Source organism: Mycobacterium sp. SMC-2 (assembly GCF_025263485.1).
Lineage (GTDB): Bacteria > Actinomycetota > Actinomycetes > Mycobacteriales > Mycobacteriaceae > Mycobacterium.
Genome location: NZ_CP079863.1, coordinates 1,889,684 through 2,003,671, shown reverse-complemented (window position 1 = coordinate 2,003,671; position 113,988 = coordinate 1,889,684). Strand labels below are relative to the sequence as shown.

General features: G+C 69.3%; 110 protein-coding genes and 2 pseudogenes (2 of these 112 only partly in view). 47 read left to right on the top strand and 65 right to left on the bottom strand.

The genetic code is table 11. The features are described 5' to 3' along the window. Together KXD96_RS09500 and KXD96_RS09495 are read right to left on the bottom strand one after the other, a co-directional pair. Positions 1-1,706: the 5' portion of an ATP-dependent DNA helicase gene (locus tag KXD96_RS09500; protein ID WP_260744336.1), read on the bottom strand. 1,591 nt of this gene lie to the left of the window's left edge; the window shows 1,706 of its 3,297 coding nt (coding positions 1-1,706); the start codon lies at positions 1,704-1,706; its stop codon lies beyond the left edge, outside the window. After that, the gene (locus KXD96_RS09495; RefSeq protein ID WP_260744335.1) at positions 1,673-4,816 is read right to left on the bottom strand and encodes an ATP-dependent DNA helicase; all 3,144 of its coding nucleotides are present in this window, start codon (positions 4,814-4,816) and stop codon (positions 1,673-1,675) included. The genes KXD96_RS09500 and KXD96_RS09495 overlap by 34 nt, the downstream gene beginning before the upstream one ends. 109 nt (positions 4,817-4,925) lie before the next feature. Between KXD96_RS09495 and KXD96_RS09490 the strand changes: the two genes are divergently transcribed. From KXD96_RS09490 to KXD96_RS09480, 3 genes are read left to right on the top strand one after another with little or no spacing between them, the layout of a single operon-like run. Beyond that, a complete protein-coding gene (locus KXD96_RS09490) occupies positions 4,926-5,117 on the top strand; it encodes a hypothetical protein (protein ID WP_260744334.1) in 192 nt (63 codons plus the stop codon). A gap of 47 nt (positions 5,118-5,164) precedes the next feature. Further along, a complete protein-coding gene (locus KXD96_RS09485) occupies positions 5,165-5,950 on the top strand; it encodes an alpha/beta fold hydrolase (RefSeq protein WP_260744333.1) in 786 nt (261 codons plus the stop codon). Positions 5,951-5,952: 2 nt separating this feature from the next. Beyond that, positions 5,953-6,255 carry an MGMT family protein gene (locus KXD96_RS09480; RefSeq protein WP_260744332.1) on the top strand — a complete coding sequence of 101 codons (303 nt, stop codon included), beginning with the start codon at positions 5,953-5,955 and terminating at the stop codon, positions 6,253-6,255. On the opposite strand, the gene KXD96_RS09475 is transcribed toward KXD96_RS09480, so the two are convergent. The 3 genes from KXD96_RS09475 to KXD96_RS09465 all read right to left on the bottom strand — a co-directional run bounded on the left by KXD96_RS09475 (position 6,252) and on the right by KXD96_RS09465 (position 9,440). Next, entirely contained in the window at positions 6,252-7,106 is an 855-nt protein-coding gene (locus KXD96_RS09475) for a TIGR02569 family protein (protein ID WP_260744331.1), read from the bottom strand. The genes KXD96_RS09480 and KXD96_RS09475 overlap by 4 nt on opposite strands. 36 nt (positions 7,107-7,142) lie before the next feature. Further along, positions 7,143-8,312 carry an adenylyltransferase/sulfurtransferase MoeZ gene (gene moeZ, locus KXD96_RS09470; protein ID WP_260744330.1) on the bottom strand — a complete coding sequence of 390 codons (1,170 nt, stop codon included), beginning with the start codon at positions 8,310-8,312 and terminating at the stop codon, positions 7,143-7,145. Between the two features lie 96 nt (positions 8,313-8,408). Then, on the bottom strand, positions 8,409-9,440 hold the full coding sequence (locus tag KXD96_RS09465) for a DUF3152 domain-containing protein (RefSeq protein ID WP_260744329.1): 1,032 nt from the start codon (positions 9,438-9,440) through the stop codon (positions 8,409-8,411). A 201-nt stretch (positions 9,441-9,641) separates the two neighbouring features. Here KXD96_RS09465 and KXD96_RS09460 point away from each other — a divergent pair, with 201 nt between their 5' ends. Then, a complete protein-coding gene (locus KXD96_RS09460; RefSeq protein WP_260744328.1) occupies positions 9,642-10,328 on the top strand; it encodes a TetR/AcrR family transcriptional regulator in 687 nt (228 codons plus the stop codon). Here KXD96_RS09460 and KXD96_RS09455 read toward each other — a convergent pair. Beyond that, positions 10,315-10,584 carry a DUF3107 domain-containing protein gene (locus tag KXD96_RS09455; protein WP_260744327.1) on the bottom strand — a complete coding sequence of 90 codons (270 nt, stop codon included), beginning with the start codon at positions 10,582-10,584 and terminating at the stop codon, positions 10,315-10,317. The two genes, KXD96_RS09460 and KXD96_RS09455, sit on opposite strands and share 14 nt — an antisense overlap. A 206-nt stretch (positions 10,585-10,790) precedes the next feature. Here KXD96_RS09455 and KXD96_RS09450 point away from each other — a divergent pair, with 206 nt between their 5' ends. Next, positions 10,791-11,510 carry an MmpS family transport accessory protein gene (locus tag KXD96_RS09450; protein WP_260744326.1) on the top strand — a complete coding sequence of 240 codons (720 nt, stop codon included), beginning with the start codon at positions 10,791-10,793 and terminating at the stop codon, positions 11,508-11,510. Positions 11,511-11,513: 3 nt separating this feature from the next. On the opposite strand, the gene KXD96_RS09445 is transcribed toward KXD96_RS09450, so the two are convergent. Next, entirely contained in the window at positions 11,514-12,209 is a 696-nt protein-coding gene (locus KXD96_RS09445; protein WP_260744325.1) for a ferritin-like domain-containing protein, read from the bottom strand. A gap of 252 nt (positions 12,210-12,461) precedes the next feature. Here KXD96_RS09445 and KXD96_RS09440 point away from each other — a divergent pair, with 252 nt between their 5' ends. Continuing rightward, on the top strand, positions 12,462-13,958 hold the full coding sequence (locus KXD96_RS09440) for a DEAD/DEAH box helicase (RefSeq protein ID WP_260744324.1): 1,497 nt from the start codon (positions 12,462-12,464) through the stop codon (positions 13,956-13,958). Between the two features lie 15 nt (positions 13,959-13,973). After that, the gene (locus KXD96_RS09435) at positions 13,974-15,188 is read left to right on the top strand and encodes a hypothetical protein (protein ID WP_260744323.1); all 1,215 of its coding nucleotides are present in this window, start codon (positions 13,974-13,976) and stop codon (positions 15,186-15,188) included. 167 nt (positions 15,189-15,355) lie between these two features. Here the strand turns inward: KXD96_RS09435 and KXD96_RS09430 are convergent, their stop codons facing one another. Continuing rightward, a complete protein-coding gene (locus KXD96_RS09430) occupies positions 15,356-16,156 on the bottom strand; it encodes a ParA family protein (RefSeq protein ID WP_260744322.1) in 801 nt (266 codons plus the stop codon). Positions 16,157-16,285: 129 nt separating this feature from the next. Between KXD96_RS09430 and KXD96_RS09425 the strand changes: the two genes are divergently transcribed. Genes KXD96_RS09425 through KXD96_RS09415 form a run of 3 tightly spaced genes read left to right on the top strand, consistent with a single transcriptional unit; the run spans position 16,286 to position 18,464 of the window. Then, positions 16,286-16,897 carry an acid phosphatase gene (locus KXD96_RS09425; protein WP_260744321.1) on the top strand — a complete coding sequence of 204 codons (612 nt, stop codon included), beginning with the start codon at positions 16,286-16,288 and terminating at the stop codon, positions 16,895-16,897. Next, positions 16,894-17,991: an isochorismate synthase MenF gene (locus KXD96_RS09420; protein ID WP_260744320.1), complete on the top strand. Its 1,098-nt coding sequence runs from the start codon at positions 16,894-16,896 to the stop codon at positions 17,989-17,991. The genes KXD96_RS09425 and KXD96_RS09420 overlap by 4 nt, the downstream gene beginning before the upstream one ends. Next, positions 17,988-18,464, top strand: coding sequence for a GNAT family N-acetyltransferase (locus KXD96_RS09415; RefSeq protein ID WP_260744319.1), 477 nt, complete (start codon positions 17,988-17,990; stop codon positions 18,462-18,464). The genes KXD96_RS09420 and KXD96_RS09415 overlap by 4 nt, the downstream gene beginning before the upstream one ends. On the opposite strand, the gene KXD96_RS09410 is transcribed toward KXD96_RS09415, so the two are convergent. Continuing rightward, positions 18,416-18,865 carry a hypothetical protein gene (locus KXD96_RS09410; protein ID WP_260744318.1) on the bottom strand — a complete coding sequence of 150 codons (450 nt, stop codon included), beginning with the start codon at positions 18,863-18,865 and terminating at the stop codon, positions 18,416-18,418. The genes KXD96_RS09415 and KXD96_RS09410 overlap by 49 nt on opposite strands. An 81-nt stretch (positions 18,866-18,946) precedes the next feature. Here KXD96_RS09410 and KXD96_RS09405 point away from each other — a divergent pair, with 81 nt between their 5' ends. Both KXD96_RS09405 and whiB1 read left to right on the top strand, forming a co-directional pair. Next, on the top strand, positions 18,947-19,912 hold the full coding sequence (locus tag KXD96_RS09405) for a diacylglycerol kinase family protein (protein ID WP_260744317.1): 966 nt from the start codon (positions 18,947-18,949) through the stop codon (positions 19,910-19,912). A gap of 278 nt (positions 19,913-20,190) precedes the next feature. Next, positions 20,191-20,445, top strand: a complete 255-nt coding sequence (whiB1, locus tag KXD96_RS09400; RefSeq protein ID WP_260744316.1) for a transcriptional regulator WhiB1 — start codon at positions 20,191-20,193, stop codon at positions 20,443-20,445. Positions 20,446-20,511: 66 nt separating this feature from the next. On the opposite strand, the gene KXD96_RS09395 is transcribed toward whiB1, so the two are convergent. After that, positions 20,512-22,032 carry a sensor histidine kinase gene (locus KXD96_RS09395; protein WP_260744315.1) on the bottom strand — a complete coding sequence of 507 codons (1,521 nt, stop codon included), beginning with the start codon at positions 22,030-22,032 and terminating at the stop codon, positions 20,512-20,514. 50 nt (positions 22,033-22,082) lie between these two features. Next, entirely contained in the window at positions 22,083-22,298 is a 216-nt protein-coding gene (locus KXD96_RS09390) for a biotin/lipoyl-binding carrier protein (RefSeq protein WP_260745293.1), read from the bottom strand. Positions 22,299-22,503: 205 nt separating this feature from the next. Between KXD96_RS09390 and KXD96_RS28755 the strand changes: the two genes are divergently transcribed. Next, on the top strand, positions 22,504-22,578 hold the full coding sequence (locus KXD96_RS28755) for a 50S ribosomal protein bL37 (protein WP_011728008.1): 75 nt from the start codon (positions 22,504-22,506) through the stop codon (positions 22,576-22,578). Positions 22,579-22,584: 6 nt separating this feature from the next. Here the strand turns inward: KXD96_RS28755 and rsrA are convergent, their stop codons facing one another. Next, positions 22,585-22,887, bottom strand: coding sequence for a mycothiol system anti-sigma-R factor (gene rsrA, locus KXD96_RS09385; RefSeq protein ID WP_260744314.1), 303 nt, complete (start codon positions 22,885-22,887; stop codon positions 22,585-22,587). Next, on the bottom strand, positions 22,884-23,531 hold the full coding sequence (locus KXD96_RS09380) for a sigma-70 family RNA polymerase sigma factor (RefSeq protein ID WP_260744313.1): 648 nt from the start codon (positions 23,529-23,531) through the stop codon (positions 22,884-22,886). Before KXD96_RS09380 ends, rsrA begins: the two co-directional genes overlap by 4 nt. A gap of 294 nt (positions 23,532-23,825) precedes the next feature. Here KXD96_RS09380 and KXD96_RS09375 point away from each other — a divergent pair, with 294 nt between their 5' ends. Then, positions 23,826-24,674 carry an NAD(P)-dependent oxidoreductase gene (locus KXD96_RS09375; RefSeq protein ID WP_260744312.1) on the top strand — a complete coding sequence of 283 codons (849 nt, stop codon included), beginning with the start codon at positions 23,826-23,828 and terminating at the stop codon, positions 24,672-24,674. 78 nt (positions 24,675-24,752) lie between these two features. Continuing rightward, complete coding sequence (locus tag KXD96_RS09370) at positions 24,753-25,004, top strand: hypothetical protein (RefSeq protein ID WP_260744311.1); 252 nt, start codon at positions 24,753-24,755, stop codon at positions 25,002-25,004. Positions 25,005-25,007: 3 nt separating this feature from the next. Here the strand turns inward: KXD96_RS09370 and KXD96_RS09365 are convergent, their stop codons facing one another. Next, positions 25,008-25,772 carry an SOS response-associated peptidase gene (locus KXD96_RS09365; protein WP_260744310.1) on the bottom strand — a complete coding sequence of 255 codons (765 nt, stop codon included), beginning with the start codon at positions 25,770-25,772 and terminating at the stop codon, positions 25,008-25,010. Between the two features lie 94 nt (positions 25,773-25,866). Here KXD96_RS09365 and aroA point away from each other — a divergent pair, with 94 nt between their 5' ends. Both aroA and rsgA read left to right on the top strand, forming a co-directional pair. Next, a complete protein-coding gene (gene aroA, locus KXD96_RS09360; protein WP_260744309.1) occupies positions 25,867-27,210 on the top strand; it encodes a 3-phosphoshikimate 1-carboxyvinyltransferase in 1,344 nt (447 codons plus the stop codon). Continuing rightward, the gene (rsgA, locus tag KXD96_RS09355; RefSeq protein WP_260744308.1) at positions 27,207-28,187 is read left to right on the top strand and encodes a ribosome small subunit-dependent GTPase A; all 981 of its coding nucleotides are present in this window, start codon (positions 27,207-27,209) and stop codon (positions 28,185-28,187) included. The genes aroA and rsgA overlap by 4 nt, the downstream gene beginning before the upstream one ends. A gap of 82 nt (positions 28,188-28,269) precedes the next feature. On the opposite strand, the gene KXD96_RS09350 is transcribed toward rsgA, so the two are convergent. Then, positions 28,270-28,743, bottom strand: a complete 474-nt coding sequence (locus KXD96_RS09350) for a helix-turn-helix domain-containing protein (protein WP_260744307.1) — start codon at positions 28,741-28,743, stop codon at positions 28,270-28,272. Between the two features lie 88 nt (positions 28,744-28,831). Here KXD96_RS09350 and KXD96_RS09345 point away from each other — a divergent pair, with 88 nt between their 5' ends. The 3 genes from KXD96_RS09345 to KXD96_RS09335 are packed head-to-tail and all read left to right on the top strand — an operon-like array spanning position 28,832 to position 31,286. Further along, the gene (locus tag KXD96_RS09345; protein ID WP_260744306.1) at positions 28,832-30,007 is read left to right on the top strand and encodes an acetyl-CoA C-acyltransferase; all 1,176 of its coding nucleotides are present in this window, start codon (positions 28,832-28,834) and stop codon (positions 30,005-30,007) included. Positions 30,008-30,026: 19 nt separating this feature from the next. Further along, positions 30,027-31,115 (top strand): NmrA family NAD(P)-binding protein, encoded by a 1,089-nt coding sequence (locus KXD96_RS09340; RefSeq protein WP_260744305.1) that lies wholly within the window; start codon positions 30,027-30,029, stop codon positions 31,113-31,115. A gap of 36 nt (positions 31,116-31,151) precedes the next feature. Continuing rightward, on the top strand, positions 31,152-31,286 hold the full coding sequence (locus KXD96_RS09335) for a hypothetical protein (RefSeq protein WP_260745599.1): 135 nt from the start codon (positions 31,152-31,154) through the stop codon (positions 31,284-31,286). Here the strand turns inward: KXD96_RS09335 and KXD96_RS09330 are convergent. The 8 genes from KXD96_RS09330 to KXD96_RS09295 form a co-directional block, all read right to left on the bottom strand. Then, on the bottom strand, positions 31,283-31,819 hold the full coding sequence (locus tag KXD96_RS09330) for a hypothetical protein (RefSeq protein WP_260744304.1): 537 nt from the start codon (positions 31,817-31,819) through the stop codon (positions 31,283-31,285). The two genes, KXD96_RS09335 and KXD96_RS09330, sit on opposite strands and share 4 nt — an antisense overlap. Positions 31,820-31,851: 32 nt before the next feature. After that, entirely contained in the window at positions 31,852-33,342 is a 1,491-nt protein-coding gene (locus KXD96_RS09325) for an NAD(P)/FAD-dependent oxidoreductase (RefSeq protein ID WP_260744303.1), read from the bottom strand. A gap of 76 nt (positions 33,343-33,418) precedes the next feature. Continuing rightward, entirely contained in the window at positions 33,419-34,477 is a 1,059-nt protein-coding gene (locus KXD96_RS09320; protein ID WP_260744302.1) for an AraC family transcriptional regulator, read from the bottom strand. Between the two features lie 121 nt (positions 34,478-34,598). Further along, entirely contained in the window at positions 34,599-35,894 is a 1,296-nt protein-coding gene (locus KXD96_RS09315) for a fatty acid desaturase (RefSeq protein ID WP_260744301.1), read from the bottom strand. Positions 35,895-35,990: 96 nt separating this feature from the next. Continuing rightward, positions 35,991-37,142, bottom strand: a complete 1,152-nt coding sequence (locus KXD96_RS09310) for a ferredoxin reductase (RefSeq protein WP_260744300.1) — start codon at positions 37,140-37,142, stop codon at positions 35,991-35,993. Positions 37,143-37,238: 96 nt separating this feature from the next. Next, positions 37,239-37,757 (bottom strand): DUF6912 family protein, encoded by a 519-nt coding sequence (locus tag KXD96_RS09305; protein WP_260744299.1) that lies wholly within the window; start codon positions 37,755-37,757, stop codon positions 37,239-37,241. Further along, a complete protein-coding gene (gene ppk2, locus KXD96_RS09300; protein ID WP_260744298.1) occupies positions 37,754-38,614 on the bottom strand; it encodes a polyphosphate kinase 2 in 861 nt (286 codons plus the stop codon). Before ppk2 ends, KXD96_RS09305 begins: the two co-directional genes overlap by 4 nt. Positions 38,615-38,658: 44 nt before the next feature. Further along, the gene (locus KXD96_RS09295; protein ID WP_260744297.1) at positions 38,659-40,077 is read right to left on the bottom strand and encodes a wax ester/triacylglycerol synthase family O-acyltransferase; all 1,419 of its coding nucleotides are present in this window, start codon (positions 40,075-40,077) and stop codon (positions 38,659-38,661) included. Positions 40,078-40,250: 173 nt separating this feature from the next. On the opposite strand from KXD96_RS09295, the gene KXD96_RS09290 reads away from it, so the two are divergent. Beyond that, positions 40,251-40,766, top strand: a complete 516-nt coding sequence (locus tag KXD96_RS09290; protein WP_260744296.1) for an Rv3235 family protein — start codon at positions 40,251-40,253, stop codon at positions 40,764-40,766. An 8-nt stretch (positions 40,767-40,774) separates the two neighbouring features. Here KXD96_RS09290 and KXD96_RS09285 read toward each other — a convergent pair. The 3 genes and pseudogenes from KXD96_RS09285 to mddA form a co-directional block, all read right to left on the bottom strand. After that, a pseudogene (locus KXD96_RS09285) lies at positions 40,775-41,931 on the bottom strand (cation:proton antiporter). A gap of 4 nt (positions 41,932-41,935) precedes the next feature. Beyond that, positions 41,936-42,418, bottom strand: coding sequence for a cation:proton antiporter regulatory subunit (locus KXD96_RS09280; protein WP_260744295.1), 483 nt, complete (start codon positions 42,416-42,418; stop codon positions 41,936-41,938). 62 nt (positions 42,419-42,480) lie between these two features. Continuing rightward, on the bottom strand, positions 42,481-43,236 hold the full coding sequence (gene mddA, locus KXD96_RS09275) for a methanethiol S-methyltransferase (RefSeq protein WP_260744294.1): 756 nt from the start codon (positions 43,234-43,236) through the stop codon (positions 42,481-42,483). Positions 43,237-43,452: 216 nt separating this feature from the next. On the opposite strand from mddA, the gene KXD96_RS09270 reads away from it, so the two are divergent. Further along, positions 43,453-45,153 carry an ATP-binding cassette domain-containing protein gene (locus tag KXD96_RS09270; RefSeq protein WP_260744293.1) on the top strand — a complete coding sequence of 567 codons (1,701 nt, stop codon included), beginning with the start codon at positions 43,453-43,455 and terminating at the stop codon, positions 45,151-45,153. Between the two features lie 91 nt (positions 45,154-45,244). Here the strand turns inward: KXD96_RS09270 and KXD96_RS09265 are convergent, their stop codons facing one another. From KXD96_RS09265 to KXD96_RS09195, 15 genes are all read right to left on the bottom strand, one after another. After that, positions 45,245-46,051 (bottom strand): adenylate/guanylate cyclase domain-containing protein, encoded by an 807-nt coding sequence (locus KXD96_RS09265; protein WP_260744292.1) that lies wholly within the window; start codon positions 46,049-46,051, stop codon positions 45,245-45,247. 52 nt (positions 46,052-46,103) lie between these two features. Further along, positions 46,104-47,654 (bottom strand): HD domain-containing phosphohydrolase, encoded by a 1,551-nt coding sequence (locus tag KXD96_RS09260; RefSeq protein ID WP_260744291.1) that lies wholly within the window; start codon positions 47,652-47,654, stop codon positions 46,104-46,106. A gap of 113 nt (positions 47,655-47,767) precedes the next feature. After that, positions 47,768-50,593: a preprotein translocase subunit SecA gene (secA, locus tag KXD96_RS09255; RefSeq protein ID WP_260744290.1), complete on the bottom strand. Its 2,826-nt coding sequence runs from the start codon at positions 50,591-50,593 to the stop codon at positions 47,768-47,770. Positions 50,594-50,674: 81 nt separating this feature from the next. Next, a complete protein-coding gene (gene hpf, locus KXD96_RS09250) occupies positions 50,675-51,340 on the bottom strand; it encodes a ribosome hibernation-promoting factor, HPF/YfiA family (protein ID WP_396878748.1) in 666 nt (221 codons plus the stop codon). A 321-nt stretch (positions 51,341-51,661) separates the two neighbouring features. Continuing rightward, on the bottom strand, positions 51,662-52,294 hold the full coding sequence (locus KXD96_RS09245) for a ComF family protein (RefSeq protein ID WP_260744288.1): 633 nt from the start codon (positions 52,292-52,294) through the stop codon (positions 51,662-51,664). 43 nt (positions 52,295-52,337) lie between these two features. Beyond that, on the bottom strand, positions 52,338-54,092 hold the full coding sequence (lpqB, locus tag KXD96_RS09240) for an MtrAB system accessory lipoprotein LpqB (protein WP_260744287.1): 1,755 nt from the start codon (positions 54,090-54,092) through the stop codon (positions 52,338-52,340). After that, positions 54,092-55,771 carry an MtrAB system histidine kinase MtrB gene (mtrB, locus tag KXD96_RS09235; RefSeq protein WP_260744286.1) on the bottom strand — a complete coding sequence of 560 codons (1,680 nt, stop codon included), beginning with the start codon at positions 55,769-55,771 and terminating at the stop codon, positions 54,092-54,094. The genes lpqB and mtrB overlap by 1 nt, the downstream gene beginning before the upstream one ends. Before the next feature lie 43 nt (positions 55,772-55,814). After that, positions 55,815-56,501 carry a two-component system response regulator MtrA gene (gene mtrA, locus KXD96_RS09230; protein WP_260744285.1) on the bottom strand — a complete coding sequence of 229 codons (687 nt, stop codon included), beginning with the start codon at positions 56,499-56,501 and terminating at the stop codon, positions 55,815-55,817. Positions 56,502-56,581: 80 nt separating this feature from the next. Continuing rightward, positions 56,582-57,271: a dTMP kinase gene (locus KXD96_RS09225; RefSeq protein WP_260744284.1), complete on the bottom strand. Its 690-nt coding sequence runs from the start codon at positions 57,269-57,271 to the stop codon at positions 56,582-56,584. A 90-nt stretch (positions 57,272-57,361) separates the two neighbouring features. Next, the gene (ahcY, locus tag KXD96_RS09220) at positions 57,362-58,834 is read right to left on the bottom strand and encodes an adenosylhomocysteinase (protein WP_260744283.1); all 1,473 of its coding nucleotides are present in this window, start codon (positions 58,832-58,834) and stop codon (positions 57,362-57,364) included. Between the two features lie 99 nt (positions 58,835-58,933). Continuing rightward, positions 58,934-59,530 carry a TetR family transcriptional regulator gene (locus KXD96_RS09215; RefSeq protein ID WP_396878746.1) on the bottom strand — a complete coding sequence of 199 codons (597 nt, stop codon included), beginning with the start codon at positions 59,528-59,530 and terminating at the stop codon, positions 58,934-58,936. Positions 59,531-59,565: 35 nt separating this feature from the next. Then, positions 59,566-59,748, bottom strand: a complete 183-nt coding sequence (locus KXD96_RS09210; RefSeq protein ID WP_260744282.1) for a rubredoxin — start codon at positions 59,746-59,748, stop codon at positions 59,566-59,568. Beyond that, on the bottom strand, positions 59,745-59,918 hold the full coding sequence (locus KXD96_RS09205) for a rubredoxin (RefSeq protein WP_260744281.1): 174 nt from the start codon (positions 59,916-59,918) through the stop codon (positions 59,745-59,747). The genes KXD96_RS09210 and KXD96_RS09205 overlap by 4 nt, the downstream gene beginning before the upstream one ends. Further along, a complete protein-coding gene (locus KXD96_RS09200; RefSeq protein ID WP_260744280.1) occupies positions 59,915-61,138 on the bottom strand; it encodes an alkane 1-monooxygenase in 1,224 nt (407 codons plus the stop codon). The genes KXD96_RS09205 and KXD96_RS09200 overlap by 4 nt, the downstream gene beginning before the upstream one ends. A 292-nt stretch (positions 61,139-61,430) precedes the next feature. Further along, entirely contained in the window at positions 61,431-62,945 is a 1,515-nt protein-coding gene (locus KXD96_RS09195; protein WP_260744279.1) for an APC family permease, read from the bottom strand. 99 nt (positions 62,946-63,044) lie between these two features. On the opposite strand from KXD96_RS09195, the gene KXD96_RS09190 reads away from it, so the two are divergent. Next, positions 63,045-64,502 (top strand): NAD(P)/FAD-dependent oxidoreductase, encoded by a 1,458-nt coding sequence (locus KXD96_RS09190; RefSeq protein ID WP_260745291.1) that lies wholly within the window; start codon positions 63,045-63,047, stop codon positions 64,500-64,502. A 1-nt stretch (position 64,503) separates the two neighbouring features. On the opposite strand, the gene manA is transcribed toward KXD96_RS09190, so the two are convergent. From manA to KXD96_RS09170, 4 genes are all read right to left on the bottom strand, one after another. After that, a complete protein-coding gene (manA, locus tag KXD96_RS09185; RefSeq protein ID WP_260744278.1) occupies positions 64,504-65,730 on the bottom strand; it encodes a mannose-6-phosphate isomerase, class I in 1,227 nt (408 codons plus the stop codon). Between the two features lie 8 nt (positions 65,731-65,738). After that, positions 65,739-66,836, bottom strand: coding sequence for a TobH protein (locus KXD96_RS09180; RefSeq protein ID WP_260744277.1), 1,098 nt, complete (start codon positions 66,834-66,836; stop codon positions 65,739-65,741). Beyond that, positions 66,833-68,230, bottom strand: coding sequence for a phosphomannomutase/phosphoglucomutase (locus KXD96_RS09175; protein WP_260744276.1), 1,398 nt, complete (start codon positions 68,228-68,230; stop codon positions 66,833-66,835). Before KXD96_RS09175 ends, KXD96_RS09180 begins: the two co-directional genes overlap by 4 nt. Positions 68,231-68,343: 113 nt before the next feature. Further along, on the bottom strand, positions 68,344-68,793 hold the full coding sequence (locus KXD96_RS09170; protein ID WP_260744275.1) for a DUF3499 domain-containing protein: 450 nt from the start codon (positions 68,791-68,793) through the stop codon (positions 68,344-68,346). Between the two features lie 173 nt (positions 68,794-68,966). Between KXD96_RS09170 and KXD96_RS09165 the strand changes: the two genes are divergently transcribed. Beyond that, positions 68,967-69,389 carry a metallopeptidase family protein gene (locus tag KXD96_RS09165; protein WP_260745290.1) on the top strand — a complete coding sequence of 141 codons (423 nt, stop codon included), beginning with the start codon at positions 68,967-68,969 and terminating at the stop codon, positions 69,387-69,389. Between the two features lie 24 nt (positions 69,390-69,413). Here the strand turns inward: KXD96_RS09165 and KXD96_RS09160 are convergent, their stop codons facing one another. Beyond that, entirely contained in the window at positions 69,414-69,752 is a 339-nt protein-coding gene (locus tag KXD96_RS09160; protein ID WP_313901656.1) for a WhiB family transcriptional regulator, read from the bottom strand. 352 nt (positions 69,753-70,104) lie between these two features. On the opposite strand from KXD96_RS09160, the gene cofD reads away from it, so the two are divergent. Genes cofD through KXD96_RS09140 form a run of 4 tightly spaced genes read left to right on the top strand, consistent with a single transcriptional unit; the run spans position 70,105 to position 74,564 of the window. Further along, positions 70,105-71,106 (top strand): 2-phospho-L-lactate transferase, encoded by a 1,002-nt coding sequence (gene cofD, locus KXD96_RS09155; protein ID WP_260744273.1) that lies wholly within the window; start codon positions 70,105-70,107, stop codon positions 71,104-71,106. After that, positions 71,103-72,443 carry a coenzyme F420-0:L-glutamate ligase gene (locus KXD96_RS09150; protein ID WP_260744272.1) on the top strand — a complete coding sequence of 447 codons (1,341 nt, stop codon included), beginning with the start codon at positions 71,103-71,105 and terminating at the stop codon, positions 72,441-72,443. Before cofD ends, KXD96_RS09150 begins: the two co-directional genes overlap by 4 nt. A 10-nt stretch (positions 72,444-72,453) precedes the next feature. Beyond that, the gene (locus KXD96_RS09145; RefSeq protein WP_260744271.1) at positions 72,454-74,028 is read left to right on the top strand and encodes a class I SAM-dependent methyltransferase; all 1,575 of its coding nucleotides are present in this window, start codon (positions 72,454-72,456) and stop codon (positions 74,026-74,028) included. Beyond that, positions 74,025-74,564, top strand: a complete 540-nt coding sequence (locus KXD96_RS09140; RefSeq protein ID WP_260744270.1) for an NUDIX hydrolase — start codon at positions 74,025-74,027, stop codon at positions 74,562-74,564. The genes KXD96_RS09145 and KXD96_RS09140 overlap by 4 nt, the downstream gene beginning before the upstream one ends. Before the next feature lie 62 nt (positions 74,565-74,626). Here KXD96_RS09140 and KXD96_RS09135 read toward each other — a convergent pair whose 3' ends face one another. From KXD96_RS09135 to rfbD, 3 genes are read right to left on the bottom strand one after another with little or no spacing between them, the layout of a single operon-like run. Further along, on the bottom strand, positions 74,627-75,706 hold the full coding sequence (locus KXD96_RS09135; protein WP_260744269.1) for an NDP-sugar synthase: 1,080 nt from the start codon (positions 75,704-75,706) through the stop codon (positions 74,627-74,629). Further along, on the bottom strand, positions 75,699-76,592 hold the full coding sequence (locus KXD96_RS09130; protein WP_260744268.1) for a glycosyltransferase family 2 protein: 894 nt from the start codon (positions 76,590-76,592) through the stop codon (positions 75,699-75,701). The genes KXD96_RS09135 and KXD96_RS09130 overlap by 8 nt, the downstream gene beginning before the upstream one ends. Next, on the bottom strand, positions 76,585-77,478 hold the full coding sequence (gene rfbD, locus KXD96_RS09125) for a dTDP-4-dehydrorhamnose reductase (protein ID WP_260744267.1): 894 nt from the start codon (positions 77,476-77,478) through the stop codon (positions 76,585-76,587). The genes KXD96_RS09130 and rfbD overlap by 8 nt, the downstream gene beginning before the upstream one ends. Positions 77,479-77,576: 98 nt before the next feature. Between rfbD and KXD96_RS09120 the strand changes: the two genes are divergently transcribed. Further along, positions 77,577-79,049 carry an LCP family protein gene (locus KXD96_RS09120; RefSeq protein WP_260744266.1) on the top strand — a complete coding sequence of 491 codons (1,473 nt, stop codon included), beginning with the start codon at positions 77,577-77,579 and terminating at the stop codon, positions 79,047-79,049. Then, the gene (locus KXD96_RS09115) at positions 79,037-79,762 is read left to right on the top strand and encodes a TIGR03089 family protein (protein ID WP_260744265.1); all 726 of its coding nucleotides are present in this window, start codon (positions 79,037-79,039) and stop codon (positions 79,760-79,762) included. The genes KXD96_RS09120 and KXD96_RS09115 overlap by 13 nt, the downstream gene beginning before the upstream one ends. A 72-nt stretch (positions 79,763-79,834) precedes the next feature. On the opposite strand, the gene KXD96_RS09110 is transcribed toward KXD96_RS09115, so the two are convergent. Then, positions 79,835-81,340: an HNH endonuclease signature motif containing protein gene (locus KXD96_RS09110; RefSeq protein WP_260744264.1), complete on the bottom strand. Its 1,506-nt coding sequence runs from the start codon at positions 81,338-81,340 to the stop codon at positions 79,835-79,837. 284 nt (positions 81,341-81,624) lie between these two features. Here KXD96_RS09110 and KXD96_RS09105 point away from each other — a divergent pair, with 284 nt between their 5' ends. The 7 genes from KXD96_RS09105 to KXD96_RS09075 all read left to right on the top strand — a co-directional run bounded on the left by KXD96_RS09105 (position 81,625) and on the right by KXD96_RS09075 (position 90,403). Next, a complete protein-coding gene (locus KXD96_RS09105) occupies positions 81,625-82,137 on the top strand; it encodes a transposase (protein WP_260744263.1) in 513 nt (170 codons plus the stop codon). After that, positions 82,074-82,823: a transposase gene (locus tag KXD96_RS09100; RefSeq protein ID WP_260744262.1), complete on the top strand. Its 750-nt coding sequence runs from the start codon at positions 82,074-82,076 to the stop codon at positions 82,821-82,823. The genes KXD96_RS09105 and KXD96_RS09100 overlap by 64 nt, the downstream gene beginning before the upstream one ends. 128 nt (positions 82,824-82,951) lie before the next feature. Then, on the top strand, positions 82,952-83,233 hold the full coding sequence (locus KXD96_RS09095) for a DUF1490 family protein (protein WP_260744261.1): 282 nt from the start codon (positions 82,952-82,954) through the stop codon (positions 83,231-83,233). Between the two features lie 11 nt (positions 83,234-83,244). Continuing rightward, positions 83,245-85,419, top strand: coding sequence for a manganese-exporting P-type ATPase CtpC (gene ctpC / locus KXD96_RS09090; protein WP_260744260.1), 2,175 nt, complete (start codon positions 83,245-83,247; stop codon positions 85,417-85,419). A 134-nt stretch (positions 85,420-85,553) separates the two neighbouring features. After that, positions 85,554-86,468: a class I SAM-dependent methyltransferase gene (locus KXD96_RS09085; protein ID WP_260744259.1), complete on the top strand. Its 915-nt coding sequence runs from the start codon at positions 85,554-85,556 to the stop codon at positions 86,466-86,468. A 3-nt stretch (positions 86,469-86,471) separates the two neighbouring features. After that, positions 86,472-87,665 carry a CoA transferase gene (locus KXD96_RS09080; protein ID WP_260744258.1) on the top strand — a complete coding sequence of 398 codons (1,194 nt, stop codon included), beginning with the start codon at positions 86,472-86,474 and terminating at the stop codon, positions 87,663-87,665. A gap of 473 nt (positions 87,666-88,138) precedes the next feature. Further along, positions 88,139-90,403, top strand: coding sequence for a SulP family inorganic anion transporter (locus KXD96_RS09075; protein ID WP_260744257.1), 2,265 nt, complete (start codon positions 88,139-88,141; stop codon positions 90,401-90,403). 17 nt (positions 90,404-90,420) lie between these two features. Here KXD96_RS09075 and KXD96_RS09070 read toward each other — a convergent pair whose 3' ends face one another. The 6 genes from KXD96_RS09070 to KXD96_RS09045 all read right to left on the bottom strand — a co-directional run bounded on the left by KXD96_RS09070 (position 90,421) and on the right by KXD96_RS09045 (position 96,735). Further along, on the bottom strand, positions 90,421-90,861 hold the full coding sequence (locus KXD96_RS09070) for a response regulator (protein WP_260744256.1): 441 nt from the start codon (positions 90,859-90,861) through the stop codon (positions 90,421-90,423). Continuing rightward, positions 90,858-92,390, bottom strand: a complete 1,533-nt coding sequence (locus KXD96_RS09065; RefSeq protein WP_260745289.1) for a CHASE3 domain-containing protein — start codon at positions 92,388-92,390, stop codon at positions 90,858-90,860. Before KXD96_RS09065 ends, KXD96_RS09070 begins: the two co-directional genes overlap by 4 nt. Positions 92,391-92,461: 71 nt before the next feature. Next, a complete protein-coding gene (locus KXD96_RS09060; protein ID WP_313901655.1) occupies positions 92,462-93,607 on the bottom strand; it encodes a PP2C family protein-serine/threonine phosphatase in 1,146 nt (381 codons plus the stop codon). Positions 93,608-93,761: 154 nt separating this feature from the next. Beyond that, positions 93,762-94,931, bottom strand: a complete 1,170-nt coding sequence (locus KXD96_RS09055) for an acyl-CoA dehydrogenase (protein ID WP_260744254.1) — start codon at positions 94,929-94,931, stop codon at positions 93,762-93,764. A 69-nt stretch (positions 94,932-95,000) separates the two neighbouring features. After that, positions 95,001-95,513 (bottom strand): 5-(carboxyamino)imidazole ribonucleotide mutase, encoded by a 513-nt coding sequence (gene purE / locus KXD96_RS09050; RefSeq protein WP_260744253.1) that lies wholly within the window; start codon positions 95,511-95,513, stop codon positions 95,001-95,003. After that, positions 95,506-96,735: a 5-(carboxyamino)imidazole ribonucleotide synthase gene (locus KXD96_RS09045; RefSeq protein WP_260744252.1), complete on the bottom strand. Its 1,230-nt coding sequence runs from the start codon at positions 96,733-96,735 to the stop codon at positions 95,506-95,508. The genes purE and KXD96_RS09045 overlap by 8 nt, the downstream gene beginning before the upstream one ends. A 108-nt stretch (positions 96,736-96,843) precedes the next feature. On the opposite strand from KXD96_RS09045, the gene KXD96_RS09040 reads away from it, so the two are divergent. Beyond that, on the top strand, positions 96,844-97,503 hold the full coding sequence (locus KXD96_RS09040; RefSeq protein WP_260744251.1) for a GtrA family protein: 660 nt from the start codon (positions 96,844-96,846) through the stop codon (positions 97,501-97,503). Here the strand turns inward: KXD96_RS09040 and KXD96_RS09035 are convergent. The 3 genes and pseudogenes from KXD96_RS09035 to KXD96_RS09025 form a co-directional block, all read right to left on the bottom strand. Beyond that, on the bottom strand, positions 97,458-97,976 hold the full coding sequence (locus KXD96_RS09035; RefSeq protein ID WP_260744250.1) for a PH domain-containing protein: 519 nt from the start codon (positions 97,974-97,976) through the stop codon (positions 97,458-97,460). The two genes, KXD96_RS09040 and KXD96_RS09035, sit on opposite strands and share 46 nt — an antisense overlap. A 33-nt stretch (positions 97,977-98,009) precedes the next feature. After that, positions 98,010-98,816 carry a biotin--[acetyl-CoA-carboxylase] ligase gene (locus tag KXD96_RS09030; protein ID WP_260745288.1) on the bottom strand — a complete coding sequence of 269 codons (807 nt, stop codon included), beginning with the start codon at positions 98,814-98,816 and terminating at the stop codon, positions 98,010-98,012. Between the two features lie 17 nt (positions 98,817-98,833). Then, positions 98,834-100,379 (bottom strand): annotated as a pseudogene (locus KXD96_RS09025) (FAD-binding protein). Positions 100,380-100,414: 35 nt separating this feature from the next. On the opposite strand from KXD96_RS09025, the gene KXD96_RS09015 reads away from it, so the two are divergent. From KXD96_RS09015 to KXD96_RS08985, 7 genes are all read left to right on the top strand, one after another. Continuing rightward, the gene (locus tag KXD96_RS09015) at positions 100,415-102,055 is read left to right on the top strand and encodes an acyl-CoA carboxylase subunit beta (protein WP_260744249.1); all 1,641 of its coding nucleotides are present in this window, start codon (positions 100,415-100,417) and stop codon (positions 102,053-102,055) included. A 23-nt stretch (positions 102,056-102,078) separates the two neighbouring features. Further along, positions 102,079-102,381, top strand: coding sequence for an acyl-CoA carboxylase subunit epsilon (locus KXD96_RS09010; RefSeq protein ID WP_260744248.1), 303 nt, complete (start codon positions 102,079-102,081; stop codon positions 102,379-102,381). Beyond that, a complete protein-coding gene (locus tag KXD96_RS09005; RefSeq protein WP_260744247.1) occupies positions 102,378-103,007 on the top strand; it encodes a nucleoside triphosphate pyrophosphatase in 630 nt (209 codons plus the stop codon). The genes KXD96_RS09010 and KXD96_RS09005 overlap by 4 nt, the downstream gene beginning before the upstream one ends. 97 nt (positions 103,008-103,104) lie before the next feature. Beyond that, positions 103,105-103,998, top strand: coding sequence for a sulfurtransferase (locus tag KXD96_RS09000; protein ID WP_260744246.1), 894 nt, complete (start codon positions 103,105-103,107; stop codon positions 103,996-103,998). Further along, complete coding sequence (locus KXD96_RS08995; RefSeq protein WP_260744245.1) at positions 103,995-104,441, top strand: SufE family protein; 447 nt, start codon at positions 103,995-103,997, stop codon at positions 104,439-104,441. The genes KXD96_RS09000 and KXD96_RS08995 overlap by 4 nt, the downstream gene beginning before the upstream one ends. A 99-nt stretch (positions 104,442-104,540) precedes the next feature. Next, positions 104,541-106,337 (top strand): acetyl/propionyl/methylcrotonyl-CoA carboxylase subunit alpha, encoded by a 1,797-nt coding sequence (locus tag KXD96_RS08990; RefSeq protein WP_260744244.1) that lies wholly within the window; start codon positions 104,541-104,543, stop codon positions 106,335-106,337. A gap of 176 nt (positions 106,338-106,513) precedes the next feature. Next, positions 106,514-106,939, top strand: coding sequence for an STAS domain-containing protein (locus tag KXD96_RS08985; protein WP_260744243.1), 426 nt, complete (start codon positions 106,514-106,516; stop codon positions 106,937-106,939). On the opposite strand, the gene KXD96_RS08980 is transcribed toward KXD96_RS08985, so the two are convergent. The 6 genes from KXD96_RS08980 to istA all read right to left on the bottom strand — a co-directional run bounded on the left by KXD96_RS08980 (position 106,910) and on the right by istA (position 112,150). Next, entirely contained in the window at positions 106,910-107,692 is a 783-nt protein-coding gene (locus tag KXD96_RS08980) for an RNA polymerase sigma factor SigF (RefSeq protein WP_260744242.1), read from the bottom strand. The two genes, KXD96_RS08985 and KXD96_RS08980, sit on opposite strands and share 30 nt — an antisense overlap. Next, entirely contained in the window at positions 107,689-108,126 is a 438-nt protein-coding gene (locus KXD96_RS08975; protein WP_260744241.1) for an ATP-binding protein, read from the bottom strand. Before KXD96_RS08975 ends, KXD96_RS08980 begins: the two co-directional genes overlap by 4 nt. 384 nt (positions 108,127-108,510) lie before the next feature. Then, a complete protein-coding gene (gene usfY / locus KXD96_RS08970; protein WP_260744240.1) occupies positions 108,511-108,822 on the bottom strand; it encodes a protein UsfY in 312 nt (103 codons plus the stop codon). A gap of 95 nt (positions 108,823-108,917) precedes the next feature. After that, positions 108,918-109,301, bottom strand: a complete 384-nt coding sequence (locus KXD96_RS08965; RefSeq protein WP_260744239.1) for a hypothetical protein — start codon at positions 109,299-109,301, stop codon at positions 108,918-108,920. A 486-nt stretch (positions 109,302-109,787) separates the two neighbouring features. Then, a complete protein-coding gene (istB, locus tag KXD96_RS08960; RefSeq protein WP_260737101.1) occupies positions 109,788-110,603 on the bottom strand; it encodes an IS21-like element helper ATPase IstB in 816 nt (271 codons plus the stop codon). Beyond that, positions 110,600-112,150: an IS21 family transposase gene (gene istA / locus KXD96_RS08955; protein WP_260737107.1), complete on the bottom strand. Its 1,551-nt coding sequence runs from the start codon at positions 112,148-112,150 to the stop codon at positions 110,600-110,602. Before istA ends, istB begins: the two co-directional genes overlap by 4 nt. Positions 112,151-112,269: 119 nt before the next feature. Here istA and KXD96_RS08950 point away from each other — a divergent pair, with 119 nt between their 5' ends. After that, positions 112,270-112,980: a TetR/AcrR family transcriptional regulator gene (locus tag KXD96_RS08950; protein ID WP_260745287.1), complete on the top strand. Its 711-nt coding sequence runs from the start codon at positions 112,270-112,272 to the stop codon at positions 112,978-112,980. Positions 112,981-113,018: 38 nt separating this feature from the next. Next, positions 113,019-113,988, top strand: partial view of an ATP-dependent helicase gene (locus tag KXD96_RS08945; protein ID WP_260744238.1) — the beginning only. 3,575 nt of this gene lie beyond the right edge of the window; the window shows 970 of its 4,545 coding nt (coding positions 1-970); its start codon is at positions 113,019-113,021; its stop codon lies off the right edge, out of view.

Below are 113,988 nucleotides of genomic sequence, written 5' to 3'. Positions count from 1 at the left end.
TCGGCGGCGAGCGCACCGATGCGCTGATATCCCGCGGCCGAATACGCGTCGGCCGGGCCGGGGTCCGCGATCGCGTCGGCCAGGCACGCGGTGTCGGCGTCCGGGCCGGCGGCGATCGCGATCGATTCCGCCGCGGACGTCCCGCCCGCGCCCGGGCCTTCGCCGAGTTTCCGGGCGCGCCGCCATAACGCGGCGATGTCCCGACCGCCGAGGCGCCAGCGCGGACCCGTGAGCACCCGCATCGCCGCCGCGCCCGCCGTCGGGTCGGCCACAAGCCGCAGCATGGCCACGACGTCGGCGACCTCGGGGACGGACAGCAGCCCGGCCAATCCGACGACCTCGACCGGGATGCCGCGGGCGCGCAGGGCATCGGCGATCGGGGCGGCGTCGGCGTTGCGGCGCACCAGAACCGCGGCGGTCGGCGGGGTGACGCCGTCAGCCCGCCGGTATCGCGCGGCGAGCTCGTCGGCGATCCACCGCCGTTCGGCCTGCACATCGGGAAGCAATGCGCAGCGGACGGTCCCGGGCGGGGCGTCCGGGCGCGCCCGCAGCGCGCGCACCGCCACGGACCTGCGACGCGCCTCCGCCGATATCGCGTTGGCCAGCCGCAAGGCCCGCGGCGGGTTGCGCCAGCTGGTCCGCAGCTCGAGGACCGGCGCGGGTGTGCCGTCGGACAGCGGGAAGTCGGTGGTGAAGCGCGGCAGGTTGGTCGCCGAGGCGCCGCGCCAGCCGTAGATCGACTGAATCGGGTCGCCGACGGCGGTCAGCGCCAGCCCGTCGTCGACACCGCCGCCGAACAACGCCGACAGGGCCACCCGCTGGGCATGCCCGGTGTCTTGGTACTCGTCGAGCAGCACCACCCGGTAGCGGCCGCGCAGATCCTCACCGACCTGCGGAAAGTTCGCGGCCAGCCGTGCCGCGCACGCCATCTGCACGCCGAAGTCCATCGTCTTTTCGGCCCGCATGCGCTCGTTCAGCGCGTCGAGCAGCGGTACCAGCTCGGCGCGCTGGGTCTGGGTGGCCAGCAGCCGCAGCAACCACTGGCTGGGGCCGCGGTCGCGCTGATAGGGGCCCGCCGGCAGCGCGTGGATCAGCCGCTCCAGCTCCACGTGGGTATCGCCGAGCTGGCGGGTGTCCACCAGGTGTTCGGCCAGCTGACCCCACAACCGCAGCACCATCGACGTGACCGCGGCGGGGGTCTTGTCGGTGCGCAGCTCCCCCCGATACCCGCTCACCACGTCGAACGCCAGCTGCCACAGCTCGGTCTCGCCGAGCAGCCGGGTGTCGGGCTCGATGGGCAACAACAGCCCGTGCTCGCGGATCACCGAACCGGCGAAGGCGTGGTACGTGCTGACCGTAGGGGCTTCGGTGGGCGCCGCGCCGTCGGGACTCCAGCCGACGCCGGCCAGCCGGGCCAGCCGGGACCGGACCCGGCGCAGCAGCTGGCCGGCGGCCTTGCGGGTGAACGTCAAGCCCAGCACCTGGCCGGGTTCGGCGTAGCCGTTGGCGACGAGCCACACCACCCGCGCGGCCATGGTCTCGGTCTTGCCGGCGCCGGCGCCCGCGATGACGACCAGCGGCCCGGGCGGTGCCGCGATGACGGCGGCCTGCTCGTCGGTGGGCGGGAAAACCCCGAGCGCACAAGCTAATTCGGCCGGGCTGTAGCGCGGGTTCACTGCGCTGCCCCGTCGGCGTGCGCCGGGCATGAGGGTCGTATCGGGCAGTGCGAGCATCCGTCATTGCGCCGGGCGACGAACCGCGGCCCGGCGGTCGCCTCGGCCGCGCGCCGGACCAGCTCGCGCCATTCCTCACGGGCGGCCGGCGTCAGCGGATCCTGTTCGCGTTCCGTGGGTCCCGATGCCCCGGCCTTGCCGACGTAGACCAGCCGCGCGCCGCCGGGCTCTGAATCGTTTGGCCCGCCCGGCATCATGCCCTCGGCGACCGCCAGCTGATACATCGCCAGCTGCGCGTGTTGCTGGGCATCGTCCTTGCTGACGGGCGTTTTGCCGGTCTTGATGTCGACGATCACCAGCCGGCCGGCGGCATCGCGCTCCAACCGGTCGACCCGGCCGCGCAGCCGGACGTCCCCGCCGCCATCGCCCGACGCGGCCAGGGTTCCGTCGATCTCGACCTCGACGCCGACCTCGGTCAGCGTGTCGCGGGTCTGCGCCCGCCACTCGAGGAAGGCCTCGATCATCGCGCGGTGCCGCGCCAGCTCGTTGGCCGAATGCCACTCGGCCTCGAAGGGCAGGTGCCGCCAGGCCCGCTCCAGCTCGGCCAGCAATTCCGGTTCGCTTCGGTGCGGTTCGGCGACTAGGGCGTGCAGCACCGAACCGACGGTGGAGCGCAGGTCGCGTGGGTCGGTCCCCCCATGCCGCTCGGCCAGCCAGCGCAGCGGGCAGTCGTTGAGCGTCTGCAGGGTCGACGGGGTCAGGGTGACGACCTCGCCGTCGTCACGCAGCGGTTCGCTGGTGCTGACCGGGATCAGGCCGTGCCAGCCGGCCGGGTCGGCGCCCGGGACCCCGGCCCGGGCCAACCGCGCTAATTGCGTTGCCGCGCAGGCGCGCCCGGCATCGTCGACCGCGCCGTCGGGCGCGCACACGACACCGCGCAGCCGGCCCACCAAGGCCGCCGCGGACAATACCCGGGGCGCCGAGACCGGTTGCGCGGCAGCCGGGTCCACCTCGCCGTCGGCCCACTGCGCGAGTTCGTAACAAAACGCCGACGGCAGCGCGGCCTCTTGGTCCGCGCCGCCCGTGTCGCTGTCCACGGCGGTCACCAACAAGCGGCGCCGGGCCCGGCCCATCGCCGACACCAGCAGCCGGCGCTCCTCGGCCAGCAGCGGCGCCCGCGCCGACGCCTCCCCGGCGACACCGTCCAGCACGTCCAGCAACCGCTGGGTGCCCAGAACACCGCCGCGCGGAACCGTGTTGGGCCACAACCCCTCCTGCAGCCCAGCGATGACCACCAGGTCCCATTCGTGTCCCAGGGCGGCGTGTGCGCTGAGCACCCGCACCTGCTCCACGGTCGACACCGGCTCCTGGTTCACACTCGGCAGGTGCAGCGCGTCCACGTGGTCGACGAGCCCGCGCAGCGACGCGCCCGACGTGCGCGACACGTACTGGTCGGTGATGTCGAACAACGCGGTGACCGCCTCCAGGTCACGGGTGGCCTGGGCACCGGTCGGGCCGCCCCGATCGGCGGCCGCCAGCCAGCGCCGCTGCAGGCCGGACCGCTGCCAGGCGGCCCACAGCGTGTAGCGCGGGTCTTGCCCCGCACGATGGCAGCGCGCGGCCGCATCCAGCACCGCACGCACCCGCTGCAGCGGGCGAAATTGCGGACCTGACGGCGAGCCGTCACCGGACAGCGTCTCGGCCAACAGATCCGCAAAATCCCCCGATGCGCGATCGGGGTTGGCGCGCTGCAGCGTTCGGCGCAGCTGCCGCAGCGAAACCGGGTCGACGCGACCGATGGGACCGGTCAGCAGCGCCAGGGCCCGCGCACCGTCGAGCCCGTCGGCGGTCGCCGCCAGGACGGTCAGCAGCGCGCGGGCAGCCGGCTCGTCGGACAGCGGTCCGCTTGCCGCCGGTGCGGCCACCGGCACCCCGGCCGCGGCCAACGCGCGCGGCAACCGGGCGCCGGCCCGCGGCACCGACCGGACGATGACCGCCATCTGCGACCACGGCACGCCGTCGACCAGGTGCGCGCGTCGCAGCGCGTCGGCGATCATCGCCGCCTCCGCGTGCGCCGACGCGGCCAGGCGCACCGCGACCGATCCCTCCTCGCTCCCGGTGCCCTCGATCCGCCTGCCGCCGCTGCCGCCGGGCAGCCGGGCCGCGATGCCGCTGACGGCGCGGGCGACCGCCGGCGCGCAGCGATGCGAGACCGTCAACGTCACCGACGGCGAATCCCCCTGAAGCAGCCCGGCGGATTCACCGCCCCGAAAGCCGAACACCGCCTGGTTGGGGTCCCCGGCGATCAACGCCAGCTCGGCACCCGCCGCGAGCACCCGAACCAGGCGGGCCGCCTGCGGGTCGAGCTGCTGGGCGTCGTCGACCAGCAAGACCCGCACCCGGCCCCGCTCGGTGGCCAGCAGCTCGGGATCGATCGCGAAGGCTTCCAGGGCGGCGCCCACCAGTTCGGCGGCGCCCAGCGCGGGCGTCGTCGCCTGCGGCGCCGCGGTCCCGACGGCCGCCCGCAGCAGCATCACCTGCTCGTACTGTCGCGCGAACTGGCCGGCGGCGGTCCATTCCGGACGCCGGCACCGACGGCCCAGCCGCTCCAGCTCCTGCGGGTCCGCACCGCGCTCGGCGCAGCGCGCCAACATGTTTCGCAGTTCGGTGGCGAAGCCGGCGGTGGCCAGCGCCGGGTGCAGGTGGGCGGGCCATGCCGTCGCAGCGCGCGGTCCGTCCTCGAGGTCACCGGCCAGCAGCTCGCGGATGATGGCGTCCTGCTCGGCGCTGGTGACCAGCCGCGGGGGCGCGTCGCCGGCGCGCTCGGCGGCCCGCCGCAGCACCGCGTACGCGTAGCCGTGCACGGTACGCACCAAGGGCTCCCGGACGGCGGCCCGGCAGGGCCCGGCGGAGCGTGGCCGCAGCAACGCCGTCGTCAAGGCGCTGCGGGCCCGCATCCCCAGCCGGCCGGAACCGGTAAGCAGCAGAACCGATTCCGGGTCGAGGCCGGCGTCGATCTGGGCGACCGCAGCCTCGACCAGCAGGCTGCTCTTACCGGTGCCCGGCCCGCCCAGCACCCGGATGGGCCCGCGCACGCCGGGGACCAGCAGCGCCCGCGCCTCGGCGTCCCAGGTGTACGACATGGCTGCATGCAATCACCCGGGTCTGACAAGTCGGCCCGACCTGCGCCGCTGCCGGCCCCTACGATGGAGGCCGCGAGCAGCCCGACGAAGTTGAGGAGGGTAGGAAATCGTGACGGACTTTCCCGGCGACGAAGCGCCCGAAGGCGACGCCGCGGAACAACTGCAACCCGTCGACGTCGACGACGAGGCCGGCTTGGACACCGAGTATCTGACCGTTGCCGACCGCGAGGCGAACGAGGCCGACGTGATCGAGCAAGCCTTCGTCGTGCCCACCGACGACGAGTGGGACGAAGGACGCTGAGCCGCCCGCCCGCGGGCGGACGTGGCGGCGGCTGGCACGATCGGCGGGTGACCGCTGATCTCCATGTGCACCGCTACGGCCCACCCGGTCCGGTGCGAGTGCTGGCGCTGCACGGGCTGACCGGCCACGGGCGGCGGTGGCAGCAGCTGGCCGGGCTGCTGCCCGAAATCACTTTCGCCGCACCGGATCTGATCGGTCACGGCAGGTCGACGTGGGCAGCGCCGTGGAGCATTGACGCCAACGTCGCGGCGTTGGCCGCGCTGCTCGACGCCGAGGCCGAGGCGCCGGTGCTGGTGGTGGGGCACTCCTTCGGCGGCGGGCTCGCCATGCAGCTGGCCGCGGCGCGACCGGACCGGGTGGCGGCGCTGCTGCTGCTGGACCCGGCGGTCGGATTGGACGGCGAGTGGATGCGCGAGATCGCCGACGCGATGCTGGCCTCGCCCGACTACCGCGACGCCGAGGAGGCGCGCCTGGAGAAGGCGCACGGCTCCTGGTCCGACGTCGACCCCGCGCTGCTGGATGCCGAGATCGACGAGCACCTGATCGAGCTGCCGGGCGGCCGGTGCGGCTGGCGCGTCAGCCTGCCGGCGATGATGTCGTACTGGAGTGAGCTCGCCCGCGACATCGTGCTGCCGCCGGCCGGGACGGCCACGATCCTGGTCCGTGCCAAGCGCACCTCGCCGCCATACGTCGGCGACCACCTCATCGAAGGGCTGCAGGAGCGGTTGGGGTCCGATTTCCGGCTGCTGGATTTCGACTGCAACCACATGGTGCCCTACGCCGCGCCGGCGGAAGTCGCCGCGCTGACGCGCGAACTGCTCGAGGCCCGCTGATCGTGGCGCCGGTGACCGACGAGCAGGTCGAGCGGGTGCGGGCGCTGGTCGCGGCGATCCCGCCCGGCAGAGTCGCGACCTACGGCGACATCGCCGACGTCGCAGGCCTTTCCAGCCCGCGCATCGTCGGCTGGATCATGCGGACCGACTCCTCGGACCTGCCGTGGCATCGCGTGATCACCGCCTCGGGCCGCCCCGCGCGTCATCTGAGGGCCCGCCAACTCGAGCTGTTGCGTGCCGAAGGGGTCCTGGCCACCGACGGCAAGATCGCGCTGCGCGAAACCCGTTACGACTTCCGGCGCTAGAGCACCAACCGGACCAGCGCCGCGGTGCGGGCCAGCCCGGGAAAGGCCTCGGCGGTCGAGCGTGGGTGCAACGCGTGGACCGCCAGGCGAAACATCAAGGCGCGCAACAACATCTGCGGCCACTCCGGCAACGCGTTCCAGCGTTCGATGAGTCCGTCGTCGGCCTCGCCCCAGGACAGGGCGTCGACGACGACGACGCCGGCCGCCCACGACGCGGGCCGCCAGTAGGGGGTGATGTCGGTGATCCCCGGGGCGGCGGTGCCGACGAAAAGCACTGTCCCGTAGAGGTCTCCGTGCACCACCTGGTTCGGGCTCTTGGTCGGCCGGCGCAGGGTGGCCAGCTGGTTGATCAGCTCCACCGACCGCTCGGCGTCGGCCGTCGGCGGCGCGGTCCGGGCGCCCGGGGGCACCGACGACAGCGGCCGCTCCTCCCACGCGGCACGGTCGGCGGCGATGAAGATGTCCACGTCGCCCCACGGCGCGGTGGGGCCCTGGGTCAGAAATCGGGGACGTTCCAGTTTGCCGGTCGCCTCGTGCAGGCGCACCGCCGCCGAGACCACCTCGTCGTGCCGAGGTTCGGGCGTGCCGGCGACGAAGGTATCGGCCCGCCAGCCCGAAACCACGTACCGCCCGTCCGTCGAGCGGACCGGGCGGGCCAGCCGAACACCGTCGACGAACAACGTCTCCCGCACCCGGGCCGACCAAGCCGCCCGGGCGTGGTCGGCCACCAGTGACAGCACGACCTCGCCGCAGCGCCAGCCGCCCTCCCAGCTAGCCCCCAGATAGACGGGGTTCACACCGGTCAAACCAAACGCCGCCAGCACATGCTCCGGCGGTGGCTCGACATTCACACGGGTAGCCTAGACGAGGCCACCTGGCGTGTCGGGTCAGTACATCACCATGTCGGGTTGCATCTGTTGCGCCCACGCCACGATGCCGCCCTGCAGGTGCACGGCATCGGAGAATCCGGCCCTCTTCACCGCCGCCAGCACCTCGGCCGAGCGCACCCCCGTCTTGCAGTACAGCACCGGCATCCGGTCCGTCGGCAGCTTTGCCAGCCCCTCACCGGAGTCGATCGAGGACTGCGGGACGAGCTGGGCCCCGTCGATGTGGTTGATCTCCCACTCGACGGGCTCGCGGACGTCGATCAGGGCCAGCTTCTTGCCGGAGTCCAGCAGCGCGCGCAATTCCTGTGGGGTGATCGTCGAATGGTCGGCGAGGTCGCCGGGCGCCGCACCGCAGTACTGCTCGTAGTCGATCAGCTCGGTGATCGCGGGCGCGGATGGGTCCTTGCGGATGTTGATGGTGCGGTAGGACATTTCGAGCGCGTCATAGATCATCAACCGCCCCAGCAGCGATTCGCCGATCCCGGTGATGAGTTTGATCGCCTCGGTGCCCATCACCGACGCGACGGAGGCGCAGACGATGCCCAGCACGCCGCCTTCGGCGCACGACGGCACCGTGCCGGGCGGTGGCGGGTCGGGGTAGAGGTCGCGGTAGTTGAGGCCCCGCCCGCCCGGCGCGTCCTCCCAGAACACCGACACCTGGCCCTCGAATCGGTAGATCGACCCCCACACGTACGGCTTGCCGGCCAGCGCGGCGGCGTCGTTGACCAGGTATCGGGTGGCGAAGTTGTCGGTGCCGTCCACGATCAGGTCGTACTGCGTGAACAGGTCTACAGCGTTGCTCGAGTCCAGCCGGAACTCATGCAGGCGCACCCGGACCAACGGGTTGATCGCCGCTATCGACTCGCGCGCCGAGTGGGCCTTGGGGCGCCCGATGTCGGCCACGCCGTGGATGATCTGACGCTGCAGGTTGGACTCGTCGACAACGTCGAACTCGACGATGCCGATGGTTCCCACGCCGGCCGCGGCCAGGTACAGCAGCGTCGGCGCGCCGAGCCCGCCAGCGCCGATCACCAGCACCTTCGCGTTCTTGAGCCGCTTCTGCCCGTCGACGCCCAGGCCGGGGATGATCAGGTGGCGGCTGTAGCGGGCCACCTCATCGCGGGTGAGCCCGCCTGCCGGCTCCACCAGGGGCGGCAACGATGTCGACACGCCACGTCTCCTCGGTCTCGCATTGCGGTTCGTCGTTCCCTTCCATCACAGCAGCCGCCGTGCTGGACGGCAATGAATTCAACGTGCGCCGGCGGGCTAGGCGATCGGGAACGGCCAGGGGTTGAACCGGCAGGTCTTCCCGTCGGCCTTGACGAAATCCGGGTCGAACTTCGCGGCATCGTCGTTCGACGTGGAGAACGTCTGCTGCATCATCACCGGCGCCAGAGCGCCCTGCTGCTCGCACGGCTCGTGGCGCAGGTACCCGATGGCGTGGCCGACCTCGTGGTTGATCACGTATTGGCGATAGGAGCCGATGTCCCCCTCGAACGGGACGGCTCCGCGCACCCAGCGCGCCTCGTTGATGAAGACCCGCGCCTGCCGGTCTTTGCCGAAGGACGGGTTGTAGCAGGAGGTCTCCAGCCGGAATTCGTAGCCGCAGCCCTCGCGGACCGTCACCGGGGACACCAGTGAGATGCGGAAGTCGGGCTTGCCCCCACTAGGTGCGTCGATCCGGACGAACGCGAATTGCGGATTGTGGGTCCAGCCCTTGGGATTGGCCAACGTCTGGTCGACCATCTCGGCAAAAGCGTTGTCGCCGCCGAACATCGTGGGGTCGATGCCGTCCTCCACCTCGACGGTGTACCGGAACACCTTGACGGTGCCCTGGCCGGTCTGCGGCGTCGCGCCGGGCACGACGCGCCACGTCTTGTCGCCCGCCTCGGTGAAGGGGCCGCCGTCGGGCAGCGTCCCGGCCGGCAGGTTGGCGTCGAACGCGGCGAGCCCGCGAGGTGGCGCGTCGATGATCGAGGTGCCCACCGCGCCGATCGCCTGCGGACTCTGGATGGGCTGATTCGCCGTCGGCTTCATCGCGCTGGTGCCGGTCACCGCCTGGTGGACGACCACCACGGTGAGCGCCGACAAAACGGGCAGCGCGTAAGCGCGCCAGCCGTAGGTGGATACGAACCGTCCCAGCCATGTCTGTTTGCGCCACTGGCGCGGGCGCTCCCGGTCGGCCCGGGTCCGTCCGCCGTCGCGGGCGATCGGGTCACGCAGGGCCCGAAGCGGTTCCCGCCACTCGTCCCGCAGCACCGGGACGCGACCGGTGCCGGGCGAGGGCCGCTGGGACATCACTGACCAAGGATTACACAGTCGGCAGCGACGTCGTCCTTGGCGCGCCCGAATGCACCGCCCGACACCAGTTTCTGCAGCGACGACGGCGGCGACGACGATCACCGCAGCGACGCGGGTAGTAAGGTCTCTCGCAACGAGCCGCGCGCGGCTGGCCCAGTGTGCCGGCGGCCGGTTGCCAACGCATCAGATGAGGACTCGATGAGCGAACTCGCCAAACCCGCGGCGCGGCGTGCCGTCAAATCGGGCGACCGCAGTCGGTCCGGGGACGGCATTGCGGCTTCGAACCGGCGCGGCAACCGGTTGCCGCGAGATGAGCGTCGCGGTCAGCTGCTCATCGTCGCCAGCGACGTCTTCGTCGACCGCGGCTACCACGCCGCCGGCATGGACGAGATCGCCGAGCGGGCCGGAGTCAGCAAACCGGTTCTGTATCAACACTTTTCGAGTAAACTCGAGCTCTACCTGGCCGTGCTCGCCCGGCACGTCGAGAACCTCGTCTCGGGGGTGCAGCAGGCGTTGAACACCACCACCGACAACCGCAGGCGGCTGCACGCGGCGGTCCAGGCGTTCTTCGACTTCATCGAGCACGACAGCCAGGGTTACCGGCTGATTTTCGAGAACGACTACGTCACCGAGCCTGAGGTGGCCGCGCAGGTGCGGGTCGCCACCGAATCGTGCATCGACGCGGTGTTCGCCTTGATCAGCGCGGATTCGGGGCTCGACCCGCACCGCGCCAGGATGATCGCGGTGGGACTGGTCGGCATCAGCGTGGACTGCGCTCGGTACTGGCTCGACTCCGACCGCCCGATTTCCAAGGCCGACGCCGTCGAGGGCACCGTCGCATTCGCCTGGGGCGGGCTGTCACACGTGCCGCTTACTCGCCTTTAGCGCCCTTGCCCGTGAGTTTGGTGACTTCGGCGCCGATGCCGAAGCCGACTCGGCGCGCGTCGGCGGGACCGATCTCGACGTAGGCGATCTTGCTGGTGTGAACGAGGAAGCGACGCCCCCGCTCGTCGGTCAGCCTCAGCAGGCCCGGTCCCTCGCTCAGCGCGGTGCTGACGAGCTCTTCGACTTCGGCCGGCGTCTGCGCGCTGGAGAGAACCAGCTCGCGCGGACTGTCCGTAATACCGATCTTGACCTCCACGGTCACCCCTTCCGTTGGTATTGAAGCCGACAGACCTGTCAGCTGCAGGCTAGTGGACGCCGCGCACCCGCATCCCCGACAGCCCCCACCGCGCGGTTCGCGCTGAGCGAAAAGTCGGTCGCGAGCGGGTAACGATTAGCTTGCAGCTGGTCTCACTCGCGGGTTCGAAGCCCGATCCGTGCTTTCCCATCGCTAACTTCGGCACCATGGGCACCACACTGGCCGATCTCGACAAGGTGCGGGACTACCCCGACGACGAGACCGACGAGCTCTACCGAGCCGACTCCTACCCCGAGGGCGACTACACCTGGACCGGCTGGCCGGCCGAGCTCCGCTGGCGCCCCGCCACGGCGATCCTTGGCGCGGTGGTTGCCGTCGGCGCGATCGCGACCGCCGTCATCATCAACAGCGGCGACAGCGCCTCGACCAAGGCCACCGTGGCGCCGGCCCAGCAACCGGTGACGTCCGCGCCGGCCACCACGAAGAGCTCCGTGCCGCCCAGCGCGCAGCCCAGCCCCTCGCGCGCGCCGCAGCTGCCGCCGGAAACGTTCACCACCGTGACCGCCCCGAGCGCCTCACCGACCCTGGCGCCGACGGGGACGCCCACCGCCGCTCCGCCCCTGACGCTGACGCCCCCGCCGTCGGCCGCGCTGAACCCGCGCACCGTCGTCTACAGCGTGACCGGCTCCAAGCAGCTGCTGGACCTGGTGAACATCGTCTACACCGATGGGAGCGGTTACTCCCAGACCGAGTTCAACGTGTCGCTGCCGTGGACCAAGGCGGTGATCCTCAACCCCGGCGTCCAGACCCCATCGGTCGTCGCCACCAGCTTCTACGGCCGGCTCAACTGCTCGATCGTCAACGCCGCCGGTCAACTGGTGGCCGCGTCGACCACCAACTCGAACATGGCGACCTGCACGCGCTGAGCGTCAGCCCAGACCCAGTTCGCGCATCCGCCGGTCGTGCGTCCGCTGCAGCCGGTCGAAGAAGGCGGTGAGCTGGCCCAGGCCCCCGGGGCCGGACACCACCAGGTCGACCAGCTCGTCGTGCTCGGCCAGCACGTACTGCGCCTGGGTGATCGCCTCGCCCAACAGGCGGCGGGACCACAGCGCCAGCCGGCTGCGCTGCTTGCCGCTGGCGGTCACCGCGGCCCGCACCTCGGCGACCACGAACTGCGAGTGCCCGGTCTCCGACAGCGCCGCGCGCACGACGTCGGCAACCTCGTCGGGCAGCCCGTCGGCGATCTCGAGGTAGAGGTCGGCGGCCAGTGCGTCACCCACGTAGGTCTTCACCAACGCTTCCAGCCATGTGCTCGGCATCGTCAGCCGGTGGTAGTTCTCCAGCGCCGAGACGTACTTCGACATCGCCGACACCACGTCGACGCCCCGGCGTTCCAGCGCGTCGCGCAGCAGCTCATAGTGCTGCATCTCGGCGGCGGCCATGCTCGCCATTGAAATCCGTCCGCGCAGGTCGGGGGCCATCCGCGCCTCGTCGGTGAGCCGATAGAACGCGGCGATCTCGCCGTATGCCAGGACCGCGAACAACTCGTTGACGCCCGGGTGGTCGGCCGACAGGCGAGAGGCGGGCGAATCGTCAACCGGGTCGGCGGAGGAGGGCCGGGTCATGGCAACACTGTAGTCGGCGGACCTGGCGCAAAACGGGTGCCAGTTGGCGACCGGCTATCATGTACGTAGATAACGGCTGTATTTCTTCCAAAGCCGCTATCGGCGAAATGTGCGTGCACAGCTGGCCCGCCCAAATTGAGCAGGGGCCCGCGACTCGGCGACGTATTCGGAGTCGGCACTCGTGCGCGCGTGACCGCGACAGAGAAACACCGACACATACCGATATGTCACCGAAAGGCTTACCACCCACGCATGAGCACACTCACCAGCACAACTGAATTGACTTTTGCCGGCCTCGGCGTCCGCGACGAAATCGTGCGCGCCCTCGCGGAAAAGGGCATTGAGCGCCCCTTCGCGATCCAGGAACTCACCCTGCCGCTGGCGCTCGCCGGCGACGATCTGATCGGCCAGGCCCGCACCGGCATGGGCAAGACCTTCGCTTTCGGCGTGCCGCTGCTGCAGCGCATCACGGCCGGCAGCGACGCTCGCCCGCTCAACGGCACACCACGGGCCCTGATCGTGGTGCCGACCCGCGAGCTGTGCCTGCAGGTCCACGGTGACCTCTCCACCGCGGCCCAGTACCTCAAGGCCGAGGGCGATCGTCCGCTGAGCGTCGTCTCCATCTATGGCGGCCGTCCCTACGAGCCGCAGATCGAGGCGCTGCGCGCCGGCGCCGACGTCGTGGTGGGCACCCCCGGCCGGCTGCTCGATTTGAGCCAGCAGGGCCACCTGCAGCTCGGCGGGCTGTCGGTCCTGGTGCTCGACGAGGCCGACGAGATGCTCGACCTGGGCTTTTTGCCCGACATCGAGCGCATCCTGCGCCAAATCCCCGTCGACCGGCAGTCGATGCTGTTCTCGGCCACCATGCCGGACCCGATCATCACGCTGGCCCGCACCTTCATGAACCAGCCCACCCACATTCGCGCGGAGGCGCCGCACTCGGCGGCGACGCACGACACCACCGAGCAATTCGTCTACCGCGCGCACGCCCTGGACAAGGTGGAGCTGGTGAGCCGGGTGCTGCAGGCCGAGGGCCGCGGCGCGACGATGATCTTCACCCGCACCAAGCGCACCGCGCAGAAAGTCGCCGACGAGCTCGCCGAGCGGGGCTTCAAGGTCGGGGCCGTGCACGGGGACCTCGGGCAGATCGCGCGTGAGAAGGCCCTCAAGGCCTTCCGGTCCGGGGACATCGACGTGCTGGTGGCCACCGACGTCGCCGCGCGCGGCATCGACATCGACGACGTCACCCACGTCATCAACTACCAGATCCCCGAGGACGAACAGGCCTACGTGCACCGCATCGGCCGCACCGGCCGCGCCGGCAAGACCGGTGTCGCGGTCACCCTGGTGGACTGGGACGAGCTGCCCCGCTGGTCGATGATCGACAAGGCGCTGGGCCTGAACTGCCCCGAGCCCGCCGAGACCTACTCGAACTCGCCGCACCTCTACGAAGAGCTGGGCATCCCCGCCGGGGCGGGCGGCGGCGTCGGCACGCCGAAGAAGTCGCAGGGCCAACGCCGCACCGGCGAACGTGAGGGCCAGAAGGCGGAACGGTCCGCGCGTAGCCGCTCCGGCGCGCCGCGGCGGCGCACCCGCGGCGGCCAGCCCGTCACCGGACACCCCGGCGGGAACGGCGCGGCCGGCACCGCCAACGGCGAAGCCGCCGCGGAGGCACCGGGCAAATCCGGGACACCCCGGCGCCGCCGCCGACGCCGCAAGCCCGCCGAAGCCGGCGCGCAGGCCAACTGAGCCGCGCGCCGACGGATGGTCAGACCCGAACGCCGGACCAAGGGCGACGTCCTGGCCGCCGTGGCGATCGCTGTCGTCGTCGCCGTCGTCGCGTCGCTGGTCTGGTGGACCAGCGACGCGAGGGCCACCATCAGCCGGCCGGCCGCCGTCGCGGCAACTAACCCGAACCCGGCCCGACAGGTGCCCGCCACGCTCAAAGAGCTCTGGACCGCGGCCAGTCCCGCCACCACCGCACCCGTGGCGGTCGGCGGGACCGTCGTCACCGGCGACGGCCGACGCGTCGACGGGCGCGACCCGGACTCGGGCCAGTCCCGCTGGAGCTACCAGCGCGGCAGCGACCTGTGTGGGGTCTCCTGGATCTACCACTTCGCCGTCGCCGTGTTTTCCGACGACCGCGGGTGCGGGCAGGTGAGCACGCTCGACGGGTCCACGGGTCGCCGCGGGCCGGCCCGCAGCGGCTACGCCGACCCGCACATCCAGCTGTCCTCCGACGGCACGACCGTGTTGTCGGCCGGCGACACCCGGCTGGAACTCTGGCGCTCGGACATGGTCCGGATGGTGGCCTACGGCGAGACCGACGCCCGGGTGAAGCCCTCGGCGCGCGGGCTGAATTCCGGCTGCAAGCTGGTCTCGGCGGCGGCCAGCTCGTCGGCGGTTTCGGCGCTGGAGAGCTGCGTGAACCAGGCCGACCTGCGGCTGGTGCTGCTGCGGCCGGGCAAGGACGACGACGAACCCCAGCAACGCATCGTGGCCGAACCCGGGGTCACGGCGGACTCGGGCGCCCGGGTGCTCACCGTGTGGGAGACCAACACGGCGGTGTACCTGCCCTCGCCGCAGCCCCGGGTGGACGTGATCGACGAGACCGGCACCACCGTGTCGAGCATCCTGCTGCCCAAACGGCCGTCGGGCCCGGGGGCGGTCTCGCACGCGGGCAGCGTGATCACTTGGTGGACAGGCGATTCCGTCATGGCTTTCCAGACGCCCAACCTGGCGCTGCGCTACACCATCGCCGCCGGCGACAGGACCGCGCCGCTGGGGCCGGGCGCGATGATGGCCGGCCGCCTGCTGGTGCCGGTGACCGGCGCGATCGGGGTCTACGACCCGGTCAGCGGCGCCAACGAGCGCTACATCCCGGTGAACCGGGCGCCGAGCGACCGCGCGGTCGTCTTGGCCGTCGCGGGTTCGCGGGTGTTCGAGCAGCGGGGCGACAGCGTGGTGGCCCTGGGCTGACGTCGCGTGTGCGCTCAGGGCATCGCGTGTGCGCTCAGGGCGGTGACACGCCGATGCGCCGCGCCGTAGGCGCACGCTCAAAGCCGTAGGCGCACGCTCAAAGCCGTAGGCGCACGCTCAAAGCCGTTAGGCGCACGCTCGAAGCCGCACGCGCACGCTCGAACGGGCTAGACCTCGACGGCGAACGTCGGCAGCGGCTTGCCGGTCTTCCAGTGCTTGAGCAGCGCCTTCGCCAGGTCGGCGTAGGCCGACGCGCCCTTGTTCTTGCGCCCGGCCATCACCGACGAGCCCGAGGCGCTGGCCTCGGCGAAACGCACGGTGCGCGGAATCGGCGGAGCCAGCACCGGCATGTTGTAGCGGTCGGCGACGTCCAGCAACACGTCGCGGGTGTGGGTGGTCCGCGAGTCGTACAGCGTCGGCAACGCGCCCAGCAGCCGCAGCTCCGGGTTGGTGATCTGCTGGACGTCGGCGACGGTGCGCAGGAACTGGCCGACACCGCGGTGCGCGAGCGTCTCGCATTGCAGGGGCACGATCACCTCGTCGGCGGCGGTCAGCCCGTTGAGGGTGAGCACGCCCAGCGACGGCGGACAGTCGATGATGACCACGTCGAAGTCGTCGGAGAGCTTGGCCAGCGCGCGTTTGAGCGCATATTCGCGGCCGGCGCGCATCAGCAGCATCGCCTCGGCTCCCGCCAGGTCGATGTTGGCGGGCAGCAGGGTCATCCCCTCCATCGTGGTGACCAGCGCGGCGTTGGGCTCGACGTCACCGAGCAGCACCTCGTGCACCGACACCGGGAGTTTGTCGGGATCGTGGCCGAGCGAGAAGGTCAAACAGCCCTGCGGATCCAGGTCGACCAGCAGCACCCGTTGGCCCTCGTCCACCATCGCCGCGCCCAGGGAGGCGACCGTCGTCGTCTTGGCGACGCCGCCCTTCTGGTTGGCCACCGCCAATACCCGGGCCTTAGCCATAGGCGCGGCTCTCCCCTCTGCATGGTCGCCATGGGTCAACAGTGCCCATCCTGGCACGTTCGCTCGCCGCGCGCTGCGGGCAGTGACTCGAGCGGGGCCCCGGCATGTCGTCCGGCAGAATCGGTCGATATGGGCTTGCACAACCACCGCTTGGTCCTGCTCCGCCACGGCGAGACGGAGTGGTCGAAATCCGGCCGGCACACGGGTCGCACCGACCTCGAGCTCACCGACACCGGCCGCGTCCAGGCCGAGCTCGCCGGCCGTGTCCTGCGCGAGCTGAACCTGGCGGACCCGTTGGTGGTCAGCAGCCCGCGCATACGCGCCCTAACCACAGCCAAGCTGGCCGGGCTCGCCGTCGACGAGGTCTCTGCACTGCTGGCCGAGTGGGATTACGGTTCCTACGAGGGATTGACCACCCCGCAGATCCACGAATCGGTTCCCGATTGGCTGGTCTGGACGAACGGCTGCCCCGGCGGCGAGAGCGTGGCGCAGGTGAGCGACCGGGCCGACCGCGCCGTGGCGTTCGCGCTGGAGCACATGAGCTCGCGAGACGTGGTGTTCGTGGGCCACAGCCACTTCTCCCGCTCGGTCATCACCCGCTGGGTGGAGCTGCCGCTCGTCGAGGGCAGCCGGTTCTGGATGCTGGCCGGCTCCATCGCCGTATGCGGCTTCGAGCATGGCGTGCGACAGCTCGCCGCGCTCGGATTGACCAGCCAGCCACAGGCGATCAAGCCCGGGTGAGCGCCCAGCCGCCGTTCGCGCTGTGCGGACCTAAGCAAACCCTGGTCGCCGAGGGGGTGCGGGCGCGCTACCGCGAAGTGGCAGCGGCGCAAGACGCCCTGCGGTCGGCGTCGTCGCCAATAGTGTTGGGCGCGTTACCTTTTGACGTCAATCGGCCCGCGGCGCTGCTGACACCGGGCGCCGTGCGCCGCAGCGACGCGCCGCCGGACTGGCCGACTGGCCCGCTGCCCCGGGTGCGGGTCGCCGCCGCCGACCCTGCACCGTCCGACTACCGGTGCCGCGTCAGCCGGGCACGCGATCGGCTGAGGGCGCCGGACAGCCCGCTGCGCAAGGTGGTGTTGTCCCGCGCGCTAAGGCTGGTCGCCGACGCTCCCCTGGACGCCCGCGTCATCCTGCGCCGGCTCATCGCCGCGGACCCGGCCGCATACGGCTACCTGGTCGACCTGACCGCCGCCGGCGATGACTACGCGGGCGTGGCGCTGGTGGGCGCCAGCCCGGAGCTGCTGGTGGCGCGCTCCGGGGACCGTGTCACGTGCCGGCCGTTCGCCGGTTCGGCACCCCGCGCGGCCGACCCGGATGTCGACGCCGCCAACGGCGCCGCGCTGGCCGGTTCCGCCAAGGACCGGCACGAGCATCAGCTGGTGATCGAGACCATCCGGACCGCCCTGGAGCCGCTGTGCGACGAGTTGACGATCGCGGCCGAACCCGAGTTGAGCCGCACCGCGGCGGTGTGGCACCTATGCACCCCCATCGACGGCCGGCTCCGCGGCACCTCAACCACCGCAATCGATCTGGCCCTGGCGCTGCATCCCACCCCGGCGGTGGGCGGGGTGCCGACCAAGGCCGCGCTCGAGCTCATCGCCGAGATGGACGGCGACCGCGGCTTCTACGCGGGGACGGTGGGCTGGTGCGACGCGCGGGGCGACGGATGCTGGGTGGTGTCCATCCGGTGTGCGCAGCTGTCGGCGGACCGCCGCACCGCGCTCGCCCGCTCCGGTGGCGGTATTGTCGCCGAATCCGACCCCGATGAGGAAGTCGCGGAAACGACGACGAAATTCGCCACCATCCTCACCGCATTGGACGTCGAGCAATGACCATTCGCCGCGCCACGCCACAAGACGCCGCCGCGATTACCGCAATGATTCGCGCACTGGCCGAATTCGAAAACGCCGCGGACCAATGCACGGTCACCGAAAAACAAATTACCGCAGCGCTTTTCGGTGCGACCCCGACGGTGTACGGGCACATAGCGGACGTCGGCGGCGAGGTCGCCGGGATGGCGCTGTGGTTTCTCAACTTCTCCACGTGGGACGGCGTGGCAGGCGTCTACGTAGAAGACCTGTTCGTACGGCCGGAGTTCCGCCGTCGCGGCCTGGCCCGCGCGCTGCTGGCGACGCTGGCGGCCGAATGCCTCGACAGCGGCTACACCCGGTTGTCGTGGGCGGTGCTGAACTGGAACGCCGACGCCATCGCGCTGTACGACGGCGTCGGCGGCCAACCGCAGCCCGAGTGGACCACCTATCGGCTGTCCGGGCCCCGGTTGGCCGAGTTGGCGGAGTCGCGCTGATCGCCACCGGCGGCCCAGCGCACGCCCGCGGGGCTGAACAGCAGGCCCAGCGCGGTCAGCGCTACGACGCCGGCCGGAATCCCGAAGGCCGGCTGATGCGAGCTCACCGCGAGGTACCAAGCCACCGGCAGTAACAGCAGCTGGGTGATGACGGCCAGCCCGCGCCCCCAGCGCCTGCCGAGGACGAGTGCGCGTCCGGCGGCCAGCACCGCCGCCCCGGCCAGGGCGAAGAAGACGGCCGTGCCCAAACCGTTGACCACGCGCTGGTCGGTCCCGGCAATGCCGCGCACGGCCAGCACCGCCGCCATGACCAGCGCGGCCACCCCCTGCGCCACCACGAGGAGCCCGGCGCCGCGCACGGCGGCCGGCGCGCTGCCCGGGTTGTGGCGGAAGACTGTCACCCGCGTCAGCGTAGTCACCCGCCGGCCGGCCGGGAGTTCCCCACAGCGCGGCCTTAACCGGCGCGCATAAGCTCGTGCCTCATGCGCGCCGTGCTGATCGTCAACCCCACAGCCACCTCCACCACCCCGGCCGGTCGCGACCTGCTGGCGCACGCGCTCAAGAGCCGCCTGCAACTCACCGTGGAACACACCAACCACCGCGGCCACGGCACCGAACTCGCGGAGAAGGCGGTCGCGGACGGCGTCGACCTGGTTGTGGTGCACGGCGGCGACGGCACGGTCAGCGGAGTGGTCAACGGCCTGCTCGGCCGCCCCGGATCGGTACCGACGGGTCCCGTGCCGGCGCTCGCGGTGGTTCCCGGGGGTTCGGCGAATGTGCTGGCGCGGTCGCTGGGTATCTCCCCCGACCCGGTGGCCGCCACCAACCAGCTCATCCAGCTGCTCGACGACTACCGCCACCACCAGACCTGGCGCCGCATCGGGCTGATCGACTGCGGGGAGCGGTGGGCCGTGTTCAACACGGGGATGGGGGTCGACGCCGAGGTGGTCGCCGCGGTCGAGGCCGAACGCGACAAGGGCGGCAAGGTCACCGCGTGGCGCTACATCCGCGCGGCCGTGCCCGCAGTGTGGGGCTACACGCGCCGCGAACCGATGCTGCAGCTCGAACTGCCCGGCCGCGAACCGATCCCGGGGGTGAGCTTCGTGTTCGTCTCCAACTCCAGCCCATGGACGTTCGCCAACAACCGGCCGGTATGGACCAATCCCGGCTGCACGTTCGAGACGGGGCTGGGCGTGTTCGCGCCCACCAGCATGAAAACAATCCCCACCCTGCGCATCGTGCGGCAGATGTTCGCCAAACGGCCCAAGTTCGCGTTCGACCACCTCATCACCGAAGACGACGTGCCCTGCTTGCGGGTCACCTCGACCGGGGGCCCGGTTGCCTGCCAGTTCGATGGCGACTACCTCGGCGTGCGCGAAAGCATGACTTTCCGGGCGGTCCCGGATGCGCTGGCCGTGGTCGCGCCTCCCCGAAAAAATCCCCTCTGAGCTGCGATAACGAAGAGCGTCCGGGCCAGGCGGCGAAAACTCTCCCGGGGTCGGGACGCGAGTGTAGTACAACGGTGTAATGGCCCGGCTACGGGACGATCAAAGTGAGATTGCCCACGAGCGAACTCACGCTATTGACTTCTGTTGGGCCTGTGAAACGATCAAAAGGTTGCATGCAGAAATTTGATAGGGGTACGGACCCTTTTCTTGTGCACGCGTTAACAGCCGAAGAAATTGGCCGTGCGCCTTGCTGCGCACTCAGTGAGGAGTAACAACTTATGGATTGGCGCCACAAGGCGGTCTGTCGGGACGAGGACCCGGAGCTGTTCTTCCCGGTAGGGAACAGCGGCCCGGCGCTCACGCAGATCGCTGACGCGAAACTGGTCTGCAATCGGTGCCCGGTGACCACGGACTGCCTCTCTTGGGCCCTGAATACCGGCCAGGACTCGGGCGTCTGGGGCGGCATGAGTGAAGACGAGCGGCGCGCACTCAAGCGTCGCAACGCCCGGACGAAGGCCCGTAGCGGAGTCTGACTCGGTTAGACCACACAGTGCGGCCCCGACGAAAGTCGGGGCCGCACTGTTGTGTTCGCTGTCCACCTACAACACCAGCCGGGTCCGCCGGCCGATCGGCACCCGCAGCACCACGTCGGTGCCGCGGGCCGGGGCTTGCCGCATGGCCAGCGTGCCGTCGAGTTCGGCCGACACCAACGTCCGCACGATCTGCAGACCGAGGCTGTCGGACGTCTCCAGGCTGAAGCCTTGCGGCAGCCCGCGGCCGTCGTCGTGGACCACGACGTCGAGCCAGCGCGCCGAACGCTCGGCGCGAATGGTCACCGAGCCGCCCCCGCGAGCGGGGGGACCCCCACCTCCGGCCGGGTCGAATGCGTGCTCGATCGCGTTTTGAACCAGTTCGGTGATCACCATGATCAGGGCCGTCGCCCGGTCGGAGTCCAGCACGCCCAGGTCCCCGACCCGGTTGATCCGGATCGGCCGGTCCACCGACGCCACGTCGTTCATGATCGGCAGGATCCGGTCGATGACCTCGTCGAGGTTGACCTGCTCGTCGACCGACATCGACAGGGCGTCGTGCACCAACGCGATGGACGAGACCCGGCGCACCGACTCGATCAGGGCTTCGCGCCCCTCGGCGTTGGCCGTTCGGCGGGCCTGCAGGCGCAACAGCGCCGCCACCGTTTGCAGGTTGTTCTTCACCCGATGGTGGATCTCGCGGATGGTGGCGTCCTTGGAGATCAGGGCCCGGTCGCGGCGCTTCACCTCGGTGACGTCGCGGATCAGCACCGCGGCACCGGCGCTGGCGCCGTCGACCACCAGCGGCAGCGTCCGCAGCAGCACTGTCGCGCCGCCGGCGTCGATCTCCATCCGCATGCTCCGCCCACCGGCCAGCAGGTCGAGCACGTGTTCGGCCAGTTCCTGCGCCTCGAATGGGTCGGAGACCAGCGGCCGCGTCACCTTGACCAGGTTGCGGCCCTCCAGCTCGGTGGTCAGGCCCATCCGGTGGTAGGCCGACACCGCGTTGGGGCTGGCGTAGGTGACGACGCCGTTGACGTCCAACCGGATGAAGCCGTCGCCCGCCCGCGGGGTGGACCGCGACATGACCACGTCGCCCACGTCGGGGAAGGTGCCCTCGGCGAGCATGTGCACGAGATCGGTGGCGCAGTCCCGGTAGGCCGTCTCCAGCTGCCCGGACGCGCGGTCGGCCGCGACGGCGGTTTGATGCCGGGTCAGCACGGCTACCACCCGGCTGCCGTAGCGCACCGGGTACGCCTCGACGTGCGGGCCTGGCAGCCACGAATCCCCTTGTCTCGCAAGGCCGTCCCGCTGGGCGGTGCCGGACTCGAAGGTCTCCGCGACGAGCGGCAGCCGGTCGGCGGGCACGACGCTGCCCACCGAGTCGGTGAGCAGCACCGTGGGCGCGGTGTTCGGCCGGCACTGCGCCACACACACGAACGTGCCGTCGTCGCGGCGAACCCACATCAGGTAGTCGGCGAACGACAGGTCCGCCAGCAGCTGCCACTCCCCCACCACGGCGTGCAGGTGGTCCACCGCGTTGCCCGGCAGCACGGTGTGTTCGGCAAGCAGATCACCGAGAGTCGACATCACTCACTCCCCGGGCCATTCCCCGGCAGCAGACAGGACGGATCCAACGGCTAGCTGATCACAGCAATCAGGTCGCCGGCCTGGATGACATCGCCCACCGAGACGCTCACCTTGCTGATGGTGCCGTCCACCTCGGCCAGGACGGGAATCTCCATCTTCATCGACTCCAGCAGCACCACGACGTCGCCCTTGCCGATCTGGTCACCCTCGGTCACCACGACTTCGAGCACGCTGGCGACGATCTCGGCGCGAACATCCTCGGCCATCTTCACCCCACTCATTCGGCCATTGCGCAGGCTGGCTGCTGGTCCATCAAGCTTCTCGTCGAGCTCAGGTATATCGAACCACAGGACGGCTTCCTACCGCGGCGCACGGGCCGTTGTCGCCGCGCCCGACTTCCGTGAGAGACTGTGCGGCAGGCTCACGGGCGCCGGGCGCCCGGATCGCAGACCAATCACTGGAGGTTCGACCATGGCCAAACGGGGCCGTAAGAAGCGCGACCGCAAGCACAGCAAAGCCAACCACGGCAAGCGGCCCAACGCCTGAGGACCGCTACTGCGTACCCCGGATGATGGTGGTCCGGCGGATCTCCAGCCGTAGCCGCTCGCGCAGGCCCTCGGGGGCCTTCTCGCCTCGGCACTTGTTGGCGATCAACGCCTTGATCCGCTCCTCGAGGCCGTAATGCTTGAAGCAACCGGGACACGCCTCAAGGTGGCGGCGCAGCTGGTCCCGCGACTCCGGCGTGCATTCACCGTCGAGCAGCAGCCAGACCTGGCGGATCACCTCGGCACAGCCGACGGCGCCGTGGTCGTCGTCGTTGGGGCACGTGTCGCCGGGGCCGGAAATCTCGCTCATGACGACACCTCCTCGTGCGCTTGGTGGCCGCGGTTGAAGCCCCGCTCTTTGGCCACGTCAGCCAACAGCCCACGCAGTTGACGTCTGCCGCGGTGCAGCCGTGACATTACCGTCCCGATGGGCGTATCCATGATCTCGGCGATTTCCTTGTATGGGAATCCCTCGACATCGGCGTAGTAGACGGCCATCCGGAATTCTTCCGGCAACTCCTGCAGCGCTTCCTTGATCTCGTCGTCGGGCAGCGCCTCGAGCGCCTCGACCTCGGCCGAGCGCAGACCGGTGGACGAGTGCTCGGCGTTGGACGCCAGCTGCCAGTCGGTGATCTCCTCGGTGGGGTACTCGGCCGGCTGGCGTTGCCTCTTGCGGTAGCTGTTGATGTAGGTGTTGGTCAGAATCCGGTACAGCCACGCCTTGAGGTTGGTGCCCGCCCGGAAGGACCGGAACCCCGCGTAGGCCTTCACCATGGTCTCCTGCAGCAGGTCCTCCGCGTCGGCGGGATTGCGCGTCATGCGCAGCGCACCGCCATAGAGCTGGTCCAGCAGCGGAATCGCGTCGCGCTCGAAGCGCGCCATCAGCTCCGCATCGGTCTCCTGCGGGCCGGGGTCGGCAATCTCCTGTGCTGTCGCGCCGTCGGTGTCGGCCATGTCGATTTCCCCGGTCCCTTCTGCTGCGGTGTCACCGGACAGCACTGAAAGCGCCACCGGGCTTGCCAGCAAACAAGCCAACTGCTCGGCACCCATTGGACGGTCCAACAGGCTCGTCGCCGCTGACACTAAACCGCTCCTCCCAATCTAGAGGCTGCCACCGACACTGTCTGCCCGGGTGCGCCCAGTTAACTCCTGCAGAACGATTGCTTTAACAGCGTGGGCCGACGTGCTATTTCCGGCGGAATCCGTGGCCCGATCCGGGCGAGCGCGGCAGGACGTTAATGTGGCGCCATGTCCCTGAATGGCAAGACCATGTTCATCTCCGGAGCCAGCCGCGGCATCGGCCTGGCGATCGCCAAGCGCGCGGCCCAAGACGGCGCCAACATCGCCCTGATCGCCAAGACCGCCGAGCCCCACCCGAAGCTGCCGGGCACGGTGTACACCGCGGCGAAGGAGCTCGAGGAAGCCGGCGGGCAGGCCCTGCCGATCGTCGGGGACGTCCGCGACCCGGAGTCCGTCGAGTCCGCGGTGGCCAAGACCGTCGAGCAGTTCGGCGGCATCGACATCTGCGTCAACAACGCGTCGGCGATCAACCTCGGGTCCATCACCGAGGTGCCGATGAAGCGGTTCGACCTGATGAACGGCATCCAGGTGCGCGGCACGTACGCGGTGTCGCAGGCCTGCATCCCGCACCTGCAGGCCGCGAAGAACCCGCACATCCTGACGCTGTCGCCGCCCGTGCTGCTCGGCAAGGAGTGGCTGAAGCCGACCGCGTACATGATGGCCAAGTTCGGCATGACGCTGTGTGCGCTGGGCATCGCCGAGGAGATGCGCGAGGCGGGCATCGCGTCGAACACCCTGTGGCCGCGCACTCTGGTGGCCACCGCCGCGGTGCAGAACCTGCTCGGCGGGGACGAGGCGATGGCCCGTGCCCGCAAGCCGGAGGTGTACTCCGACGCGGCCTACGTCATCCTCAACAAGCCCGCCCGCGAATACACCGGCAACACCCTGCTGTGCGAGGACGTGCTGCTGGAGTCCGGCGTCACCGACCTGTCGGTCTACAACTGCGTGCCGGGCGGGCAGCTCGGCGTCGACTTCTGGGTGGACGGCGTCAACCCACCGGGGTACACGGGTCCGTAAAAGCGGGGCTTAGCCGCGCGAATGTGGCGCCGTCGCGAAAACCGGGCCGATTCTTCGCCCTGGCGTTACGCTCGCGCCATGACGACGAAGCGATCCCGCGCCGCGACGATTGTCGCCGCCGGTGTGCTGGCTTTCTCCGGACTGATGACGGCCGGCGTGGGCGTCGGCCACGCCGACACGATCCAGACCGAGGGCAACTACCCGACCCGCGCGGCCTGCCAGGACGCCGGCCCGGGCGTGAAGGCCTCGACCCCGGGAAACTGGAACAACTTCTGGTGCGTCCCGGACCGCAACGTCAACGGCAACTGGAAGCTGGTTTTGAGCAACTGAGCCTCAGAGCAGCTTGGCCTGCTCGGGCTCCGGTTCGGCCGGCTCGATCAACTGCGGCCCGTTGTTGCGGACGTTGTTGACCAGCGTCGAGACCTCGCGCATGCGAATGCCGCGCACGTCGGGCGGGGCGGTGAGGAGCTTTTCGTCGGCCGGGGCGTCCGGGTCCAGCCAGCGGTCCCACTCCCGCTCGGGCACGACCAGCGGCATGCGGTCATGGATCTCGGCCAGCTCGCCGGGTGCGTCGGTGGTGATGATCGTGCAACTCAGCAGCGGCGGACCGTCTTTGGCCGGTTTCCAAACCGACCACAGCCCCGCCATGAACAGCGGCTCGCCGTCCTCGCGGTACATGAAGAACGGTGTCTTGCGGGACTTCTTGCCGACCGCCGCGTCGGGGTTGACGCGCCATTCGTAGTAGCCGTCCATCGGGATCAGGCACCGCTTCGACTTGGCGCTCGACCGGAACGCGGGCGAGGTGGTGACCTTGTCCGCGCGGGCGTTGATCAGTATCGGGCCCTTCGTCTCGGGCGCCCCGTCGGACCCGGCCTTGGCCCACGGGGGCACCAGGCCCCAGCGCATGAGCCGCACCCGACGGGTGGGCTCGTCGTCCGGGTCGGTGTGCCGGCTCACGACGGTCGCGATGGTCGAGGTGGGCGCCACGTTGTAGTTGGGCGCCCCGGCGCTCTCCGAGGCGCCCGTGGCCTCGTCGATGGCCTTGATCTTCTGGGCCAGCAGCGCCGGATCCGTGGTGACCGCGAACCGTCCACACATACCTTCCATGGTGGCAGAGCCACGCACTCCCATTGGTGGCAGAGCCACGCACTCCCATTGGTGGCAGAACGCGGCGACACGCAATGATGGACCGGTGAGCATGTGGACGGCCCCCAGCGCGCCGAAACCGGTGCGCGCGACGGTGACCGTTCCGGGCTCGAAGTCGCAGACCAACCGCGCGCTGGTGCTGGCCGCCCTGGCCGCCGCGCAGGGCCACGGCACGCCGACCATCAGCGGGGCGCTGCGCAGCCGGGACACCAACCTGATGATCGGCGCGCTGCGCACCCTGGGCCTGCGCGTCGACGGCGCCGGGTCCGAGCTGACGGTCGGCGGCCGGATCGCCCCCGCCCCCGGGGCGCGCGTGGATTGCGGCCTGGCCGGCACGGTGCTGCGCTTCGTCCCGCCGCTGGCGGCGCTGGCCGAAACGGTGGTCGAGTTCGACGGGGACGAGCAGGCCCGCGCGCGGCCCATCGCACCGCTGCTGGATGCCCTGCGCGGCCTGGGCGTGCCGATCGAGGGTGACGGCCTGCCCTTCCGGGTGCACGGCAGCGGGTCGGTCACCGGCGGCACCGTGGACATCGACGCCTCCGCGTCGTCGCAATTCGTGTCCGGGCTGCTGCTGTGCGCAGCATCGTTCACGGAGGGACTGACCGTGCGGCACACCGGTGCGACGCTGCCGTCGGCGCCGCACATCGCCATGACGGTGGTGATGCTGCGCGAGGCCGGGATCGACGTCGACGACTCGGTTCGCAACGTTTGGCGGGTGCGCCCCGGCCCGGTCGCGGCCCGGCACTGGGAGGTCGAACCGGATCTGACCAACGCCGTTCCCTTCCTGGCGGCGGCCGTGGTCAGCGGCGGAACGGTGCGCATCACCGGCTGGCCGGCGGTCAGCGTGCAACCGGCCGAGAACATCTTGGCCGTACTTGCCAAGCTGAATACCGTTGTCACCCGAGGTGATTCGTACCTCGAGGTGCAGGGGTCCGCGGAATACGACGGTTTCGATGTCGACCTGCGCGCCGTCGGCGAGCTGACCCCGTCGGTGGCGGCGCTGGCCGCGCTCGCGACGCCGGGGTCGGTGTCGCGCCTGTCCGGCATCGGCCACCTGCGCGGCCACGAGACCGACCGGCTCGCCGCGCTGCGCACCGAGATCAACAACCTCGGCGGCGACTGCACCGAGACGCCCGACGGCCTGGTGATCACCGCGACACCGCTGCGGCCCGGCGTCTGGCGGGCCTATGCCGACCACCGGATGGCGATGGCCGGCGCGATCGTTGGGCTGCGGGTGGCCGGGGTCGTCGTGGACGACATCGGCTCCACCTCCAAGACGCTGCCGGAGTTTCCGCAGCTGTGGGCGCAGATGCTGGAGTCCGATGACGATGCGGGCCGCGCGAGCGGCCCGAGGAGGAGTCGGACAATCAAGCCGGAGTCCGATATTTGAGGCCCGGCGATTACGACGAGTCCGACGTCAAGGTCCGCTCCGGCAGGGGCTCGCGACCGCGCACCAAGACTCGCCCCGAGCACGCCGACGCCGAGGCGGCGATGGTGGTCAGCGTCGACCGGGGCCGCTGGGGATGCGTGCTGGGCGGCGACCCCGGACGCCGGGTCACCGCCATGCGGGCGCGCGAACTGGGCCGCACCCCGATCGTGGTCGGCGACGAGGTCGACGTGGTCGGCGACCTGTCCGGGCGGCCGGACACCCTGGCCCGCATCGTCCGGCGCGCGGAGCGCCGAACGGTGTTGCGGCGCACTGCCGATGACACCGACCCGACCGAACGGGTGGTGGTCGCCAACGCCGATCAGCTGCTGATCGTGGTGGCGCTGGCCGACCCGCCACCGCGCACCGGCCTGGTCGACCGGGCGCTGATCGCCGCGTATGCCGGCGGACTGACCCCGATCCTGTGCCTGACCAAGACCGACCTCGCCCCGCCGGAACCGTTCGCCGAGCACTTCGTGGACCTAGACCTGACGGTGGTCGCCGCCGGCGTCGACGATCCCCTGCTGGCCGTGGCCGACCTGTTGGCCGGCAAGATCACCGTGCTGCTCGGGCATTCCGGCGTCGGCAAATCAACACTGGTGAATCGCCTTGTGCCCGAGGCGGATCGGGCCGTCGGCGAGGTGACGGAGATCGGCAGGGGGCGGCACACCTCGACCCAATCGGTGGCGCTCCCATTGGAAGGATCCGGCTGGGTGATCGACACCCCGGGAATCCGCTCGTTCGGATTGGCGCACATCGAGCCCGATGACGTGCTGATGGCCTTCTCGGACCTGGCCGAGGCGATCGAGGACTGCCCGCGCGGCTGCGGGCACATGGGCCCACCGGCCGACCCCGAATGCGCGCTGGACACGTTGTCCGGCCCCGCCGTCCGCCGCGTGGCCGCGGCCCGCCGGCTGCTGGCCGCGCTCAACCAGGCTTAACTTCCCCGCCGAGCGTCCGTGTCTGTACAGCAACACGCCGTGCCAGGCGTACACTTGCGGTCGCTCGGGGCGAGCCGGGCGCTCAACCAGGCTTAGCCAGCCGCATGCCGAGCTCGGCGGGCGGTACCTTATGCCCTCGCGTGCAACGTATTTGGACCTCGGCGTCGGCGCCGCACCCGAGATGGGTCAGGCGGAGGCGGTGACGGCCGGGCAGGTGGCGCCGGCCCCACTCGAACATCGCCCACACCACCGGCATGAAGTCGAGGCCGGCCTCGGTGAGCACGTATTCCTCACGGCGGCGCTGCCCCGGCTCGTGGTACGGCTGCCGCTTCAGCAGCCCCAGCTCGACGAGCTCGGACAGCCGGGCCGAGGTGGCGGCCTTGGTGATACCCACCCGGCGGGCGAAGTCATCGAAGCGCGTGGTGCCGTAGTACGCCTCGCGCATGATCAGCATCGCGGATTTGGTGCCCACCAGCGCCATCGTTTTCTCGATCGCGCACTCGCCCACGGCCGACCACGCGTCGCGGTCGGCGAGCGGTCCCTGCAGCAGTGTCACGCACATCACCTCCCCATCTGGGTTGCATTAAGCATACCTAGGTGTTTAGCTGGGTATAGAGATATGTACTCAGAGGCGAGGAGAAGCCATGAACCGCGATGCCGTCATCGTCGGAGCCGTCCGCACCCCCATCGGCAAGGGCAAGCCCAGCGGCGCTCTGCACGGCGTGCTGCCCGCCGACCTGCTGGCGCACAGCCTGCGTGAACTGGTGGCGCGCACCGGCGTCGACCCGGCGCACATCGACGACGTCATCGCCGGCGCCGTCGCCCAGGTCGGCGACCAGGCGGTCAACATCGCCCGCAACGCGCTGCTGGGCGCCGGATTCCCCGAGTCGGTTCCCGGCGTCACGATCGACCGGCAGTGCGGCAGCAGCCAGCAGGCCATCAGCTTCGCCGCCCAGGGGGTGCTCGCCGGCGCCTACGACCTCGTCATCGCCGCCGGTGTGGAATCGATGGGCCGTGTCCCGATGGGAACCTCGGTGCTGCCGGGCAGTAACCCCTTCGGCCAGGACATGACGCGGCGCTATCCCGAAGGCCTGGTGCCGCAAGGCATCAGCGCCGAACTCATCGCCGCGAAGTGGGGCCTCTCGCGCACCCAGCTCGACGAGTTCTCGGCCGGCAGCCACGACAAGGCCGCCCGCGCCACCAAGGACGGGCTGTTCGACAACGAGCTGATCCCGATCGCCGGGCTGGCCACCGACGAGTTCATCCGGCCCGGCACCACGGTCGAGACGCTGGCCGGGCTGCAGCCCGCGTTCTACAGCGAAGCGATGAAAGCCCGTTTCCCGCAGATCAATTGGTCGATCACCGCGGGCAACTCCTCACCGCTCTCCGACGGCAGCGCCGCCGTGTTGATCACCACCAGCGAGACCGCCAAGAACCTCGGCCTGCGCCCGCTGGCCCGCATCCACACCACGACCGCGGTGGGTTCGGACCCGCTCTACATGCTGACCGGGGTCATCCCGGCCACCGAAAAGGTGCTGCGGCGCGCCGGGCTGACGCTGGCCGACATCGACCTGTTCGAGGTCAACGAGGCGTTCGCGCCCGTCGTCCTGGCGTGGGCCAAGGACACCGGAGCCGATCTGGCCAAGACCAACGTCAACGGCGGCGCCATTGCGATCGGTCACCCGTTGGGCGCCAGCGGCGCCCGCATCATGGCCACGCTGGTCAACGCGCTCGAGCAGCGTGGCGGGCGGTACGGGCTGCAGACGATGTGCGAGGGCGGCGGCATGGCCAACGCGACCATCATCGAGCGGTTGGGCTAGCGAGCAGGAGGCATAGACAATGTCGTCTCACACGATCTCGAAAATATTCGTCATCGGTGGCACCGGAGCCCAAGGCATTCCCGTCATCCGTGCCCTTGTCGCCGACAAGAAGTATTCCGTTCGATTCCTCAGCCGCGATTCCGCCTCCCGACGAGCCAAGGACCTCCTCGCCCTCGAGAATGTCTCCGTGCTGGAAGGCTCGTTCGCCGACGAAGCGACCCTGCGGGAAGGATTCCGCGGTTGTGACGCGGCATTCGTCAATATTGACGGGTTCAACAGCGGTGAGAAATCCGAGATGTATTGGGCCATCCGCAGTTACGAGATAGCCATCGAAGAAGGAATCAAATTCTTCGTCTATGGAAACCTCGACTACGGGCTCAAAAAGTCAGGATATGACTCTCGATTCCGCACCGGCCATTATGACGGCAAGGGCCGGGTGGGTGAGTGGATCCTGTTCCAGAATCAAGCCAATGGTGATCGGATGGGAGCCGCGGTCTTCACGTCGGGCCCCTACATCGAGATGGTGATCTCACCCGGGACACCCATGTCGCCTACCGTCGAAGACGGCGTCTTGACGTGGCGGGTCCCGCTCGGTGCGGGAGCTGTGCCCCATGTGGCTCTTGATGATTGCGGATATTATGTCCGTTGGCTTTTCGACCATCCCGAGCGCGCGAACGGCATCAATCTCGAAGTCGCTATCGACCATATCGCCTATGCGGATCTTGCCGCGGCGTTTGAGAAGGTCACCGGACATCCGGCACGCTACATCGACACCGATCTGGACATCTACTGGCGCGACGGTCCCCTCAGTCGAATCGCGGACATGCCGGCCGGGTACAACGCGGACCCAAACGACAAGAGCACCATGAACGTCCGCGACAACTTCACGGGATTCTGGAATCTGTGGAAGTACGGGGTCGTCAAACGCGATTACGAGCTGCTCGATGAGATTCACCCGAATCGGATCAGGACTGCGCAGGAGTGGTTCCGGAGGGAGGACCGGTTAGGGAAAGCGCTGGGGAAGGGCGGCCTTTGGGAGAGGGTTCAACCGGGCAACGCGACGCCGATCCTGAAGATTGGCGAAGATATGAGGACAGGGGCGTTGTAGGCCGCGCGCTATCGGTCCTGAAAAGTACGAGAAGACATGGACTTTCGTATTCGAGCGATCGGGCTGGTGCGCTACGACAGCGCCAAGAGCTACGACGAGCTGCTCGCCGCATTGCTCGCCGACATCGGCGAGCGGCCCGTCCCGATCGACGAGATCGCGGTGACTGGCTAGAGCCAGCCGGTGCGGGCGGCCGCCACCGGCTCGGCGGACGCCGGGGCCAATTCCCCGTCGCGCACGCCGTCGAGCATCCGTTTCACCGTGGCGACGATCTCCGGCGCGGCCGCGGCCAGGCCGGCCTTATCGGCTTCGGGAACCTCGTCGGGGTCGACGCCCGCCCGCGCCAGCACGGTGGCCGGGTCGGCCAGCTGATCGGCCAGCCAGGCGACCGGATCGGCGGACAGCTCGGGCACGAAGTTCCGGCGTCCCGGTTCCCAGCCGTCGAAACGCGGGTGGTGATGGGCCCGGTCCAGCGTGCCCGGCGGGCTCTCGGTGGAGCCGAAGAGATCCACCCGCCACACCGGGCGGTTGAAGGCGATCGGGACGCCGGCGTAGATCGACCCCTGCGGCTCGCCCCGGTCGACGAGGCGCAATTCCAGCCTGACTCCCCGTTCCGGGGTTTCCTGACCTTCGAGCGGGCGCGGGTCGACGAAGAACATGTCCCCAACGACCACCCCCATGGTTTCGAATCCAAACGCTGCGAGCATGTTTTTGAGCGTAGTCCCCGCCGCCGAACCGGTCAGGCGCCGACCTTCTTCGCCGCGCGCTCGGGCAGGACTTGCTCGTAGTCGGCGAGCGCCACTGTCCTTGTGCGGTGCTGGTATTCGTGCACCAGGCCCGGCCAGTTGGTGGTGACCCGGCCCGAGGCGGTGCGATACCAGGAGTCGCAGGCGGTCCACACCCCGGCGTCCAACCGGGACTGCACCTCCGAGTCGTAGGCCTGCTCCACGGCGCGCCGGACCTCGAACGCGCGGGCCACGCCCCCGCGCGCGAGCTCCTCGGTGATCTGGCGGATGTAGCGCGCCTGCTGCTCCATCATCAGGATGATCGAGCTGCTGCCGAGATTGGTGTTCGGGCCGTAGATCAGGAACATGTTCGGGAAACCGGGCACGGCCATGCCGAGATGGGCGTGGGCCCCGCCGGCCCACTCGGCGCGCAGGTCCTGTCCGTGGCGGCCGGTGATCGTCATCGGGGCAAGAAATTCGGTGGCCTTGAACCCGGTGCCGTAGATGATGACGTCCACCTCATGCAGCCGGCCGTCGGCGGTGCGCACGCCGGTCGTCGTCACCTCGGTGATCGCCTCGGTCTCGACGTCGACGTTGTCGCTGGCCAGCGCCGGATACCAGTCGTTGCTGAACAGCACGCGCTTGCAGCCGATCGGGTAATCGGGAGTCAGCTTCGCCCGCAGCACCGGATCTTTGATGTGCCACTTGAGGTTTGCCGACGCCAGCACGCCCAGCAGCCGGGCGAGCGGGGCGAACTTGGTCAGCGCGAGCCCGAAAAACTCCGAGATCCCCCAGATCACCCCTCGCATGGCGGCGGCGAACCCGGGCACCTTGCCGAACGCGGCGTGATGCGCGTCGGTGTAGGCGCGGTCCGGCTTCGGGATCACGTACGGCGCGGAGCGCTGAAACACGGTGACATGCCCAGCGATTCGGCGAATGCGCGGGACGAACTGGATCGCCGACGCGCCGGTGCCGAGGACCGCGACGCGCTTGCCGGCCAGGTCGACGTCGTGGCGCCACTGCGCCGAATGAAACGAGGGGCCCGCGAACCTCTCGAGTCCGGGGATGTTCGGGAGCGCCGGCCGCGACAGCTGGCCCACTGCGGGCACCAGGACGTCGGCCTCGAAGGTTTCGCCGCGGGCGGTCTGTACCCGCCAGGTCGCGGTGCCGTCGTCGTAGCAGGCCGAGGTGACCTCCACCCCGGTGCGCACCAGCTGCCGCAGGCCGAACCGGTCGGCGGTGTCGTGGATATAGCCGAGGATGTCGGACTGCTCGGCGTAGCGGCGCCCCCAGTCGGTCTTGCGGGCGTAGGAGTAGGAGTACAGGTTCGACGGGACGTCGCAGGCGGCGCCGGGGTAGGTGTTCTCCCGCCAGACGCCGCCGATGTCCTCGGCCTTCTCCAGCACCGTCACGTCGGCGAGACCGTCCCGGAAGAGTTCGTACGCGGCGGCGAGGCCACCGAAGCCGGCGCCGATCACCAACACGCGGGGACGAGTCGAAGTCATGATTCACACGGTAGGAGCGCAGGGCACGTCAGCGGCAGCCGATTGCGGTCGGCAAATCCATGATTCCGGCCACGCCTCAGACGGCCCTCCGGGCGCGGGGCGCGACCGAACGCTGATAGCGCGCCGGAGTCGTGCCCGTCCACCGCTTGAACGCGGCGATGAAGCTCGTCGCCTCGGCGTAGCCCAGCCGCAGCGCGACGTCCTCCACCGACAGGGCGCCCGTTGCCAACAACTCCTCGGCGAGCACCCGGTGCACCTCGTCGACCAGGTCGCGAAAGGTCGTGCCCTCCTCGGCCAGCCGCCGCCGCAGCGTCCGCTCGCTCATCGCCAAGTGCCGGGCGACCGCCGCGATCGTGTGCGGCTCGCCGTCGATCGACGCCAGTCGCTCACGGACTCGCCGGGCGACACCGGTCCGCTGCCGGCGGCGTTCCAACAGGGCGCGGCACTGTTGCTCGCACATGGCCACGCTGATCTCGCTGGAATGGGGAAGCGGGTCGTCGAGCAGGGCGGCCGGCCAGCGCGCCACGTTGGCCGGCGCGTCGTAGCGAGGAGTCACGCCGAATGCCTTGCATGCCAAGGCGTCCGACGACGGCGCCGGGCCCGTGAACTCGATCGAGGTGAACGGCACGGGACGGCCCAGCAGCTCGGCCATGACCCGGGCGATGGCCGCCAGGTCGCGTCGCACCAGAAACTCCGCCACCGGACCGGTCAGGTCGGGCAGGTCGAGCCGCATCGCCGCCTCCGGCCCCTCCACCGTGACGCTCGGCAGGCAGAACCCGTAGCTCAGCTCGTAGAACCGGGCCGCGAACCGGACCGCATCGCCCAGCGTCGAACTGGTCAGGCAGGCGAAACCGAAGATGCCCAGCGACCCGACGTGATAGCTGCCGCCCACCCGCACCCCGAGGTCGGCGGGGTCGCCCAGCAGGTTGACCAGGTTCGTCACGACCGCCAGCTCCTGGCGCCCGACGATCATCCGGTTGGGATCGCGCAGGTCGGCCTCCGACAGGCCGGTCCCCGCGAGCACGTCCGCCACGGCAAGCCCGTTCTCGCAACCGAACTCGGCCATCAACGCGACGCTGGCCATGCTGCGCGGGAAGTCCCAGTGCGACACGTGCGATCCGGCGAACACCTGCACGCATCCCAGTATGGCGAACGACGGTGCGCCGGTCGGCTAGACCATCCGCCGCGCCGAACGTGCAGTCACGGCGAGAAATAGCCCGAGATTTCGCGCTGGGTACACGTTCGGCGCGGAACGGCTAGGCCGCCAGGTCGTCCGCGCCGCCGATCGCCCGCCGCGCATCCCGCTGCGCGCGCTTGGCGCGCCGCCAGCCGCGCACGGTCTCGATGGCGGTCTTCAGCCCGCGCCGCCGGCCGGTCGCCGGATCGGCGCCCGCGAAACCGGGCTCGAGTCCGGCGAACATGCGCTCGCTACGGGTCTCCGGCGCGTTGTCGGCGTCGTCGCGCAGGTATTTGTCGGGCAGCGACAGCTTGGCGAGCGTGCGCCAGGTTTTGGCGTACTGCACCAGGAACGAGCCGGTGGTGTACGGCAGGTCGTACTTGTCGCAGACCTCGCGCACCCGCACCGAAATCTCGTGCAGCCGGTTGCTCGGCAGGTCGGGGTACAGGTGGTGCTCGATCTGGTGGCACAGGTTGCCGCTCATGAAACGCAGCGCGGGCCCCGCCTCGAAGTTGGCGCTGCCCAGCATCTGGCGCAGGTACCACTGCCCCTTGGTCTCGCCGACCATGTCGGTCTTCGTGAATTTCTCTGCGCCATCGGGGAAATGGCCGCAGAAGATGACGGCGTTGGCCCACACGTTGCGGATCATGTTGGCAACCGCGTTGGCCTTCAACGTGGATCGGTACGTCGCGCCGGGCGACAGCGCGGTCAGCGCCGGGAACGCGACGTAGTCCTTGACCACCTGCCGGCCGGCCTTGGCCAGGAACTCGTCCACCCGCTGCCGGGCTTCCTCGTTGTCCATCCGGCGCTTGACGATCTTGCCGATCTCCACGTGCTGCAGGCCGACGCCCCACTCGAAGAGGAGCGCGAGCATGGTGTTGTACACCAGGTTGAAGATGTTGAAGCGCTTCCAGGGCTGGTCACGGGTGACGCGCAGCAGGCCGTAGCCGACGTCGTCGTCCATCCCGAGGATGTTCGTGTACTTGTGGTGCACGAAGTTGTGGGTGTAGCGCCAGTGCTTGGACGACCCGCTCATGTCCCACTCCCACGTCGAGGAGTGGATCTCCGGGTCGTTCATCCAGTCCCACTGGCCGTGCATGACGTTGTGGCCGATCTCCATGTTCTCGACGATCTTGGCCACGCCCAGGGTGAGGGTCCCCGCCCACCAAGCCGAACGGCGCGAACCGGCGGCCAGCATCAGCCGGCCGGCCACCTCCAGCGCGCGCTGCGCCGCGATGGTGCGGCGGATGTAGCGGGCGTCTTTCGCCCCGCGTGAGTCCTCGATGTCCTGGCGGATGGCGTCCAGCTCAACGGCCAGGCTTTCGATGTCGGCGTCCGTCAGATGGGCGAATACGTCGACGTCGGTGATCGCCATCGTCTTCCTCCCTTACGGTCGATTGTCCGTTTCCCAACCAGGTGCAGACCTACGCTATCGTAACCTACGAATCCGTAGGTTACCTGTGAGTAGCATTCAGATGTCGAGCACACAATCGCCCGAGGCGGCCGACACGCAGGTCTGAATCCGGGTACCCGGATCGTGTTCCGCGCCCGTGCGCAGGTCGCGGACGTGGCCGTCCACGAGGCTAACCACACACGACTGGCAGATACCCATTCGACAGCCGAACGGCATCTGCACGCCGGCGCCCTCGCCCGCGTCCATCAACGACGTCGCGGCGTCGGCGGTGACGGAACGCCCGCTGCGGGCGAAGGTGACCGTTCCGCCGGCACCGGCCGGCGCGGCCTTGGACACCGCGAACCGCTCCAGGTGCAACCGGTCCGGAATGCCCGCCGCCGACCAGATCTTCTCGGCCTGGCTCAGCATGCCCTCCGGCCCACAGGCCCAGGTGTGGCGCTCGCGCCAGTCTGGCACCTCCTGGTCGAGCCGGGCGAGGTCGAGCCGACCCCGGGCGCGGGTTTCGCGCAGCAGTAGGCGATAGCCCGGATGGTCGGTGGCCAGCGCGGCCAACTCGGTGCGAAACATCACGTCGGATTCGGTGGGGGCTGAATGTACGTGCACGATGTCGCCGATCTGGTTGCGGCGCACCAGTGTTCGCAGCATGGACATCACCGGCGTGATCCCGGATCCGGCGGTGAGGAACAGGATCGACGGCGGCGCCGGGTCGGGCAGGACGAAGTTGCCCTGCGGCGCGGCCAGCCGCACGATGGTCCCGGGCTCGACCCCCGCCACCAGGTGGGTCGAGAGGAACCCTTCGGGCATCGCCTTCACGGCGATGGCCACCGTGCGCGCCGAGCCGGATCCGGACGTTTCGGCCGGGCTGGACGTGAGCGAATACGAGCGCCAGCGCCAGCGTCCGTCGACCAGCAGGCCGATCCCGATGTACTGGCCGGGCTGGTAGTCGAAGTTGAAGCCCCAACCCGGCTTGATCACCAGGGTCGCGGAATCCTCCGTCTCGCGGCGCACCTCGAGGACGCGGCCGCGCAGTTCGCGCGCGGACCACAGCGGATTGGCCAGATGCAGGTAGTCGTCGGGCAGCAGCGGGGTGGTGATGCGGGCGGCTAATTTGCGCAGCGCGTGCCAGCCGGGATGCCGGTCGGCACCCGCGACGACGGGGCGTTTGGTGTCCACGACCTGCGCGGAGAGGGATGCCGATTTCTTGGCCATAGAAACCCTACGGTACCGTAAGTTACGGCACCGTATCCAGGCTCGACGGCTTGGGTTGCATCACATCCGGGCCTCCGGCCGATCCCCCGCCGGGCCTTACAGGAGCTCCAGCAGAAACGGCAGTTCCTGGTTGGCGTACCAGGCCAAATCGTGGTCCTGAGCGTCGCCGACGATCAGCTCGGCATCCTCGTCGCCCAGGTCGGCCTCGTCGATGACCTCGATCGCCTTCGTCACGGCCGGTTCGGCCGCGGCGTTGTCGACGTAGGCGGCGATCACGTCCTCGAGCGCCACGGGCGCGCCGAGCCGCACCACGGCGTCGTCGAGGTCCGGGCGGTAGGTGACGTCGCTGACCTCGGCGGCCAGCACCGCGCGCCGCAGCGGCAGGGACTTGCCGGGGTCGGCCGCCTCGGCTTCCGAGCCGGCCAGCAGGCGCAGCGACGCCAGCGCGGCCTCGCGCAGGGCGACCTCGGCGAGTTCGTCGTCGTCGCCCTCGGCGTAGGACTCGCGCAACGCCGGCGTCAGGGCGAACGCGGTGCCGTTGACGGGCATCAACGAGCCGTCGGCGACGAGCCGCTGCAACATGGCCAGGGTGGCCGGAATGTAGACGAGCGTCATCGGTCCCCGATCAGCGTGGCCGCATAGTCGTCGACGTAGCGGGACAGCTCACGCGGCGGGCGCTGGTAGTTCCCGCTCACCACCGGGGATTTGGGCAGTCTGACGTGGGGCCGTTCGACGTCGTGGTATTCGATGGTCGACAGCAGGTGCGCCATCATGTTCAGCCGTGCGTGCTTCTTGATGTCCGATTCCACGATGTACCAAGGGCTGACCGGGGTGTCGGTGTGCACCATCATCTCGTCCTTGGCACGCGAATAATCCTCCCACCGATACAACGATTCCATGTCCATCGGGCTCAGTTTCCATTGCCGCACAGGGTCATTGCGCCGCGACTTGAACCGGCGCAACTGCTCGGCCTCCGAGACGGAAAACCAATACTTGCGCAACAGGATCCCGTCGTCGATCAGCATCTGCTCGAAGATGGGCGTCTGCCGCAAGAACAGCACATACTCTTGCGGCGTACAGAACCCCATGACCTTTTCCACGCCGGCGCGGTTGTACCACGACCGGTCGAAGAGCACGATTTCGCCTTTGGCGGGAAGGTGCGCGATGTAGCGCTGGTAATACCACTGGCCGCGCTCGCGATCGGTCGGCGCGGGCAACGCGGCGATGCGGGCGACGCGCGGGTTGAGGTATTCGGTGATCCGCTTGATGGTTCCGCCCTTACCGGCGCCGTCGCGGCCCTCGAAGATGACCACGAGGCGTTCCCCGGTGTGCCGCACCCACTCTTGCAGCCGCACCAATTCCGTTTGCAGCCGGAACAATTCGGCCCGGTATACGTCGTCGGAGATCTTGGGCGCGTTCGGCGCCGTCGATTTCGCCGTTTTCGCCCTCGGGCGTTTTGTCTCGGTGCTCACAGCAACGAATGATAGAACCGGCCACCGCTTTTCACCGCGACTAACTACCGGGAAGGTTCCAGCAATTCCTCGAGCGATTGGCTCAACAGTCCGGGCAGCAGCTCGACGTCGCTCATCGCTTCGCGGTCGGCGTTGATGCCGAAATACAGCATGCCGTTGTAGGACGTCACGCTGATGGCCAGCGCCTGGTTGTGCAGGAGCGGCGGCACGGCGTAGGTCTGAAGCAACTTGGTGCCGGCGATGTACATCTGCGACTGAGCCCCGGGCGCGTTGGTGATCAGCAGGTTGAACGTCCGCCGGGAGAAGCTGGGGAAACTGGTGGCGACGCGGATACCCATGGCGTGCAGCGTGGGTGGCGCAAATCCCGACAGGGTGACGATGGTCCTGGCGTCCACCAGGCGCGCTCCCGTCGGGTTGGTCTCGGTGGCGTGCGCGATCTGCGACAGCCGCACCACCGCGTTCGGCTCCCCCACCGGCAGGTCGACCAGGAACGGCATCACCTGGCTGATGGCCTGGCCGGGCCCGGGCGCGTCGAGCTGGCCGTCGGCGTAGATGGGCAGCGGCGCCATGGCCCGCACCGTCGCGGTTGGTGACACCGCCACTCCGCGCGACATCAGCCAGTTTCCCAGGGCGCCGGCGATCACCGCGAGCACCACATCGTTGACGTCGCAGTCATACCGAACGCGCACCGTGCGGTAGTCGTCGAGGTTGCCGCACGCGACCGTGAACCGCCGATGGCGAGAAACGGTGGCGTTGAGCGGGCTGCTGGGGGCGGTGCCGCGCGCCACGTTGCGCGCGAAATCGAGGGCCCGCCGGCCGGTGGCGAGGAGTTCGCCGTGGTTGGTCACCAAGCCGCCGATGGTCGACCCGACGGCCTGCAGCTGGGTGCCCGGCCCCACCAGCCAGTCGCCGATGGCCCCGAAGATCAGCCGCGCGTTACCCGGGTCGCGTTCCGGTACCCAGATGTCTTCGGGTTGCGCCGGCGGGCGTTTGGTGCGATCGGCGATGACGTGGTTGATCTCCAGCGCCGTCATGCCGTTGATCAGAGCTTGATGCGACTTGGTGTAGAGGGCGAGCCGGTTCTTGGCCAGGCCCTCGACCAGATACATCTCCCACAGCGGCCGCGACTTGTCCAGCGGCCGGGCGGCCAGCCGGGCGATGAGCTCGTGCAGCTGTTCGTCGCTGCCCGGTGAGGGCAGCGCGGAGCGCCGCACGTGGTAGGTGATGTCGAAGTCGGCGTCGTCGATCCAGACGGGCCGGGCCGAGCCGACCCGCACCTCCCGGACCTTCTGCCGGTAACGCGGGACTTGGGGCAGGCGCCGCTCGACGGCGGCCAGCAGCGTCTCGTAGCTCAACCCCGCGCGGGGTCGGCGCAGTATCGACAGCGAGCCGACGTACATCGGGGTGGCCGTGTTTTCCAGCCGAAAAAACGACGCGTCCGATGGGGACAACCGGGTCACCATAGGGCGCAGTCCTCCTCATCGAATCATCGCCTGCTGCTTAAGGAAATGCCCCGCCCACGGTAATCGTCTCGCCGGGCGCGGGTACGCGCGAGCCCGACTTGTGCCATGATGACCACTGCCTGCCACTCTCCAGCGGGCTCGAGGAGTTCGACCGAAGAGTTGGAGAGTGCGCGTTGACCACCAGTCCTGTCGTGGGTCCGTCCGACGCCTTCGCCGTCCTGCCCGTCATCGACTACGAGCCCCCGACACGAGACATTGCGCGCAGCGTCCCCGCGTGCCGGCAAGCGTCACGCGCGCCGCTGCGCCGGCGCAGCCCGCACCGGCCCCACCCGCAGCCGCGCGCCGCGATGTCGGCACAGATGCACCAGGCGGCGATCTTCGCCGACGCGGCCCTGCGCCGGGTGCTGGAAGTCATCGACCGCCGGCGCCCGGCCGCGCAGCTGCGCCCGATGTTGACGCCCGGCCTGGTGGATTCCGTCGTCGCGGTGGGCCAGTCGGCCGCCGGACACGCGGGCGCCGCGGTGTTGCGCCGGCTGCGGCTGCAACCGGCCGGTCACCGGGATCCGGACGCCGCGGCCGAGGTTTGCGGCTCGTACAGCCGCGGGAACCGGATCCACGCCATCGCCTGCCGCGTCGAGCGGGTGCCCGCCGGCGCCGGGTGGCTGGTGGTGGCCCTGCACATCGGTTGACCGCCCGGTCAGTGTGCAGGCCCGGCGCTGGGAGCCAGCGGGCCGCCGGTGTAGCGGGTCAGCACCGGCCCCACGATCGCCATGATGAAGACGTACGACGTCGCCAGCGCGGCGATCGTGTGCATGGACGTGCCCGCCAGCCCGATGATGATCAGCGAGAACTCGCCCCTGGCAATGAGTGCGGTGCCCGCGCGGAGTTGCCCGCGGCGCGCCACGCCGTCGCGCCGGGCGGCGAAGACGCCGGTGGCCACCTTGGTCGCCGCGGTCACCGCGGCCAGTATCAGCGCCGCCGGAAGCATCGGAATCAGCTCTTGCGGGTCGACCGCCCAGCCGATCGCCAAGAAGAAGATGGCCGCGAACAAATCGCGCAACGGCCCGAGCACCTTGCGTGCCCGGCCCGCGGTTTCCCCGGTGAGCGTGAGGCCCACCAGAAACGCACCCACGGCCGCCGACGCGTGCAGGGATTCGGCGACCGCGGCGACGATCAGCGTGATGCCCAGGACCCTGAGCAACAGTTGCTCGGAGTCGGGATGTTCCACCAGCCGGCCGACGTGGTGACCCCACCGGTACGAGGCGGCGAAGGCTGCCGCCAGAGCGCCGATCGCCACCGCCATGCCGACGACCGCGCGCAGCCACCCACCACCGGCCGCCAGGACGGCGAACGGCGGCAGGTAGGCCGCCATCGCGAAGTCCTCGAGAACCAGCACCGACAGCACCGAGGCGGTTTCGCGGTTACCGATCCGGCGCAAGTCCTCCAGCAGGCGCGCCACCACCCCCGACGAGGAGATGTAGGTGACGCCGGCCAGGCACAGTATCGCGACAGCGTCCAGTCCCAATAGCCAGCCGGCGACCGCGCCGGGGGTGGCGTTGAGGATGACGTCCACGCCCGCGGACGGCAGGTGGTGGCGCATGCTGGTGGCGAATTCGGTCACGGAGAACTCCAGGCCCGCGTCAGCAGCAGCAACACGACACCGAGGGGCGCGCTGGTGGTGACGAAGTCGCCGGCGGCCCCGGCCTGCAGGATCCCGCCCTTGCCCAGCGCCAGACCCGCCAGCAGGTACACGGGTATGGGAGACAAGGCGAACCGGCGGGCCGCGCCTCCCACGATGGCCAGCGTGGCCAGGAGGGCGCCGAGCTCTAATAGCAGCGTCCCCGAAACCTGCACCGGCTCAGCCCTTGTCGATAATTTGCTCGACGCCGGCGATGCCGTCATGTGTGCCGATCACGATCAGAACGTCTTCGGCATGCAGCATTTCCGCCGGACCGGGCGAGGCGAGCACTTCGTCGTTGCGCACGATGGCGACGATGGAAGCCCCGGTACGCGTGCGGGCGTGGGTGTCCCCTAGCGGATGCTCCACGAACGGGCTCGAAGCCAGGATGTGGACCTGTCCGGTTTCCAGGCCGGGGATTTCGCGGGCCAGCTCGGTGAACCGCTCGGCGATCCGCGGTGCGCCGAGGATCTGGGCCACGGCCTCGGCCTCTTCGTCGCTGAGGTGCAGGATCGTCCGGGCCTCGTCGGGGTCTTCGCGGGCATACATGACGACGTCGAATTCGCCGCTTCGCCGCGCGATGATCCCGATGCGGTCACCCTTGTGATCGGTGAACTCGTAACGAAGGCCGACGCCCGGCAGCAGCACCTCCTTGACATCCATACCGTCAATCCTGACAGGTCGGACGGCGGTGCTGGCACCGGATCGCCGGGTTGGTCGAAGATTCAGCCCTGCCGGGCCACTCCCGTGGTCTGGCGACGCGGAATCGGTAGCAGCATCGACACCTCGCGGCGGTAGTCGCGGTATTGGTGGCCCAGCGACGCGACCAGGTCGCGCTCCTCCAGCTGCGTGGCGATCAGGATGTAGATCGTCATGCCGATCGAGAACAGCAGGTGTCCCGCCGTCATGGTCGGCGCCGCCCAGAACGCGATGAGGAACCCGAGCATGAGGGGGTGGCGCACCAGGCGGTAAAGCAGCCGGACGCGAAATTCGAGGCTGGTGTAGGGCTGCTGGCGCGACGCCAGATACACCTGCCGGAGCCCGAACAGGTCGAAGTGGTTGATCAGGAAGGTCGCCAGCAGCGCTATCGCCCAGCCGAGCCAGAACAGCACCCACAGCATCGCGCGGGCCGCCGGCGCGCGCACATCCCAGATGACCGTCGGCATCGTCCGCCATTGCCAATACATCACCGCCAGCACCACGCTCGACACCACGACGTACGTGCTGCGCTCGATCGACGACGGCACGACACGCACCCACCACCGCTTGAACGCCGGCCGGGCCATCACGCTGTGCTGGACACCGAACAGGACGAGCAAAGCCGCGTTGATCAGCACCGCCTCGGCGATGCGTCCGGCGAGCCCACGATCGACGCTTCGCGGCAACGCGAAGTTGCCAACGAAACCAACGAGATACAAGAAGGCCGCGAGAAAGAGCAGGTACGCCGCGGCGCCGTAACCAAGCGTCAGGTATCGCTTCATGAGCTCAGTGTCCGCCGCGCCTGCGCGTTCGCCTATAGGTCGTTTGCCTCATTTTTTCGTTGCCGGGCCCTAGGCAATTTTGACTAGGGCATTTCGCGGGGAGTGCCCGCCGGCGAACTTTGCCATTTGGGGCAAAAGGCCTCATGCGGCGGCGGAAGCGGGAGACCGATGATCGCTTGCGACGAAGCTACCTCAACACGGGACGGAGATCAGGTCATGACCGAATTGGCATGCACCGCAACGACGGTCGATGCGCCGGGCGGCGCTCGGGTCGAGGCAATCGACATCAGCCGGCGCGCGGGTGGCCGGCAAACCCTCCAGCGAATGTCGCTGGCAGTGGAACCAGGCGAATTGGTCGCCATCGCCGGCGGCAGCGGAGCGGGCAAAACCACCTTGCTGGAGGTCCTCGCGGGACTGCAGCCGCCGTCGGCCGGGGAGTTGCGGCACGACGGTGTCGCGCGCCGTCCACGCATCACCACCGACTCCCGGGTCGGCTACGTGCCCCAGGACGACATCATCCACCTCGAGATGCCCTTGCGCCGCACGCTGCGCTACGCGGCGCAGCTACGGCTGCCCGCCGGCACATCGGCGGCGGAGACGGAACGGATCGTGGAGGAGACGCTGAAGGACCTGGACCTGGCCGACCGGGCGGACGTGCCCGTGCGCGCGTTGTCCGGCGGGCAGCGCAAACGGGCCAGCATCGCGGTGGAGTTACTCACCCGGCCGCGGCTGTTCTTTCTCGACGAGCCCACCTCCGGCCTCGATCCCTCCACCGCGGCCGAGGTCATGCGCCTACTGCGCCGGCTCAGCCAACGCGGGGTCACCGTCGTTCTCACCACGCATGAGCCGGCCGGCATCGATCGGTGTGACCGGGTGGTCTTCCTGGCCCGCGACGGCCACTTGGCCTTCAGCGGCAGCCCGGCCGCCGCGCGGCACTACTTCGGCGTGGCGGACCTCGCCGAGGTGTACGAGCGCCTGGCCGGCGAGCACACTCCGCAAATCTGGGCGGAGCGATTCGCGGGAAGCCGCCTCAATGCACCAGCCAGCCACGGCCCAACCCAACGGCGCGTGCCCACCCCGTCCGGCGTCAAACACACCGGCAGGCTTCGACAATGGTGGCTCCTGACACGGCGCAACGTCGACGTCCTTTCCCGCAACCGGCTGACCCTGGCGATCCTGCTCGGCTCACCGGTGCTGGTGACGGCGATGATGGCGACGTTGTTCAAGCGCGGCGAGTTCGAGCCGCGTACCGCGGCCGGGGTGGGCCCGGCCCAGATCGTGTTCTGGATCGCCTTCGACGGTTTCTTCTTCGGCCTGACGTACGGCCTGCTCCAGATCGTCGGCGAGATGGCGGTTTTCCGGCGCGAACGCCTGGCCGGGCTCAGCGTGGGCGCCTACGTCGCGTCGAAGATAACGGCGCTGCTTCCGGTCCTGGCGGGAGTGAGCGCGGTGTTGCTGGTCGTGCTGCGGGCGCTCGGGCGGCTGCCGGCGGTCGGCTGGGACGTCTACGCCTTCCTGTTCGCGACGATTCTGATCGAAGCGACTTCGGCATTGGCGCTGGGCCTGTTCGCCTCGGCCGCCGTCTCCAACGCCGCGCAAGCGGCTCTCGCCCTGCCGATGCTGTGCTTCCCCCAGGTTCTGTTCGGTGGCGCCATCGTCCCCGTCGACCAGATGGCCACCCCCGGCCGCCTGATGAGCCTGGCCCTGTCGAACCGCCACGCCTTCGATGCACTGGGGCGCGGCCTGTCGCTCGACCGCTACACCGTCACGCTGCCGGCCATGGCCGCCTACCGTGACACCTTCCAGGGCGGCACGGCCGTCAGCCTGATCGCGCTCGCCTCGTTCGCCGTTGCCCTCACGCTGGCCACGGCATGGGTGCTGGACCGGCGCTCCAGGCCCGGCGCTTCCGTGCGATAACCCCCGCAGCCCGGCCCGCGATCCTCACACAGGGTCGCGGGCCGGGTCTTCAACGCTCACTCTTCAACGCTCACAACGTGTTTCGGGGTGCTCACACTGTGCGGACGAAGGCGTTCATCGGCTCTTGCTGTCCCCGCAGGATCAGCGTGCGCCGCGGCAGGTCGTCCAACAGCCCGTCGGCGACTCCGCCGGCGACCAACAACTCGCCTCCGGCGGCGTGTTGTTGCATCCGGGCGGCGGCGTTGACCGGACTGCCGAGGGCGGTGAAGTCGACCACCGCCCCGCCGACGTTGCCAACGTAAGCGACGCCCGCGTTCACCGCGATTCCCACGTCCAGCCAGGGCCCGTCGGGGCTGCCGTACCCGACCGCTTCGAGCAGCTCGATTCCCGCCTCAACCGCTCGTTGCCGATACCGGGGACCGCTGATGCCCTGCACGAAGAACGCCATCACCTCGTCACCGATCAGCTTGTCGATCACCGCGTCATGGCGCAGCAGCGTCTGCGTCGCGGCACGATAGAACCGGTTGAGCAACGCGGCGAAGTCCGCGGCGCCCCGCCGGTCGCCGAGCGCCGTGGAGCCACGAACGTCGGCGAAGAGCACGGCGACGTCGACCTCGGCCCCGCCTCGCGGCAATGCGTCACAGCATCGCGCGCAGAGGTTGGGGTTCTTGCGCGATCGGCGGAATCCGGCAGCGGCGAACACCCGGCCGACCGGGCCGCCGAACGGGTTGTTGCACAGCTTGCATCGCGGGGCCGACGGCAGATAGCGAAACGCGCGCCTCGCCCTGACCAACGACGCGTGGCCGTCGGTGAGTACCTTGTCCCACAGCGCTGCCGAAGCCGCGGTGCGCCTATCGAGTGCGACGGCCGCGGCGTCGGGGTGGGCGGCGGTAGTCATGCCGAAATGGTCTCGTCGATTCGCCGCCAACGCATGAGGCATCCGCCCCAAATCAGTCGAGCGCGCCGGCGGTCAGGCCGTGCCGAGTGGCGTACAAGCTGGCCCCGATCCGGTTCGAGACCCCGATCTTGGCATAGATGTGCTCGACGTGGTTGCGCACCGTCTTCTCGGAGATCCAAAGGGCCGAGGCGATTTCCCGATTGGAAAGCCCCTGTGCGACGTGGACCAAGACCTCGGCCTCGCGCCGGGTCAGGCCGGACGGCCTGGCCGGCCGACGAGATGGCCGGTGGCCCGCCGCCTCCAGCACGGCTTCGACGGCGTCGCCGTCCAGGCGGCCGCGGCCGGCCTCGCTCCGTAGGCGCCCGGCCGCGGCCGCCTCGTCCAGGGCATCGCGATACGGTCGCGGTTCCATTGCCGAGCAATAGGTTTCGGCCGCGGCAAGGATCCGGTCGCGAACGGAGAGTTCTTCGCCCCGGAGCCCGTTCGGATATCCCGTCCCGTCGAGTCGCTCGTGATGGTTCACCGCGACCTCCCGGACCGCCTTCAGCCCACCGACGCGGGCCAGAATTCTGCCGGTCAGATACGGATGCATCTGCACCCGTTCGCGTTCGGCGCCGGTCAACTCGCCGGGCTTCTCCCACACCCGGTTTGACACACCGATCCGGCCAAGGTCGTGAACGTAGCCTGCGCGGCGCAGAATGTCGATCTCGTCCTGCGGCAGGCGAGCACACTTCCCGGCGTTCTCCGCCAGCTCGGCCACGGCGCGAGAATGGCCAAGAGTGAACGGGCACTTCAGGTCCACGAAGTCGCCCATTGCGCGCAGGAGCCCGTCCAGTGCTTGACCACTCAGCGTCTCCCCCGGGTCCGGGGCCAGGCCGGCCGCGGTCGACCACGCGTCGTCGGTATCGCTCAGCAGGTCGTCGGCGGCAGCCGCGAACACCGCGACGATATCCGGGTCGAATTGCTTGCCGCTGCGCCGGCGGACCTCCGCGATCGCGGCCGCCGGGCCGTAAGCCCGATGGTGCACCTCGGCGATGTCGGCGATCTGCGCCACCCGCATCGTCACCGGTATCTGCGAGCCGGCGGCCCCACCGGGAAGACCGCTGCCGTCCCACCGTTCATACGCGTACGGCAGGGCTTCGCACACGTCCGCACCCAAGCCGATCTCCTCGGCCAGCAATGCGGCCGACAGACAGTGCGACTGCACCAACGCGCCGAGGTTGCCGCGCGCGTCCAAAAACACTTTGGCCGCCAGCTGGGCCCGTTTCGGCAACGTCGACCCGCGACCGAGATTGCCCAACAGAAATCGCCGGTACGGCGCGCCGGACCAGTCGATGAAGTGGCTGTCGTGTCGCATCGCGATGTCGTCGCCAAACCACCGCGCGTACTCGTGGGAGTCGGCATGGCACCCGATCCACATCACCAGGCCCGTGTAGAAAACGGTCCCGCGCTCACGCTCGTCGAGCCCAAGCCGCTCGGCGAGCCTGGTGCCCATGGCCGCCGACCGCAGCATGTGATCCATCGGCTGACCGAGCCCAAGGTCGACCGCCAAGGACAGCGCCGCCAGTACCTCGACCCGCGACACGGCTCCCTCGAAGGGCATGGAGGCGCCCCTTCCTGACCGAGCGCAGTCGCGAGGTCATCTGTAGCCACACAGAAGGTGATGCCTGATAACCCTATGGCATCGGCGTTGCTGTCGGGTGCGGAAACGGGGGGCTAGCGGCGCTTCACCGATTTGGGCGGCTTGGCCCCGCGGCCTTGCTGCCGCGCGGCCGCACGCCGCTCGCGGCGGCTGGCGCCCGCCGGGACGCCCGCCGGCGTCTTCTGGCCGTCGCCGCCGTTGCGCTGCACCTGCGCCGAGCCGTCCTCGGACGGGCCGGAATAGGTTAGCGCGGGAGCTGCGTCGTCAATCCCCTTGGCGCGCAACATCGCCGGGGCCTCCTCGCGCACGGCAGCCGCGGTGCCGCCCTGCTCTTCGGCGGCCCCGAGCTCGGCGAGCCCTTGTGGCGTCTCCACCGGCGCGAGCTGGGGCGGCGGCACCGCCTCGACGGTGACGTTGAACAGGAACCCGACCGACTCCTCTTTCATGCCGTCGAGCATGGCCATGAACATGTCGTAGCCCTCGCGCTGGTACTCCACCAACGGGTCGCGTTGCGCCATTGCGCGCAGCCCGATGCCCTCCTTGAGGTAGTCCATCTCGTAGAGGTGTTCGCGCCACTTGCGGTCGATGACGTTGAGCAACACGTTGCGTTCCAGCTGCCGCATCGCGCCCTCGCCCGCGATCTCTTCGAGCTCGGCTTCCCTTGCGGCATAAGCGCGTTCGGCGTCCTTGAGCAACTCGTCGAGCAGCTCCTCGCGGGTGAGGTCGTCGCGATCGGAGTCGGCGTCCATGCGCATCAGCGTCTCGTGGTCGATGCCGACCGGGTACAGCGTCTTGAGCGCAGTCCACAACGCCTCGAGGTCCCAGTCCTCGGCGTAGCCCTCGGCGGTCGCGCCGTTGACGTAGGCCGTGATGACGTCGCGGACCATGTCCAGCGCCTGCTCCTTGAGGTTTTCGCCCTCCAGGATGCGGCGGCGCTCGGCGTAGATGACCTTGCGCTGCTGGTTCATCACCTCGTCGTACTTCAGGACGTTCTTTCTGACCTCGAAGTTCTGCTGCTCCACCTGGGTCTGCGCGCTCTTGATCGCGCGGGTGACCATCTTGGCCTCGATGGGCACGTCGTCGGGCAGGTTGAGCCGGTTCAGCATCGCCTCCAGGGTGGCGCCGTTGAACCGGCGCATCAGCTCGTCGCCCAGCGACAGGTAGAAGCGGGACTCGCCCGGGTCGCCCTGCCGGCCGGACCGGCCGCGCAGCTGGTTGTCGATGCGCCGCGACTCGTGCCGTTCGGTGCCCAGCACGTACAGACCGCCGGCCTCGACCACCTCGGCGGCCTCTTTCCCGGCCTCCTCCTTGACGATGGGCAGCTCGGAGTGCCAGGCCGCCTCGTACTCTTCGGGGGTTTCCACCGGGTCCAGACCGCGTTCGCGCAGCCGCTGGTCGGTGAGGAAGTCGACGTTGCCGCCCAGCACGATGTCGGTGCCGCGGCCGGCCATGTTGGTGGCCACCGTGACGCCGCCGCGCCGGCCCGCCACGGCGACGATGCCCGCCTCCTGCTCGTGGTACTTGGCGTTGAGCACGTTGTGCGGGATGCGGCGCTTGGTGAACTGCCGCGACAGGTACTCCGAGCGCTCGACGCTGGTGGTACCGATCAGGACCGGCTGGCCCTTCTCGTAGCGCTCGGCGACGTCGTCGACCACCGCGATGTACTTGGCCTCCTCGGTCTTGTAGATGAGGTCGGAGCAGTCGGTGCGGATCATCGGCTTGTTGGTCGGGATGGAGACCACGCCGAGCTTGTAGATCTCGTGCAGCTCGGCCGCCTCGGTCTGGGCGGTACCGGTCATGCCGGCGAGCTTGTCGTAGAGCCGGAAGTAGTTCTGCAGCGTGATGGTGGCCAGCGTCTGGTTCTCGGCCTTGATCTCGACGTGCTCCTTGGCCTCGATGGCCTGGTGCATGCCCTCGTTGTAGCGGCGGCCATACAGCACGCGGCCGGTGAACTCGTCGACGATGAGGACCTCGCCGTCGCGCACGATGTAGTCCTTGTCGCGGTGGAACAGCTCCTTGGCCTTCAGCGCGTTGTTGAGGTAGCTGACCAGCGGGGAGTTGGCGGCCTCGTAGAGGTTGTCGATGCCGAGCTGGTCCTCGACGAACTCCACGCCCAACTCGTGCACGCCGACGGTGCGTTTACGCAGATCCACCTCGTAGTGGACGTCCTTTTCCATCAGCGGCGCCAGCCGGGCGAACTCCAGGTACCAGTTGGAGGCACCGTCGGCCGGTCCGGAGATGATCAGCGGGGTGCGGGCCTCGTCGATCAGGATCGAGTCGACCTCGTCGACGATGGCGAAGTTGTGCCCGCGCTGCACCAGGTCGTCGAGCGAATGCGCCATGTTGTCGCGCAGGTAGTCGAACCCGAACTCGTTGTTGGTGCCGTAGGTGATGTCGGCGTTGTAGGCCACGCGGCGCTCGTCGGGCGTCATCTGGGCGAGGATCACGCCGACGTCCAGACCGAGGAACCGGTGCACGCGGCCCATCCACTCGCTGTCACGTTTGGCCAGGTAGTCGTTGACCGTGACGACGTGTACGCCCTTGCCGCCGATGCCGTTGAGGTAGGCCGGCAGCACCGAGGTCAGGGTCTTGCCCTCACCGGTCTTCATCTCGGCGACGTTGCCGAAGTGCAGCGCCGCCGCGCCCATCACCTGCACGTCGAACGGGCGCTGGTCGAGCACCCGCCAGGCCGCCTCGCGGGCCACCGCGAACGCCTCGGGCAGCAGGTCGTCAAGGCTTTCGCCGTCCGCGTGCCGCTTCTTGAACTCGTCGGTCTTGGCCCGCAGCTCCGCGTCGGTCAGCTTTTCGACCTCGTCGGACAAGGTGTTGACGTAGTCAGCCACCCGCTTGAGACGCTTGAGCATGCGACCTTCGCCGAGGCGCAGCAACTTCGACAGCACGGTGTTGTCCCCTGTTGGTAGGAGTCTCTTCTCTTAAGCGACTCCCATGGTAGGTGACGACGCCGCGGAGACGCCCAAACCTCAGGAGAGCCTGATCAGCCCGTAGTCGTAGGCGTGCCGGCGGTAGACCACGCAGGGCCGCTCGGTCTGCTTGTCCTGGAACAGGAAGAAGTCGTGCCCCACGAGCTCCATCTCGTAGAGCGCGTCGTCGACCGACATCGGCGTGGCGGGGTGCTCCTTGGTCCGCACGATCCGGCCGGGCTCGTGGTCGGCCTCGCCGTCATGCTCGGCCGGCTGCTCCTCTAGGCTCTCCTGCCGCGCTGGCGGCACGACCGCGGTGGCGGCGGCCAGCGATACCGGGGTCTTGTCGCCATAGTGGACCTTGCGGCGGTCCTTGGCGCGGCGCAACCGGTTCTCCAGCTTGTCGACCGCGGACTCGAACGCCGCGTAGAAGCTGTCGGCGCAGGCCTCCGCCCGGCTTACCGGACCGCGGCCGCGGGCGGTGATCTCCACGCGTTGACACGATTTGCGCTGGCGCCGGTTGGGCGCGTGCTTGAGCTCGACATCGAAGAGATAGATGGAGCGATCGAACCGCTCGAGGCGGGCAAGTTTTTGGGAGACGTACACACGGTAGTGGTCCGGGATTTCTACGTTGCGGCCCTTGAAGACGACTTCGGCGTTGTTCGCCGGCTGAACTTCGCCGTCGGTTTGCGTCGGCGGTTGATCAAGAATCTGACCGGAATCCACGGATAGCCTTGACATACGTGACAACTCGTTTCTCTTTCACGTCGCACGCTTCCTGCGTGCCCGGCTTGCTGACGACGCGCCGACGAGGTGGGAGAGCGGTCTTTGGAAGGTCACCGCCCCAGGCTGCTCGCCGATGCAAGGTGTCGAATACTCACCCCCTTCCCGCGAGTGGGGTCTCTACCTGGGAATGTCGCGACCAGTGAGTCAGACCTGAGAGTTGATTAACGTTGTCCTCGACGTTAGCTCGTGTTCGCCTCGCCATGCCACTGATTTCGCTGAGCTCTTGCGAGTTCTTCACATGCGCTCAGCGACCGCACAGCCTCACGCCGCCGCGACCGTCAGCACGGCGGTCACGCGCACACCCGCCGCCCGCAGAACCCGCACCGACTCGCGGGCCGTCGCCCCCGTGGTGACGACGTCGTCGACGATCAAGACCTCGGTGCCCGGCCGCTTTCCGCGCAGCAGCACCCGGCCCGCGACGTTGCGCTCGCGGGCGGCGGTGCCCAGGCCCACCGAGTCGCGGACCAGCGCCCGCATCCGCAGCGCCGGGGCGACGGCGATGGCCGGGTGGCCGGCCACCGCGGTGCGCGCCAGCCGGGCGACCGGGTCGCCGCCGCGCCGGCGCGCCGCCGAACGACGCGTCGGCGCCGGCACGACGGTCAGCGGGGTCTCGACGATCCCCCACGAGAGCAGCCGGTGCACGCCCGTGGCCAGCGCGCCCGCCAGCGGCCCGACGAGGTCGGCGCGGCCGTGCTCCTTGAGCGCCAGGATCGCCTGCCGCCGGGCGCCGGCGTAGCGGCCGAGCGCGAACACCGGCGCCTGCGGGTCGACGCGGGGGTTCACCACATGCGGCTGGTCGGCGGCCACCGACAGCTCCGCGGCGCAGGCGTCACACCAGCGGGATGACGGCGCCCCGCAGCCGCCGCACTGCAGCGGCAGGATGAGGTCCAGCATGGGGCCAGTGTGGTTGGCGGGACCGACAACGCCGGGCCGGCGGTCAGCCCGGCAGCACCGGCGCCGCCCCGAACACCGTCAGCCCGGGCACCTCCGTCCACCCCTGCTGGCCATCGGCCGACGCCGAATACTGCAGCACCCCTTGGGGAGCCGCGACGTAGACCGTCGACGGGTTGGCCGCCACCGTCATCACCGGCATCTGCAGGCCCCGGGCCGGCGCGTCGGAGTTCACCCCGTCGAGGTTGACGTAGGACACCGGATGGCTGGCGTCGGTGCGGGTCACCACGATGTCGTCGCCGGTGCGCCAGGACAACGACACCACCGAGTTGCCCAGCCCGAAGCCGAGCCGCCGCGGGTAGGTCAGGGCGAACTGGCCGGCCTGGGTCTGCTCGACGCTGGCCAGGATCACCTGGCCGCCGATCACCATCGCGGCGCGCGTGCTGTCGCGGGACAGCTGCAGGTCGGTGATCGGCCCCGGAAACCGGCTGGCCACGGCGACGGAATCGACCGGGATGCGGGCGGGCTGCCCCGACGCCGGTTCCTGGATCGCGCGCAGCACGTTGTTGCCGTCCACCACCGTCCAGACCGCGTCGTCCAGCGACCAGCTCGGGCGCGACAGGCTGTGCCCGTCGGCGGACTGGACCGCTTCACCACCGAGGTCACCGATCCACAGCGAGGCCGCCTCGTCCGGCGCGCCGCGGTGCAGCGTCACGACCGACGCCACCTGCCGCCCGCTGCGCGACAGCGCGGCGCCGGTCTGGTCGCCCATCCGCCCGAACGCCCCGGGCACGTTGGTGAAGCGCTGACCGTCCAGCGATACCAGTGAGCCGTTCACCAGGGCGTGCAGCCCGGCGCCCGCGCCGTCGGCCACGCCCGGGTCGGTGGCGGCGACGTCGGAGGTGGTCCACCCCTCGGCGAACCTGTCGTCCAGCGGCGCGCCGTCGGCGTTGATCACGTACGGGCCGCGGATGTCGGCCCGGGCCAGCGTCCAAATGATCTGCGCGGCAAGCAAAGCCCGGCTGTGCGGATCGGTGGTGGACAGCTTCTCCAGGTCGATGCGCGCGCCGCCGTAACCGCGCCCGATCCCGTTCTTGCCGCCGTCGGCCCGGGTCACGGGCCCGCGCAGCCGCAGCGGCGGGGCGAGCAGGTTGCGCACCGTGTGCGCCATCTCGGGCCGCGGGCCGGCGATCAGCTTGGACACCAACTCCGTGGCCAACTGGTCGTGATCGGCCACCGCGACGTAGCGCGGATCGGGCACCACCGTCTTGCCGGTCGGGTCGGCGAAGTAGAGCGTGTTGCGTTTGTAGGTGGACTGGAACTGCTGCCAGTCCAGGAACACCCCGTTGGGCAGGCGGTCGATCCGCCACCCGCCCGAGGTCTTCACCAACTCGATCGGGCCGGGGTCGGGCAGCACCCCCTCGGCGGTTTCGAACACCCCCATGTCCGACAGCGACCCCAGGATGTCGGCCCGCATGTTCGCCGAAACCCGTTCGGCTGCACGGGTTTCCACGAACACCACGTGGTCGATGAGCAGCGCGCTACCGGCGTCGTCCCAGGCGTTGGATGCCGACTGGGTGAGGAACTGCCGGGCCGCCAGGTGCCGGTTCGCGGGATCGGCCGTGGCCTTGAGGAATTCGCGCAGCAGCACGTCGGGATCCATGCCCGGGGTCGGCTTGGGCAGGTTCGACGGCGCCGGCCGCTCGACGGTGCCGATGGCTTGGGGCGCCGACGAGCTGGGCACGCCCGCGCACCCGGCCAGCAGCGAGGCCGCCATCAGCAGTCCGAGCAGGCGCCGCATCACCCGCTCCGCTCGGCGTGTTCCCGTTGCCGCGCACGGTCTTTGGTGGGTTGCGGGCCGGTGCTGGCGGCGGTCGGCGGAACGGGCTTCATGGGCAGCGGGCTGGTGGTGACCTTGTGGCCGCGAACCAGCGGAAGCGTCAGCCGGAAGCACGAGCCCTGGCCGGGCTCGCCCCATGCCTCCAGCCGGCCCTGGTGCAGGCGGGCGTCCTCCACGCTGATCGCCAGGCCGAGGCCGGTGCCCCCGGACCGGCGCACCCGCGACGGGTCGGCCCGCCAGAACCGGCTGAACACCAGCTTCTCCTCGCCGGGCCGCAGCCCCACCCCGTAGTCGCGGACGGTGACCGCCACCGTGTCCTCGTCGGCGGCCATCCGGATCTGCACCGGCTTGTGTTCGGCGTGGTCGATGGCGTTGGCGATCAGGTTGCGCAGAATCCGCTCCACCCGCCGGGTGTCGACCTCGGCGATCACCTCGTTTTCCGGCAGGTCGACGAGCAGCTCGATGCCGGCGTCCTCGGCCAGGTGGCCCACGTTGCCCAGCGCGCTGCGCACGGTGGTGCGCAGATCGACCGCCTCGACGGACAACTCGGCCACACCGGCGTCGTGGCGGGAGATCTCCAGCAGGTCGTTGAGCAGCGACTCGAACCGGTCCAGCTCGTTGACCATCAGCTCGGTGGACCGCGCCAGCGTGGGGTCGAGGTCGGCGCTGTGGTCATAGATGAGGTCGGCGGCCATCCGGACGGTGGTCAGCGGGGTGCGCAGCTCGTGGCTGACGTCGGAGGTGAACCGGCGCTGCAGGTTGCCGAACTCCTCGAGCTGGGTGATCTGGCGGGACAGGCTTTCGGCCATGTCGTTGAACGACATCGCCAGCCGGGCCATGTCGTCCTCGCCGCGCACCGGCATCCGCTCGGACAGGTGCCCCTCGGCGAATCGCTCGGCGATCCGCGACGCCGACCGCACCGGCACCACCACCTGGCGGGAGACCAGCAGCGCGATCCCGGCCAGCAGCACCAGCAGCACGGCGCCGCCGGTGATCATGGTGCCGCGGACCAGCGTGATGGTGGCCTGCTCGTTCTTCAACGGGAAGATCAGGTACAGCTCCAGGTTCGCCACCTGCGCCGAGGCGGGCGTACCGATGATCAGCGCCGGTCCTGAGAAACCGTCGGTGTGCACGGTCGCGTACTGGTAGGCCGCCTGCCCGGCCTTGACGAAACCGCGCAGCGAATTGGGCACCTGGTCGACGGGCCCCGCCGTGGTCGCCGCGCGGGGCCCGTCGCCCGGCACGATCAGCACCGCGTCGAACGCGCCGGCCAGCCCCGCACCGGACGCCCCGTCGGTCTTGGACGTCAACGTGTTGCGGGCCAGCTGCAGGCTGCTGTCCAGCGAGCGCGTCTCCTCGCCGCTAACGATCCCGCCGACGGTGGTGCGCGCCCGCTCGATCTGCTCGATGCCGGCCTTGACCTTGACGTCGAGCACACGGTTGGTGACCTGAGAAGTCAGCACGAAGCCGAGCGCCAGGATCACCGCCAGGGACAGCCCGAGCGTCAGCGCGACGACACGCAGCTGCAGCGACCGGCGCCAGGCCACGGCCACGGCTCGACTCACCGCACCCATGCCGCGAGTCATGGGGCCGGAGCGCCCCCAGCGGCTCCGAGTGCGTCGCCGGGACCCCCACATCATCAATCGCGCCGTCCCCCACGACGCTCTTCGGCCAAAGCGCGGATCACGGAGGTCCGGCCTTGTAACCCACTCCTCGAACGGTCAACACCACGGTCGGGTTTTCCGGGTCTTTCTCGACCTTCGCCCGCAGACGCTGGACGTGCACGTTCACCAGGCGGGTGTCCGCCGGGTGCCGGTATCCCCACACCTGTTCGAGCAGCACATCACGAGTAAACACCTGCCGCGGTTTGCGCGCCAACGCGACCAGCAGGTCGAACTCCAGCGGCGTCAGGAAGATCTGCTCGCCGTTGCGGGTCACCTTGTGCGCCGGCACGTCGATCTCGACGTCGGCGATGGAGAGCATCTCGGCGGGCTCGTCGTCGTTGCGGCGCAGCCGCGCCCGCACCCGTGCCACCAGCTCCTTGGGCTTGAACGGCTTCATGATGTAGTCGTCGGCGCCCGACTCGAGGCCGAGGACCACGTCCACGGTGTCGGTCTTGGCCGTCAGCATCACGATCGGGACGCCCGAATCGGCGCGCAGCACGCGACAGACGTCGATGCCGTTCATGCCGGGCAGCATCAAGTCCAACAGCACCAGATCGGGGCGCAGTTCGCGCACCGCAGTCAGGGCCTGGGTACCGTCACCGATGACCGCGGTGTCGAAACCCTCCCCACGCAACACGATGGTGAGCATCTCGGCCAGCGAAGCGTCGTCATCGACGACCAAAATCCTTTGCCTCATGGAGTCCATGGTGTCACCAGATCGGGACAAAACTGGGGCGCCACACGGGCGTTTCTTGGGCCTAGCCGCAAATATGGGTCCAATTTCGGCTAAATTCCCGTGCTCGGCGCCCCGGGCGTGCCCTCCCGGAGGGTAGCGGGGACGTCGTTGGCGCCGATCAGGGTGGCGGCCAGCCGGCCCGGATCGACGTCCGCGTCGGCGACGAGCCAGGGTCCGCCCCAGCCCGAGGCGGCCAACTCGGCGTACACCGCACCGGTGCGCAGCTGTAGTTCGCTGTCGCGTTCGTAGCTGTCGCGCGCCCGTCCCGGATCGGACTGCGCCCGGCTGCGGGCACGGTGGACGGCCAGCTCCGCCGGCACCGCGAGCAACACCTGCCAGTCGGGCGCGGGCATCCGCAGCCGGCGGTACTCGAGCTCGAGCACCCACGCGGCCACCGCCCCGGCGGCGTCCTCGCGCAGGCGCGCGGCGCTGTAGGCCGCGTTGGACGCGACGTAGCGATCCAGGATCACCACGTCGTGGTCGCGGCGCAGCGCCTCGATGTCCTCCACCGCCCCCGCCCGGTCGAGCGCAAACAGCATCGCCATCGCATAGACGGACGACGCCAGGTCACCGTGCTCGCCGTGCAGGGCCTCGGCCGCGACGTCGGCGGTCACCGATTTGCCGTAGCGCGGGAAGGCCATGATCGCCACCGACTTCCCGGCCGCCTGGAAGGCCTTGCGCAGACCCTCGGACAGCGTCCGCTTGCCCGCGCCGTCAACCCCTTCGATCGCGATCAGCACGGCGCCGAGCCTAACCCCTCATCGAGCGCCCGGCTGGCCGGGCGTTGGGTGCTGAGCGCCCGGCTGGCCGGGCGTTGGGCCAAAGCGAACTCAGTAGCGGTAGTGGTCGGCCTTGTAGGGGCCGTCGACGTCGACGCCGATGTACTCCGCCTGCTCCTTGGTGAGCTTGGTCAGCTTGCCGCCGAGCGCCTCCACGTGGATGCGGGCCACCTTCTCGTCGAGGTGCTTGGGCAGCCGGTACACCTCGTTGTCGTACTCGTCGTTCTTGGTCCACAGTTCGATCTGGGCGATCACCTGGTTGGAGAAGCTGTTGCTCATGACGAACGACGGGTGGCCGGTGGCGTTGCCCAGGTTCAGCAGCCGCCCCTCGGAGAGCAGGATGATCGACTTGCCGCTGTCGGGGAACGTCCACACGTCGACCTGCGGGCGGATGTTGGTTTTCCTGGCGCCGGAGCGCTCCAGCTGGGCGACCTGGATCTCGTTGTCGAAGTGCCCGATGTTGCCCAGCACCGCGTAGTCCTTCATCGCCTTCATGTGTTCCAGCGTGATGATGTCCTTGTTACCGGTGGCGGTGATGACGATGTCCGCCTCGCCGATCGCGTCCTCGACCGTCGTGACGTCGTAGCCCTCCATCAGCGCCTGCAGCGCGTTGATCGGGTCGATCTCGGTGACGACGACGCGCGCGCCCTGGCCCTTGACCGACTCGGCGCAGCCCTTGCCCACGTCGCCGTAGCCGCAGACCAGCACCTTCTTGCCGCCGATCAGCACGTCGGTGCCGCGGTTGATGCCGTCGATCAGGGAGTGCCGGCAGCCGTACTTGTTGTCGAACTTGGACTTGGTCACCGAGTCGTTGACGTTGATCGCCGGGAAGGCCAAATCCCCGGCCGCGGCGAACTGGTAGAGCCGCAGCACGCCGGTGGTGGTCTCCTCGGTGACGCCCTTCACCGACTCGGAGATCTTGGTCCACTTGCCCTTGTCGGTCTCGAAGCGCTTCCGCAGCAACTCCAGGAAGACCTTCCATTCGGTGGGGTCGTCCTCCTCCGCCGGAGGAACCACGCCGGCCTTCTCGTACTGCGCGCCGCGCAGCACCAGCATGGTGGCGTCACCGCCGTCGTCGAGGATCATGTTGGCCGGCTCGTCGGGCCACGTCAGCATCTGCTCGGCGGCCCACCAGTACTCCTGGAGCGTCTCGCCCTTCCAGGCGAACACCGGGACGCCCTTGGGCTCCTCGGGCGTGCCGTGCGGGCCGACGACCACCGCGGCGGCGGCGTGGTCCTGGGTGGAGAAGATGTTGCACGACGCCCACCGGACTTGCGCACCCAGCGAAACCAGGGTCTCGATGAGGACCGCGGTCTGCACGGTCATGTGCAGCGAACCCGAGATCCGCGCCCCCTTGAGCGGCTGCACTTCGGCATACTCGCGGCGCAGCGACATCAGACCCGGCATCTCCTGCTCGGACAGCTCGATGTCCCGCCGACCGTAGTCCGCCAACGACAGGTCGGCGACCTTGAAATCAATGCCGTTGCGGACATCGGCGGTCAGCGAACTTTCGGTCGTCGTCATAAGATCCATTCCTTCTGCGGCTTGGGTTCCAAGAGGATTACTTAGCTTTGGTATGCGCTCTTGCGCCACTGTAGTCGGCGGCTCGCGGGCCGCCGGGCGTCAGGGGACGTTGACGACGCCGTGACGCTCCGCGAACGGCGTCATCAGCCGGGCCAGGTCCGCCGCGACATCGTGATCGGCCTCGGGCGGCATCGACACGTAACTCAACGCCAGCCGCACGATGGCCCGCGCGAGCACGCCGGCGTCCTCGTCACTGATCGCCACCCAGCTATGGGTGAAGGCCGCGCTCAACCGTTCCGACGCCCTGGTGATGATGGGCCCGCTGTCCGTGGTGATGAGCTGCAACAGGTCCGGCTTGGCGACGCCCGTCAGCAAGGAGATCACCAACGGGTCCGCCGCCGACTCCGCGAAGAAGGCCCGAAACCCTTGCAGGAACGCCTCGTACATGTTGCCGACGTTGGCGTCGATGGCGCCCTGCACGGCATCGACCAGCCGGTCGGCCAGGCGCAGGGCATACCCCTGAGCCAGGCCTTGCCGCGAGCCGAACTCGTTGTAAATGGTCTGCCGGCTGATGCCCGCGGCGCGGGCCACGTCCGACAGCGTGACGGCGGACCAGTCGCGGGTGCCCAGCAGCTCCCGCATCGCGTCCAGCACCGAGTCGCGCAGCAGGACGCGCGACGCCTCGGGGTACGGCATCCGCTTCACAGGCGCGACATTAGTTGTTGGGGCGCTCAGGATCGAGCTACCTCCACCATCTCGAAGTCGGATTTCGCCGCACCGCAGTCCGGGCAGCTCCAGTCCTCCGGGATGTCGTCCCAGCGGGTCCCGGGCGCGATGCCGTCCTCCGGCCAGCCCTTGGCCTCGTCGTATTCGAAGCCGCACTGCACGCAGACGAAAAGCTTGTAGTCGCTCATCGGTTCACTCCTATGGTTTCGAAATCGGCCTTCTCGCGGACCGCGCAATCGGGGCAGCACCAGTCGTCGGGGATGTCACTGAACGGCGTCCCCGCGGGAAACCCTTCCCGCGGAGCGCCTTTCGCCTCGTCGTAGGTGTAGTCGCAGCCCGGGCAGCGGTAGGCGCTCATGCGGCCGCCCCGTAGCGAGCCAGCACCCGCTCGCGCACCCGCGGGTGGATGTTGACCCTGGTGATGTCGCCGTCGTAGTGCTCCAGCACCCGATGGTCCATCACCCTGCGCCACAGCGGCGGGATGTAGGTCAGCGAGATCATCGACGCGTATCCGCTCGGCAGGTTGGGCGCGCCCGCCATGCTGCGCAGGGTCTGGTACCGGCGGGTCGGGTTCGCGTGGTGATCGCTGTGCCGCTGCAGGTGATACAGGAACAGGTTGGTGACAATGTGGTCGGAGTTCCAGCTGTGCACCGGCGCGCAGCGCTCGTAGCGACCGCTGGCGTTGCGCTGCCGCAGCAGCCCGTAGTGCTCGAGGTAGTTGACGGACTCGAGGAGGCTGAAGCCGAAGACAGCCTGGATGATCACGAACGGGATGAGCCCCGGGCCGAATACCCCGATCAGCACGCCCCACAACACCACCGACAGCAGCCAGGCGTTGAGCACGTCGTTGGACAGATACGTCCTGGGGTCCCAGGGGCTCTTGCCCAGCCGGCGTATGCGCTGCGCTTCCAACCGCAGTGACGAGCGCAGGCTGCCAAAGACGCTGCGCGGCAAGAACTCCCAGAAGGTCTCCCCGAAGCGGGCCGACGCCGGGTCCTCCGGGGTCGAGACGCGCACGTGGTGGCCGCGGTTGTGCTCGATGTAGAAGTGGCCGTAGCAGGTCTGCGCCAGGGTGATCTTGGACAGCCATCGTTCCAGCGAGTCCTTCTTGTGGCCCATCTCGTGCGCGGTGTTGATGCCGACGCCGCCGAGCACGCCGACCGACAGCGCCACGCCCAGCTTGCCCGCCCAGCTCAACGCGCCGTCAAAGCCGAGCCAGTGCAGGTCGGAGGCGGTGAACAGGTAGGCACCCATGACCACGCTGAGGTATTGGAACGGAACGTAGATGTAGGTGCAGTAGCGGTAGTACTTGTCGTTCTCCAGCTGCTCCATCACCTCGTCGGGCGGATTCTGTCCGTCGGGCCCGAACCGCAGGTCGAGGATGGGCAGCAGGACGTACAGCAGGATCGGCCCGATCCACAGCGGCACCTGCGCGGCGGCGTGCCAACCGAGCTGGTTGAGCCCCCAGGTGATCGGCAGCATGACGAACAGCGCCGTGGGGGCGATCAGCCCCATGAGCCAGAGCCGGCGCTTCTTGTCCCGCCAGACCGTCGGCTCCGCGGGGCTGAGTGTGGTCATCTGCCAAACCTCCTTGTGAGTCATGCCACGTTGGAGTTGGACATTACGGCCATTTGCGTCTGTTGTCTAGACATATAAGCCTGATTTGTAAAATACCTCGCGTCTAGCCGGGACCGGCGGCGGCTCCTGCGTGAATCTTGGGGCGTTGAGTGTGCGCGTACGGCGTTGGATGCGCAGTCAGGGCGCGGATCCGGCCCGTTTCCCGCCGAGGATTCACGGCGAAAGCCGCGAGCGCACACGCAAGCCCAGCGCGCACAGTCGACGCCCCCCGGACTTTTGCGAACGGGGCGGCCTATGCCGCCGCGGAAGTCGGATCGGGGTCGGGTTCTTTACCGGGATGGCCGTCCGCCTCGCGGCGGCCCTGCACGGAGTGCCGGTATCCGTAGCCGACGTAGATCGCGGTGCCCGCGGCCAGCCAGACACCGAACCGAACCCAGGTCAGCGCGGTCAGGTTGACCATCAGCCACACACACGCGCAGATCGACGCGATCGGCAGGGCCGGCACCCACGGCGCCCGGAATCCCCGCTCCAGGTCCGGCCGGGTCCTTCGCAGGACCATGACGCCGGCCGACACCAGGACGAACGCGAACAGCGTGCCGACGTTGACCATCTCCTCGAGCTTGGCGATCGGGAACACCGACGCCGTCACGGCCACCACCAGCGCGACCAGTACGGTGATCCGGACCGGGGTGCCGCGCGAGCCGGTCTTCGCCAGCTGCCGCGGCAACAGTCCGTCGCGCGCCATCGCGAACAGGACGCGGCACTGGCCGAGCATCAGCACCATCACCACGGTGGTCAATCCGGCCAGGGCCCCGATGGCGATGATCTTGCTGGCCCAGTGGATCCCGTTGGCCGTGAACGCCGTGGCCAGGTTCGCGGGCTTGTGGCCGGGGGCGGTCTTGAGCTGGGTGTAGGGCACCATCCCGGACAGCACCACCGAAACCGCCACGTAGAGCACGGTCACGATCGCCAGCGACGCCAGGATTCCCCGCGGGACGTCCCGCTGGGGCCGCTTGGTCTCCTCGGCCATGGTGGCGACGATGTCGAACCCGATGAACGCGAAGAACACGATCGATGCGCCCGCCAGCACGCCGTACCAGCCGTAGTGGCTGCTGTGCGCCCCGGTCAGCAACGACAGCACCGACTGGTTGACGCCCGACGCCTCGTGCCCGGCTTCGGGCTTGGGGATAAAGGGCGAATAGTTCGAGGCCTTGATGTAGAACGCTCCGACGACGACGACCAACAGCACCACCGACACCTTGATGCCGGTGATCACCGCGGAGAACCTCGACGACAGCTTGGTGCCCAGGGCGACCAGGGTCGCGACTCCGCCGACGATCAGCAGCGCGCCCCAGTCCAGGTTGATCGACTCGAATTGCGTTGTGCCACCGGCAAACCCGAAGACGTTGCCCAGGTAGCTCGACCAGCCTTTGGCCACCACCGCCGCGCCGATCGCCAGTTCCAGCAACAGGTTCCAGCCGATGATCCAGGCCAGGAACTCGCCGAAGGTGGCATACGAGAACGTGTAGGCGCTGCCGGCGACCGGCAGCGTCGAGGCGAACTCGGCGTAACACAGCGCCGCCAGCGCGCAGGTGACGGCCGCGATCACGAACGAGATCCAGATCGCCGGGCCGGTGATGTCACCGGCTGTCGACGCGGTGACGGTGAAGATACCGGCCCCGATCACCACCGCGACCCCGAACACGACCAGGTCCCACCAGGTCAGTTCCTTGCGTAACCGGGTGTCTGGCTCGTCGGTGTCGGCGATCGATTGTTCGACCGACTTCGTGCGCCATCGATTGGCCATCCGTCGCCCTTCCCCATCAACCGGGACCCATTGGTCCGTCACAGTAGCGGGTACTCTGCCGAGATGGCGGACAGCAAAGCAAACACCAGGGACCATGCGGTGGTCATCGGCGGCAGCATCGCCGGTTTGTGCGCCGCGCAGGTGCTCTCGGACGCCTATTCCCGGGTCACGGTCTACGAGCGCGACGAGTTGCCGAGGACACCGTCGAACCGCGCGACGGTTCCGCAGGACCGGCACCTGCACATGCTGATGGCCCGTGGCGCAATGGAGTTCGAGAGCCTGTTCCCCGGACTGCTGCAGGAGATGGTGGCCGCGGGCGTGCCCATGCTGGAGAACCGGCCCGATTGCATCCACCTCGGCGCCGCCGGCCACGTGCTCGGGACGGGGCACACCCTGCGCGACGAATTCACCGCGTACGTCCCCAGCCGCCCCCATCTGGAGTGGCAGTTGCGCAAACGGGTACGGGACACGGACAACGTCACGATGGTGCGGCGCTCCGTGGCCGAACCGCGGTTCGACCACGCGCGGCAGCGGGTCACCGGGGTGCTGCTGGATCCCGCCGACGGCGAGGAGGGGGAGCCCGAATTCGTCCGCGCGGATCTGGTCGTCGACGCGGCGGGCCGGGGCACCCGGCTGCCGGTGTGGTTGGACCAATGGGGGTTCGACCGCCCGGTCGAGGACGTCGTGGACATCGGCATCAACTACGCCACCCAGCAGTTCCGCATCCCCGAGGGCTTGATCGCGGAAAAGGTGGTAGTCGCCGGCGCCTCCCACGACAAGTCGCTCGGGCTGGGCATGCTCTGTTACGAGGACGGGAGCTGGGTCCTGACCACCTTCGGGGTGGCCAACGCCAAACCGCCGCGGACCTTCCCCGAGATGCTGGCCCTCGCCGAGGAACTGCTCCCGGCCCACATCAACACCGCCCTGGCGCAGGCCGAACCCCTGGGCGACCCGGCGTTCCACGCCTTTCCGGCCAGCCGCTGGCGCCGCTACGACAAGCTGGACCGCTTCCCGGCCGGCATCATCCCCCTCGGCGACGCCGTCGCCAGCTTCAACCCGACCTTCGGGCAGGGCATGACGATGACGTCCCTGCAGGCCGGCCACCTGCGGCGCGCGCTGGCCTCCCCCGACGACCGGCTGGCCGCCGAACTGAGCCGGGCCACCGCCAAGACCACCTACCCCGTCTGGATCATGAACGCCATCGGCGACGTCACCTTCCACCACGCCGGCACCAAGGGACCCATCCCGTGGTGGTGGCGGCCGTCCGGTGCGCTGTTCGACCAATTCCTGGGGGCCGCCGAGACGGATCCCGTTCTGGCGGAGTGGTTTTTGCGCCGGTTCTCGCTGCTCGACAGCCTCTACATGATTCCGCCGCCGCGCCTCATCGGCCGGACCATCGCGCACAACCTGCGGCTGTGGCTGGGCGAGCGCCGTCAGGCGTCCAGACAGCGGCGCGTGGCGGTCGCGAGCGCGGCAGCGCCGGGCGATGGGGGCACGCCCCCAGAGGGAGGTACCCCCACCCGCTTGCGGGGGACGGGTCGCCACCCTCAGGACTAGCTCACAGCCCTACGGTCGCCCTGAACAGCTTGGTGGGCTCGCGCGCGACCAGCCGGATCGGCGCGTCGTCGGCCGCCACCCACGCGGCCATCCCGCGGTGCAGCATCAGCGAACCCGACTTGCCGTGCACCGTCGTGCAACCCTCGGCGCACAGCAGGATCTGCGGGCCCTCGTGACTGCACGAGGCGTCGACCTCGTGGCCCAGATACTCGCCGTCGAGCTCCAGGAGCGCGACCGCGAACTCCTCGGCGGGGGTCTCATAGATCAGGCCGAAGCCCTCACGGTGGACGCGGGGCCGCACCTGCGCCTCGGTGGTCGGGGTGAAGTCGAGCACGCGCAGCAGCTCGGGGACGTCGACGTGCTTGGGGGTCAGGCCGCCGCGTAACACGTTGTCCGAGTTGGCCATCACCTCCACCGCGAAACCCCGCAGGTAGGTGTGCAGGCTGCCGGCGGACACGAAGATCCCCTCCCCCGGGGCCAGGGTGATGCGGTTCAGCAGCAGCGCCGCCAGCACCCCGGCGTCGCCGGGATAGCGTTCCCCGAGCTCCAGCACCGTCTTGACTTCGCCGGCGAATTCCGTTGCCCCCGAGCTGATGTACTGGATGGCCCCGTCCAGCACGGCGGGCACCAGCACGTCGATGTCGGGCTGCGGCGCGGTGATCCAGGTGGTGAACAGCGCCCGCAGGCCGTCGGCGTCGGACTGGTCGTTGAGCAAATCGATGTATGGGTCGAGGTCGGTGACGGCCAGGGCCCGCAGCAGCTCGACGGTGCGAGCGACGGGACGGAATCCGGCCAGCGCCTCGAACGGCTGCAGCGCCACCAGCAATTCGGGTTTGTGCGAGGTGTCGCGATAGTTGCGCACCGGGGAGTGCAGCGGAATGCCCAGCCGCTCCTCACGCAGGTACCCCTCGGCCGCCTGCACCGCGCTCGGATGCGCCTGCAGGGACAGCGGTTCGTCGGCCGCGAGGACCTTGACCAAAAACGGCACCACGTCACCGAACCGGGCGCGCACCCCGGGGCCGAGCTGGCCCTCCGGGTCGGCGACCAGCGCGTCGAGCAGCGAGATCTCGCCGGCGTCCGTTTCCAGCCAGGCCGGGTCGGCCGGATGCGCGCCGAACCAGAGCTCGGCCTCCGGATGGGCGGCCGGGACCGACCGCCCGGTGAATTCGGCTATGGCGGTGCGCGATCCCCAGGCGTAAGTCCGCAAGGCTCCGCGAAGCAGTTCCACTGTTCTATCTATCCCCGCGCCAGGCGCGCGTAAACCGCGGCCATCTCCAGTCGAACGGCCAATACTGCCAGCTGCTCCTCGGCGCTGATCGCGCCACCCAACGCCGGCGCAACCGTCGAGCCGGCCGAGCCGCCGGGTCCGTCGGGCACGTCTTCGGCGGCGAGCAGGTACACGTCGTCGAGCCCGGCGGTGCGGGCGGCCACCACCGACTGTTCGGAAGACAGGGTGAGCGCCAGCACCAACAGCCGCCGCGGCAGCGGCCCGTCGATCTGTTCGTCGTGAAAGAGCGCGTCGGCGGAGCGGAGGCCGCCGGACGCCCCGGCGCGCAGCGCGACGACCGCGTCCGACAGTCCGGTGGCGGCAACCACCTCGTGCGCGGTCCGCAGCAGTACCGAACTGCCGTGCCGGGCCAGCGCCAGCGTCGCGGCGCAGTCACCCGCCAGCGCCACCTGACGGTCGGCCATGCGCGCGGCGATCGTCTTGGCCGGGTTGGTGAACAGCTCGCGGCCCGCGCTGTTGCGCAGCGCCTCGGCGTCCAGCTGGTCGGCCAGCGCCCGCAGATCGATGCTCGCTCGCTGGTCCACCGCTTGCACGACGGCCAGGCCGGCGGCCAGGTACCGGCACAACCCGAACTCGTCGGGGATCGCAAGCCGCGGCGCCAGCACCGCCGCCCGGCCGGCCGTGGAGTCCCGCAGCGGGCCCTCGTACGGGGCGACGACGACGACCCGCGCCCCGCGCCGCACCCCGGTCGAGGCCGCCGTGACCAGCGCGGGGTCGCCGGGATCGTCACCCGCGACGACCAGCACGTCGAGCGGCCCGATCCACGGCGGAACCTCGGCGGTCAGCGCGATCGGCTCGGAAGCCGCACCGCCCACCGTGCCGGCCACCATGGCGCCCGCGGTTTCGGCGGTCCCGCGGCCCGCGACCCAGATCAGGCTGCGCGGCCGGTCCTCGGCCCGCAGCGGATCCAGTGCCCCCTCGTCGATCGCGGCGGCGACTGCGCGCACCTGCGCGCCGGCCGACGACGCCGAGCGCAACAGGCCGTCCCGGTCGGCGGCGAGCAGACCCTCGGCGTCCTCGAAATCGATCGCCCCGACGGCGCTCACGGCGCGGCCCCTGCGGGCGCGGACTGGGCGCGGATCTCCGCGCTGATCTGGGCGACCACCGCGTCGACTTCCTCGGCGCTGCGCGCCTCCACGTTGAGCCGCAGCAACGGCTCGGTGTTGGAGCTGCGCAGGTTGAACCAGCTGCCGTCGCCCAGGTCGACGGTCACCCCGTCGAGGTGGTCGATGGAGTGGATCCGGCCGCCGAAGGACTTCAGCACCGCCTCCGTGCACAGCGACGCGTCCGCCACCGTGAAGTTGATCTCGCCGGACGATTCGTAGCGCTGATAGTCGGCGGTCAACTCCGACAACGGCCGGTCCTGCTCGCCGAGGGCGGCCAGCACGTACAGCGCCGCCAGCATCCCGGAGTCCGCGCCCCAGAAGTCACGGAAGTAATAGTGCGCCGAGTGTTCGCCGCCGAAGATGGCGCCGGTTTCGGCCATCATCGCCTTGATATAGGAGTGCCCGACGCGGGAGCGCAGCGGTGTGCCGCCGCGCTCGGTGACCAGCTCGGGCACCGCCCGGGAGGTGATCACGTTGTGGATGATCGTGGCGCCGATCTCGCGGCCGAGCTCGCGCGCGGCCACCAGGCTGGTCACCGTCGAGGGCGACACCGGCCGGCCGCGCTCGTCGACGACGAAGCAGCGGTCGGCGTCCCCGTCGAAGGCCAGCCCGATGTCGGCGCCGGTGTCGCGCACGTAGGCCTGCAGGTCGGCCAGGTTGGCCGGATCCAGCGGGTTGGCCTCGTGGTTGGGGAACGAGCCGTCGAGCTCGAAGTACAACGGCAGCAACGTGATCGAGTCGATCGCGCCGAGCACCGCGGGCGCGGTCAGACCGGCCATGCCGTTGCCGGCGTCCACCGCCACCCGCAGGGGCCGCAGCCCCGAGGTGTCCACCAGCGAACGCAGGAAGGTCCCGTAGTCGTCCAGCACGTCGCGGTCGGTGACGGTTCCGGGTCGTCCGTCGTAGCGCTCGACCCCGGCGATCACCTGCTCGCCGATGGTGCGCAGGCCGCTGTCGGCGCCGACCGGCTTGGCGGCCGCCCGGCACAGCTTGATGCCGTTGTAGGCGGCCGGGTTGTGGCTCGCGGTGAACATCGCGCCGGGGCAGTCCAGCAACCCGGAGGCGAAGTAGAGCTGGTCGGTGGAGGCCAGGCCGATGCGCACGACGTCGAGGCCCTGGCCCGTCACGCCGGAGGCGAAGGCCGCGGCCAGCGTGGGCGAACTGTCGCGCATGTCGTGACCGATCACCGCCTGCCGGGCGCCCTCGCCGCGCATCAGCGTGGCGAACGCCGCCCCAAGGGCGGTGACCAGCGGCTCGTCGAGCTCTTCACCGACCAGCCCTCGCACGTCGTAAGCCTTGACGACACGGTGCACAGTCGCGGCGAGCCGAGACATGCGGGGGCCTCCTGACGCCATCGATTCCTTCGCCTCTTGGCCGTCAGCCTATCGGCCCCCGGGAAACACCGGACCGCAGACGGTGCGCGGGATTGCGCACGGCGCCGGAACGGCTAGTCACTGGGGTCGGGCAACACCCGCAGATGCCCGCGGCGCCGGCCGGAACGCTGTTCGGGCGGCGCGAGCACACTGCTGCTGGGCGCGGTGGCCCCGCCGTGATGCAGGTGCGGGTCGACGAACCCGTTGAGCGGCGCGCCGGTTGCGCCATGGGGCACGGCGCGCTCGCCGGGGCCGCCCTCGCGCACCGCGTCGGCCAGGGCGACCAGGTCGTCCTCGTCGGGATGGGTGGGCTCGAAATTCAGCGGACCGGCGTGGCGCACGAGATCCCACCCGCGGGGTGCGGTGATCCGGCCGGCGTGGCCGACGCACAGGTCCCACGAATGCGGTTCCCGCGCGGTCGCGAGTGGCCCCACCACGGCCGTCGAGTCCGAGTAGACGAACGTCAAGGTCGCCACGGCGTAATGCGGACACCCGGGCCGGCAGCAGCGACGGGGAACGTTCACGAGCGAAAGGCTATCGTGCGCAAACGCCGGTGAAGCGCCGGACACGCGCAACCGCTCGCCCCCCGATGTTCAACCGTTACCATCGGCGCGTGGGCGATTCGCGCAGCTCCCCGCGGAGGGATCGGTCCCAGGGCCGGTTCGCATCCCACCGGTCCTCCCGGCGCGGCCGCGATATGCGCGGTCCGCTGCTGCCCCCGACGGTGCCCGGGTGGCGCAGCCGGGCCGAGCGGTTCGACATGGCGGTGCTGGAGGCCTACGAACCCATCGAGCGGCAGTGGCAGGCCCGCCTCGCCGAACTCGACGTGGCGGTCGACGAGATCCCCCGTATCGCGGCCAAGGATCCCGACAGCGTGCAGTGGCCGCCCGAGGTCATCGCCGACGGGCCGATCCCGCTGGCGCGATTGATCCCGGCCGGCGTCGACGTCCGCGGAAACGCCACGCGGGCGCGAATTCTCTTGTTCCGCAAGCCGATTGAGCGACGGGCCAAGGACACCGTCGAGCTCGGTGATTTACTGCACGAAATACTGGTGGCCCAGGTGGCGATCTACCTCGATGTGGAACCGTCGGTCATCGACCCGACGATCGACGACGAATGACACCGACGCGTAGGCGCCTTCGCGTCAGATGATGCCGCGCTTGAGGCGGCGGCGCTCGCGCTCGGAGAGACCGCCCCAAATGCCGAAGCGCTCGTCGTGCTCTAAGGCGTACTCCAGGCACTCATGACGTACCTCGCACCCCAGGCAGATCTTCTTGGCCTCCCGGGTGGAGCCGCCCTTCTCCGGGAAGAACGCCTCCGGGTCGGTCTGGGCGCAGAGCGCGCGGTCCTGCCACTGGTCCGCGATGGGCAGCTGCATCGGCTCGGGCTCGAATGCGACTGGCGCATCAGGAACCACGGTCAAGTGCGGCCGGGCCGGTCGGACCGGCGCTGAGCCAATAGGGGTGTGCGGCGTGCTCGCCATGACTCCTCGAAGATGTTCGTAAGACATACGGTCGTCCGCCTCCTCAGTTTCATTGAGAGAGTGAGTGGTTCCCACTTTTCTGATGTGTACAGACAATTCGAACAAGTGAGCGAATCTCGGTCTGCGACACCGGAACCGGCCGGCCAACCGGGAAATGACACTGTTGTGATTAGACACGGGTTATTCTGCCGGGTCAAGCTTTACGGCGCATTTCCATACCATCTCGTGACCGAATTACGGCGTTTCCGTTGTTTTGTGCGTTCGGCGTGTCGGTCACACCGCCCACGACTAGGCTTAATAGCCGCGTCACGGGCCCGACACCGAACGGTTGCCGGGCAGTACTGTCGTCCACGTGAAGGTCACCGTTCTGGTGGGTGGGGTTGGCGGCGCCCGCTTCCTGCTGGGTGTTCAACAGCTGCTCGGGCTGGGTCAGTTCGAAACGCAACAGCACCCAGACGCGGGAGCCGGCAACCACGAACTTAGCGCAATCGTCAACATCGGCGACGACGCTTGGATTCACGGACTGCGGATCTGCCCGGATTTGGACACCTGCATGTACACCTTAGGTGGAGGCGTAGACCCGGAGCGCGGGTGGGGTCACCGCGACGAAACCTGGCACGCCAAAGAGGAATTGGCGCGCTACGGTGTGCAGCCGGACTGGTTCGGCCTCGGCGACCGGGACATCGCCACTCACCTGGTGCGCACCCAGATGCTGGGCGCCGGCTACCCGCTGTCGCAGATCACCACCGCGCTGTGCGACCGCTGGCAACCCGGCGCCCGATTGCTGCCGGCGAGCGACGACCGCTGCGAGACGCACGTGGTGATCACCGATCCGGAGAACGGCACCCGCCGGGCAATCCACTTCCAGGAGTGGTGGGTGCGCTACCGGGCCGGCGTGCCCACCCACAGCTTCGCCTTCGTCGGCGCCGAAAAGGCCACCGCCACAACTGAAGCTGTGGCGGCCATCGCCGACGCCGACGTCATCCTGCTGGCGCCGTCCAACCCGGTGGTGAGCGTCGGCGCCATCCTGGCCGTCCCCGGGATTCGCGCCGCGTTGCGCTCGGCGACCGCCCCGATCGTCGGCTACTCGCCGATCATCGGCGGAAAACCATTGCGCGGCATGGCCGATGCGTGCCTGAAGGTCATCGGGGTCCAATCCACCGCGGAGGCGGTCGGCCGGCACTACGGGGCGCGCCGCGGCACCGGGATACTGGATTGCTGGCTGGTGCACGAGGGCGATCACGCCGACATCGACGGCGTTGCGGTGACCGCCGTGCCGCTGTTGATGACCGACCCGAAGGCGACGGCCGAGATGGTGCGCGCCGGGCTCGACCTTGCGGGCGTCACCCCGTGACCGAACACGGCACCGGCGCGGCGATCGAGATCCTGCCCGTCGCCGGGCTTCCCGAATTCCGGCCCGGCGACGACCTCGGCGCGGCGCTGGCCGCGGCCGCACCCTGGCTGCGCGACCGCGACGTCGTGGTGGTGACCAGCAAGGTGGTGTCCAAGTGCGAGGGCCGGCTGGTGCCCGCGCCGCGCGACGCCGAGGAGCGCGACCAACTCCGGCGCAAGCTGGTCGAGGACGAGGCGGTGCGGGTGCTGGCGCGCAAGGGCCGCACGCTGATCACCGAGAACCGCATCGGCCTCATTCAGGCCGCCGCGGGCGTGGACGGATCCAACGTGGGCCCCGACGAACTGGCGCTGCTGCCCCTCGACCCGGACGGCAGCGCCGCGGCGCTGCGCGCCGGGCTGGCCGAGCGGCTCGGCGTCGACGTCGCCGTGGTCATCACCGACACGATGGGCCGCGCCTGGCGCAACGGCCAGATCGACGCGGCGGTGGGCTCGGCCGGTCTGGCTGTGCTGCACGGCTATTCGGGAACCGTCGACCGCCACGGCAACGAACTGGTGGTCACCGAGATCGCGGTCGCCGACGAGGTCGCGGCGGCGGCCGACCTGGTGAAGGGCAAGCTGACCGCCGTGCCGGTGGCAGTGGTGCGCGGCCTTGCGGTGCCCGACGACGGCTCGACGGCCCGGCAGCTGTTGCGGCCCGGCGAGGAGGACCTGTTCTGGCTCGGCACCGCCGAGGCCCTCGAGATGGGTCGCCGCCAGGCCCAGCTCTTGCGCCGATCGGTGCGCCGCTTCAGCGCCGAGCCCGTCGCGCCGGAGCTGATCGAGGCCGCCGTCGCCGAGGCCCTCACCGCGCCGGCCCCGCACCACACCCGCCCGGTCCGGTTCGTCTGGCTGCAGACACGCGACGTCCGAATGCGGTTGCTGGACCGCATGAAAGACAAGTGGCGGTCCGACCTCGCCGGCGACGGCCGTCCCGCCGACTCGGTGGAGCGGCGGGTGGCGCGCGGTCAGATCCTTTACGACGCACCCGAGGTCGTCGTCCCCATGCTGGTCCCCGACGGCGCGCACACGTATCCCGACGCCGCCCGCGCCGACGCCGAGCACACCATGTTCACCGTCGCGGTCGGGGCGGCCGTGCAGGCCCTGCTGGTCGCGCTGGCCGTGCGGGGGGTGGGCAGCTGCTGGATCGGCTCGACGATATTCGCCGCCGACCTGGTGCGCGCCGAGCTCGAATTGCCCACCGATTGGGAGCCGTTGGGCGCCATCGCGATCGGCCACCCCGAAGAACCCGCCGGCCCGCGCGGCGCGGCGGACACCGGGGATTTGTTGATCCGCAAGTGATACTGGGCCGATGAGATTCGCGGGCAAGGCGCCGGCGTCCGCCGACAAGGCTCGCGGCGGCTACTACACGCCCGCGCCCGTGGCCCGCTTCCTGGCCCGCTGGGTCCGCGAGGCCGGACCGCGCGTCCTGGAACCCTCCTGCGGTGCCGGCGCGATCCTGCGCGAGCTGGCCGCCCTCGGCGGGCGGCCCCACGGCGTCGAGCTCGTCGCCGAGGAGGCCGTCAAGGCACGGGAATTCGCGCCCGTCGACGCAGCCAACCTGTTCACCTGGCTCGCCAGCACCGAGCCCGGCGGGTGGGACGGGGTAGCCGGGAACCCGCCCTACATCCGGTTCGGCAACTGGGCGCCCGAGCAGCGCGACCCCGCGCTGGAGCTGATGAACCGCGCGGGCCTGCGGCCCAGCCGCCTGACCAACGCTTGGGTCCCCTTCGTGGTGGCGAGCTCGATCCTGGTGCGCGACGGCGGGCGGGTGGGCCTGGTGCTTCCCGCCGAGTTGCTTCAGGTCGGCTACGCCGCGCAGCTGCGCGAGTTCCTGCTGACCCGGTTCACCGACATCGTCCTGGTGACGTTCGAGCGGTTGGTGTTCGACGGCATCCTGCAGGAGGTCGTGTTGTTCTGCGGGGTCGCCGGCGCCGGGCCCGCCCGGATCCGCACGGTCCACCTCACCGACGCCGACGGGCTCGCCCACGCGGACCTGGACGTCGAAGGGGCACCCGCGCTGCTGCACGAGGACGAGAAGTGGACCAAGTACTTTCTGGACCCGGCCGCGATCCGGCAGCTGCGAACGCTCAAGGGGTCGACGGCCATGACCCGCCTCGGGTCGGTCGCCGGGGTGGACGTGGGCATCGTGACGGGCCGCAACAGCTTCTTCACGTTCACCGACGCGCAGGCCCGCGAACTCGGGCTGCTGCCCCACTGCGTCCCGCTCGTCTCGCGCGGCGCGCAGCTGTCCGGATTGGTCTACGACACCGACTGCCGGGCAACCGATGTCGCCGCCGGGCACCGCGGCTGGCTGCTCGACGCGCCGCGCGACCCCGTGGATCCCGCCCTGGCCGCACACATCCACGCCGGTGAGGCGGCCGGCGTGGACCGCGGCTACAAGTGCTCGATCCGCACGCCGTGGTGGACCACGCCGTCGCTGTGGATCCCGGACCTGTTCATGCTGCGCCAGATCCACCTGGCTCCGCGGCTGACCGTCAACGCCGCGGCCGCGACGAGCACCGACACCGTGCACCGGGTCCGGCTCGCCGCGGGTGTCGACGCGGCCGCGCTGGCCGCGGCGTTCCACAACAGCGTGACGTTCGCCTTCGCCGAGATCCTCGGGCGCAGCTACGGCGGGGGCATCTTGGAGCTCGAACCCCGCGAGGCCGAGCAGCTGCCGATTCCGCCCCCGGCGTTGGCCGGCCCCGAGCTCGCCTGTGACGTGGACCTGCTGTTGAAGGCCGACGAGATCGAGAAGGCGCTCGACCTCGTCGACCGCCATGTGCTGATCGACGGGCTGGGGCTGCAGACCGAGGTGGTGGCGCGGTGCCGCGCGGCCTGGGTCTCGCTGCGCGACCGCCGGAAGCGGCGGGGTTCGCGGTGAGCGTCCGGGAGTCGGCGATCTCACTGCTGTCCGACTGGCGGCCCCCCGACGCCGCGCAGGATTCGTTGCGGCACGCGGTCCTGGCCTTCGTGCTCGCCCGCCCGGACGCGTGCCGCCGCGCGTGCGTGCCCGGCCATGTCACCGCCTCGGCGCTGGTGCTCGACCACACCGGCGGCCAGGTGCTGTTGACTCTGCACCGCCGCCTGGGCCGCTGGGTGCAACTGGGCGGCCACTGCGACGATGACGACGACGACATCGTCGCCGCCGCGCTGCGCGAGGCCACCGAGGAGTCCGGCGTCGCCGGTTTGCGCATCGAGCCCCGGCTGGCCGCCGTGCACGTCCACCCGCTCACCTGCTCGCTGGGCATGCCCACCCGGCACCTGGATCTGCAGTTCGTGGCGCACGCGCCGGCCGGCGCGCAGATCGCGATCAGCGACGAATCGGAGGACCTGCGGTGGTGGCCCGCCGACGCGTTGCCACCCGGCACCGACCGCGCGCTGGCGTATCTGGTCTCGCGGGCCACCGGTCGAGCGTGACGGCAACGTCACGCTCGGGCTCGAGCGTGACGGTAGCGTCACGCTCGGCGCGATAGCGGGCCTCAGACGTCGGACGAGTAGCGGATCCCGCCGTCGGGAATCGAAACGCCGGGCCAGACCCGGGCGCCGCGCAGCAACTCGCAGCGCGCTCCGATGTCGGCGCCGTCGCCGATCACGCCGTCGCGGATCAGCGCCCGCGGGCCGATGCGCGCGCCGAAGCCGATGATGGAGCGCTCGATCACGCTGCCGGCCTCGACCTTGACGCCGTCGAAGATCACCGCGCCGTCCAGCCGGACGCCGGGGCCGATCTCGGCACCCCGCCCGACGACGGTGCCGCCGATCAGCACCGCGCCCGGCGACACCGCCGCGCCGTCGTGCACCAGCTGCTCGCCGCGGTGACCGCGCAGGGCCGGGGAGGGGGCGATCCCGCGCACCAGATCCGCCGAGCCCCGGACGAAGTCCTCCGGCGTGCCCATGTCGCGCCAGTAGCTGGAGTCGACGTAGCCGCAGACCCTGACGTCGGGGTCGGCGAGCAGGGCCGGGAACACCTCGCGCTCCACCGACACCTCCCGGCCGAGCGGAATCCGGTCGATGATGGCGCGTTTGAAGATGTACGTGCCCGCGTTGATCTGGTCGGTCGGCGGGTCCTGCGTCTTCTCCAAGAAGGCGGTGACCCGGCCGTCCGCGTCGGTCGTCACGCAGCCGAAGGCCCGCGGGTCGCCGACCCGCACCAGGTGCAGGGTGACGTCGGAGTGCTGCGCCCGGTGAAACTCGATCATCTGGCCGAGGTCGGAACCGGACAGCACGTCACCGTTGAACACCATCACGGTGTCGTGGCGCAGGTGCCCGGCGACGTTGGCGATGCCGCCGCCGGTTCCCAGGGGGCTGTCCTCGGTGACGTACTCGATCTGCAGGCCCAGCTTGGACCCGTCGCCGAACTCCGCCTCGAACACCGAGGCCTGATACGAGGTGCTCAGGATGACGTGCTCGATGCCCGCCTCGGCGATGCGGGACAGCAGGTGGGTCAGAAACGGCAGCCCGGCGGTCGGCAGCATCGGCTTGGGCGCCGACAGCGTGAGCGGACGCAGCCGGGTGCCTTTGCCGCCGACCAAGATCACGGCATCGACCTGCGGGTTAGCCATTTGTGCGCCGCCCTTCCGCCAGTTTCCGTCTCCGACTGCGCAGCGCGCCGCGCACCATCAGGCGGGACCGCAGCGCCAGCGAGGCCCGCAGCACCCAGCGCAGGGGCGCCCGCCACCAACCGGAGTGCCGGTCGGCCAGGAACAGGTAGGTGCTCCGGTGATGGGCCGCGAGGTGGCTCGCCGGGTCGCCCCCGGTGGAGTGGCCCTTGTGGTGCAGCACCTCGGCGGCCGGCACGTACACGCTCAGCCAGCCGGCCCGGCCGAGGCGATCCCCGAGGTCGACGTCTTCCATATACATGAAGTAGCGCTCGTCGAACCCGCCGACCTGGGCGAAGGCGGACCGGCGCACCAGCAGGCACGATCCGGACAGCCAACCCACCGGGCGTTCGGTGGGCTCGAGCCGCTCCTGGCGGTAGGCGGCCGTCCACGGGTTGCGCTTCCATAGCGGGCCCACCACCGCGTGCATGCCACCCCGGACCAGGCTGGGCAGGTGGCGCGCCGACGGGTACACCGAGCCGTCGGGGTCGCGGATGAGCGGGCCGAGGGCGCCGGCGCGCGGCCACCGGGTGGCGGCCTCCAGCAGGGCGTCGATGCTGCCCGGGCCCCACTGCACGTCCGGGTTGGCCACGATCACCCAGTCGTCCGACTCCAGCTGCGCCACCGCGCGATTGACCGCGGTGCCGTACCCGAGGTTGGCCCCCGTGTGGAACAACCGCACGTTGGGATAGCGCTCGACGGCGGCCTGCGGCGTCCCGTCGGTGGAGCCGTTGTCGGCCATCAGCACGCACACGGGCCGCTCGGTGGCCAGCGACAACGAGGCCAGGAAGCGCTCGAGGTGTGGGCCCGGTGAGTAGGTCACCGTCACGACCGGCAGAACGTCAGTCACGCGTAGAGGGTAACGGTCGGTCACTGCTCGATGCCGCCAGCGCCGCGACAAGCGCAGCGCGCCAGGGCCTTAACGGCCGCAGCCCCGCCGCGGCGGACTTCCGGCACGACAGTGCGGAGTAGGCCGGCCGCGGCGCGGGCCGCGGAAACTTGTCGGTGCCGACCGGCCGCACCCGCGCCGGGTCGGCGCCGCATTCGGAGAACACCGCGCGCGCCTGCTCGAAGCGCGACACCGCGCCCTCGTTGGCGGCGTGCAGGATCGGCCCGGGCACGCGGTCGTCGGCGACCTGCAGCAGCGCGGCCGCCAGGTCTCCCACGTAGGTCGGTGAGCCGATCTGGTCGTCGACGACGTCCACCGGACCGTCCCCGGCGGCCAGCCGGCGCATGACGGCGACGAAGTCCTTGCCGTCAGCGCCGGTGTAGACCCAGGCGGTCCGGACGATCACGGCGTCGGGCAGCGCCCCCAGCACGGCCCGCTCCCCCGCGAGCTTGCTGCGGGCGTACACGCCCTGCGGCGCGGTTTCGTCGTCGGGCTCGTAGGGCCGGGGCGCCGCGCCGTCGAAGTCGCCGTCAAAGACGTAGTCGGTGGAGACGTGGATCAGCCGGGCGCCGGCGCGCGCGCAGGCCCGGGCGATGTTCTCCGGGCCGGCGGCGTTGACGGCGTAGGCGCCGGCCTCGTCGCTCTCGGCGCCGTCGACGTCGGTGTACGCCGCGCAGTTGATCACCACGTCGCCGCGCCGGACGATCCGCTCGGCGGCGACGGGGTCGGTGATGTCCCACTCCGAGGACGTCAGCGCCAGCACGTCGCGGCCCTGGCCGGCGGCCAGGGAACGCAAACAGCTGCCCAGCTGCCCCCCGGCACCGGCGATCACGATCCTGGTCGACATGGTTTGAGTCTGGCATGCGCCGGAACGCTCGGGTGACGCCTGGGGCGCGCGGGGGTTCGCTACCCGCGAAGCGTCTGTGTCGCAAGTAACCTAGTGGGATGTCTGTGCATCGTGTGGTTCGTGTGATTGCCACTGCGCTCACGCTCGCGGTCGTCGTCGGCACCGGGATCGCGTGGAGCAACGTCCGAGCCTTCGAGGACGGCATCTTTCACATGTCCGCACCCTCGCTCGGCAAGGGCGGCGACGACGGCGCGATCGACATCCTGCTGGTCGGCATGGACAGCCGCACCGACGCCCACGGCAACCCCCTGTCCCAAGAGGAACTGGCCACCCTGCGGGCCGGCGACGAGGAAGCGACCAACACCGACACGATCATCCTGATCCGGATCCCCAACAACGGGAAGTCGGCGACCGCCATCTCGATTCCCCGCGACTCCTACGTCGCCGCGCCGGGCCTGGGTAAGACGAAGATCAACGGCGTCTACGGCCAGACCCGCGAGGCCAAGCGCACCAACCTGGTCAAGGCCGGCGATTCGGCCGAGGACGCCGCCGCCCAGGGCACCGAGGCCGGGCGCGAGGCCCTGATCAAGACCGTCGCCGACCTCACCGGCGTCACCGTGGACCACTACGCCGAGATCGGGCTGCTCGGCTTCTCGTTGATCACCGACGCCCTCGGCGGCGTGGACGTCTGCCTCAAAGAGCCGGTGTTCGAACCGCTTTCGGGTGCCGACTTCCCGGCCGGCCCGCAACGGCTCGACGGGCCCGAGGCGCTCAGCTTCGTCCGGCAGCGCCACGAATTGCCGCGCGGCGACCTGGACCGGGTGGTGCGCCAGCAGGTGGTGATGGCGTCGCTGGCCCATCGGGTCCTCTCCGGCAAGACGCTGTCCAGTCCCACCACGATGCGCCGGCTGGAGGCCGCCGTGCAGCGCTCGGTGGTGATCTCGTCGGGTTGGGACGTGATGGATTTCGTCCAGCAGATGCAGAAGCTGGCCGGCGGCAACGTCGCGTTCGCCACCATTCCGGTGCTGGACGGGGCCGGCTGGAGCGACGACGGCATGCAGAGCGTCGTGCGCGTGGATCAGCGTCAGGTCCAGGACTGGGTCAGCGGGCTGCTGCACGAGCAGGAGCAGGGCAAGACCGAGGAGATCGCCTACACCCCGGCGAAGACCACCGCCAGCGTGGTCAACGACACCGACATCAACGGGCTGGCGTCAGCGGTCTCACAGGTGTTGACCGCCAAGGGATTTGGTGCCGGCACCGTCGGCAACAACGACGGCGGCCACGTCAAGGGCAGCCAGGTGCGGGCCGCCAAGGCCGACGACCTGGGCGCCCAGGAGGTGTCCAAGGAGCTGGGCGGGTTGCCGGTGGTGGCCGATCCGTCCGTGGCGCCCGGCTCGGTCCGGGTGGTGCTGGCCAACGACTACACCGGCCCCGGCTCGGGACTGTCCGGCACCGGCACGGTAATGCCCGCCCGGGTGTCCAACGTCGGTTCGGTGGCCCCCGACCCGAACGTCCCCGCGCCCTCGCCGATCCTGACCGCCGGCTCCGACAAGCCCGAGTGCATCAACTGAGCACGCTCGCCGGCGCCATCCTCGACCCGATGCTGCGGACCGACCCGGTCGGCCCGCGCATCACCTACTACGACGACGCGACCGGGGAACGCATCGAGTTGTCCGCGGCGACGCTGGCGAACTGGGCGGCCAAGACCGGCAACCTGTTGCGCGACGAGCTGGGCGCTGGCCCGGGCAGCCGGGTCGCGATCCTGCTGCCGGCGCACTGGCAGACGGCGGTCGTGTTGTTCGGCGTGTGGTGGATCGGCGCCGAGGCGGTACTCGAGCCGGGCCCGGCGGACCTAGCGCTGTGCACCGCCGACCGGCTCGACGAGGCCGACATCGCCTTGGCGGCATCGGGGGGTGAAGTCGCGGTGCTGTCGCTGGACCCCTTCGGCCGCCCGGCCCCCGACCTGCCGATCGGCGTCACCGACTACGCCACCGCGGTGCGGGTGCACGGCGACCAGATCGTCGCCGAGCGCCATCCCGGCCCGGCGCTGGCCGGCCGATCGGTCGACGACGTCCTCGCCGATTGCCAAAGCTCGGCCGCCGCAAGGGGATTGACGGCGAAGGACCGCGTTCTTTCCAGCGCGGCGTGGTCGAATCCCGACCAACTGGTGGACGGCCTGCTGGCGATCCTGGCCGTCGGCGCGTCGCTGGTGCAGGTGGCCCATCCCGACCCGTCGGCGCTTGAACGCAGGATCGAAACGGAGAAGGTCACCCGGGTGCTCTGAACAGGGCGGCCTGACTGCGGAAATCGAGCGCGATCCTCCGCGGTCGCATCCGCCTAAACCGTCGAGCGGCCGTCAGAATGGCGGTGGATCGTCGTCGGGGTCGGGTGGCGTGGGCCCAGCCCGGGCCAGGCGCGCCTCGCGATTGGCTCGGCGTTCCGCGGCCACGCGGTGGGCGCGGTTTTGGGCGCGGGTGCGGCGTCGTTTCGGCATCATCGCGCTGCGCTGACCGCAGTAATACTGCGGCAGGTCGGCTTCCGGTGCCGGCATGCCGCCCACGGCGTAGCACAGGCTGGGGAACAGCAGCGCGCTGCCCGGGGTCGTGACGTACGTCTGTCCGGACGGCGAGGTCAGGATCAACGTGCCGTCAGCCAGCTGCTGTTCGGTCCAGCCCCAAAAAGTCTTCAGAAGATGATGGGTCGGGCAATAACACTTGATGTTGCCCGCGTGGGTGGGCCCGCCGTTGGCGTAGGGGATGGTGTGGTCGAGCTGGCAGTTGCCGGCCGGGACGTCGCACCCGGGCCACCGGCAGGTCAGGTCGCGGGCGCGTACGAAATCGGCCAGCGCCTTCGACGGGGTGTAGCCGGGCTCGGGTGGCGCGCAGCCGGGATGGACCAGCGGGACGAGTTTGGCTGACTTGGCGAGTTCGGTGATCAGTTCGGGAGTGATAAGCCCGTCGGCATTGATCTCGCAGGCCGGTGCCTGTCCGCCGTCGAGGGTGTCCTGAGAGGCGATGACGTGGATGGTCACCGGCGAGGACGCGGGCCGTCGCCCCGCGGCGCAATCAGCTCGCCCGCAGCGGCAGCCCAGCCGGTCCGCGCCGGCTGCCAGCGCCCCGAGCGCATCCGCCCGGCGCTGTTCCCCGGTGCGGGGGTCGTGCTCACACACCGTGGCCGCCAGGGCAGTCAACCGGGTGTCCAGCGCGTGGGCGTCGACGGTGAACAGGCTGCCGCCGATTTCGGAGATCCCGTCGGCGTCGACGCCGATCCAGATCTCGCGATCGAGATGGCGTTTCGTGCGACGGCGCACGGCATCGGCGTCCACGCGGGCCACGATGGCGTCGATTTTGGCCGACAGCCGGCCCCGCGTCAGCGACGGCCAGCGCGCCACATTGGCGGCTATGAGTTCATCGACGCGGTTCAACGCGTCGGAATCGACGATCAGGTCGGTCCGCGAGACGATCGTGCTGAACGCCTGAAAACCGATGCCACCGGCGAGAAACACCTCAGCGGTGTGGGGCAGTCGTTCATCCATCGCGCGGGCATAGTGCACTTTGTCGGTGGCCAGCCCTTGGCTGATCCGCAGGCGCGCGGCCACTTCCGCGGCCACCGCCGCCATCGTGTCGATGGCCCAGTCCTCGGCCTCCGGACCCTGCGCCAGCCGGTACCGGAACAACCCGCCGATCGCCGCGAACTGCGCGGCCACCGCCTGGTTCTCGATACGCACCGCCGTGCCGATCTGCTCGATCCAGTCCGCCGACTCCGCCGTCGCGGTCTTCTGCCGCGCCCGTCCCAGCATCTCCTCGGCCCACTTGTCGAGCCGCGCGACGAGCTCAGACGACGAGCGTGACTTATCGAACATGTGTTCGAGTATGCCACACCCCTACGACATTGATTCTGTTCAGGCGACCCGATTAAGGATGGTCGCGGTGGCCACTACCGGTGGTGACTCGCCGTTCTGACTGACGCCCTGTTGGGTTGTCTTGGAATTGATCTGTCCCACCGGTCAGTGGTTGCCGAAGGATGCCCCCGGCGGGGCGGACATGACTTAATCAGGAGCCTGGCAGTTCCCTCTTCAATGTCTTGTCTGCCCGCCCGGCCGGGGTGTCCGCCATTCCGCTACCCGCAGAAGGAGACACCACCATCGTGACAGCTTCACGCGTCGTCGTCATCGGCGCCGACACCCATTTGGATACCGTCCACCTAGCCGTTTTGGATACGACGGGAAAACCGTTGGCCGATACCAAGTTTCGGACGCGCCCCGTCGACTATTTCGTGGCGGTCAAATGGGCGCAAAGCTTCGGACAGGTGCAAATCGCAGGTATCGAGGGCACCAGCTCCTATGGCGCCGGGCTGACTCGGGCTTTCCAGGACGCCGGGATCGAGGTCGCCGAAGTCAACCGGCCTGACCGCGCAGCCCGTCGACGACAAGGCAAATCCGACCCATTGGATGCCTACGCTGCGGCCCGGGCCGCGCTGGCCGGTCACGGATTGGCCGTGCCCAAAGATGAACACACCCACGCATTGCGGGCCCTGCTGATCGCGCGTCGCGGGGCCGTCAAAGCGCGCACCCCGCAATCAACCAGATCAAAGCGTTGCTCGTCACCGCCCCCGCCGAGTTGCGAGAACACTACCGGCGTCACACCCCGACTCAACTGACCCGTGCGCTGGCCCGCTGCCGGCCCAGCACCCAGTCCGACCCGACCAGTGCCGCCATCCTCGCCGGGTGCAAAGCACTGGCTCAACGAACCGAGTTCCTCAAGCATCAGGAAAAAGACCTGACCACCGAACTCGACGCACTAATCACCACGATCAATCCCGGCCTGCGTGCGGCCTACGGCGTTGGGCCCGATACCGCCGCTCAGCTGATCATCACCGCCGGCACCAACCCGCACCGCCTGCGCAGCGAGGCGGCCTTCGCAATGTTATGCGGCGCAGCTCCCATCCCGGCGTCTTCAGGGAAGACGTCTCGTCATCGACTCTCCCGGGGCGGAGATCGAGCCGCCAACCAAGCGCTGCACCGCATCGCACTGGTCCGGATGTCAAACCATCCCAGCACCCGCGACTACGTCACACGCCAACTCGCCAACGGCCGTTCCAAGCGCGACATCCTGCGGCTGCTCAAACGCGCCATCGCCCGCGAAACCTTCAGGCTGCTCACCCGGCAATGCGACATCGACGACTACAGCGACCTGCGCCCAGCCCGTCAAACCAAGAACATCACGGTCACCGCCGCAGCCCAACACCTCGGTGTCTGGCCAACGGTCATCTCCCGGATAGAACGAGGACTCCAACGTGACGACACCCTCGCCGACAACTACCGCCAATGGCTAGCAGCGGCCTAAAACACCCTTGACACGAATAGGAGCATCAAGACGAGCCCGCCGGTCGCCCGCAATCCATATTGATATCGCTATATTTCGATGTTAACGTCGGGACAACGCACACACGACCAGCACGGAAGGTTGAAGCGATGCCGGGGTACGGGCTATTGGCTAAAGCTGCAGGGACGGTGGTGACGGGATTGGTCGGAGTGACCACCTATGAGCTGGCACGCAAAGCCCTGAGCAAGGCGCCGCTGCACGAGACCGCGGTGTCGGCCGCCGAGCTGGGGCTGCGCGGGACCCGCAAGGCCGAAGAGGCGGCCGAGTCGGCCCGGCTGAAGCTCGCCGACGTCATGGCCGAAGCCCGCGAGCGCATCGGCGAGGAGGCGCCCACACCCTCGATCGGCGACGCCCACCAGCACGAGCACTGATCCCCGCGCAGATGGCGCCCGCCACCGCCCTGGACCCAGTCCTCCCGGAAGACCCTGCGCTGCATATTGTTTCGGATGCGGCCGGGCGCATGCGGGTTTCCGTCGAATGGCTCCGGTGTGACTCCCGGCGCGCGGTGGCCGTCGAGGAGGCCGTCGCCAAGCAGGACGGCGTGCGGGTGGTGCACGCCTACCCGCGCACCGGCTCCGTCGTCGTCTGGTATTCGCCCCGGCGCTGCGACCGCTCCGCGGTGCTGGCGGCGATCGGCGGCGCCGTGCACGTCGCCGCCGAGCTGATCCCGGCCCGCGCGCCCCATTCGTCGGAGATCCGCAACAGCGACGTGGTGCGGATGGTCGTCGGCGGCGCGGCGCTGGCCCTGCTCGGGGTGCGCCGTTACGTGTTCGCCCGGCCGCCGCTGCTCGGCCCGAACGGCCGGATCCTGGCCACCGGGATCACCATCTTCACCGGCTACCCCTTCCTGCGGGGCGCGCTGCGCTCGTTGCGCTCGGGCCGCGCCGGCACCGACGCCCTGGTGTCGGCGGCGACGGTGGCGAGCCTGGTGCTGCGCGAGAACGTGGTCGCGCTCACGGTGCTGTGGCTGCTCAACATCGGCGAGTATTTGCAGGACCTGACCCTGCGCCGGACTCGCCGGGCCATCTCGGAGCTGTTGCGCGGGAGCCAGGACACGGCGTGGATCCGGCTGACCGACGGGGCCGAGGTCCAGGTGCCCATCGACAGCGTGCAGATCGGCGACGAGGTGATCATCCACGACCACGTCGCGGTACCGGTGGACGGCGAGGTGCTCGACGGCGAGGCGATCGTGAACCAGTCCGCGATCACCGGCGAGAACCTGCCCGTTTCCGTCATGGTCGGCGCGCACGTGCACGCCGGGTCGGTCGTGGTGCGCGGTCGCCTGGTGGTGCGCGCCGAGGCCGTCGGCAACCAGACCGCGATCGGGCGCATCATTACCCGGGTCGAGGAGGCGCAGCACGACCGGGCCCCCATCCAGACGGTCGGCGAAAACTTCTCCCGCCGTTTCGTTCCCACCTCGTTCATCGTCTCGGCCCTCACCCTGGCGGTCACCGGCGACGTGCGGCGCGCGATGACCATGCTGTTGATCGCGTGCCCCTGCGCGGTGGGCCTGTCCACCCCGACCGCGATCAGCGCGGCAATCGGCAACGGTGCCCGCCGCGGCATCCTGATCAAGGGCGGATCCCACCTCGAACAGGCCGGCCGGGTGGACGCGATCGTGTTCGACAAGACCGGGACGCTGACCGTCGGCCGCCCAGTGGTCACCAATATCATTGCCTTGCATAAGGATTGGGAGCCCGAGCAGGTGCTGGCGTATGCGGCCAGCTCGGAGATCCACTCCCGCCACCCGTTGGCCGAGGCCGTGATCCGCTCGACCGAGGAGCGCCAGATCACCATCCCGCCGCACGAGGAGTGCGAGGTTCTGGTGGGCCTGGGCATGCGCACCTGGGCCGACGGCCGCACCCTGCTGCTCGGCAGCCCCGGGCTGCTGCGCGCCGAGAAGGTGCGGGTGTCGAAGAAGGCGTCCGAGTGGGTGGACAGGCTGCGGCGCCAGGCCGAGACCCCGCTGCTGCTGGCGGTCGACGGCAAGCTGGTGGGGCTGATCAGCCTGCGCGACGAGGTGCGGCCCGAGGCGACCGAGGTGTTGAAACAGTTGCGGGACAACGGTATTCGTCGCATCGTCATGCTCACCGGCGATCACCCCGACATCGCCCGGGTGGTCGCCGAGGAACTGGGCATCGACGAGTGGCGCGCCGAGGTGATGCCGGAGGACAAGCTCGAGGTGGTGCGCGGTCTGCAGGACGACGGCTACGTGGTGGGCATGGTGGGCGACGGCATCAACGACGCCCCGGCGCTGGCCGCCGCCGACATCGGGATCGCCATGGGCCTGGCCGGAACCGACGTCGCGGTCGAGACCGCCGACGTGGCGCTGGCCAACGACGACCTGCATCGGCTGCTCGACGTGCGGGACCTGGGCGCCCGGGCCGTCGACGTCATCCGGGAGAACTACGGCATGTCGATCGCGGTCAACGCCGTGGGCCTGGTGATCGGGGCCGGCGGCGCGCTGTCGCCCGTGCTGGCCGCGATCCTGCACAACGCGTCGTCGGTCGCGGTGGTGGCCAACAGCTCCCGACTGATCCGCTACCGCCTGGGCTAGGGGCTCGCCCGCGCGGCGCCGAAATTGCCGTCAGGGCTGTCGATCCAGGCCGGGCCACAGCCATGGTGGCAATCTCGTCGTTTCGGCGCCATCGTTATTCTGGCTAACGACTAGACGGAAAAGGGGTATTGCCGATGACGCGCACCGACAACGACAGCTGGGACCTGGCCACCAGCGTGGGGGCCACCGCCACCATGGTGGCCGCCGGGCGGGCGAGGGCCACCCGCGACGCGCTGATCGACGACCGGTTCGCCGAGCCGCTGGTGCGCGCCGTCGGCGTCGACTTCTTCACCCGGTGGGCCGACGGCGAACTCGACTCCGCCGACGTCGACGAGCCCGGCGCCCCATGGGGCATGCAGCGCATGACGGACATGCTGGCAGCCCGCACGCGCTACATCGACGCGTTCTTCGCCGAGGCGGGCGCCGCCGGGATCCGCCAGGTGGTCATCCTGGCCTCCGGCCTGGACGCGCGCGCATACCGGCTGCCCTGGGCCGCGGGCACCACGGTCTTCGAGATCGACCAGCCGCAGGTGCTCGATTTCAAGGCCGTCACCATCGCCGAACTCGGCGCCACCCCGATGGCAAAGGTGCGCACCGTGCCGATCGACCTACGGCACGATTGGCCGTCGGCGCTGCGGCGGGCCGGGTTCGACACCGAGCGGCCCGCCGCCTGGGCCGCCGAGGGCCTGCTGAGCTTCCTGCCGGCAGAAGCCCAGGACCGGCTGCTGGACGACATCACGGCCCTGAGCGCCGACGGTAGCCGGCTGGTGGCCGAGGTCTTTTCGAATACCGGCGTCAGCGGGGAGGCGCTGAACGCCGCCAGCCAGAAGTGGCGGGACAACGGCCTGGAGATCGCGCTTGGCGACCTGGGCTTCCCCGGCGAGCGCAACGACGCGGCGACCTACCTCGAGCAACACGGCTGGCGGGCGGTTCGCACACCCCTGAATCGGTTGCTGGCCGACAACGGGTTACCTTTGCAGCGCACCGACCCGGGCGCGCCGTTCGCCCAGAACTATTACTGCACCGCGGTGTTGCACAAGGCAGGTTGACCCATGGCAGACAGCACGCCCGCCAAGCCCCTTGACGGTTTCCGGGTGCTCGACTTCACCCAGAACATCGCCGGGCCGCTGGCCGGGCAGGTGCTGGCCGACCTGGGCGCCGAGGTGATCAAAATCGAGGCGCCCCTCGGTGAGGCGGCCCGGCACATCACCGCGGTCCTGCCCGGACGTCCGCCCCTGCCCACGCTGTTCCTGCCCCACAACCGGGGCAAGAAGTCGGTGGCGGTGGACCTCACCGACGACGAGGCCAAGCAGCAGATCCTGCGGCTGGCCGACACCGCCGACGTCGTACTCGAGGGGTTCCGCCCCGGCGTAATGGAACGCATGGGCCTGGGCCCCGACGTCTTGCGCACCCGCAACCCGGGGCTCATCTACGCGCGGCTGTCGGCCTACGGCGGCAACGGCCCGCACGGCAGCAGGCCGGGCGTCGACCTGATGGTTGCGGCCGAGTCGGGCATGACCACCGGGATGCCGACGCCCACCGGCAAACCGCAGATCATCCCCTTCCAGCTCGTCGACGCCGCCAGCGGTCACGTGCTGGCCCAAGCGGTGCTGGCCGCGCTGCTGAACCGGGAGCGCCACGGGGTGGCCGACGTGGTGCGGGTCGCCATGTACGACGTCGCGGTCAACCTGCAGGCCAGCCAGCTCACCATCCACCTGAACAAGCCGAGCGAGGCGCCCAAGCCCGACGCCACGCCAAAAGCCAAGAAGCGCAAGGGTGTCGGCTTCGCCACCCAACCGTCGGATGCGTTCAAGGCCGCCGACGGGTACCTGGTGATCAGCGCGTATGTGCCCAAACACTGGAAGAAGCTGTGCGAGCTCATCGGCCGGCCCGACCTACAGGACGACGAGCGTTTCATCGACCAGCGTTCGCGCGCAATGAATTACCCCGAATTGACCGAGGAACTGGAATCGGCGCTGGCCGCCAAGACGGCGGCCGAATGGGTGCAGCTGCTGCAGGAGGGTGGCCTGATGGCCTGCCTGGCCTACACGTGGAAGCAGGTCGTGGAGACCCCGCTGTTCGCCGAGAACGAGCTCGGCCTGCGGGTGGGCAGCGGTGGCGACGCCGTCACGGTGGTCCGCATGCCCGCGCGCTACTCAAGCTTCGACGCGGCGGTCGCCGAACCCCCGCCCGCGCCGGGACAGCACAACGACGTGTTTCTGGGTGCGCCCGAAACCGCGTCGTGAGGTAGCCCCGGCGATAACCCACCCCGACGTTGCTGCTGAGACGAGCCTCGCGATGACGCCTGCATCCTCCGTGCCCAATGCCGGAAAGCTGACGCGCCAACGCCGAAGCGACGGTGCGATCATCGGGCATCAACGCCGGGCATATACCGACGCTCTCCCCGGGATGCCAGCGAAGAAGCCGTAATCCGCCTGTTTCTTCAGTCACTGAATTGGCCACTGCATTACTTTTCTTTGAATCGCCAATGAATCGGCGCCCGGGGTCGGCGATCAATGGGGCCATCGAGGAGAATTTCTTTACGTACGTTTTCGCGGGCGGCGTCTATCGCTGCCCGCTTATTCGACTTATCTCGCCCACGATGCCCAGTGGATACCTCATTGACACCCGAGGTATACGCCGGTCGGGAGGGTCTTCGGCTTGCGGCACCGGGCCGCCGCCGATGACCTGCCTGGCCGGTTTCAAAGGAGTGAAAATTGTGACCGCGGCTGTCAACACTTCGGTAAACGCGCCCGAGTCTGGCTCAATCGTGCGTAATCTGCGCTACGACGTCCCGGCATCGCTCGTCGTCTTCCTGGTTGCGCTTCCCCTTTCGCTGGGGATTGCCAGCGCTTCCGGGGCGCCGCTGATGGCCGGATTGATCGCCGCGGTCGTAGGCGGGATTGTCGCGGGTTCCATTGGCGGGTCGGCGCTTCAGGTCAGCGGCCCGGCCGCGGGCCTCACCGTGGTCGTCGCCGGGCTGATCGATGACCTCGGGTGGCAGATGACGTGCCTGATGACCATGGCCGCGGGCGCGCTGCAGCTCCTGTTCGGCCTGAGTCGGCTGGCTCGCGCCGCGTTGGCCATCGCGCCGGTCGTGGTGCACGCCATGCTGGCGGGCATCGGTATCACCATTGCCCTGCAGCAAGTTCATGTGCTGCTGGGCGGCGCGTCGCATAGCTCGGCCTGGCAGAACATCATCGCGTTGCCGAGCGGCATCCTCAATCACGAACTGCATGAAGTGATCGTTGGCGGGCTGGTTATCGCAATTTTGTTGCTTTGGGCAAAGCTACCCCCCAAGGCCCGTATCGTCCCCGGCCCACTCGTGGCCATCGTGATGGCGACCGTGTTCGCGATCGCTGTGGGGCTGGATGTTGAGCGAATCAGCCTGTCGGGCAACTTCTTCGAGGCCATTGGACTGCCCAGTATTCCCGAAACGGCCCCGGGAGGGCGGGCGTGGGTTCACGAGATCAGCGCCGTAGTGCTCGGTGTCCTCACGATCGCGCTGATCGCCAGTGTCGAATCGCTGCTGTCGGCGGTCGGCGTCGACAAGCTCCATCACGGCCCGCGCACGAACTTCAACCGGGAAATGATCGGACAGGGCAGCGCGAATATGGTGTCGGGATTGCTCGGCGGGCTGCCCGTCACCGGGGTCATCGTGCGCGGCTCGACCAATGTGACCGCCGGCGCCCGTACCCGGATGTCGGGGATCCTGCACGGCGTGTGGATCCTGCTGTTCGCGTCGCTGTTCACCAATCTGGTCGACCTCATTCCCAAGGCGGCGCTGGCCGGTCTGCTCATCGTGATCGGTGTCCAGCTCGTCACGCTCGCCCACATCAAAGTTGCCCGGCGCACAGGCAATTTCGCGATCTATGTCATCACCATCATGGGCGTGGTGTTCCTCAACCTGATGGAGGGCGTGGCTATTGGACTTTTCGTCGCGATCGCCATCCTGTTGATCCGGGTGATACGCGCTCCCATCGAGGCCAGGCCGTATGGGGGCGAGGAGTCGAAGCAATGGCGGGTCGATATCGACGGCACGCTGAGCTTCTTGCTCCTGCCCCGCCTGACCCATGTGCTGTCGACGCTGCCCAAGGGGTCTGAGGTGACGTTGAACCTGAACGCGGACTACATCGATCACTCCATTTCCGAGGCCATTTCTGATTGGAGACGCGCCCATGAGGCGACCGGCGGGTCGGTAGTGATCGTTGAGACTTCGCCCGCGAAACTACACCACGCGCACGCGAGTCCCCCAAAGCGTCACTTGATGCCTAGGGCGATCGGAGTGGTTCCGCGGCGATCGTTGCGCGGCGATCACCGCAGCGACGCCAACGCTTCGGTTCTCGACGGCATCGATGAGTACCACCGCAACGGTATCGCGTTGCTGCACGCGCATATTGCCGAGCTGACCGATTCGCAGACCCCGTATGCGGTATTCCTCACGTGTGCCGACGCACGGATCCTGCCCAACGTCATCACCGCCAGCGGACCTGGTGACCTCTTTACCCTCCGCAACGTCGGCAACCTGGTGCCTACCGATCCGGCCGACCGATCCGTCGACGCCGCACTCGACTTCGCGGTCAACCAACTCGGCGTTAGTTCCGTTGTCGTCTGCGGGCATTCGTCGTGTGGCGCGATGGCGGCGCTGCTGCGGGACACCGATCACGCGACGACACCGATGGGTCGCTGGCTCGAATATGCACACGACAGTCTCGTCGCGTACCGGAATCATCACCCGGGACGCCGCAGCGGCGAGTCCTGCGGCTTTAACGAAGTCGACCAGCTGGGCATCGTGAATGTAGCCGTGCAAGTGGAAAGGCTGACTCGCCACCCGATCTTGGCAGCAGCGGTGGCTTCTGCTGATTTGCAGGTTGTCGGTACGTTCTTCGACATCTCGACCGCCCGGGTGTTCGAGGTGGATCAGAACGGCATCATCTGCCCCGATGAACCAGCCAGGGCGTATAGCACCGAAACGCCAGACTGACCCGAGGTTCCCCGGATTCAGACGCTCGGGAGCCGCACCACCTGGACGAAGAACTCGTCGATCTGCCGGACCGCTTTCATGAACTGATCCAGGTCAACGGGTTTGGTCACATACGCGTTGGCGTGCAGCTTGTAGCTGCGCAGGATGTCCTCCTCGGCCGAGGAGGTGGTGAGCACGACGACCGGGATGCGGGCCAGGTCCGGGTCGGACTTGATCTTCTCCAGCAGCTGGCGGCCGTCGTATTTCGGCAGGTTCAAATCCAGCAGGATGAGGTCGGGGCGCGGCGCGTCGGCGAACTGGCCGCGCCGGTAGAGGTAGTCGAGGCCTTCCTCCCCGTCGTGCGCGACGTGCAGTCGGTTCTGTACTTTATTGTGCTCGAACGCTTCTCGCGTGATGAGCTCGTCCCCCGGGTCATCTTCGACGAGCAGGATGTCGATTGCCCTGCCTTCGGATGTCATTGATGCGCTCCTTCCAAAGCGTCTGAGTCCGCTTCGCCAACGGGCTCGGGCGCGAGCATGGGCAGGGTGAACTCGAACCGCGTCCCCTCGGTCCGGGAGGTGTCGATCCGGATGGTGCCGCCGTGGTACTCGACGATCTTCTTGACCAGCGCGAGGCCGACACCGGTTCCGGCGTACACCTCGCGGCCGTGCAGGCGCTGGAAGATGACGAAGACCTTGTCCGCGAACTCCTCCGGGATGCCGATGCCGTTGTCCGACACGGTGATCAGCCATTCGCCGTCGTGGCCGCCGGTGACCGGTTCGCATTCGATGGCGACGCGCGGCCGGCGATCCTTGTGCCGGAACTTCACCGCATTGCCGATCAGGTTCTGCCACAGCATGGTCAGCAGCATCGGATCGCCCTTGATCCGGGGCAGGGCGTCGGGGCGCACGATCTCGGCGTCCGACTCCTCGATCGCGGTGGCCAGGTTGGCCAGGCCGGAGTCGAGCGCGGTGTCGAGGTCCACGTCGGTTTCCGTGGTGCCCAGCCTGCCGACGCGCGAGAAGGTGAGCAGGTCGTTGATCAGCGCCTGCATCCGCTTGGCGCCGTCGACCGCGAAGCCGATGTATTCGATGCCGCGCTCGTCGAGTTTGTCGCCGTATCGGCGCTCCAGCAGCTGACAGAACGACGCGACCTTGCGCAGCGGCTCCTGCAGGTCGTGCGACGCGACGTAGGCGAACTGCTCGAGTTCGGTGTTGGAGCGGCGCAATTCGGCCGCCTGCTCGTCCAGTTGCGCCTGGACCACCCGCGATATCTCGAGTTCCTCTACCATCCGCTTGCGCATGTTCTCCACGTCGATCGCCATGTTGCGGACGTCTTTCGGCCGCTTTGGCGGCGCGATGCTTTCCTCGAAACTGCCCCGGGTGATCCGCCGGCACGCCGCGGCCAGCGTTGCCAGCGGACGGGCCACGGTGTCCCGGACCAGGAACCACAGCAGCCCGGCCGTGACGAAGAACAGCAACACCAACGCGCCGAGCACCCTGTCGCGCCAGGAGTCGACGCGTCTGAGTTCGTCCGCGGCGGTCTCCCGCGCCGCGGACAGGTTCGCGTTCTGCCTCTCGAAAAGTGTTCGCAAATGGTCGAATTCGGCTTTGCCGCGCTCCGCCGACGGTTTGCTCGCGACGTTCTTGCCGTTGGGCATCACCTCCGCGATGACCGGCTCGGCGTAATTCGCCCGCCACTTGGCCGCGGCGCCCTCGATTTCGTCCAAATCACCGATCAGGTCGGGGCGCGAGCCCAGCCGGCGCCGGATCTCTTGCACCGCAGCCTGTTCGGTGTGCTGCCCGTCGTAATACGGCGTCAGGAACTGCCGGTCCCCGACGATCAGGTAGCCCCGGATGCCCGTCTCCTGGTCGCGCAGCGCGGCCTGCAGCCCGAAGGCCGCCACGCGCGCCGGCTGGATGCTGTCGACGAGCTCACGGGTCATTTCGTCGGTGCGGTTCAGCAGCAGCCCGCCCACCACCGCGCCGGCGAGCACCAGCACGCCCATGCTGACCAGCACGAGGGCCTGCCAGCCGCGCACGGTGAGCTGCGACGGGCGCAGGCGGCGCCAGCTCGGGGTCACGCGGTGGTCCTTTCCACCCGCAACACGGCGATGTCGTCGGTGAGCCCGCCGTGCGCCTGGGCGAGTTGCTGGGCCCCGTCCATGAGCGCGTCGACGAACTCGGGACCGGGCCGGTTCGCGTGCGCCCGGGCCAACTCGAGCAGCCCGTGTTCGCCGAGGCGTTCGGTGCCCCGTCCCGAATATCCCTCGAACAGCCCGTCGGTCAGCAGCAGCAGGCCGTGGCCCGCGGGAAACTCCAGCTCGTGCCGCGGCCAGTCGTCGGCGCGCAGCCCCAGCGCCGGACCACCCGGCGGCTCCACCCAGTCGACGGTGCCCTCGCGCTGCACCAGCATCCCCGGATGGCCGGCGCGGATGGCGGTGATTCGCGGGCTGTCGGCCGGGATCTCGAGACCGAGCACGGTCGCGAAAACGCCGGTGTCCGTTCGTTCGGAGTGCAGCACCCGCTCCAGCTGCCGCATCAGTTCCACGCCGTGCACGCCGGCGAGGGTGAGCGCGCGGAAGGCGATCCGCAGCGCCGCGCCCAGGGCGGCCTCGTGCGGCCCGTGCCCCGCGACGTCACCGATCACGACGTGCACGACCCCGTCGGGGGTCTGGACCACGTCGTAGAAGTCCCCGCACAGCAGCGCGTCCTCGCGGCTCGGCCGGTACCGGGCCACGATGTCGACGCCCGGGTCGTCCAGCAGCAGCGGGGAGGGCAGCAGGCCGCGCTCCAGCAGCGCGTTCTCGCGGGCCCGCAGCCGGCTCGCGTGCAGGTCGGCGGCGATCAGCTCGGCGCGCTTGCGCTCGATCGCGTACAGCAGCGCGCGTCGCAGCATCTCCGGCTCGACACGACCCTTGACCAGGTAGTCCTGGGCGCCCGCCGCGACGGCGGAAGCCCCGAAGTACTCGTCGTTCAGCCCGGTCAGCACGACGATCGGCACGGTCGCGTCACGCTTGGCGATGCGGTCCAGCGCGTCGATGCCGTTGGCGTCGGGCAGGTGCAGGTCCAGCAGCACGCAGTCGGGCCGGGCGGAGGCCAGCTCCTGCTCGGCGTGGGCCATCGACTGCGCCCACACCACGCGGATGTCGGCGACCGCGTCGGCGATCAGGTCTTCCACCAGCACCGCATCGGCGCGGTCGTCCTCGACCAACAGCAACGACAACGACTGCCAATGCGCCGCCGGGGTCACTGGAGCGCGCACGGGCACCGATTCCCGGTCATCCGGGGACGCGCAGCGGAAGCCGAACTGTTCACTTCAGACCCCCCTGGCCCGGCAAGACGTATTCGTCTGAGGTTAACCCACGCGGATCTTTAGGTCAGCGCAGCAGCGCCCGCGACATGACCACGCGCTGAATCTGGTTGGTGCCCTCGTAGATCTGGGTGATCTTGGCGTCGCGCATCATTCGCTCCACCGGGAAGTCCTGCGTGTAGCCGTAGCCGCCGAAGAGCTGCACCGCGTCGGTGGTCACCTCCATCGCGACGTCGGAGGCAAAGCACTTGGATGCCGCGGAGATGAAGCCCAGGTCGGATTCGCCGCGCTCGGCGCGGGCCGCCGCGTGGTACACCATCAGCCGGGCCGCCTCCACCTTCATCGCCATGTCGGCGAGCATGAACTGCACACCCTGGTTGTCGCTGACCGGGCGGCCGAACTGCTTGCGCTCCTTGGTGTATGCGATGGCGGCGTCCAGCGCGCCCTGGGCGATGCCGACTGCCTGCGCGCCGATCGTCGGCCGGGTGTGGTCCAGCGTCGCCAGCGCGGTCTTGAAGCCGGTGCCCGGCTCGCCGATGATCCGGTCGCCGGGGATGCGGCAGTTCTCCAAGTACAGCTCGGTGGTCGGTGAGCCCTTGATGCCGAGCTTTTTCTCCTTGGGGCCGACGGTGAACCCCTCGTCGTCGGCGTGCACCATGAACGACGAGATACCGTTGGCCCCCTTGTCCGGGTCGGTGACCGCCATGACGGTGTACCAGCTCGACTTGCCGCCGTTGGTGATCCAGCATTTGGTGCCGTTGAGAATCCAGTCGTCGCCGTCGGCCTTGGCCCGGGTCCGCATCGATGCGGCGTCGCTGCCGGCTTCCCGCTCGCTCAGCGCGTAGGACGCCATCGCGGTGCCGTCGGCGATCGACGGCAACACCTGCTTCTTGAGCTCCTCGGAGCCCCGCAGGATCAGCCCCATGGTGCCCAGCTTGTTCACCGCGGGGATCAGCGACGCCGAGGCGTCGACGCGGGCGACTTCCTCGATCACGATGCACGCCGCCACGGAGTCGGCGCCCTGGCCGCCGTACTCCTCGGGCACGTGCACCGCGTTGAACCCCGACGCGTTCAGCGCTTCCAGCGCCTCTTGCGGGAACCGCGAATTCTCGTCCACGTCGGCGGCGTGCGGGGCGATCTCCTTCTCCGCCAGCGCGCGGATCGCCGCCCGCAATTCGTTGTGTTCCTCGGGCAATTGGAACAAATCAAAGGTGGGGTCTCCGGCCCATCCAGCCATCTTTCGGCCTCCCTTGCACTCTGCCGAACTGCCTGGCCCTCGGCGGGCGTGGCCCGCCTCGTCGCCAGGCTACTCGCCGGTAACTTTACCCCGACGCTGCTGCAGCGCCTCATCCTTGGCCCGCACGCTCTCGGCCAGCCGGCCTTGAAACTCGACGATCCGGGCCCGCAGCGCCGGGTCGGACGACGCGAGGATCCGCACGGCGAGCAGACCCGCGTTGCGGGCACCGCCGATCGAGACCGTGGCCACCGGGACGCCCGCCGGCATCTGCACGATCGACAGCAGCGAGTCCAGCCCGTCCAGCCGCGCCAGCGGCACCGGCACCCCGATCACCGGCAGCGGCGTCGCGGACGCGACCATCCCGGGCAGGTGGGCGGCGCCGCCGGCACCGGCGATGATCACCTCGATGCCGCGGTCGGCCGCGCCGCGCGCGTAGTCGAACATCACCTGGGGCGTGCGATGCGCCGAGACCACCCGAACCTCAGCCGGTATGTCGAACTCGGCCAGCGCGGAGGCGGCGTCGGCCATCACCGACCAGTCGCTGTCGCTGCCCATGATCACGCCGACCCGAGGTTCAGTCATGTGGATCCCATCCGTCCGTCCACTGCCCGTGTGACAACCAGTGTGCCGCCAGCTCGGCGCGCTGACGCAGCGTGGCCAGCTCCGCCATGTCGGTGCCGAGGAAATTCACGTGACCGACTTTGCGGCCTGGGCGTTCCTGTTTGCCGTAGAGGTGCACGCGGGCGTCGGGCATCCGGGCGAACAGGTGATGCAGCCGCTCGTCCACCGTCATCGCGGGCCGGGTCGCGGCGCCCAGCACGTTGGCCATCACCGTCACCGGCACGGTGGCGTCGGTGTCGCCGAGCGGATAGTCCAGCACCGCGCGCAGGTGCTGTTCGAACTGGCTGGTGCGGGCCCCGTCCATGGTCCAGTGCCCGGAGTTGTGCGGGCGCATGGCGAGCTCGTTGATGAGCAGTACCCCGTCGGTGGTCTCGAACAGCTCGACCGCCAACACCCCGACCACCCCCAGCTCGGCGGCCAGCCGCAACGCCAGCTGCTGGGCGGCGGCGGCCACCTCGTCGTTCAGGTCCGGCGCGGGCGCGATCACCTGCACGCAGATGCCGTCCCGCTGCACCGTCTCGACCACCGGCCACGCCGCCCCCTGGCCGAACGGTGAGCGCGCCACCAGCGCCGACAATTCGCGGCGCAGGTTCACCTGCTCCTCGGCCATCACCGGCACCCCATCGGCCAAAAAGCCAGCCGCGATTTCGCGGGCGTGCGAAGGGTCGCGGGCCATCCGCACCCCGCGCCCGTCGTATCCGCCGCGAACCGCTTTCACGACCACGGGAGCGGCCGTACGCCGCGCGAAGGCATCGAGTTCGGCGATGCTGCGGATCTCGGCGTAGTGGGGCACGGGGGCACCCAAGGCCTCCAGCCGCCGGCGCATGACCAGCTTGTCCTGGGCGTGCACCAGCGCCTCCGGCGGCGGCGCGACGTTGACGCCCTCGGCGACCAGCTTCTCCAGCAGCTCGGTCGGCACGTGCTCGTGGTCGAACGTCAGCACGTGCGCCCCGGCCGCGACCCGGCGCAGGTCTTCCAGGTCGGTGTGCGAACCGATCACGACGTCGGGCGTGACCTGGGCGGCCGACTCGTCGGCGGCGGTGGCCAGCACCCGCAGCGTCTGGCCCAGGGCGATCGCCGCCTGGTGGGTCATCCGGGCCAGTTGACCGCCGCCGACCATGGCGACTGAGGGCGCGGCGGTGGGTGCGGCTCCCGACGGGCGTGTACTCGGCACGGCCATCATCGTGTCACGCCGACAGTCCGGCTTTAGAGGCGTGTTGACCGGCGGTGACGCCGAATCGTTAGGTACGACTTTGCGTCTATTTTGTGTCCGTCCGTACACTGACGACTTGTGCCGTTCGCCGAAGCCGCAATCGAGCGTATGCCCGGGTTTATTCAGCCCTATTTGCTGCGCCACCACGAACTGATCAAATTCGCCATCGTCGGCGGTACCACGTTCGTGATCGACTCGGCGATTTTCTACACGCTGAAGCTGACTGTTCTGGAATCCAAGCCGGTCACCGCGAAGGTCATCGCCGGCATCGTCGCGGTCATCGCGTCCTACGTGTTGAACCGGGAATGGAGCTTCCGCGATCGCGGCGGCCGCGAACGCCACCACGAGGCGCTGCTGTTCTTCGCGTTCAGCGGCGTGGGGGTGCTCCTCTCGATGGCGCCGCTGTGGTTTTCCAGCTACGTCCTGCAGTTGCGGGTGCCGACGGTGTCGCTGACCATAGAGAACATCGCCGACTTCATCTCCGCCTACATCATCGGCAACCTGCTGCAGATGGCGTTCCGCTTCTGGGCGTTCCGACGCTGGGTGTTCCCCGACGAGTTCGCCCGCAACCCCGACAAAGCGCTGGAGTCCGTCCTCACCGCCGGCGGGATCGCCGAGATGCTGGAGGACGAGATCGAGACCGGGAACGTCACGCCGCTGCGCGGCTGGCGCAACCGCGCCAGCCGGTTGGCTCAGCTGGGCGACTCCTCGGACCCCAGGGTGTCGAAGACTTCGTGATACAGCAGCGCGTGCACCTCGCGCAGGCGCGGAATGTCGGAGAACTCCAACGGATCTTGTGACGCCGATTCGATGATCAGCGTCCCGGTGCGGAACATCCGCTCGGTGATCCGGTCGCGAAATTCCACACTGTTGATCCGGGCCAGCGGGATGTCGATTCCGGTGCGGGTCAGCACCCCGTGCCGAAACATCACCCGCCGGTTCGTCACCACGAAATGGGTCGTGAGCCAGCTCAGGAACGGCCACAGCGTCAGCCAGCCGATGATCACCAGCCAGATGCCCCAGATGACGCCGTGGATGATGTTCTTGGCCGGCTGACCCCAATGCGTCGAGTTGAGGTATCCGGACCCGAACGACGCCAGTGCGGTCGCCAGCAGCAGGGCCGCGACGGGCCAGATCAAACGCTTCCAGTGCGGGTGGCGGTGGACGATAACCTGTTCGCCGGCGGCCAGGACGTTATCCGGGTAGCTCATGCTCGCCGACATTAGCTGCGCCGGGCCGCGAAGCTAGCGCAAATGCACGACGTCGCCCGCGGAGACGACGACGGTCTGCCCCCCGCTCTCAATGCACAGCCTGCCGTGGTCGTCGATGGCGCTGGCGGTCCCGACGACTTCCTTGCCGCCGGGCAGGTCGGCCCGCACCCGGGCGCCGATGGTCAGGCTGCGCGCGCGGTAGTCGGCCGCGAGCGCCCAGTCGGCCCCGCGCGCCGCGCGCCAGGCCACGACCCGCCGTCCGAGCTCACGCAACAGCCCGCACGCGAGCCGGGTGCGGTCGGGCGCCGGCACGCCCAGATCGAGCAGCGAGGTCGCCCCCCCGATGCCGTCGGGGGGGCGAAACACGTTGAGCCCCAAGCCGATTACCACCACCGGTCGCGCCACCTCGGCCAGGATGCCCGCCAGCTTGCCCGGGGGATCACCCGCCAGCACGTCGTTGGGCCACTTGAGCCCCACCCGAACCCCCTCGAGCAGCGGGGCCACCGTGTCCACCACCGCCACCCCGGTGGCCAGCGGCAGCCAGCCCCACCCCGCGGTCGGCACGTCGACGATGCTGACGCCGACCGACATCGTGATCTGGGCCCGCGGGGCGGCCGACCAGCCGCGGCCGTGCCGCCCGCGCCCGGCGGTCTGGTGCTCGGCGATCAGCACGGCCCCGGCGACGTCGTCCCCCGACGCGGCCCGGGCCAGCAGATCGGCGTTGGTAGAACCGGTTTCGTCGACGACGTCGAGCCGGCGCCAGCCCAGCCCGGTGCCGATCAGCTCCGCGCGCAGCGCGGCCTGGTCCAGCGGTGCCCGGAGCTGCTCTCGGTCTGTCACCGCACCCAGCCTAGAACTCACCGGCGCCGGCGGCTCATGTCCAGCGCGGCCAAGTGGCTGAACAGCATGCTGGTTCCGATCGGGTTGCCGCCGCCGGGATACGCGGTGCCGCTGGGCGCGGCCATCGTGTTGCCGGCGGCGTACAAACCGGGGATGGGGTTGCCGGACGTGTCGAGCACCCGGGCGGCGGCGTCGGTGCGCAGGCCGCCCTTGGTGCCCAGATCGGAGATGCCGAACGCCGCGGCGTGATACGGCGGGCGGTCGATCGGCACCAGTGGCGATTCGCCCCCCGAGAACGCGCGGTCGAAGGCCTCGTCGCCCCTCCCGAAGTCCTCGTCGACGCCGGAAGCGGCGAAACCGTTGAACCGGGCCACCGTTGCCGCCAGCTGCCGACCCGGCACCCCGATCTTGCCGGCCAGTTCCTCGAGGGTGCCCGCCGAGTGCCACAGGCCGGCGGCGACGTACTTCTGAGTCTCGACGATGGAGACGTTGGGCGCCTTCACCGGCGGCACCTCGCCGTCGGAGTCGTCGTAGATCATCCAGTAGGGCAAGGTGATTGACCCGTCCTGCAGTTGCGCGATGATCTCGCGGCCGGCCCGGTCGTACGCCCGGGACTCGTTGACGAACCGGTTGCCGTCCTGGTTCACGAAGATGCCGCCGGTGAACCACAGCGCGAACGCGGACCGGCCGTCCGGATGGGTCATGCCCGGCGACCACCACGCCTGATCCAGCAGGTCGGTGTCGGCGCCGGCGGCGATGCCGGCCAGCAGCGCCAGACCGCGACTCCCCGGGCCACCCATGGTGTCTCGCGCCGTGCCCGGCACCCCGTACCGGCGACGCAACTCCTCGTTGTTCTCGAAGCCGCCGGCGGCCAGCAGCACCCCCAGGCGGGCGCGGATCGCGCGGCGCGCGCCGTCGCGCTCCACGATCGCTCCGGTCACCGCCCCGTCGGACACGACCAGCTCGACCAAGGCGGTGTCGCGCTGCAGCGACGCTGTCGGGTATTGCCCGATCGCCTTGAGGAACCGCACGACCCCCGAGGTAGTAGTCGGAGGGCGGTTCGGCGCCGAGCCGGTCGGTGTCGAGCGGCCCGCGGATCGCCTCGCGCAGTTCGGGGGCGGCGGCCACCTTCCAGGGCTTCGCGGCGATGTGGCGCCGACCGTCCAGCCGCGCCTTCGGTGCCTTCCCGTAGTAGTCGGGCCAGGGGAGCGGCACGAACTTCAGGAGGGGATCGGCCTGAAGGTACTCGATCAGCGGGGCGCCGCCGCGGACATAGGTTTCCTGGAGTTCGCGGGGGGTGCGGTCGCCGACCACCGAGTGGTAGTAGGTGAGCGCGTCCTCGATGGTGTCGTCGAAGGAGCCGGGCGGCCCGGCCCCGAGCAGCACCGGATTGCACGGGAACCAGACACCGCCCCCGCCCGAGTAGGCGGTGGTGCCGCCGAATTTCGACGTCGCCTCCACCAGCAGCACGTCCAGACCCTCGCGCGCCGCGGTGTAGGCACCGGTGACCCCGCCGCCGCCCGACCCCGCTACCAGCACGTCGCATTCGGCTGCCCAGTCCATCAGCGGAGACTAGCTCGCCGCTAAGCTCGGGTCCCATGACAAGCGTTACCGACCACACCGCGGAGCCGGCCGCCGAGCACACCGTCGACATCCACACCACCGCGGGCAAGCTGGCCGAGCTGCACAAGCGGCGGGAAGAGTCGCTGCACCCGGTCGGTGAAGAAGCCGTGGAGAAGGTGCACGCCAAGGGCAAGCTGACCGCCCGCGAGCGCATCCTCGCCCTGCTCGACGAGGACTCGTTCGTCGAGCTCGACGCGCTGGCGCGGCACCGCAGCAAGAACTTCGGCCTGGAGCACAACCGCCCGCTCGGTGACGGCGTGATCACCGGCTACGGCACCATCGACGGCCGCGACGTGTGCATCTTCAGCCAGGACGCCACGGTGTTCGGCGGCAGCCTCGGCGAGGTGTACGGCGAGAAGATCGTCAAGGTCCAGGAGCTGGCGATCAAGACCGGCCGGCCGCTGATCGGCATCAACGACGGCGCCGGCGCGCGCATCCAGGAGGGCGTCGTCTCGCTGGGCCTGTACAGCAAGATCTTCCGCAACAACATCCTGGCCTCCGGCGTGATCCCGCAGATCTCGCTGATCATGGGCGCCGCCGCCGGTGGGCACGTCTACTCCCCCGCGCTGACCGACTTCGTGGTGATGGTCGACCAGACCAGCCAGATGTTCATCACCGGGCCGGACGTCATCAAGACCGTCACGGGCGAGGACGTCACCATGGAGGAACTCGGCGGCGCCCACACCCACATGGCCAAGTCGGGCACCCTGCACTACGTCGCCTCGGGCGAGCAGGACGCCTTCGACTGGGTACGCGACCTGCTGAGCTACCTGCCGCCGAACAACGCCACCGACGCGCCGCGCTACGCCGAGCCCGTCCCCGAGGGCGCGATCGAGGACAACCTCACCGAGGAGGACCTCGAGCTGGACACGCTGATCCCGGACTCGGCCAACCAGCCGTACGACATGCACGAGGTGATCACCCGGATCCTCGACGACGACGAGTTCCTGGAGATCCAGAACGGCTACGCCACCAACATCGTCGTCGGATTCGGCCGCATCGAGGGCCGCCCGGTCGGGATCGTGGCCAACCAGCCCACGCAGTTCGCCGGCTGCCTGGACATCAACGCCTCGGAGAAGGCGGCGCGGTTCGTGCGGACGTGCGACTGCTTCAACATCCCGATCATCATGCTGGTGGACGTCCCGGGCTTCCTGCCGGGCACCGGCCAGGAATACAACGGCATCATCCGGCGCGGCGCCAAGCTGCTGTTCGCCTACGGCGAGGCCACCGTCCCCAAGATCACCGTGATCACCCGCAAGGCCTACGGCGGCGCGTACTGCGTCATGGGCTCCAAGGACATGGGCTGCGACGTCAACATCGCCTGGCCGACCGCGCAGATCGCGGTGATGGGCGCCTCCGGGGCCGTCGGCTTCGTCTACCGCAAGCAGCTGGCCGAAGCAGCCAAGGAGGGCAGGGACGTCGACGAGCTGCGGCTGCAGTTGCAGCAGGAGTACGAGGACACGTTGGTCAACCCGTATGTGGCCGCCGAACGGGGATACGTCGACGCGGTGATCCCGCCGTCGCACACCCGCGGCTACATCGGCACCGCGCTGCGGCTGCTGGAACGCAAGATCGCGCACCTGCCCCCCAAGAAGCACGGGAACATTCCGCTGTGAGCCGAACGAGCGGAGCGAACGCAGTGAGCGACGGGAGCAAGGCGAACAATTCGGCCGCCGTGAGTAACGAAAACGGTTCCGGGCCAACCGAAGCCGCGGCCCACCCGCACGAGCCGCACGAGCCGCACATCCATGTGCTCAAGGGTCACCCCACCGACGAGGAGCTGGCCGCGCTGGTCACCGCGCTCGGTGTCGTCGGCGGCGGCGTCCCCGAGCCCCGCGAGCCCGAGCCCACCCGCTGGGGCCTTCCGGTGGACCGGCTGCGTTTCGCGATGTCCAACTACCAGCGGCTCACCTTTCAGCAGATGACGCACATGAGGCATTGACCCGCCTGGTGCTCGGGTCGGCCTCGCCGGGCCGCCGCAACGTGCTGCGGCAGGCCGGCGTCGACCCGCTGGTCGTGGTTTCCGGCGTGGACGAAGACACCCTCGTCGCCGGGCTGGGGCCCGACGCGGCGCCGGACGAGGTGGTGTGTGCGCTGGCGACGGCCAAGGCCGAACGCGTGGCGGGCGAGCTGGACGGCGCCGTCGCCGCCGATTGCGTTGTGCTCGGCTGTGATTCGATGCTTTACCTCGACGGCGAGCTGTGCGGCAAGCCCGGCTCGCCCGACGCCGCAATCGCCCAGTGGCGCCGCCTGGGCGGCCGGTCGGGCCGGCTGCACACCGGGCACTGCCTGCTACGCCTGCAGGACGGCGTCATCGCCCATCACGAAGCAGAATCAGCTTGTACCACAGTGCGTTTCGCCGCGCCCACGGACGCGGACCTGCGGGCTTACGTCGCCAGCGGCGAGCCGCTGCACGTGGCCGGCGGGTTCACGCTCGACGGCCTGGGCGGCTGGTTCATCGACGGGATCGACGGCGACCCGTCGAACGTGATCGGCGTGAGCCTGCCGCTGCTGCGGGCCATGTTGGGGCGCGCCGGGCTGTCGGTGACCGCGCTGTGGACGGGGTGATTTGCGCCGAGCGTCGACTTGTTGGGCCAATCAAGCTGTTGTCGCAACAACAACTCGACGTTGGGCACCGGAATCGCCCAACGGTAGGCTCGGTTGCGTGGCATTACCCCCCGATCCAAGCCCGACCCTGACGGCCTACGCCCACCCCGAACGGCTGGTCACCGCCGACTGGCTGTCCGCCCACCAGGGCGCCCCCGGCCTGGTGATCGTCGAATCCGACGAGGACGTCCTGCTCTACGACGTCGGCCATATCCCCGGCGCGGTCAAGATCGACTGGCACACCGACCTCAACGACCCGACGGTCCGCGACTACATCAACGGCGAGCAGTTCGCCGAATTGATGGACCGCAAAGGCATCTCGCGCGACGACACCGTGGTGATCTACGGCGACAAGAGCAACTGGTGGGCCGCCTACGCGCTGTGGGTCTTCACGCTGTTCGGCCACCCCGACGTGCGCCTGCTCAACGGCGGGCGCGACCTGTGGCTGGCCGAGCGCCGGGAGACCACCCTGGACGTCCCGACCAAGACCTCCACCGGCTACCCCGTCGTCGACCGCAACGACGAACCCATCCGGGCCTTCAAGGAAGACGTGCTGGTCACCCTGGGCTCCGAGCCGTTGATCGACGTGCGCTCGCCGGAGGAGTACACCGGCAAGCGCACCCACATGCCCGACTACCCCGAGGAAGGCGTGCTGCGCGGCGGCCACATCCCCACCGCCCGGTCCATCCCGTGGGGCAGGGCCGTCGACGAGAGCGGGCGATTCCGCAGCCGTGAGGAGCTCGAGGCGCTCTACGGCTTCATCGAGCCCGACGACAAGACCATCGTGTACTGCCGCATCGGCGAGCGGTCCAGCCACACCTGGTTCGTGCTCACCTATCTGCTGGGCAAGCCCGGCGTGCGCAACTATGACGGCTCGTGGACGGAGTGGGGCAACACCGTGCGCACGCCGATCGTCGCCGGTGAAGAGCCGGGGGCCGTTCCGGTCCGATGACCCTGCCCGCCCCGCTGGCCGAGGTGGTGTCCGACTTCGCCGAAGTGCAGGGCCAGGACAAGCTGACGCTGCTGCTGGAATTCGCCAACGACCTGCCGGCCCTGCCTCCCGAGTTGGAGGAGCAGGCCATGGAGCCGGTGCCCGAGTGCCAGACCCCGCTGTTCCTCCACGTCGACGCCAGCGACCCGAACCGGGTGCGGCTGCACTTCAGCGCGCCCGCCGAGGCCCCGACCACCCGGGGGTTCGCGTCGATCCTGGCCGCCGGCCTCGACGGGCAGCCCGCCGCCGACATTCTTGCGGTGCCCGAGGACTTCTACACCGACCTGGGTTTGGCCGCGCTGATCAGCCCGCTGCGGTTGCGCGGCATGTCGGCGATGCTCGCCCGCATCAAGCGGCGGCTGCGTGAGTCAGGTCAAAATTCCGGCACCGCCTCAACGGCCTGACGGCGCGGCGCTTAGACTTCCTCATCAGTGTAAGAAACTCTCTTAAAGAAGCCCACGGCGGAAACACGTCCGCTTCACATATGCCAAACAGGAGGCGCAGTGGCTAATCACGCCAGCTCGAGGATCTCCAAAGTGCTCGTCGCCAACCGCGGCGAGATCGCTGTCCGGGTGATCCGCGCGGCCCGCGATGCGGGCCTGGCCAGCGTGGCCGTGTACGCCGAGCCCGACGCCGACGCGCTGCACGTGCGCCTCGCCGACGAGGCGTTCGCCCTGGGCGGCCAGACCTCCGCGGAGTCCTATCTGGACTTCGGCAAGCTCCTCGACGCGGCGGCCAAGTCGGGCGCCAACGCCATCCACCCCGGCTACGGCTTCCTCTCGGAGAACGCCGATTTCGCGCAGGCCGTCATCGACGCCGGGCTGATCTGGATCGGCCCCAGCCCGCAGTCGATCCGCGACCTCGGTGACAAGGTAACCGCCCGCCACATCGCCGCCCGCGCCCAGGCTCCGCTGGTGCCGGGCACCCCCGACCCCGTCAAGGACGCCGACGAGGTGGTCGCCTTCGCCAAGGAGTACGGCGTACCGATCGCCATCAAGGCGGCCTTCGGCGGCGGTGGCCGCGGCATGAAGGTGGCGCGCACCATCGAGGAGATCCCGCACCTGTACGAGTCGGCGGTGCGCGAAGCGGTGGCCGCCTTCGGCCGTGGCGAATGCTTCGTCGAGCGCTACCTGGACAAGCCCCGCCACGTCGAGGCGCAGGTGATCGCCGACCAGCACGGCAACGTCGTCGTGGCCGGCACCCGCGACTGCTCCCTGCAGCGCCGCTTCCAGAAGCTGGTGGAGGAGGCGCCCGCGCCGTTCCTGACCGACGCGCAGCGCAAGGAGATCCACGAGTCGGCCAAGCGCATCTGCAAGGAGGCGCACTACTACGGCGCCGGGACCGTCGAGTACCTGGTCGGCCAGGACGGCCTGATCTCGTTCCTGGAGGTCAACACGCGGCTGCAGGTGGAGCACCCGGTCACCGAGGAGACCGCGGGCATCGACCTGGTGTTGCAGCAGTTCAAGATCGCCAACGGCGAGAAGCTGGACATCACCGAGGATCCGACGCCGCGCGGGCACGCCATCGAGTTCCGGATCAACGGCGAGGACGCCGGACGCGGCTTCCTGCCGGCGCCCGGTCCGGTCACCCGGTACGACACGCCCAGCGGGCCCGGTGTCCGGCTGGATTCCGGCGTCGAGGCCGGCTCGGTGATCGGCGGCCAGTTCGACTCCATGCTGGCCAAGCTGATCGTGCACGGCGCCACCCGCGAGGAAGCGCTCGCTCGCTCCCGCCGGGCCCTGGACGAATTCCACATCGAGGGGCTGGCCACCGTCATCCCGTTCCACCGCGCCGTGGTGTCCGACCCGGCGTTCATCGGCGACGACGAGGGCTTCTCGGTGCACACCCGCTGGATCGAGACCGAGTGGAACAACACCATCGAGCCCTTCACCGGCGGCGAGCCCCTGGACGAGGAGGACGCCCGGCCCCGCCAGACGGTGGTCGTCGAGGTCGGCGGCCGCCGGCTCGAGGTGTCGCTGCCCGGCGATCTGGCACTGTCCGGCGGCGGAGAAGCCGGCGCCAGCGGCGTTATCAGAAAGAAGCCCAAGCCACGCAAGCGTGGGTCGCACGCGGGCGCCGCCGCCTCCGGTGACGCGGTGACCGCCCCGATGCAGGGCACCGTGGTCAAGGTCGCGGTCGAGGAGGGGCAGCAAGTCGCGATCGGCGAGCTGGTGGTGGTCTTGGAGGCGATGAAGATGGAGAACCCGGTCACCGCGCACAAGGACGGCGTCATCACCGGACTCGCGGTCGAGGCCGGCATCGCCATCACCCAGGGCACGGTGCTCGCCGAGATCAAATAACCCGCCCGACAATATTCTTGGCAAACTGTTGTCGACTTGGTCCGGCGCGGGTAGCGTTCGGGTCAGGTTGAGTTCACAGCCGTCCGGATCACGTCAATGGGCGCGGCGAAGGTGAACTCCCGGCGCTCAGCTTAAGTCCACCCCTGGCGTCTTCCGCAGCACATCGTGCTCTATGGATGGAGTCAGTAATGTCTGTGATCCAATCTTGGCAGCGGAGCCGCACGGCGCAGTTCACCACGCGCTGGGACCCGTCGGGGACGCTGATCACGGTGGACGGCGAGCTCGACGCCGCCAACGCCGACCAGCTCGCGGCGTACGTCCAACACGGCATCGGACGTTCGCGACGCGTGATCCTGGACCTGCGCGGCCTGAATTTTATTGGCACGGCGGGCTTTTCGGCACTGCACCGCATCAACGTCGTGTGCTCGCGCGCCCAGGCGGACTGGGCCATGGCGCCGAGCCCGGTGGTGGCGCGGCTGCTGCGCCTCTGCGATCCCGACGGCACCCTGCCGGTGACGACGCCCACGGCCGAGCCGCTCTTAGAGCCGCTGCGGGCGGACGGCGACGAGCCCCTACTGCAATTGATCGCGCAGCCGCGTTAGCGACTTCGCCAGCAGCCGCGAGACGTGCATCTGCGAGATGCCCACGCGTTCGGCGATCTGTGTCTGCGTCATCGACTCGAAGAACCGCAGTACTAACACCGTTCGCTCCCGCTCTGGCAACGCCTCGAGCAGTGGGCGCAGCGACTCCTGATCCTCGATCCGGTCCAGGCCGGTGTCCACGTCGCCCAGGGTGTCGGCGATGGCACGCGCTTCGTCCTCGTCGCTGCCGCCACCGCTGTCGATGGACAGGGTGTTGTACGAGCTGCCCGCGACCAGACCCTCGACGACCTCCCCGCGGTCCATGCCGAGCTCGGCGGCGAGTTCGGTTGCGGTGGGCGCCCGGCCCAGCCGCTGCGACAGCTCGGCGGTCGCGGTGCCGAGGCGCAGGTGCAGTTCCTTCAGCCGCCGCGGCACCTTGACCGACCAGCTGTTGTCGCGGAAGTGCCGGCGGACCTCGCCCATGATCGTGGGCACCGCGAACGAGACGAAGTCGGACCCGGCCTCCACGTCGAAACGGATCACCGCGTTGACCAGACCTACCCGCGCCACCTGGACGAGGTCGTCGCGCGGTTCGCCGCGGCCCTCGAACCGGCGGGCGATGTGGTCGGCCAGGGGCAGGCAGCGCTCGACGATCTTGTCCCGTTGGCGCTGGAATTCCATCGAGTCCGGGTCGACATCGGCCAACTCACGGAACATCTCCGGGACATCGGCGTATTCGTTTGGACGCGAACCGCCGGCAGCTGGTGGGGTCACCTGCTGGAGGCCGCCCGTCGGGCCGTCAGCGTGATACCGAAAATGCTGCCGGTTTGGTCGGGGGCGCGACCATCGTGGAAGGTCTGGACGTCGTCGGCCAAAGACGTCAGCACGTGCCAGCTGAAGCTGCCGGGCGCGACCACGTCGTGGGTGTCGCACGCGGCGGAAGCCTCCACGACCAACTGGTCGTCCTGCGGGTCGACCACCACGACCAGGGTGGCGTCCGGGGTGGCGCAGCGGATCAACCGGGTGCACACTTCGTCGACCGCGAGCCGCAGGTCCGCGACGGCGTCGAAGTCCAGGTCCTCGAAGGTGCCGATCGCCCCGACCAGCGTCCGCAGCATCGCCAGGTTTTCCAGCCGTGCCGCGACGTGCAGTTCGACGGCACGGTGGCCGCGCTGACGCTGGTTGGGGCGCAATCCCGCATCGTTCATCTGGTCTCCCGGCAATGTTTGACTGACACTACTAGCACCCCTCAGCCCGCCGTGGACCGTACGATCGAGCCGATTAGTCACGGTTGCCGCCGGCTGTCGGCCCCGCTGCGGACGGGCCGGAAACCACCCAAACGATTCGGGCACGGCGGCTCAAGCGCGTGGCGCTGATCGCCGGGTTCGCGCTGATATTTGTCGTTCTCGCTGTAGGCATATATGTCGATGTCTTCGTGATCATGTCCCCGTGACGGGGCGACCACGCTGACGTAACCCTTCCGGCACTCATCATGGTGCACAGTTGATACCCACTCGAGGAGGGCGGTAACCCCCTGTTTTTGCTTCCCAGCAAAAAGTTTCCCGGTCGGGTTGGCTGCGGTGAACGCGCTCCTAGCTAGCGGGCCGCTGCCGGTGCACCTCGGGGTGTTCGGCATACCAGCGGTCCGCGAGCCGGCGGATGCGCCAGTGTTCGAAGGCCACCCACGCCAAGCCAAGCACCGCGGCGATGATCGCCAGCACGCCCGCGGTCACGCCCTGCTGGTGGTGTCCGCTGCCGAAGGCGTCCAGGCTTGCGCACGCCCCGACCAAGCCGGCCACCACCAGCAGATATCCGGGCCAGTGCAGTACGTCGATCAACGACTCGCCGGCCAGCGGCCGCGTTGTCCTCAGATGGTCGACGGGATCATGAAAGGTGTCTCCCATGGCTGCTCCTATGGAGATCTTTTGTGCTCATGCGCAGCTCACTACGGGTTGCACATTCAACGGTAGATCGACCGGAAGGCTTTGGCGAGACCCAGTCAGAGGGGCAGCGCAGGGCCCGCGATCGGGGCCACACCCAGGGCCACCATCAGCACCATCAGCGTGAACAGGAACCAGCCGGCGCCGTGCCAGCCCCACCAGGTGCCCTCGGCCTTCCACACGCGATAGGTGCGCAGGAACGCCCACAGGCCGCCCGCCAGCAAAATGAGTGGTCCCCCGAGCGCCAGCAACGCCCGCTGCGGGGCGCCGCAGGCGACCGTGTCGACCCCGGTGCCCGGGCAGGTGCTCACCCACAGCGCGGCCATGACCATGAAGCCGAGCGCCGCCACGGCGGCCAGGACTGCAAACCGGATGGCGGCGCGCACCTCGTCGTCTTCCTGTCCCAAGCGATCACCGCCCGGTCGCTCATCCGCTTTGTGCATCCGTGCCCCTTATATTCCCCCGTGTCGCCAATGCCCTGTTTATCGTTTGCTGCGCCGCTAGGGTTACCGCGCCGGCACCGGCGGAATACGCAGGGGAATAATTACCCGTCGCCGAACCCGGTAAACCGGCTCGGCCCTGGGTCACGCGGTCAAAGCCCCGCGTATGGCGCCCACGGCCGCATCGATCTGGATCACCTCCGGGGTGCGGCGGGCGCATCATCGGGTTGGGAAGGACCCAAAGGGGTGATGGCTGCGGCGCGCGACCAACACCGTCAATTTCCCCGGCGACTTACCGCTGGCCCGGGGCGTGGAGTCCGGAAGGACGCAATGTTGTTGGTGTCTCAGGCCCGATGAGTACTATCTGACACATGCCGACAGCCCTGTCGCTTGCCAGGGTGATGGGACCACCGTTTTGCCATGAGCATGGGACCGGTTGTTTCCGGTTGCTGGCCGTGGGGTGATGGTGACTGATGACCTGGCTGCTGGTCAATTCGGCTGGTCCGAATTGACCGGCTTTCGAGGACGGGGTTTCTGGCGTTGCCGGTAGGACTCGCCCTCGACGACGAGTTCGTAGGCCGCGGATTGGAGCCGGTCCATCGCCGACTGGGCCAGGAGTGGGTCGGCCATCATGGTGAGGATCTCCGGTGGTTCGCGGTTGCTGGTGATGACCGTTGATGCGGTGCGGTGGCGTTCCACGATGAGCTCGTAGAAGTCATTGGTCTCGGTGGCCTCAAGCCGGTGCAACGCGAGGTCATCGATGATGAGCAGCTCGACGCGGTGTAGTTTGCGCATCTCGTCTTCATAGCTGCCGTCTAGCCGTGCTCCGCGGAGGCGTTTGAACAGTTTGTCGGCGCGTTCGGTATGCACGCTGTGGTGACGTCGCACGGCGATGTGGCCTAATGCGTTGGCCAGGAACGTTTTTCCGACTCCGACCGGTCCCATGATGAGCACGTTGTAGGCGTCGGCCAGAAACCGCAGCGAGGTCAACTCTGCCCATAGTTGGCGGTCGTAGCTGACCGCGGCGGTGTCATCCCAGGCCTGCAGCTGCATCTGCGGATCCAATTGTGCTGTCTTGGCGCGGCGGGCGGCGGACTCGCGGTCGCGGCGGGTGACCTCATCGGCTAGCAGCATTTCCAGGAAGTCGTGGTGTGGCAGCCGATTCGATCGTGCCAGCGCGAGCCGTTCGGGCAGGGTGTCGAGCAGGCGGCCGAGCTTGAGGCGGCGCATCAGCGCTTTGAGGTCTGCAGACACCTCGATCGGCTTGACCGCGGGGGTGGCATCGGGGCGGCGGGTTGTGCTCATGAGGGCCTGCGCACCGCGAAGTCGGTGGCCGCGCGGACGAACCGCGACGCCTGCGGCGGGTTCGGGATCAGCGGCAGCTGTGCGCCGGCACCGCGGGTAAGCATGCGCTCGATCAGCCCGACGTCGATGACCTCGGCGTCCAGCGCGCGCTGGCAGGCGTCATCGACCGCGTCGGCGCCGTGGCGGCGCACCAGTCCCAGGAGTCGGTAGACCTGGCGCATCTTGGTCCACGGCAGCGGATGCTCCAGCACCGCCGCCGCGTAGGCGCCGACATGCTGCCCGTGTGCGGATGCCTTGCGCTGCAAGGTGTTGATATCTCGCATCGCATAGACCGACACCTCGGCCGGTAGATCAGCGGGGTCGGTATGGCGGCGTCCTGGCGCCATGACCGGATGGACCTTGATCAGCTCACCGCGCCAATACAGCTTCACCGTGCGCGCATCCACCCGGGCATCCAGCCGGCGCCCAATCAGCTCACCGGGAACGCTGTAGAGCGCCTTGGCGACCTGCACGTGCCGATCGGGAGCCACCTTGGGCCGGCTCCAGGTCGGGATGTCGAACACCTCGTCGGGTGCCGGTTTGAGGTGGGGTAGCTCGTCGGTGGCGAATACCTCGGCCGGGCGCAGCCGAGTGGTGCCGTGTATCCGCATCCCCGCCACCTGCCCACACCACTGCTCGGCTCGTGCCCGGCAGTCACTCAGATTCCGAAAGTCTTCTCCAGCAAAGAAATTCGACCGAACATATTGGACACAGCGCTCAACCCTAGGCTTGTCGCGCGGGCTGCGGATGCGGGTGGGGTCCACGACGAAGCCCCGCGCCTGAGCGTATTCGCGGAAGGCGTCATTAAGTTTCGGATCGGTCGCATCAGCCTTGTCGACGATGGCCTTCATGTTGTCGGGGATCGCCACCGCGAACACCCCGCCGAAGAATGCCCACGCGGCCTCAAACCCGGCGATCACCTCGTGAAGCGTCTGCCGGTAGGTCGGCCAGACGAACATGTGCCGCGAATACACCGCAGTGAAGATCAACCCCTGCACTACCCGCCGGCGGCCATCCGCGGCATCAGTGAGCATTCCGAGCCGACCGAAATCGACCTGCAGTTCAGCACCGGGCTCGCAATCGGCCACCGGCACCGTGGCCTGCCGAATCCCGAACCCCAATTCCGTTGTGGCATAGCGATGCAACGTTCGATACGACACCACCACGCCCCGACGCCCAAGCAGCGTGTGCACCTTCGTCAGAGTCAAGTCTTGCTTCAGCCACGCCTTGATCTGCTCGTGCTGGGCGGCGATGGTCTCCCAGGCCTGGCTCTTGCCGTTGGGCCGACTCGGCCGCACGCCGGCGATCACCGCCGCCAACAGCTCGTCGGTCAACTGACACCCGTCGCCGTCACGGTCCAGCCCGCACGCGCGGGCGCGGTCCACATACCGGCGCACCGTTTTGCGGTCCGTGCCCGATAACCGGGCCACCTCGCGCAACCCATGACCCTGCAGCCACAACCGCAGCATCTCCCTGACTTCGATCACCGACACCTCCCGGTAGCTCATTCGGCCAATACAGCGGCCGAGCAACCGGAAGCCCCCAACGCCACGCCGGGGTGGTCCCATAACTGGCAAAACAGCTAGCCAGATGGTCCCATCACTGGCAATCGGGTGGTCCCATGCTCATGGCAAAACCGGCGCCGAGCTGGTCCCTTATTCCTGGCAGCCGACAAGCCCGAAGGCGCTTGTCCCCGGAGGATAGACGCGCTGAGCTGCTCGCTTTGGGGGCAGAAGTCTTCGGAAAGCGACCCTACGACGAGGTGCGCATCGACGAGATCGCCGAGCGCGCCGGCGTCTCCCGGGCGCTGATGTACCACTACTTTCCCGACAAGCGGGCCTTCTTCGCCGCGGTGGTCAAGGACGAGGCCGACCGGCTGTACGAGACCACCAACATGGACGGCGCCGCCGGCCTGACCATGTACGAAGAGGTGCGGAACGGGGTTATGGCCTACATGGCCTACCACGAGCAGAATCCCGAAGCCGCGTGGGCCGCCTACGTCGGGCTGGGCCGGTCGGACCCGGTTCTGCTGGGCGTCGACGACGAGGCCAAGAACCGCCAACTCGAACACATCATGAGCCGCATCCACGACCTGGTCGCCAACATCTCCGGGGCCAAGCTGGAGACCGAGGTGGAGCGGGACCTCCGGGTGATCTGTCACGGCTGGCTGGCATTCACCTTCGAGCTGTGCCGCCAGCGCATCATCGATCCCATGATCAAGGCCGAGCGCCTCGCCGATGCCTGCGCGCACTCGCTGTTCGACGCCATCGCCCGGGTGCCGCAGATCCCGGAGGAACTGTCCCACGCGATGGCGACGGCCCGAATCCAGCCGAGCTAGCCCACGCTCTTGTCGGTGCGGCTTGGCACCATGGTCAGGTGACCACCCGTGACCCGCTAGGCCGGTTCAGCGCGATCACGCGCGAATGGTTCGGCACGACGTTCGCCGCGCCGACGACCGCGCAGGCCGAGGCCTGGGACGCCATCGCCGACGGCGACAACACGCTGGTGATCGCGCCGACCGGATCCGGCAAGACGCTCGCGGCGTTCCTGTGGGCCATAGACAACCTCGCCGGCTCGGCCGCGCGGCCGGCCGGCACCCGCGTGCTCTACGTCTCCCCGCTCAAGGCGCTGGCCGTCGACGTCGAACGCAACCTGCGCACCCCGCTGGCGGGGCTCACCCGCATCGCCGAGCGGCACGGCCTGCCGCCGCCCGACATCAGCGTCGGCGTCCGCTCCGGCGACACCCCGCCCGCCGAACGCCGTCGGCTCATCGCGCGACCCCCCGACGTGCTGATCACCACGCCGGAGTCGTTGTTCTTGATGCTCACCTCGGCCGCGCGCGAAACCCTGGCCGGCGTGCAGACGGTGATCGTCGACGAGATCCACGCCATCGCCGCCGGCAAGCGCGGCGCGCATCTGGCGCTGTCGCTGGAGCGCCTCGACGAGCTGCGGGAGGGGCCGCCCGCGCAGCGCATCGGGTTGTCGGCGACGGTGCGCCCGCCCGAGGAGCTCGCCCGGTTCCTGTCCGGACAGCAACCCACGACCATCGTCGCTCCTCCGGCAGCCAAGACCGTCGAGCTGACGGTGCAGGTGCCGGTGCCCGACATGGCCAACCTGGCCAACACTTCCCCGCTAGCGGGAGGTACCCCCAGCATCTGGCCCGACGTCGAGGCGCGGCTGGTCGACCTGATCGAAGCGCACAAGTCGACCATCGTGTTCGCCAATTCGCGCCGGCTGGCCGAGCGGCTCACCGCGCGGCTCAACGAGATTCATGCCGAACGCTGCGGCGTGGGCCTGTCGGGCGAGAGCAACCCGAAGGTGGCGGGCGGGGCGCCCGCCCACCTCA

Coding starts and splice junctions, on each gene's coding strand:
- KXD96_RS09270 (WP_260744293.1), top strand. CDS start 43,453: ATGACCGAATTGGCATGCACCGCAACGACGGTCGATGCGCCGGGCGGC.
- KXD96_RS09435 (WP_260744323.1), top strand. CDS start 13,974: ATGGTCAGACCCGAACGCCGGACCAAGGGCGACGTCCTGGCCGCCGTG.
- istB (WP_260737101.1), bottom strand. CDS start 110,603: ATGAGCACAACCCGCCGCCCCGATGCCACCCCCGCGGTCAAGCCGATC.
- KXD96_RS09340 (WP_260744305.1), top strand. CDS start 30,027: ATGTCGTCTCACACGATCTCGAAAATATTCGTCATCGGTGGCACCGGA.
- KXD96_RS08975 (WP_260744241.1), bottom strand. CDS start 108,126: ATGAACGATGCGGGATTGCGCCCCAACCAGCGTCAGCGCGGCCACCGT.
- KXD96_RS09160 (WP_313901656.1), bottom strand. CDS start 69,752: ATGGCGAGCACGCCGCACACCCCTATTGGCTCAGCGCCGGTCCGACCG.
- usfY (WP_260744240.1), bottom strand. CDS start 108,822: ATGGGAGACACCTTTCATGATCCCGTCGACCATCTGAGGACAACGCGG.
- KXD96_RS09345 (WP_260744306.1), top strand. CDS start 28,832: ATGAACCGCGATGCCGTCATCGTCGGAGCCGTCCGCACCCCCATCGGC.
- KXD96_RS09210 (WP_260744282.1), bottom strand. CDS start 59,748: ATGAGCGACTACAAGCTTTTCGTCTGCGTGCAGTGCGGCTTCGAATAC.
- KXD96_RS09325 (WP_260744303.1), bottom strand. CDS start 33,342: ATGACTTCGACTCGTCCCCGCGTGTTGGTGATCGGCGCCGGCTTCGGT.
- KXD96_RS09305 (WP_260744299.1), bottom strand. CDS start 37,757: ATGACGCTCGTCTACATTCCGGCCACCCTGGCCATGTTGCAGCGGCTC.
- KXD96_RS09380 (WP_260744313.1), bottom strand. CDS start 23,531: ATGGCCGACACCGACGGCGCGACAGCACAGGAGATTGCCGACCCCGGC.
- KXD96_RS09335 (WP_260745599.1), top strand. CDS start 31,152: ATGGACTTTCGTATTCGAGCGATCGGGCTGGTGCGCTACGACAGCGCC.
- KXD96_RS09135 (WP_260744269.1), bottom strand. CDS start 75,706: ATGGCTAACCCGCAGGTCGATGCCGTGATCTTGGTCGGCGGCAAAGGC.
- KXD96_RS09465 (WP_260744329.1), bottom strand. CDS start 9,440: ATGTCCCAGCGGCCCTCGCCCGGCACCGGTCGCGTCCCGGTGCTGCGG.
- KXD96_RS08995 (WP_260744245.1), top strand. CDS start 103,995: ATGACCCTGCCCGCCCCGCTGGCCGAGGTGGTGTCCGACTTCGCCGAA.
- KXD96_RS08985 (WP_260744243.1), top strand. CDS start 106,514: ATGGAGTCAGTAATGTCTGTGATCCAATCTTGGCAGCGGAGCCGCACG.
- KXD96_RS09370 (WP_260744311.1), top strand. CDS start 24,753: ATGACGACGAAGCGATCCCGCGCCGCGACGATTGTCGCCGCCGGTGTG.
- KXD96_RS09015 (WP_260744249.1), top strand. CDS start 100,415: ATGACAAGCGTTACCGACCACACCGCGGAGCCGGCCGCCGAGCACACC.
- KXD96_RS09175 (WP_260744276.1), bottom strand. CDS start 68,230: ATGTCTCGGCTCGCCGCGACTGTGCACCGTGTCGTCAAGGCTTACGAC.
- KXD96_RS09085 (WP_260744259.1), top strand. CDS start 85,554: ATGACGCGCACCGACAACGACAGCTGGGACCTGGCCACCAGCGTGGGG.
- purE (WP_260744253.1), bottom strand. CDS start 95,513: ATGACTGAACCTCGGGTCGGCGTGATCATGGGCAGCGACAGCGACTGG.
- KXD96_RS09095 (WP_260744261.1), top strand. CDS start 82,952: ATGCCGGGGTACGGGCTATTGGCTAAAGCTGCAGGGACGGTGGTGACG.
- KXD96_RS09390 (WP_260745293.1), bottom strand. CDS start 22,298: ATGGCCGAGGATGTTCGCGCCGAGATCGTCGCCAGCGTGCTCGAAGTC.
- KXD96_RS09405 (WP_260744317.1), top strand. CDS start 18,947: ATGCGCGCCGTGCTGATCGTCAACCCCACAGCCACCTCCACCACCCCG.
- KXD96_RS09110 (WP_260744264.1), bottom strand. CDS start 81,340: ATGTTCGATAAGTCACGCTCGTCGTCTGAGCTCGTCGCGCGGCTCGAC.
- KXD96_RS09375 (WP_260744312.1), top strand. CDS start 23,826: ATGTCCCTGAATGGCAAGACCATGTTCATCTCCGGAGCCAGCCGCGGC.
- KXD96_RS09215 (WP_396878746.1), bottom strand. CDS start 59,530: ATGCCGTACCCCGAGGCGTCGCGCGTCCTGCTGCGCGACTCGGTGCTG.
- mtrB (WP_260744286.1), bottom strand. CDS start 55,771: ATGATGTGGGGGTCCCGGCGACGCACTCGGAGCCGCTGGGGGCGCTCC.
- KXD96_RS09310 (WP_260744300.1), bottom strand. CDS start 37,142: ATGGCCAAGAAATCGGCATCCCTCTCCGCGCAGGTCGTGGACACCAAA.
- KXD96_RS09260 (WP_260744291.1), bottom strand. CDS start 47,654: ATGCCCTTCGAGGGAGCCGTGTCGCGGGTCGAGGTACTGGCGGCGCTG.
- KXD96_RS09055 (WP_260744254.1), bottom strand. CDS start 94,931: ATGGCTGGATGGGCCGGAGACCCCACCTTTGATTTGTTCCAATTGCCC.
- KXD96_RS09450 (WP_260744326.1), top strand. CDS start 10,791: ATGGGCACCACACTGGCCGATCTCGACAAGGTGCGGGACTACCCCGAC.
- KXD96_RS09070 (WP_260744256.1), bottom strand. CDS start 90,861: ATGACATCCGAAGGCAGGGCAATCGACATCCTGCTCGTCGAAGATGAC.
- rsrA (WP_260744314.1), bottom strand. CDS start 22,887: ATGAGCGAGATTTCCGGCCCCGGCGACACGTGCCCCAACGACGACGAC.
- whiB1 (WP_260744316.1), top strand. CDS start 20,191: ATGGATTGGCGCCACAAGGCGGTCTGTCGGGACGAGGACCCGGAGCTG.
- mddA (WP_260744294.1), bottom strand. CDS start 43,236: ATGAAGCGATACCTGACGCTTGGTTACGGCGCCGCGGCGTACCTGCTC.
- rfbD (WP_260744267.1), bottom strand. CDS start 77,478: ATGTCGACCAGGATCGTGATCGCCGGTGCCGGGGGGCAGCTGGGCAGC.
- KXD96_RS09065 (WP_260745289.1), bottom strand. CDS start 92,390: ATGGGCGTGCTGGTGCTCGCCGGCGCGGTGGTGGGCGGGCTGCTGCTG.
- KXD96_RS09445 (WP_260744325.1), bottom strand. CDS start 12,209: ATGACCCGGCCCTCCTCCGCCGACCCGGTTGACGATTCGCCCGCCTCT.
- KXD96_RS09315 (WP_260744301.1), bottom strand. CDS start 35,894: ATGGCGATCACCGACGTCGACGTATTCGCCCATCTGACGGACGCCGAC.
- KXD96_RS09265 (WP_260744292.1), bottom strand. CDS start 46,051: ATGACTACCGCCGCCCACCCCGACGCCGCGGCCGTCGCACTCGATAGG.
- ctpC (WP_260744260.1), top strand. CDS start 83,245: ATGGCGCCCGCCACCGCCCTGGACCCAGTCCTCCCGGAAGACCCTGCG.
- KXD96_RS09245 (WP_260744288.1), bottom strand. CDS start 52,294: ATGCTGGACCTCATCCTGCCGCTGCAGTGCGGCGGCTGCGGGGCGCCG.
- KXD96_RS09330 (WP_260744304.1), bottom strand. CDS start 31,819: ATGCTCGCAGCGTTTGGATTCGAAACCATGGGGGTGGTCGTTGGGGAC.
- KXD96_RS09395 (WP_260744315.1), bottom strand. CDS start 22,032: ATGTCGACTCTCGGTGATCTGCTTGCCGAACACACCGTGCTGCCGGGC.
- KXD96_RS08950 (WP_260745287.1), top strand. CDS start 112,270: ATGGCAAAACCGGCGCCGAGCTGGTCCCTTATTCCTGGCAGCCGACAA.
- KXD96_RS09035 (WP_260744250.1), bottom strand. CDS start 97,976: ATGAGCTACCCGGATAACGTCCTGGCCGCCGGCGAACAGGTTATCGTC.
- KXD96_RS09195 (WP_260744279.1), bottom strand. CDS start 62,945: ATGGCCAATCGATGGCGCACGAAGTCGGTCGAACAATCGATCGCCGAC.
- KXD96_RS09145 (WP_260744271.1), top strand. CDS start 72,454: ATGAGATTCGCGGGCAAGGCGCCGGCGTCCGCCGACAAGGCTCGCGGC.
- KXD96_RS09120 (WP_260744266.1), top strand. CDS start 77,577: ATGTCTGTGCATCGTGTGGTTCGTGTGATTGCCACTGCGCTCACGCTC.
- KXD96_RS09295 (WP_260744297.1), bottom strand. CDS start 40,077: ATGGTGACCCGGTTGTCCCCATCGGACGCGTCGTTTTTTCGGCTGGAA.
- KXD96_RS09200 (WP_260744280.1), bottom strand. CDS start 61,138: ATGACCACACTCAGCCCCGCGGAGCCGACGGTCTGGCGGGACAAGAAG.
- KXD96_RS08965 (WP_260744239.1), bottom strand. CDS start 109,301: ATGCACAAAGCGGATGAGCGACCGGGCGGTGATCGCTTGGGACAGGAA.
- KXD96_RS09080 (WP_260744258.1), top strand. CDS start 86,472: ATGGCAGACAGCACGCCCGCCAAGCCCCTTGACGGTTTCCGGGTGCTC.
- KXD96_RS09495 (WP_260744335.1), bottom strand. CDS start 4,816: ATGTCGTACACCTGGGACGCCGAGGCGCGGGCGCTGCTGGTCCCCGGC.
- KXD96_RS09280 (WP_260744295.1), bottom strand. CDS start 42,418: ATGGATGTCAAGGAGGTGCTGCTGCCGGGCGTCGGCCTTCGTTACGAG.
- ahcY (WP_260744283.1), bottom strand. CDS start 58,834: ATGACGACGACCGAAAGTTCGCTGACCGCCGATGTCCGCAACGGCATT.
- KXD96_RS09440 (WP_260744324.1), top strand. CDS start 12,462: ATGAGCACACTCACCAGCACAACTGAATTGACTTTTGCCGGCCTCGGC.
- KXD96_RS09415 (WP_260744319.1), top strand. CDS start 17,988: ATGACCATTCGCCGCGCCACGCCACAAGACGCCGCCGCGATTACCGCA.
- KXD96_RS09165 (WP_260745290.1), top strand. CDS start 68,967: ATGCGCGGTCCGCTGCTGCCCCCGACGGTGCCCGGGTGGCGCAGCCGG.
- lpqB (WP_260744287.1), bottom strand. CDS start 54,092: ATGCGGCGCCTGCTCGGACTGCTGATGGCGGCCTCGCTGCTGGCCGGG.
- KXD96_RS09460 (WP_260744328.1), top strand. CDS start 9,642: ATGAGCGAACTCGCCAAACCCGCGGCGCGGCGTGCCGTCAAATCGGGC.
- istA (WP_260737107.1), bottom strand. CDS start 112,150: ATGAGCTACCGGGAGGTGTCGGTGATCGAAGTCAGGGAGATGCTGCGG.
- KXD96_RS09045 (WP_260744252.1), bottom strand. CDS start 96,735: ATGATGGCCGTGCCGAGTACACGCCCGTCGGGAGCCGCACCCACCGCC.
- KXD96_RS09430 (WP_260744322.1), bottom strand. CDS start 16,156: ATGGCTAAGGCCCGGGTATTGGCGGTGGCCAACCAGAAGGGCGGCGTC.
- KXD96_RS09205 (WP_260744281.1), bottom strand. CDS start 59,918: ATGAGCGCCTACCGCTGCCCGGGCTGCGACTACACCTACGACGAGGCG.
- KXD96_RS09365 (WP_260744310.1), bottom strand. CDS start 25,772: ATGTGTGGACGGTTCGCGGTCACCACGGATCCGGCGCTGCTGGCCCAG.
- mtrA (WP_260744285.1), bottom strand. CDS start 56,501: ATGGACTCCATGAGGCAAAGGATTTTGGTCGTCGATGACGACGCTTCG.
- KXD96_RS09425 (WP_260744321.1), top strand. CDS start 16,286: ATGGGCTTGCACAACCACCGCTTGGTCCTGCTCCGCCACGGCGAGACG.